The organism is Denitraticella aggregata (assembly GCF_048158365.1).
GTDB lineage: Bacteria > Pseudomonadota > Gammaproteobacteria > Burkholderiales > Rhodocyclaceae > Azoarcus_F.
Genome location: NZ_JBLLNL010000001.1, coordinates 1 through 114,063, shown reverse-complemented (window position 1 = coordinate 114,063; position 114,063 = coordinate 1). Strand labels below are relative to the sequence as shown.

Sequence of the window (114,063 nt, the reverse complement as noted above, 5' to 3'; positions counted from 1 at the left end):
GAAAATCCTCGTGACGCGCATGGCGCACGATCTGCGGCAGCAGGAACAGCGCGATCGACAGCGGTATGAAGTTCTCCGGGCGCTCACCGAAGTGGATCCAGTACATGCCGCTCCAGGTCCCGACCCGCGCGGCCACCCAGGCCATCACCGCCAGGATGCCGGCGGCGAGCAACAGCCGCAGGTTGCACGCGTAGGCGAGCAGCAACGCGAACGCCGCCCAGGGCAGCAGCGCATGCTCGGAAGGCGTGATGTTGAAGATCTGCCCCAACATGGCGATATTGAGCACGAAGCATGCGAACGCGACCAGCGCGGCGAGCTTCGTGAAATAGCCGGTGGCGTCGCGCCCGCGCAGCCACACGGTGACACCGAACATGGCGAGCGAGGCAGCGATCAGGATGACTACCTGCGCGTTCTCCGGGAACCGTCCCCAGAACTGGTAGAAGAGGAAGAAGACGCTGGCCGCGAACGCGAGCGCACCGAGAAACGATGCGATGCGCATGCCCAGCGACAGTTGCCGGGCGCGCGTGTCGCGGTCGACGTCGAAGGCGGCCGCAAAACCGGCCAGCAAGGCCTCATGATGTGCCGCAACCGCGCGACGCTGCTCGCCCGACAACTGCAGCACCCCTTCGGCCTCCAGCCGCGCAAGTTCGTCGCCGAACACGCGGATGTCGTCGGTGCGACGCTGGGCGGACAGGCGAGTGGCTTCGGTCATCGAACGATTCGGGGTCAGGCGGTTCGGGAGGATGCGAGCGCGTCACGCCAACGGCATGACGCGCTCGCAGCATCATGACCCGCAGCCGACCGAAGATCAAGCACGCGCCCGACGAGTCGCTCCGACCGGTACCCCACCGGTCACCGGCATCGACCCCGGCTGCGCGTCGATCAGACCGACAGCCGCTCCCGCACGCCGTCGGCATCCATGCCGGCACCGGCCCCGCGCATGATGATCTCGCCGCGCTCCATGACCAGGTACTGGTCCGACAGGTCGCGCGCGAAATCGTAGTACTGCTCGACCAGCAGGATCGCCATCTCGCCGGTGGCGGCGAGACCGCGGATCGCGTTGCCGATGTCCTTGATGATGGACGGCTGGATGCCCTCGGTCGGCTCGTCCAGGATCAGCAGCTTCGGACCGAACGCCAGCGCCCGGCCGATCGCGAGTTGCTGCTGCTGCCCGCCGGACAGGTCGCCGCCACGGCGGTGCATCATCTGCTTCAGCACCGGGAACATGTCGAAGATGCGATCGGGGATACGGGTGCCGCCGGGGCGGGTCGCCAGCCCCATCAGCAGATTCTCCTCGACCGTCAGGCGCGGAAAGATCTCGCGGCCCTGCGGCACGTAACCGATGCCGGCGCGCACCCGGTTGCAGGACGTGGCGCGGGTGAGGTCCTTGCCATCGAAATGGATCGCCCCGCTCGCGACCGGCACCAGGCCCATCAGGGATTTCAGCAGCGTGGTCTTGCCCACACCGTTGCGACCGAGCAGCGTCGTGACCTGGCCCATCGGCACGCCGAAGGACAGCCCACGCAGGATGTGGCTGCCGCCGTAGTACTGGTTGAGGTTTGCTACTTCGAGCATGCCCGCTCCATCCTCGGCGACACGCGACGCCTTGGCCGGGTGCGTAGCCAGGCGCCGCTCGTGCGGCCGATTTTCCAGTTCAACGTCCAAGGTACACCTCGATCACGCGGGGGTCTTCCTGAACCGTCGCCAGATCGCCTTCGGCCAGCACCGAACCTTCGTGCAGAACGGTCACCTTGCCGCCGAGCGCCTCGACGAAGCTCATGTCGTGTTCGACCACGACCAGAGAATGGCTGCCGGCCAGGCTGACGAACAACTCGGCGGTACGCTCGGTCTCCTCGTCGGTCATGCCGGCCACCGGTTCGTCGAGCAGCAGCAGCCGCGGTTCCTGCATCAGCAGCATGCCGATCTCGAGCCACTGCTTCTGCCCGTGCGACAACAGGCCGGCGATGCAGTCGGCCTGGCTCTCGAGGCGGATGCGCTTCAGCACCGCCTGGATGCGGTCGCGGTCCTCGTCGCGCAGCGACGCGAACAAGGTGCGGCGCACCCGCTTGTCGGCCTTCATCGCGAGTTCCAGATTCTCGAACACGGTGTGATCGCCGAAGATCGTCGGCTTCTGGAACTTGCGCCCAATCCCGGCGTGCGCGATCTGCGGCTCGGTGAGCCGGGTCAGATCTATCGTCTGCCCGAAGAAGGCCTTGCCTTCATCCGGACGGGTCTTGCCGGTGATGACATCCATCATCGTGGTCTTGCCGGCGCCGTTCGGCCCGATGATGCAACGCAGCTCGCCAGCGTCGATCGCGAGCGACAGCTTGTTCAAGGCCTTGAAACCGTCGAAGCTGACTGAGATGTCCTCCAGATACAGGATGACGCTGTGCGACAGGTCGAGCGCACCTTCCACCACCATGTGGTGGGACGGCGAACCGCGGTGACCGGGCGCCTGCGCACCATCGTCGGTCGGCCGTTCGATCGTTTTGGTGCTCATGCGCCCGCTCCCTTGGTGACCTTGTTCGAGAAGGCCCGCACGATGCTGCTTTCCTCCGGACTGGACAGGTCATCCGCAACCGGCACCGACCCGTGCGTCTTCGCCGAGACCGCCGCGTCGGCGACGCCGCTGGCCGGAGCCGCAGGTGTCGCGGCCGGTGAGGATTCGATCGCCGGCGCCCCGCGGCGGCCGAACAGCTTGCGCACCACACCGACGATGCCGTTGGGCATGAACAAGGTCACCGCGATGAACAGGAAGCCCAGCACGAACGGCCAGTAATCCGGGAAGGACACCGTGAACCAGCTCTTGGCCAGATTCACGACCCCCGCACCGACAACCGCGCCGACCAGCGTACCGCGCCCGCCGACCGCCACCCACACCGCAATCTCGATCGAGTTGGCGGGGCTCATCTCGGACGGGTTGATGATGCCGACCTGCGGCACGTACAGCGCACCGGCCAGGCCGCACAGCACCGCCGACAATGTCCAGATGAAGAGCTTGTAGTGCAGCGGGTTGTAGCCGATGAACATGACCCGGCTCTCCGCGTCGCGGATCGCCGCCAGCACCCTGCCGAAGCGCGAGGTCACGAGATAGCGGCCCATCAGCAGGCACGCGATCAGCAGCGTCGCCGACAGCGCGAACAGCACCACCCGCATCTCCGGCGCGGTGATCGGATAGCCGAGGATGCGCTTGAAGTCGGTGAAACCGTTGTTGCCGCCGAAGCCGGTCTCGTTGCGGAAGAACAGCAGCATCGCCGCATAGGTCAGCGCCTGCGTGATGATCGAGAAATACACGCCCTTGATGCGCGAGCGGAATGCGAACCAGCCGAACACGAACGCGACGACGCCAGGCACCGCCATCACCAGTAACAGCGAGATCAGAAAGGAGTCCGAACCGGCCCAGTACCAGGGCAGTTCCTTCCAGTCCAGAAACACCATGAAGTCCGGGATGTCGGCCCCGTAACTGCCGTCGCGACCGATCTGGCGCATCAGGTACATGCCGAAGGCGTAGCCGCCCAGTGCGAAAAACATGCCGTGCCCGAGCGACAGGATGCCGGCGTAGCCCCAGATCAGGTCCATCGCGACGGCGACCACCATGTAGCACAGGATCTTGCCGAGCAGACCGACCCAGTAGGCAGAGATGTGCAGCGGGTGATCGGATGGCAGGACCAGATGCGCAACCGGCACATAGACCCAGGCCGCCAGGGCGAACAGGATCAGCGCGGCCCAGCCGGTGCCGGGCATGCTGTTCAGCAATCGAATCGTGAAGGGTGTGCGCATGATGTGGAGTGCCCGCGTCAATCGACCGCGCGACCCTTGAGGGCGAAGATGCCCTGCGGACGCTTCTGGATGAACATGATGATGAAGACCAGCACCAGGATCTTCGCGATGACCGCACCGGTCCAGCCTTCGAGGAACTTCGACACGATGCCCAGCCCGAACGCCGCCCACACCGCACCGGCGAGCTGGCCGACGCCGCCGAGCACGACCACCATGAAGGAATCCACGATGTAGCCCTGGCCCATCGCCGGGCCGACGTTCGCGATCTGCGACAGCGCCAGACCACCCAGCCCGGCCACGCCCGCGCCGATCGCGAAGGCCAGGGTGTCCACCCGTGCGGTCGGCACGCCCACGCAACCGGCCATCGGACGGTTCTGCGTGACCGCACGCACGAACATGCCGAGCCGGGTCTTCTGCATCATCAGCCAGATCAGCACCAGCACGAACACCGAGAAGCCGAGGATGATGATGCGGTTCCACGGCAGCGACAGGCCGGCCACGATCTCGACGCTGCCGGACATCCATGACGGATTGGTCAGTTCGAGGTTCTGCGGGCCGAAGATCACGCGCGCGGCCTGGATCAGCACCAGCGAGATGCCCCAGGTCGCGAGCAGCGACTCGAGGGGGCGGCCATACAGATAGCGCAGCACGCTGCGCTCCATCAGCACGCCGACCGCGGCCGCCACGAAGAACGCGACCGGTATCGCGGCCAGAACGTACCAGTCGAACCAGCCGGGCAGATGGGTGCGGAACAGCCCTTGCACGATGAAGGTCGCATAGGCACCGACCATCAGCAGCTCGCCGTGCGCCATGTTGATCACGCCCATTACGCCAAAGGTGACGGCGAGCCCCAGCGCGGCGAGCAGCAGGATGGAACCGAGCGACAGCCCGGTGAATACGGTGCGGATGTTGTCGGTGAGGGCGATACGACGCTCGATCGCGCGAATCGAATCCTGGGCCGCGGCGCGTACCACCGGGTCCGCCTCGATCCACGCGTCGCCGTCGCGACTGACGAAGGATCGCAACATGGTCAGCACCGCCGCGTCGGTCGATTCGCCGAGCAGGATCACCGCCTGGATGCGGCGCTCGGCGTCGGCCGAGGCCAGATTGACCCGTGCGGCCGCCTGCAGCACCAGTTCGCGGATCTCGTCGTCTTCTTCGGTGTCGGTCACGCGCTCGAACAGCGGCAGCAAGGGCTCGGACGCATCACGCACCAGCGTACGCGCAGCGGCGAGCCGCTCGCTGCGACTGCCGGTCTCGAGCAAGATGCCCGCCTTGGCGGTCGCGAGCGCGCGACGAAGACGGTTGTTCAGGCGCAGCAACGCAACGTCCGCCGGCGCCACGTCGAGCACCTCGCCGGTACCGACGTCGGTGACGATGCCCCCGCGCACGACGACCGCGCGGCCGTCGATCGCCCCGAACTCGCCCGCCTCGATCGCGGCGACGATGTCCGCGCCTGCTTCGCCTGCGCTCGCAAGCGCCTCGATCGCGAACACCCGCGCGGCGAAGTCGGACGAACCCAGCCCCTCGATCACCTCCGGGTCGAGCGTCGCCCGCGCCGAACCGGCGATCAGGATCAGCATCAGCAGCAGGAAATGGAGCAGTGTCCGAAGTGTCATCGCGAACGGTCCGGTCTGGAAATCAGGACCGGCAGCGGGGAGGTCCGGGATACGCGCTTCACTCACCCCGGGCCTCACCGGCAGCCGGCGGGCTCAGAGGCCCTGCTTGCCTTCGTTGCCTTCGATGAACGGGCTCCACGGCTGGGCGCGAATCGGCGCATCCGTCTGCCACACCACGTCGAACTGGCCGTCGTCACGCACCTCCCCGATCAGCACCGGCTTGTGCAGGTGATGGTTGGTCGGATCCATGGTCAGCGTGAAACCGGACGGCGCGTCGAAGGTCTGGCCGCCCATCGCATCGATGACCGCATCCACATCCACCGTGCCGGCCTTCTCGACCGCCTGCTTCCACATGTGGATGCCGACATAGGTCGCCTCCATCGGATCGTTGGTCACGACCGTGTCGGCGTTCGGCACGTTGTTTGCCTTGGCCCAGGCGCGATACTTGGTGACGAATTCGGTGTTCTTGGGGTTGTCGACCGACATGAAGTAGTTCCAGGCGGCCAGGTGACCCATCAGCGGCTTGGTATCGACGCCGCGCAGTTCCTCTTCTCCCACCGAGAACGCGACCACCGGCACATCGGTCGCGCTCAGCCCGGCGTTGCCGAGTTCGCGGTAGAACGGCACATTGGAGTCGCCGTTGATGGTCGAGATCACCGCAGTCTTGCCACCCGCGGAGAAGCGCTTGATGTTGGCGATGATGGTCTGGTAGTCGGAATGGCCAAAGGGTGTGTACTCTTCCATGATGTCGTCGTCCGACACGCCCTTGCTCTTGAGGAAGGCCCGCAGGATGCGGTTGGTGGTGCGCGGATAGACATAGTCGGTGCCGAGCAGCACGAAGCGCTTGGCGCCGCCGCCCTCTTCGCTCATCAGGTACTCGGTGGCCGGAATCGCCTGCTGGTTGGGCGCCGCACCGGTATAGAACACGTTGCGCTCGAGTTCCTCTCCCTCGTACTGCACCGGGTAGAACAGCAGCCCGTTCAGTTCGCTGAACACCGGCAGCACCGACTTGCGGCTCACCGAGGTCCAGCAGCCGAAGACCACCGACACCTTGTCCTGGGCCAGCAGCTGGCGGGCGCGTTCGGCGAACAGCGGCCAGTCGGAGGCCGGATCTACGACCACCGGCTCGAGCTGCTTGCCGAGCACACCGCCCGAGGCATTGATCTCCTCGATCGTCATCAGCGCGACGTTGCGCAGCGCGGTCTCCGAGATCGCCATCGTGCCGGACAGCGAATGCAGGATGCCGACCTTGATGGTTTCGGACGCGTGAGCCGCGAACGGCAGGCCGATCGCGGCGATCGACGCGGATAGGGTCAGGGCCTTGATGAAGTTGCGACGTGTCTGCATGACGGACTCCTCATTATTCGGTGGCGGGATCGCATTGCTGCGGTGCGACACCAATGTAGGCCGGAGGCGGTGACGCGGGAATACGCAAGATGGCGTAGGGCCAGACGAACACCGCCGGCGGCCCCTTCAGCCCGAAGTCGCCGGGGCGCGGACTGCGGTTGCCTCGCCCGATGGCATCGCTCAGAATGGACGGAGATCCCAAGGCCCGGAATCGAGACCGACATGATCGAACATCCCTATCTGCTGTTCCTCGGCGACGCACCCGACCCGCTCGCGGCCAAGGTCGCACAGGGCATCCGCGACTGGCGGCCGGATGCCGCGATCGGCCAGTACCGCATGGCGGGCTGCAATGCCGACATGAGGCTGCCGGACATGAACATCGCCGAAGCGGCCGCGGCCGGGGCGAGGACGCTGGTGGTGGGTGTCGCGAACCGCGGCGGCGTGATCTCGCCGGCCTGGATCGCGGTGCTGTGCGACGCGCTGGCCGCGGGCATGGACCTCGCTTCGGGCCTGCACAACCTGTTGCGCGACGAGCCGGAGCTGGTCGAGACCGCGCGCATGTACGGGCGCACCCTGCACGACGTGCGCATTCCGTCGGTGAAGTATCCGATCGCCAACGGCAAGCCGCGGCGCGGCAGGCGCTGCCTTGCGGTCGGCACCGACTGCTCGGTCGGCAAGATGTATACCGGGATCGCGATGGAGCGCGCGATGCATGCCCGCAGTCTGAAGGCCACCTTTCGCGCCACCGGCCAGACCGGCATCCTGATCACCGGCGACGGCGTGCCGCTGGACGCGGTCATCGCCGACTTCATGGCCGGCTCGATCGAATGGCTGACCCCGGACAACGACCCTGACCACTGGGACCTGATCGAGGGCCAGGGCAGCCTGTTCCACGCGTCCTATTCCGGCGTCACGCTGGCGCTGATCCACGGTGGCCAGCCGGACGCGCTGATCCTGTGCCACGAGCCCACCCGCACCCACATGCGCGGCCTTCCCGACTACGCGCTGCCCAGCCTAGAGGAGCTGGCCGAAGTGTCGCTGCGGCTGGCCCGGGTCGTGAATCCGGACTGCCGCGTAGTCGGCGTGTCGATCAACACGCACGGCATGGCAGAGCAGGCCGCACTCGATTACCTCGCCGAGACCGAGCAGCGGATGAAGCTGCCGACGGTCGACCCGTTCCGCCAGGGCGCGGACCGGCTGGTCGATGCGCTGGAGGCGCTCGCTTGAGCGTGCAGCTCACGGTCAGCCATGACCGCTTTCCGTTCCGCGAGGTGTTCGCGATCTCGCGAGGCGCGCGCACCGACCAGGAGGTCGTGTCGCTGCGACTCGCCGACGGGGCTTTGGCCGGTTGCGGCGAATGCACGCCCTATGCCCGCTATGGCGAAAGCATCGCCGGCGTCATCGCCGACATCGAGGCGATGGCGCCACGGCTCGCCGCCGGGCTCACGCGAGCACGACTCCAGCACGAGATGAAGCCGGGCGCCGCCCGCAATGCGCTCGACTGCGCGTTGTGGGACCTCGACGCGAAGCGCAGCGGCGTTCCGGTGTGGCGGCTGGCCGGCCTCGACGCACCCGGCCCGGTCCTGACCGCATTCACGATCTCGCTCGAGGATCCCGATACGATGCGGGCCAAGGCCGCGCGCAACGCCCATCGACCGCTGCTCAAGATCAAGCTCGGCGGCGAGGGCGACATCGCGCGCCTCGAAGCGGTCCGCGGCGGGGCGCCGCGCTCGCGCATCATCGTCGACGCGAACGAGGGCTGGTCGGCCGACGAGTATGCCGCGCTCGCGCCGGTGCTGCTGCGTCTCGGCGTGGAAATGGTGGAACAACCGCTGCCGGCCGGTGCCGACGACGCGCTGGCCGACATGGCCCGCCCCCTGCCGGTCTGCGCGGACGAATCCTGTCACGACCGTAACTCGCTCGCGGCACTGCGCGGCAAGTACGACATGGTGAACATCAAGCTGGACAAGACCGGCGGCTTGACCGAAGCGCTGGCACTGCGAGACGCGGCGGTCGCCGCCGGCTTCTCGATCATGGTCGGTTGCATGGTCGGTTCGTCGTTGGGCATGGCACCGGCGGTGCTGGTCGCGCAGGGCGCCGCGATCACCGATCTGGACGGGCCCTTGCTGCTCGGCCGCGACCGGGCACACCCGCTGCGCTACGACGACGCGGGGGTGCACCCCGCCGATCCGGCGCTGTGGGGCTGAGCTGCCACAGCCGTATAATCATTGCTTTTCATGCGCCCGATGACCGGGCACGACCGACTTCGACACGAGTACCGCGATGAACACCCCGCTGCGCACCATTTACCTGAACGGCGACTATCTCCCCGAGGACCAGGCCAAGGTCTCGATCTTCGATCGCGGCTTCATGTTCGCCGACGGCGTCTACGAGGTCACATCGGTTCTGGATAGCAAGCTGGTCGATTTCGCCGGCCATTGCGCCCGGCTCGGCCGCAGCCTGACCGAGTTGAATATGACGCGTCCGTGCGACGACGAGACGCTGCTGGCGATGCACCGCGAACTGGTCGCGCGCAACGGCCTCGTCGAAGGCCTGGTCTATATGCAGGTCACCCGCGGCGCGGAGGACCGGGAGTTCAACTGGTCCGAAGGGCTGACCCCCACACTGGTCGCGTTCACGCAGGCGAAGAATCTGGTCGGCAGCCCGCTCGCCGCGCGCGGTTCGAAGGTGATCTCGGTGCCGGACCTGCGCTGGCAGCGCCGCGACATCAAGACGGTGCAACTGCTCTATCCGTCGCTCGCGAAAATGGAGGCGAAGGCGGCCGGCAAGGACGATGCGTGGATGGTCGAGGACGGCTTCGTGACCGAGGGCACGTCGAACAACGCGTTCATCATCACCGTCGACCGCACGCTGATCACCCGCCAGCTGTCCCGCTCATTGCTGCACGGCATCACGCGTGCGGCGGTGCTGCGCCATGCACAGGAGGAAGGTCTGAGGGTCGAGGAGCGCCCCTTCACGATCGCGGAGGCCCAGCAAGCCGCGGAGGCATTCGTCACCGCCGCGACCAGCTTCGTCACGCCGGTGGTCGAGATCGACGGCGTCGCGCTGGGCGATGGCACGCCGGGCCCATTCGCGACGAAACTGCGCGCGATCTACATCGAGGAAGCCCGGCGCAGCGCGATCTGAGCGCCGACGGGTGCACGTGCCGGCGCGACTGCGTTCACGCAGACAGGCTCTCCGGCGCTGACACGACATGCGCGGCATCGTCCTCTCCGAGAAACCCGCCGCTCTGGCGTGCCCACAGCCTCGCATAGAGTCCACCCCGCGCGAGCAGGCTGCGGTGGTCGCCCTCCTCGACGATGCGTCCGCCGTCGAGCACGATCAGCCGGTCCATTGCCGCGATCGTCGACAGTCGGTGCGCGATCGCGACCACGGTCTTGCCTTCCATCAGACGGTAGAGGCTGTCCTGGATCACGGCCTCGACCTCGGAGTCGAGCGCGCTGGTGGCCTCGTCCAGGATCAGGATCGGCGCGTCCTTCAGCATCACCCGCGCGATCGCGATGCGCTGGCGCTGACCGCCGGAGAGCTTCACGCCGCGCTCGCCGACATGTGCGTCATAGCCGCGGCGCCCCTTGGGATCCCCGAGATCAAGGACGAAGTCGTGCGCCTCGGCGCGCATCGCCGCGGCGATCATGTCGTCGTCGGTCGCATGCGGACGACCGTACAGGATGTTTTCGCGCACCGAGCGATGCAGCAGCGACGTGTCCTGCGTGACCATGCCGATATGCTCGCGCAGGCTGTTCTGCGTGACCGCGGCGATGTCCTGGTCGTCGATCAGGATGCGGCCCTGCTCCACGTCATGGAAGCGCAGCAACAGGTTCACGATCGTCGACTTGCCCGCGCCGGAGCGTCCGACCAGGCCGATCTTCTCGCCCGGCCGGATCACCAGGGACAAGTCATCGATGACCGGCCGTGCATCGGGTCCGGTCGCGCCATAGGCGAAGCTCACATGCTCGAAGCAGATCTCGCCGCCGGTCACCTTCAACGGCACCGCATCGGCGCGATCGAGCACCCGGTGCGGGCGCGACAGCGTGTTGATGCCGTCCTGCACGGTGCCGACCTGCTCGAACAGTGACGCCATCTCCCACATGATCCAGTGCGACATGCCGTTCAGCCGCAGGGCCATCGCGGTCGTCGCCGCCAGCGCGCCGACGCCGACCTGGCCGTTCGACCACAGCCACAGCGCGACCCCCCCTATGCCCAGAATCAGCGCCATGCTGAGCGTGTGGATGACGATCTGCATCGCGCTGACCAGGCGCATCTGCGCATGGACCGTACCCATGAACTCCTGCATTGCGCTCTTCGCATAGGCAGCCTCGCGGCCGGCGTGCGAGAAAAGCTTGACCGTCGCGATGTTGGTGTAGGCGTCGGTGATCCGCCCGGTCATCAGCGCGCGCGCATCCGCCTGGCGGCGCGAGACCCTGGACAGGCGCGGCACGAACCACCACAGCGCGCTCACGTACAGCGTCACCCACACGAAGAACGGCACCATCATCCACGAGTCGAAGCCGCCCACGATGATGATCATCGTGACGAAGTAGATCGTCACGAACACCAGGATGTCGGTCATGATCAGACATGTGTCGCGCACCGCCAGCGCGGTCTGCATGACCTTGGCCGACACCCGGCCAGCGAATTCGTCCTGGTAGAAGCTCATGCTCTGGCCGAGCATCAGACGGTGGAAGTTCCAGCGCAGCCGCATCGGGAAGTTTCCGGCCAGCGTCTGGTGCTTGAGCATGGTCTGCAGCGCCACCAGGAAGCTGCTGCCCAGCACCACCGCCGCCAGGATCATCAGCGTGCCGCCGTGATCGCTCCACAGTCGCGCCGGTTCGGCGGCGGCCAGCCAGTCGACGACATGGCCGAGCATCGCGAACAAGACCGCCTCGAACACGCCGATCGACGCGGTCAGCAGCGTCATGCCCAGGATGAACGGCCGCATGCCCTCGGTGCCCGCCCACAGGAAGGCGACGAAACCCTTCGGGGGCGGGGCGGGCACGGCCTCGGGATAGGGGTCGACCTTTCTTTCGAAGAAACTGAACAAACCGGGCTCCTGCTCAAACGGCGATTATGACCGCTCGCGTGGGCGCTTGGTGCCCGGTTCGTCGAGACGACGGGCGAGCCTGCCCGCGACTCGACGACGGGCAAACCTGCCCGCGACTCGACGACGGTGTCAACCCCCTCGGCTCCGACAGCCACTCGCGCTGCCGCTGTAAGGCGCACTTCGCTGCGATCCCTGAACTCGCGCTTCGCGCTCAGACAGCAGGGATCGCGGCCGCTACGCGCGCCAACAGCGGCATGCGCTCGGGCTGAGTCGCCGAGGGGGTTGACACCGTCGACGAATCGCTGCGCCGCACAGTTTCTTGCGACTGCACGAGGACTCAGGACCGCTCGGATACCCCGCTGCCCTGCAGACGGCTCATCGCCATGGATGCGGCCGCGGTACGGGTCTCGACACCGAGTTTCTCGAACACGTGCTCGAGGTGCTTGTGCACGGTGCGCGGGCTGGTGCCCAGGATGTCGCCGATGTCGCGGTTGGTCTTGCCGCGGATCACCCAGTTGAGCACCTCGGCCTCGCGCAGTGTCAGGCGGAAGGCCGCGATCAGCGCATCGATGATGTTGGCGTCGTTCTCCTCGCGCAACACCACCAGCCATTCTCCCTCGGCCGCATCGTCGGCGGTCTGGTCATGGAAGGACGCCAGCAGCCGGCGTGCGCCATCGGCCACCAGCAGCGCGGAAATGTCGGCGCCGGTGCGACGCGCCCGCTCGGCCGCATGCACCCATTCGAGCACGCGCGGCGGCGTCGCGTCTTCGGGCACGTCGAAATAGCCGCGGATCAGCTTGCGCGCAAGCGGGGTCTGCCACACCAGCCGGCCGTCGCTGATCCGGATCGCCACCGTCGCCTGGCCGAACGCATCCAGCGCGGTGCGTGCCTGCTTCATCTGGCGGGCGTTCTGCACATGCGCGGCGATGCGCACCAGCACCTCGGCGGCACGGATCGGCTTGGTGACGTAATCTGCGCCACCCGACGCGAAGCCGGCGACGACATGCTCGGTGTCGGTCAGGCCGGTCATGAAGATGATCGGGATGGTGCGGGTCGCGAAGTCGGCCTTGAGCCGGCGCGCGACCTCGAAACCGTCCATGCCGGGCATCAGCGCGTCGAGCAGGATCACGTCCGGCAGGCTGTTGCGTGCGCGCGCCAGCGCCGCCTCGCCATGGGTCGCGACCAGCACGATGTAGCCGGCTTCGTCCAGCGCATCGTGCAGCAGCGACAGGTTCTCCGGCACGTCATCGACGATCAGCACGATACCGCGCGCCTGGTCGGCATTCATCATCGGGGCTCCCTCTCCGGTTCGGACTGTCCGGCCTTGCGCGACAGCTCCCGCATCGCGTCGAACTGGAACTGGCGGGCGAGCTCGCGCTGCACGCGCACGAACTCGGCACAGGCCGGATGGGCCGACTCGATGTCCGCCAGCGCCTTCAGTACGCCCTTCGGATAGCCGAGCTCGATCAACGCGTCCAGGCCGCGCAGTGCGCTTGCGGGCGGATAGCGCAGGCGCAGGACTGGCTCGCTCGCGTCGGGCTCGGCTCGCGGCACATTCACCCCGGCCTCGCTGACCCACTCGAGCGCCAGTCGCTGGCCGATCCAGTCGAGCAGTTCGTCCACCCGGATCGGCTTCAGCAGGAAATCCTGCTCACCGACGCCGACATCGTTGTCCAGGCCCTTGTCGAACGCGTTGGCCGAGATGATCGCGGCCGGCGTATCGGCGAAACCGGCCTCACGCATGCGCCGCAGCGTCTCCCAGCCGTCGATGCCGGGCATCGCGAGGTCCATGAACACCAGATGCGGCCTGAAGCTCGGCAGCACCGCGAGACACTCGTGGCCCGAACCGGCCTGCTCGACCTGGAAGCCGAGCGGATCGAGCACCGACACCAGCAGTTCGCGATCGACCCGCTCGTTGTCCACCACCAGGATCCGGCGCCGGATTCCCTTGTAGCCGATACGGCGCTCGCGCGGCAACGCCGCCAGCGCCTGTCGGCCGTGCAGGTGGGGCAGGAACAGGCGCACCTTGAAGCTACTGCCGTGTCCGGGGGTGCTGTCGACCGACATCTCACCACCCATCAGGTCGGTCAGCATCTTGCTGATCGTCAGACCCAGTCCGGTCCCGACCGTGGTTTCGGCCCGGGCGGTGCTGCCGCGCTCGAAGGGCTCGAAGATCCGGTCGATCTCGTCGGCGGAGATGCCGGGACCGGTATCCTCGATCTCGAACACCGCCATCTCGCGTCGATAGGTCAGCCTCAGCCGCACCGTGCCGCGCGGCGTGAATTTGACCGCATTGCCGATGATGTTGATCAGGATCTGGCGCAGGCGCTTCTCGTCTGCACGCACGACCTCCGGCAAGGTGCCGACCGGTTCGTAGATGAAGTCCAGGCCCTTGTTGCGTGCCTGCAGCTCGAACATGCCGACCATCTGGCGCATGAAGGCCGGAAACGCGAGCGGCCGCGCCTCCAGCGTGAGCTTGCCGCCCTCGATTCGTGCGATGTCCAGCGTGCCTTCGATCAGCGACAGAAGGTGCTCGCCGCTCTTCTTGATCACGCCGACCGCCTGGCGGCGCGGAGGCGGGATCGCTTCGTCCCCGTCCAGGATCTGCGCATAGCCCAGAATGCTGTTCAGCGGCGTGCGCAACTCGTGGCTGATCGCGGTGATGTAGCGGCTCTTGGCCTGGTTTGCCTGCTCGGCGATCCGGCGCGCGTTCTGCAACTGCTCGTCGGTACGCTTGTGCGACTCGATCTCGTGCATCAGCAGGTGGGTCTGGCGATTCGATTCCTCCTGCGCCACCTGCCGGCTCTTGTGCGTCAGCACCATCCACCATGCGCCGATGCCGCTGACCAGGAACAGCGCCGCGAAGGTCTTCAGGAATACCGCGTCCAGCGAAGCCTGTGCCTGCTCCAGGTCGAGCGCCTGCGCTTCGTGGAAGTAGATCATTCCCAGCAGCAGCGCCAGAAAACCGACGATACCGGTCATCAGCAACAGATACTGGCCCAGACCGCCCTCGACATAGGGCAGCAGCCTGCCCGGCAGCACGCGCTGCAGCAGCGCCGACCATTGCGCAGACAGCCGCGCATGCGGCTTGCACAAGTCCTCGCAGCGCGCATCGAGCGAACAGCACAGCGAGCAGATCGGGCCCTGATAGGCGGGACAGTGGCTGGTGTCCTCGGCCTCGAAATGCTGACCGCAGACGGTGCACTGCTTTGTTTGCGGCGCAGCGGCGAGCGCGCCCGCGGGGGCTTGCATCGGTGCGCACCCGCCCGCGCCACCTCCGCAGACTGCCCCGCAACCGGCCTCGCCGGCGCAGTGCCCGGAAGCTTCGCGGGCGAGGTAGTAGCGGCCCTGCGTCCACCACGCGATCAGCGGCGACACGACGAAAGCCACCACCATCGCGACGAAGGGCGCGAACGGCTGGATGCCGTCACCGAACAGGCCGACGAAGGTGGACACCGACAGCACCGACGCGATCAGCATCGCGCCGACGCCGACCGGATTGATGTCGTACAGATGACTGCGTTTGAACTCGATGCCCTTGGGCGACCAGCCCATGGGTTTGTTGATGACCAGGTCCGCGACCACCGCGACGATCCACGAGATCGCGACGTTGGAATACAGCCCCAGCACCTGGCCGAGCGCCCCGAAAACGTTCATCTCCATCAGCAGCAAGGCGATCAGGATGTTGAACACCACCCACACCACCCGCCCCGGGTGGCTGTGGGTCAGGCGCGAGAAGAAATTGGACCAGGCCAGCGAACCGGCGTACGCATTGGTCACGTTGATCTTCAGTTGCGACACGATCACGAACAGCGCGGTCACCCCGATCGCCCACGAAGCGCTGTCGAACACCATGCCGAAACCAAGCAGATACATCTGGTTCGGATCCACTGCCTTGTCGGCCGACATGCCCTGACCGAGCAGCAACCAGGCCAGCAGCGCGCCGCCGAGCATCTTGACCACGCCGATGATGACCCAGCCGGGTCCGCCCAGCACCACGCCGAACAGCCAGCGCTTGCGGTTCGCGTCGGTGCGCTCCGGCATGAAGCGCAGATAGTCGGCCTGCTCGCCCATCTGCGTGATCAGCGCGATGCCGACCGTCATCGCCGCACCAAAAAGGTGCCAATTGAACTCAGAACCGCTGCCCTGCGCACCGGGATAGTGCCAAAGTTCGTTCAGCGCGGTTGGATTGTCCTTCAGCAGATACACGAAGGGCAGCACCAGCAGGAACAGCCACACCGGCTGCGTGATCGTCTGGATGCGGCTGATCACCGTGATCCCGTGCGTGACCAGCGGCACCACCACCAGCGCGCAGATCAGGTAGCCCCAGGCCGGCGGAATGCCGAACGCGAGTTCCAGCGCGTAGGCCATAATCGCGGCCTCGAGCGCGAACAGGATGAAGGTGAAGCTGGCATAGACCAGCGACGAGATCGTCGAGCCGATATAGCCGAAACCCGAGCCACGGGTCAGCAGATCCATGTCCACGCCGTAACGTGCGGCATAGAGGCTGATCGGCAGGCCGGTGACGAAAATGATCAGCCCGATCGCCAGGATCGCCCAGAAGCTGTTGACGAAGCCATAGGCCACCAGCATCGTCGCGCCGACCGCTTCCAGCACCAGGAAGGACGCCGAACCGAACGCGGTGTTGCCGACCCGGAATTCCGACCATTTGCGGAAGCTGCGCGGCGTGAAGCGCAGTGCGTAGTCTTCCAGCGTCTCGTTGGCGACCCAGGTGTTGTAGTCGCGCCGCACCTTGACCACCCGCTGCACCGCGTCGGCCTCGTGCCGGGCAGGACCCGCCTCGCGCACCGGGTCTGGCGCGCCGGCGGCATCGGCGGGAATCGGGGCGACGGCGGACATTGTGACGGCATCGGTACGCAGGATGGCGATCCGATGACCTAGCAATCACTGTGCCCGATGATTGGCACGCGAAGGGGAGCCCGCCATACGGGCGGCGATCAGGTCTGGCCGAACAATCGGGACAAGGACGCGCGCACGCTTGCCGCGTCGACAGGCGAGAGATTGCCGAGCTTACCGCGTACCAGCCGATGATCGAGCGTGAACAGCTTGAAGCGGAGCTTGGATGCTGCGGGCAGGCCGGCGGCGGCAAGGTCCATGATCGGACAGTCCAGCGGCCAAGGTGGGTTGGACTCGGACGTGATCATCGCCATCACCGAATGGCCCGCAGCGGTATTGAAGGCGTCTGCGTCCGACAGCACGAGCGCGGGACGATTCTTGGTTGCATTGCGGTCGGTGAACGGGAAAGGCACGCGCACGACCGCAAAGCGTTCATAGGTCACGGTAGGCCTCTTCGTCGGCAGCGCCCGCCCACTCACCGAGGGTTGCCTCGACCGCGCGAAGGTAGTCGATGTCCAGAGGCTCGACACGGCGCACGGTGGCCGTTCCCTGCTCATCGACCTCCCAGGCGAGCAGGTCGCCGGGCGCAACCTTGAGTGCGGCGCGGACTTCCTGCGGAATCGTGGTCTGGCCCTTCACGGTGATCTTGGCAATCGCAAACATCGCACACTCCGGTAATGCGGCATTACTTTCTTACTCTACTCGTCACGCTACACCTCTGCAACGGACTCACGCCGTGCGTGATACGCCGTGTGCCCATCGAAGTGCAATGAAGCCGTTGGTCATGAGCGCGCGGGCTCGGCCTGCGCCACGGGCGTGCCTGTCCCCGTGACGGCGGTTTTCGGGTTGCGTTCCGGCGACAGATACAGATACACCGCCGGCACCACGAACAGCGTGAACAGCGTGCCTATGGTCATGCCGGTCGCGATGACCAGACCCATCGCGTAGCGGGAGCCGGCGCCCGGGCCGCTGGCGACCAGCAGCGGGATCATCGCGAGCACGGTCGCGGCGGTGGTCATCAGGATCGGGCGCAGGCGGATACTGGCCGCCTGTTCGATCGCGTCGCGCTTGCTGCTACCTTCGGCCTGCAGCTGGTTGGCGAACTCGACGATCAGGATGCCGTGCTTCGCGATCAGGCCGATCAGCGTGACCAGGCCGACCTGGGTATAGATGTTCAGCGTCGCAAAGCCGAGGCTGACGAAGATCAGCGCGCCGGCGATCGACATCGGCACCGTCATCATGATCACCGCCGAGTCGCGGAAGGACTCGAACTGCGCGGCCAGCACCAGGTAGATCACGATCAGCGCGAAGAAGAAAGTCAGGATCAGCTGCTGGCCCTCGCTCTTGAACTGGCGCGACTGGCCGGAGTAATCGACGCTGTAGCCCGGTGGCAGCACCTCGTCGGCGATGCCTTCGAGTATCGCCAGCGCCTCGCCCAGCGTCACGCCGGGGCGCGGTACGCCGGACAGCGTGACGCTGTTCAGCTGCTGGAAGCGCTTCAACTGCTGCGGCTGCACCCTGTCCTCGAGCGTCACCAGCGTCGCCAGCGGCACCAGCTCGCCGGCGCGGTTGCGGGTATACAAGTCCTCGATCTGCTCCGGCGTCAGCCGTGCGGCGCGCTCCAGCTGCGGGATCACGCGATAGGAGCGGTTCTCCAGCGCGAAACGTCCGGCCTGTGCGCCGGCAAGCAGCGTGGAGATGTCGTTCGACAGCGTCTGCATGTCCACCCCCATCAGCGCGGCCTTTTCGCGATCGATGCGGATCTCGCTCTGCGGCCGGTCGATCTTGAGGTCTCCGTCGACGAAGATGAAGCGCCCGGTCGCCATCGCGCGGCCAAGGATCTCCTGCGCGACCTCCTGCAGGTTCTCGGCCGGCTCGGTGCTGCGGATCACGAACTCCACCGGCGCGCCGCCGCCTCCGCCGGGCAGCGACGGCGGCACCAGCGCGAACACGTTCAGGCCGGGGATCTGCTCCAGACGCGGCTGCAGTTCGGTCTCGAGAATGGTCTGCGTGGTCCGGGTGCGCTCGTCCCACGGCGCGAGCACGAAACCGGAGATCGCCTGGTTGGTCGCACCGACCCCGCCGCCACCCAGGCCGTTGAGCAGGAAGATGTTCGCCAGCTCCGGAATCTCGTCGCGATAGCGGTTGATCACCGCGGTATTGCGTTCGAGCTGGTCCAGCGTCGTCGAGGCGTCGGCCGATGCGATCGCGAGCACGAAACCCTGATCCTCGACCGGTTCGAGTTCGCTCGGGCTGGTCACGAACAGGAAATAGCACGACACCAGCACGATCAGGCCGAAGGTGAGCACCACCGCGCGGCTGTCCAGCGCGCCGTGCAGGCGGCGCTGGTAGCTTTGCTCCAGCGCGGTGAAGCGCCGGTCCAGCCAGCCCTCGAAGCCGCGCTTCGCGTCGCCGGAATGGGCCTTGAGCAGGCGCGACGCGAGCATCGGGCTCAGCGTCAGCGCGACCACGCCCGAGATCACCACCGACGCGGCGAGCGTGAACGCGAACTCCACGAACAGTGTGCCGGTGATGCCCTCGACGAAACCGATGGGCAGGAACACCGCGATCAGCGTCGTGGACATCGCGACGATCGGCCACGCCAGTTCGCGTGCGCCGCGGATTGCCGCGTCGAATGGCTTCATGCCGTCCTCGATATGGCGGTGAATGTTCTCGACGATGATGATCGCGTCGTCGACGACGATGCCGATCGCGAGCACCATCGCGAGCAGCGTCAGCAGGTTGATCGAGAAGCCCATCAGCAGCATCAGGAACAGCGTGCCGACCAGCGACAGCGGCATCGCCAGCGCCGGGATGATCACGCTGCGCACCGAGCCGAGGAACAGGTAGATCACCGCGACCACGATCACCAGCGCAAGCACGATGGTTTCGATCACCTCATTGATCGCGCTCTCGATGTATTCGGTGGAGTCATAGACGATGTCGCCGTCCAGCCCCTGCGGAAACTGCGGCTCGATCTGTTCGCGCCAGACCCGGCGCACGTCGGCGATGACGTCGAGCGCGTTCGCGTCCGGCGACACCTCGATGCCGATGAAGGTCGCCGACAGACCGTTGAAACTGACCGAGTTGTCGTAGTTCTCCGCACCCAGTTCGACCTCGGCGATGTCCATCAGACGCACGATGGCGCCGTTCTCGGCGCGCACCACCAGTTGCTCGAACTCGTCCGGCGTGGACAAATCGGTGGCCGCGGTGAGCTCGATGGTGACGCTCTGGCCCTTGGTGCGCCCGACCGCCGACAGTACGTTGTTGGCCTGCAGCGCCGCGAACACGTCCGATCCGGTCACGCCCATCGCCGCCATGCGCTCCGGATCCAGCCACACCCGCATCGCGAAGGTGCGGTCGCCCAGGATCACCGCGCGCTGCACGCCCGGAATCGTCGACAGCTGCGGTTCGACCACACGCACCAGATAATCGGTGATCTGGCTGTTGGTGAGGATCTCGGAGTAGAAGCTCATGTACATCGCCGCGATCGTCTCGCCGACCGACAGCGTGATGACTGGCTCCTCGGCCTCCTGCGGCAGCACCGAACGCACCTTGTTCACCTGCGCCGCGATCTGCGTCAGCGCCTCGTTCGGATCCGCATCCAGGCGCAGAAAGGCCTGGATGTTGCTGACGCCGGCGACGCTGGTCGACACCACGTAGTCGATGCCCTCAGCCGCGGCGACCTCGCGCTCGATCGGCGTCGTGACGAAACCCTGCATCAGGTCTGCATCGGCGCCGAAGTAGGTCGTCGACACGGTCACGACCGCGTTCTTGATCTCGGGAAACTGGCGCACGTTCAGGTCGACGGCCGCGCGCAGGCCGAGCAGGAAGATGAACAGGCTGACCACGATGGCCAGCACCGGCTTGTTGATGAATGTATCGGTGAATCGGATCTGCATGATGTCCCTTCCCGGCCAGGCGTCGCCGCCCGGCCGCCGAAATCAGGTATTGGCCGGACGCGGGTCCGGATCGGCGGTCGGCTGCACAGCCGGATCGTCGCTCACCGCGACCCGGGCCTGGTTGCGCAGCTTCAGCAGCCCGCTGGTCGCGATCCGCTCGCCGGGCTCCAGCCCCTCGACGATCTCGATCAGGTCACCGCGCCGCGCGCCGGTCTGCACGAAACGCTGGCTCACGCGCAGCGCGCCGTCCGCGTCCTCGCCGAGCACGAACACGATGTTTCCATAGGGATTGAAGCGGATCGCGCTTTGCGGCACGACGCTGACCGTTCGCGGCGCACCGGTCACGACCTGCACCCGGCCGAACATGCCGGGACGCAGACGTCCGTCAGTGTTCGGCAACTCGGCCTGCACCGCGAAACTGCGCGTGCTCTCGCGCACGCCCGGTTCGATCGCGATGATGCGCCCGTCGAAGCTGCCTTGCTCGGCATCCACGTAGGCGGTGACGGGCTGACCCTTTTCGAGCCGGGCGAGGTGGCGCTCGGACAAGGTGAAATCGATATGGATCGGATCGCTGGTTTGCAGCGACACCACCGGGTCGCCCGCGGCGAGATACTGGCCCAGGCTCACCCGGCGAATACCGATTTCGCCCGCGAACGGCGCGGTGATCGTCTTCTGCTGCAAGCGCGCACGCTGCTCGGCCACTGCGGCCACCGCCTGATCGAGCTCGCTCTGGCGCCGCGGCAGTTCCGCCTCCGGCAGGGTCCGCTGCTCGATCAGACGCTTGGCCCGCTCCAGTTCGACCCGCGCCAGCCGTTCGGTCGCCTCAAGGTTGCGCAGGCGCGCCTGATCGGTATCGGAATCCAGCACCAGCAGCGCGGCGCCCGCTTCGACGCTGCTGCCGCTGTCGAAACGGATCTCGCGCACGATGCCGGCGACCTCGGAGGTGAGCAGCGTGCCCTGCACCGCCGCGAAGGTGCCGACCGCTTCGAGGCGGTCGGTCCATTCGGTCTCGAGTACCTCGGTCGCGGTGATGCTTGCCACCGGTTCGGGCATGTTGTCGAAGAACGCGTCGATCTGGCCGCCGACGAAATACTTGAACCCGAAGACGCCGCCAAACAACACGCCGACGCCTATGAGCATGATCACCATGCGTTTCATGCAATGCCTCCGCAGGCCTCGTGAGCCTTGAACATCAGAATACTTCGGCCCGGACACGGGCCACCAGCGCATCGGTGGCCGCCTGGTCCGCCGGGTCGGCGAACGGCTTCCATCCCATGCCATTGAGATAGGTCTGAACCTGCCTGAACAGCAGGCGATCGACATCCTCGATGCCGAGTGCGTCGAACAGACCCTTGACCTGCTTCAGCGCGGTCATGCCCTCGCAGATGCTCCACGGCCCGATCGCGAGTTCCATGTCGGTCAGGCCGTCATGACTCAGGTCGCCGGCGGTGATCGCATCGCGGACGATCGCGGTCACGATCGTACCGACCGGATCGCTGCATGCGAGTGCCTGCTCGCGGCGCGCCTCGGACGTGTTCTCCCACACCGCCTGCGTATGCACATAGTGGACCAGCTTCATGTGCTCCGGATGACGACGCTTGAAGTCGAGGTCGCCGACGACGATCGCGAACATACGCTCGCGCGGTGTCGCGGCACGCCAGCTCGCGATCTGCCGAAACACGTCGATATGCGCTTCGAGTTGCCGGACCACCAACGCCAGCAGCAGATCCTCCTTGGAAGCAAAGTGCTGGTACAGCGTGCCGGTCGCGTAATCGCAGGCCTCGGCCAGCCGTGCCATCTGCAGGTTCAGGAAACCTTCGCCCTCGATGACCCCTTCGGCCGTCCTCAGAAACAGCGCCTCGCGCTCCTGAATCTCACGTTGTCGCCGTTCGCGCGTGCTCAACGAACCCACCTCCTATTAATCTAGGGTCGAATTTTGAACGTGATTCATTTTTTGCGCAAGCATCAAACCTGCATCTGGATTCGCAGGTCGCTCAAGGGCAATTGGACCATCACCGGCCAAGCACGAACCCGTTCGGGATGCAGTTCGCAGTCGCCGCAACGGGGCCCGGAATGCGAGAACCGCGTACCCCGCTCAACGCCGCTCGATGCCGGCGATCCGGTAGGCGAGCGCCGTCAGCGCATCGTAGGCCTTGCCGCTATCGGCGTCCCATGCCGACACGACGCGCGCTTGCGCCTCGACCACCGCATGATCGCCCCGCGCGGCGGGACCGGTCAGCGCGGCCGGGCCGCGCGCGAGAACGTTGTCGACTGCGTTGCGCGCCAGCGGTGCGAGCAGGCGCTCTGCGACCTGCTGGGGTACGCCGGCATCCAGATAGGCGCGCCGCGCCGCATCGACGATGACGACCATGAAGTTGGACGCGAACACCGACCCGGCGTGGTACAGCGGCTTGGACTGCGCGTCGACCGGAAAGCACTCGCCGCCGATCGCCGCGAACAGCGCGTGCAGTTCGGCGCGCAGGCGCGCCTCCCCTTCGACGCCGACCAGCACGCCGGCGAACTGCGCGATCGCGCACGCCGGGTCGGCGAAACTCAGCACCGGGTGGGCGCTCGCGGTGCGCGCACCCGCCCGGATAGCCGCAGCCAGCGCGGTCGACGCGGTGAAGCCACTCAGATGGAACACCGCGTCACCGTCGCGCAGCGCGCCGCTGCCTGAGAGTCGCTCCGCCGCAGCAACGATGGCACTGTCCGGCACGCCGAGCATCCAGAAATCGGCCGGCCGCATGTGCGCGAGCACATCCACCGGCTGGCCCGCACCGATGAAGGCGCAGGCCTCGACGGCACTCGCGGCCGAGCGGGTCAGCACGTCCTGCACCTGTAGCGAACCGCTGTGCGACCACAGTCGCGCAAGCGTTCTGGCCGCGCGGCCGCAACCGATGATGTTCAGCGTCTTCATCGGTCGCCACCTGCATGGCCGAGGCGCCACAGCGACGTGATCTCGGCCGAGCGGGCGGCATGCAGCGGGTCGTCCGGATCGGACGCGCGCGCATGCCTGGGCCGGATATCGACGCGTTCCAGCACCCGCAGGCCGGACGACGCGAACAACTCCAGCAATTCCGCGCGGGTGCGCAGGCCGAGGTGCTCGGCCAGATCGGACAGGATCAGCCAGCCCTCGCCCCCCGGTTCCAGATGTTCGCCGAGCCCGGCCAGGAAGCCGCGAAGCATGCGGCTGTCCGGGTCGTAGATCGCCCCTTCCAGCTTTGAAGTCGGCCGGGCCGGCAGCCACGGCGGATTGCACACCACCAGGTCGGCGCGACCGGGCGGAAACAGGTCCGCCTCGATCACCTCGACGCATGCGTCCAGACCGAGACGCCCGATATTGTCGCGTGCGCAGGCGAGCGCCCGGGCATCCTGATCGGTCGCGACGACCCGCTGCACCCCACGCCGCGCGAGTACCGCGGCAAGCACGCCGGTACCGGTGCCGATGTCGAATGCGAGGCGCACCGTCGGCAGCGGCGCCTGCGCGACCAGATCGACATACTCGCCGCGCACCGGCGAAAACACACCGTAGTGCGGATGGATGTGCGCATCCAGCGCCGGAATCGCCACGCCCTTCTTGCGCCATTCATGGGCGCCGATCAGGCCCTGCAGTTCGCGCAGCGACATCACGCACGGCCCGGTCGACCGACCATAGGCCTCGCTGCAGGCATCGCGCACATCCGGCGCACGACGCAGTGGAATCACGTAGTCGTCGTCGAACGGAATCAGCACGCAGCCAAGGATGCGCGCGCGCTGGGACTGGGCCATGCGATAGCGGTTGAACGCGTCGACCGGGTCGGGCGGCGTCGCGACGTCGTTCGACCCGCGTCGCCCGCGCGATCTGCCAGCACGCGCCCCACCGGAGGCGCTGCGCCCGATGCGTCGTGCGATCGCCTGCAGCAGCAGCCGCGCATTCTGAAAGTCGCCGCGCCACAGCAGCGCCGTGCCTTCGCAGGCGAGACGATAGGCCGTATCGGCCGGCATCGTGTCGTCGGCCGGTACGAGTCGGCGCGGCGCTGGCAGGTCGTTGCCCGAGTGCCAGCGCATCGAATGCGCCGCACCGGCCTCCTCCCAGTTCAGCATCGGCAACCCGCTCATGACCGCCCCCCGCGTGCATGCTCGACCGCCCACACCGCCGCCTCGACCCGGGAGCGCAGGTTGAGCTTGCGCAGGATGTGCTTCACATGAACCTTGACCGTTCCCTCGGCGATATCGAGCTCGCGCGCGATCAGCTTGTTGGACAATCCGCCGGCGATGCGCTCGAGGATGCGCTGCTCCTGTTCGGTCAGACCGGCCTCGGATGGGTTGTCGGGGCGCGTATCCTTGCGCAGCGCGGCCGCCATCAGATGAGTCAGCGCATCCGACACGACGATGCGACCGGCGGCGGCCGATTTCAGCGCGTCGATCATGGCCTCCGGCTCCATGTCCTTGAGCAGGTAACCGTCAGCGCCGGCGCGCAGCGCCGCGACCAGGTCCTCGGCCGCATCCGACACGGTGACCATGACCACGCGGGTATCCAGGTCGGCCTGTCTGATCTGCCTGAGCACGTCCAGGCCGGACATCTCCTTCATGTTCAGGTCGAGCAGCAACAGATCCGGCCTGTAGCGCAGCACGCAGGCCAGACCCTCGCTGCCGCTGGCCGCCTCCGCGACCAGCTCGAACTCGCTCACGTTGCGCAACAACTGGGCCAGGCCCTTGCGGAACAGGGGATGATCGTCGATGACGACGACCGTCTGGGTTGCGTCGTTCATGTCAGGGTGATCACGCTCTGGGCCGGTTGCACGTCCGCCTCGGTGCGCGGCAGGAACACCACCTCGACCCGGGTGCCGCCGCCGGGACGCGTGCCGATCTGCAGGTGGCCGCCCAGACTGCGCGTGCGCTCGCTCATGATGGTCAGTCCGTAATGATGCAGCGCCGACTCCGGCGCACGCCCGATGCCCCTGCCATCGTCGTCGATGAAGACAGACACCTCGCCGCGCTCATCGTGCGACAGGGTAACCGATATCCGGCGGGCGCCGGCATGCCGGGTCGCATTCGACAAGGCCTCGCGAACGATATGCAACACATGGATCTCCTGGTTCGGTCCGAGATTGCAGCCGCCCAGATTGACGTCCAGATCGACCGGAATGCCGCTTCGACCGGCGAACTCGTCGGCGGTCGCCCGCAGCAGCCGATTGAAGTCGCCCTCGATCTGCAGCCGGAAGCTGGACAGCAGCTCGCGCAGCTGGCGATACGCAGAGTTGATGCCCTCGCGCAGGTCCGCCAGAACCGCCGCGGCCTTGTCGTCACGTCCCGGTTCGGCCAGCATCGGCGCCAGCAGGCTGACCTGGATCTTCATGTAGGACAGCGACTGCGCGAGCGAGTCGTGCAGTTCGCGCGCGATCACCGAACGCTCCTCCTGCAGTGCGAGCAGCCGCTCGCGCTCGGTCTGACGCGTGATGCCGAGCGCAACGCCCATGTGCCGGGACAGCGCCTCGATCAGCGTCGTCTGCCACGGTTCCAGCCGCTGCCCCGGCTCCAGCGCGAGCCGAAGCATGCCGTAGACATGCTCCGAATCACGCAGCGGCACCATCAGTTCGTCCTGTTGGCCGACGCTGCGATAACGCCAGGGCTCGCTGCGACCGGGACAATCCAGACACACCGCATCGCGATCGCGGCCGGGTCCGGCGCAGTCGCTCATGCCGGAAAAGAGCACGGTCGCCGAGCCGCCATGTTTGGACTGAACGCACGCGAAGCTGCCCTTCAGGCCGAGTGCACGCTCGATGTCGTTCAGTGTCTCCGCGTAGGACTCGGGGCTGGCCGGCGCATGGTAGAGGCGCGAGATCACGTGATAGAGCAGTTCCAGCGAGCGATTGCTGCGACGCAGGTCGGCGGTCTTGCGCTCGACCCTGCGCTCGAGGTCCTGATACGCGGATGACAGCTCGGAAGCCATCATGTTGAAGGCCTCCCCCAGTTGTCCGAGCTCGTCGCGGCCGGTATAAGCGCTTCGGGTCGAGAAATCACGGCGGGCGATCCTGCCGGCCGCGGCACGCAGGTCCGCAAGCGGCAGCAACACCCATCGCCTGATCAGCAGAAACGATGCCAGCACGACCGCCCCGGTCGCGAACAGTGCAACCGCGAGAATGGTGCTGAGTTGCCGGATGCGCGACTCGGTCTCGTGCTCGAGCACGGCGACCAGGGCATCGAGCTGATCGACGTACGCATCGACCTCGGCCAGCACCGCGTCGTAATCGCGCGCCGCCACGCCCACCTGCTCACGCTGCTCGACCAGCGCCCGCAAGCGTGGCGCGAGGCGCTCGTGCCAGTGGGCGGCCACCCCGCGATAGATCGCTTCGGGCACGCTCCCGCTCTGACGGTTGACCACCTGCGTCAGCGCCGGATGCACCAGCGTGGAGTCGAACTCTTCGATCGCGGCCTCTACGTCAGGCTGCCCGATACTACCCTCCAGCGTTTCGGCGACCACCAGCGCGCTGACCCGATGGGTCAGCCGCCGCAGGCTGCCGGCGACGTTGATCGCGCTGCCACTGCCCTGCACCGACTCGGCCACCACCACCGAGGCGCTCATGCCGACCACGCCGATCAGCGTGACCGCCATGAACATCGCACCCAGCAACAGCAGGATCGCGCGACTCGCCAGAAAATCGCTCAGGCGCCTCAGCCCACCCAGATTCATCGTGAATCTCCGCAACACACCCTGTTCGTGGGGATACCTCTTCATCCCCACATCGTCCACCCGAAATCGGATCGAACGCACGATCTCATGATAATCAACAATTTGACAAATACTACCCGTACCTCGGAAGAGGTATTCGGCTCGCTACTCCCTGCGCTACCCCCTGTTCAAACGCGCCGTGCACCGACCTAGACTCGTTTCCAACAACAAGTCGAAGATGCTGGACCGGAGAAGACACCATGACCGCCGAACCGCTGAGCTTCATCACCGAAACCCTCCTCGCTTTCGAACCCTTCGGCATGGTCGAGCGCCCTGCCCTCGACATTCTCGCCCAGGGCGCGCGCATCCGTCGCCTCGACGGCGGCAGTACGTTGATCAATCGGGGCGACCGTCCGGAAGGCATGTTCATCGTCGCACGCGGGGAGCTCAAGCTGTTCCTGACTTCCAGCACCGGCACGGAGCGCATCGTGCGGATCGCCCGACGCGGCGACACCTTCTGCGAGGAGAGCGTGTTCAGCGACAAGGCGCAGATCCTGTCGGCACAGATGCTTAGAGACGGCATCGTGATCTTCCTGCCGCAGCGCTTGCTGCAGTTGGCGCTGGCCGCCGATGCGGGACTGGCCCGCGCGTTGATGAGACGCATGTCGGAGCGAATATGCGAACTCGTCAGCGACATGGAATTGTGCGAACAGCGCAATGGAGCCCAACGGGTCGCGCACTATCTGGTCAAGCATGCCGACCAAGCCAGCGAGGCGATCGAAGTCCGGCTCTCCACCAGCAAGCAGACCATCGCGTCGCAGCTGAACATGACCCCGGAAAGCTTCTCAAGGGTACTGAACCGCTTCACACGTGAGGGTTTCATCGCGCAGCGCGGCCATCGCGCGATCCGGCTGACCGATTACTCGGGCCTGCAGAGCCTGGCCGCCTGACGGGTGCCGGATCCGGCAACGGGGTACGCCCCGTCAGGGGAAGGTTTCTAAGCAAACCTGCTGAACCCGTCCCCACCCCAACCCTCACCTTAAAGGTGAGGGGGTTGGCAGGTCCCGGCAGTGCGTTGATCACCACCTGAATGGGAACCAGCCCGGCCGGCGATTTCACGAACCTTGTCACGGTGTGCGTCGCTGGTCAGCCAGCGCTGCAGTATCCGGTACGTGTCCAGATCGAAACGTCGCGGCGGTCGGTCTGCGCACAGTTCGGCGAGGGCGGCATCATCGGCCGCGCTGCCCAAATGGCACCACTGGTCGAATAGATGATGTGCGCATAGATCGGCGTGTTCAGAACGTTCGGTCACCACCACCGCGCCCGGCCACGGCCACGGCTTGAGCCCGACCGACGCGAGCGCACCGAGCAGGCGCGCATCATGGGCCTCGATGCTCTCCTTGCCCACGCACACACCGGCACAGCGCTTGTTCTGGTAGGCGACGCATGCGCCCCTGCCGGCAGGTTCGATGCCGAGGCGGCGCGGACACAAGCGATAGAAGTTCACGAGTTCGCGCAACAGGTGCTCGGCTTCCTTGCGGGACCGGAAGGTGCCATGCACGTCCTGCCAGTCGGTCGGATCGGTGCCATCGAGCTTCACCCGCTGCAACACCGACGCGTTGCGCCGGCTCGCCAGCAGCCGCAGGCCGAACACTTCGCCGGGCGGGGACGGAGGACGATTGTGCGGCGGACGCAGCGCGCGGATCAGTTCGGCTTCGCGCAACAGCGCGGTCAGCTCGCCTGCTGTCTCCTCCCATTCCAGCCGGCGCACCCGGGCTGCGAGCTCGGCATCCTTGCCCTTGCGCTTGCTGGTCGAGAAGTGCTCGGTGACGCGCGCGCGCAGGTTCGCGCCCCGCCCCACGAACAGCAGCGTGTCGTTCTCGCCGAAGAAGCTGTACACGCCCGGCCATTCGGGCAGCCCCTCGAGCACGCCATCCGGCAGGGCGGGCGGGCGGGCCGCGAATTTCATCGCGCGCTCGACCGCCCGTGACAGCACGTCGGCCGAAAAACGCTCCCGGATCATGTGCGAGAACTGCCACAGAACCTCGACATCGCCCATCGCCCGATGACGCGCATCGCAGACGAAGCCGTGCCGCTCGATCAGCGCATCGAGACCATGGCGATGATGTTCGGGATGCAGCGCACGCGACAGCTTGACGGTGCATAGCACCGGCGCCTCGAAATCCTGCCCAAGGCGGGCATAGGCATTGCGGATGAAGCCGTAGTCGAAGCGCGCATTGTGGGCGACGAACACCGCGCCGGCGAGCAGTCCGCACACCGTGTCGGCCAGCTCGGCGAACCGGGGTGCGGTCGCGACCATGTCATCGGTGATACCGATGATGCGCTGGATGAAGGGCGGAATGCCGCAGCCGGGATTGACCAGGCTCTGCCAGCGCGCCACCACTTCGCCACCCTCTATGCGCAGCAGCGCGATCTCGGTGATCCGGTCGCTGACCGGGTTCGCCCCGGTGGTCTCCAGGTCGATCAGGACATGCGGATCAGGCAGCGACACCAGAACGGTCCGTCACCCTCAGTGGGTGGGGTCGTAGTAATAGGGCTTGGTCGGCACGCTCGCCTGACGATAGCGCCGCGTCTGCTCGACCTCCTGCGGCTTGTCCCACCACAGCGCGCGTCCCTTCTTCTGCTCTTCGACTTCCTCTGGATGGTTCTCCAGCCATTCGCGCATGAACTTGGTGTGCTCGGATTCGTATATGGCCATGGTTCGCTTTCTCCTTTAGACGCGAATTGTACGGCTCAATCGATGTCACGAACAACGCGACGCTGACCGCCGGCACGGCTGCATCCGGCTCACGCTGGCCGATCGGCGTCGTCAGGCGGCTGCGGCGCCTGCCCGCTCAGGCTGCCGATGATGCTCTCGACTTCCTGGCGGGGGAGATCGCGCACGATGAAGACCAGCCGGCTCCTGCGGTCGTCATACGGCGGCTCGGTCGGCCAGGCGGGCAGGCTGGTCGGCGGATAGGCGACATGTTGCACGCACTGCACCACCCGCGGAAGTGGATCGTTCGCGACATTGAGCAGCCCCTTCACGCGCAGAATGCGCTCGCCGTGGACCTGCAGAAGCAGGCCCAGCCCATCCGCGAACCCCAGCCAGTCGAGCGGCTGATCGAAGGTCAGCACATAGCTGGTGACCGCATCGTCATGACGAGAGGCCACGGCTGCCGGGGCTTGCGATTGCGCCCCGCCCGGCTTGCGCCAGGCAGCGGGCCCCGAAACCGCGGGAGTACGCGCCGCCTGCGCGCGCGCGGCTTCATCGCCCAGCCAGCGCGCGACATCCGGAAGCTTGCCGGCGGTTTCGTACAGCCCGCAGCCGTCGAACACGGCGGGTGGGACTTCGCCGCGGAAGACCTCGATGCGCTCGGCGCCCGGATTCAGCTCCGCCAGGCGATCGGCGAGCGTCACCCGTGTCGAGAAATCCGCGAGGTCGCATTTCGTGATCAGCAGCCGGTCGGCCATCGCGACCTGGCGCAAGGCCTCGGGGTAGGTAACGAGCTGGTCGCCGGCATGGGTCGCATCGACCGCGGTGATCACGCCGTCGATGCGGTAGCGGTCGGCGATGAACGCATCCTGCATCAGGGTGTGGATGACCGGCGCCGGGTCGGCGAGGCCGGTCGTCTCGATCACGACCCGGTCGATCGGACCGATCTCGCGCCTGAGCGCACGCTGGAACAAGCCCTTTAGCGCCTTGACCAGGTCGCCCTGCACGCTGCAGCAGATGCAGCCGGAATCGAGCACCACCAGCGTCTCGTCTACCTTCTCGACCAGATGGTGGTCGACGCCGACCTCGCCGAACTCGTTGATCAGCACCGCGCTGCGCGCCATCTCCGGACACGCGAGCAGATGGTTGAGCAGCGTGGTCTTGCCCGCGCCGAGGAACCCGGTCAGCACGATGACCGGGATACGTCGGTCGCCACCCGGCGCCTGCATGGACCCTGGCCCGCCGCTCAGCCGCGCGACACGCGTTCGATCGCTTCGTGACGTTCCTGCGCTTCCACGCTCAGCGTCGCGGTCGGACGCACGAGCAGACGCGCAATCCCGATCGGCTCACCGGTCTCGTCACACCAGCCATAGTTGCCCTCGGCGATTCGGGCCAGCGCCTGGTCGATTTTCTTCATCATCTTGCGCTCACGGTCGCGCACGCGCAGCTCCAGTGCGTGCTCTTCCTCGATCGTCGCGCGGTCGGTCCAGTCCGGGATCGCCTCGTTGTCCTGCAGATGCGCCGTCGTCTGGCGCGCCGCGTCCAGCAGGGCGTGCTTCTCGGCTAGCAGCAGCGCGCGGAAGAAATCAAGCTGGGCGTCGGACATGTATTCGTCCTCGGGTGCTGCCAGCAGGGCCTCCCGGGTCAGCGTGTGCACCCTCCCGGTCGTGGCGTCGGTCATCATCTTCCTCATCCTTGCTTTTGTCGAACGGGCCGGACGATACACCAATCCGGCCCGGGGGTGGACGCCGATCGGTGCGGCCGGGACATGCCCGATCGGCGGCGTCCCATCGCGGACCGCCTGCGCGGCATGCGCTTCGGCGCATTCGTCGCCCGGCTGCTGGAACACCGCCGACAGCGGCGATGATGAGGTAGCATGTTCACCCATCCATGGCGCCGGGCACGGCCCGACCGGCCGCCACACGCGCCGCCACTTACACACGCAGCCACGAGCTCGATGCCCGACCTGTCCGACGTTTCGTCCGCGGAAGAAAGCCGCTTTCTCGATCATGCAGCCGCGTTGTGCAAGACGCGGGGCAGCAGCCTGACCCCGATCAGACGGCAGGTGCTCGCGCTGCTCAGGCGCGAGCCAGGCGGCCTGAAGGCATACGATCTGCTCGACCAGATCAGACGGGCCCATCCCTCGGCCACACCCCCGACCGTCTATCGCGCGCTGGACTTCCTGATCGATCAGGGGCTGGCGCACAAGATCGGGCGCATCAACCACTTCGTCGCGTGCAACCACGACGGTCACGACCAGGCCGGCCTCTTCCTCGTGTGTCCGGGTTGCGGCCGGGTCACCGAACTGCACGACGACGTCGCGCTGGCGGCGCTGGCGCGCAGCCTCGAAGCTGCCGGCCACACACTGGCCGGCAGCGAGATCGAACTCAGCGCGATCTGCCACGACTGCGACCGCAGGGCCCGCCCGGGCTGAAGCGACACTCACCGCGCCCGCGCAAACGGTGCGGGCCAGGACCCTCGGACGCACACCGGCCGAAAGGAACGCGCGCGCCGGGGACTCACTTGTCCAGCATGCGCCGGACCGCCGCGAGGTGTTCGGGTTCGTTGTGACACATGCCCTGGAAGGCGGCGCACAGGTCCAGGAAGTCCTTGAGCTCCATGCGCTGGGCCATCTTCATCAGACGCTTGGTCAGGCGCAGGGCCTTGGGCGGCTGGGCGGCAAAACGGGCCGCGATGTCGTGTGCCCGGCTCATCAGCTGATCCGGTTCGACCACGTCGAGCACCAGCCCGAGTCGCTTTGCCTCGTCGGCCCCGACGATGCGCCCGGACAGCGTCATCTCGAAGGCCTGCTGGTAGCCGATGAGGCGCTGCATGAACCACGCCCCCCCGTCGCCCGGGATGATGCCCAGGTTCAGGAAGGTTTCGCCGAATTTCGCTTTCGTCGAAGCGATGCGGATGTCGGCCATGTTGGCCAGATCGAACCCGGCCCCGACCGCGGGACCATTGACCGCCGCGATGATCGGCACCTCGACCTGCTGCAAGGCCAGCGGGATGCGCTGGATGCCACGCCGGTAGCGGGTCGCGACCTCGGCCACGTCGCCGGCGAAGTCGCCGCCACGCTCGGCCATGTCCTTCACGTTGCCGCCGGACGAGAACGCCGAGCCGGCGCCGGTCATGACCAGCACCGACACGTCGTCGCAGCGGTTGACCCAGTCGGCCACCGCGATGATGTCCTCGATCAGGCCGGTACCGGTCAGCGCATTGCGCACGTCATCGCGGTTCAGCGTCAGCGTCGCGACCCGCGCGTCGAGCTGCAGCACGGCGTCGGTCAGCACGGGGGGAGGCACGGCAGGTGCATTCATGGCTTTGTTCTCTGCGCTCACAACACGCTGCGGTTGGTGATGATGCGGGCGTCGACCACCGCATAGCCGTCCGGATACGCGATCACCGGATTCAGATCGAGTTCGGACAACTGCGGATACGCGCTGACGATGCTCGACACGGCCAGCAGCAGATCGACCAGGCTGGCCTTGTCAACCGCCGCCTCACCGCGCACGCCGGCGAGTATCTTGCGGCCCTTGAGCTGATCGACCATGGCCTCCGCGTCGTGGCGCGACAGCGGAATCGCGCGAAACGCGACATCCTCGAGAATCTCGACGAAGATACCGCCCAGACCGAACATCAGCACCGGCCCGAAGATCGGATCGCGCACCACACCGACGATGACCTCGGTACCTTTCCTGGCCATCGGCGCGACCAGCACGCCGCGGATGTCGGCATTCGGATCGTAGGCGCGGCAACTCGTCATGATCTGGTCGAAGGCCTCGCGCATCGCGGCCTCGCCGACCAGATTGAGCTTCACGCCGCCGGCGTCCGACTTGTGCAGGATGTCCTTGGACACCACCTTCATCGCGAACGGCTGCTCCCCGAGCCCGGACGCGATCTCGGCGAGTTCGTCCGCACTGTGGGCCACGCGCTCCGGCGCGACCGCCACGCCATGCGCACGCAGCAGCGCCTTGGCTTCGAACTCGAACAGGTCGCGCCCTTCGTGCTGCGCGCGCGCGAACATCGCCAGCATGTCGTCGTTCGGCGTGACCCCTGCCTGCAACGGCTGCCCGTGCTGATGCTGCAGGTAGATCCCGCGTTCACTCAAAGCCTGCAACACCTTGACCGCGTGTTCGATCGATGCGTAAACGGGCAGACCGGCCTCGTGCAGGCGCCGCAGCGGGGGGGGCTTGACCGGCGCATAGAGGCTGTAGACCACCAGCGGCTTGCCCACCCGGCGCGCAAGCTCGATCATCGTCTCGGCTGCGCGCATCTCGCCGCCCAGCAGCGATTCGGCGAAGCGGGTGTGGTAGCCGCCAAACATGCCGACCAGAAAGACCGCATCGACGCCGTCGTCCTCGGCGACGATCTCCATGCACTGCGCCAGCACTTCCGGATTCGTGTCCGAGGTTCCGGCCACATCGACCGGGTTGGCCAGTGAAGCCTGCGCGAACAGGATGGCCGCCAGACGCTTGCGGGTGGCCTCCGACAGCTCGGCCAGCGCCAACCCGGCCTCGGACAGCCGGTCGGACGTGATCGTCGCCTGGCCGCCGCCATCGGCGATGATCGCGATGCGCTTGCCGCGCGCCTTCTGCATCAGCGCGAGGCCTTCGGCCACCGGCAGGATCTGGTCGGAATGGCGCACCACGCTCACCCCCACCTGCTTCAGCAGATCCACCGTCATCTCGTAGCTGCCGGCGAGCGCGCCGGTATGCGAGCTGGCCGCCTTCTTGCCAAGCTCGGTGGCACCGGACTTGTAGACCACCACCGGCTTGATCGGCGTGATCGCGCGCGCGACCTGCAGGAAGCGCTGGCCGTCGCGGAAACCTTCCACGTACAGCGTCGCGACCCGCGTATTCGGATCCTCGCCGAGGTAACAAAGATAGTCATTGAATCCGATGTCGGTCTGGTTCCCTGGACCGACATAGGTCGAGAAGCCGACATGACCGTTGTATTCGGCCTCGAGCACCAGCGCCAGCAGCATGTTGCCCGACTGCGAGATGAAGCCGATGTCACCGGGTTTGACATTGCCCAGATCGAGCAGATTGACCCGCTTGTGCATGTTGAACATGCCCGACGTGTTCGGGCCGATGATCCGGACACCCCCCGCACGCGCGGCCTTGAGCACCTCCTGCTCCAGCTTCGCGCCCTCGGCGCCGGTCTCGCGGAAACCGGCGGCGAGGATCACCGCGCCCTTGACCCCCTTGCGGCCGCACTCGAGCATGATACCGGGTAGCGTCGCCGCCGGCGTGCAGATCAACGCCAGGTCGACCGGACCCGGAATATCGTCGAGTGCGGCGAAGGTGGGCACGCCGAGGATCTCGGGCACCTTGGGGTTGAGCGGGTAGATCTTGCCCGGGTAGTGACCCTTGATCAGCCCGACCATGGCCTTGTAGCCGCGCTTGGTCGGATCGGCCGAAGCGCCGATGATCGCGATCGCGTCCGGCGCGAGAAAGGCGTGCAGCGGGCTCTTGCGCGGCATTTCGGTCACGTGTTGGCTTTGCTGGTCGGTCATCTGTCATTCCCCCCTGAAAACCGGCGAGCGCTTTTCGGCGAAGGCGTCCACCCCTTCCTGCCAGTCGCGCGTGGTACCGACGAAGGTCATGCCTTCGAGCTCGGCGATCAGGCAGGCATCCAATGTGCGCTCGGCCGACATGTTGAGCTGCTCCTTGGCGAGCTGCATGGACAGCGGCGCCTTGCTCGCGACCCTCGCCGCGAACGCGCGCGCCGCGTCGAGGAAGCCCTCATCCGCGAGCACGCGGTTCGCGAGGCCGATGCGCACTGCCTCCTCGCCCTTGATGCGTTCGCCGAGGAACACCAGTTCGCGGGCCTTGGCCAGCCCGACCAGGCGCGGCAGCAGCCAGGTCACGCCGCCACCCAGGAAATTGCCGATGCTGATCTCGGGCAGACCGATCTGCGCGCTCTCGGCCATCAGCAGGAAGTCCGAGGCCAGTGCGACTTCGGCACCGGCGCCCAGCGCGAAGCCGTTGACCGCGGCGACCACCGGCTTCCTCATCTGCAGCAGCCGCTTGCACACGGTCTGTTCGCCCTGCAGGTACTGGCGCCGGTCGTAGGCGGTACGCGTGGCGGCCTTGTGCTCCTTCAGGTCGGCGCCCACGCAGAACGCGCGCCCCTCCCCGGTCAACAGCACGACCCGCAGGTCGCGGTCGGCCTCGGCCGCGCTCAGTGCGGCGTTCAGTTCGTCATAGAGCTGCTGGGTGACCGCATTCAGGCGATGCGGACGATTGAGCCGGATCTCGGCCATGCCATTGCTGGCGTGATAAATGATGGTCTCGTATGGCATGAGGAACGCTCTCCTGTCGGGGTTCTGGGATGGAGCGGCTACGAGTCATTGTGGCCCAGGCGGAAGCGGGTTACCAGTCCGCACGACCCCGCAGTGCACCATAGCAAGGCACCCGAACGGCCCATCTGAGAACGCACGCACGCGCCGAACGGCGCCGGATCGTAGCCTCAGGAGCTGCCGCCACCCAAGCGCGCCGCGGACAGGAAGTCGATCAGCGCGCGCACACGGTGCGGCACATGACGATTGCTCGGCAATACCGCATAGATTCCGAGCTCGGGTGGCGCGAAGTCTTCGAGAATGCACGCCACCCGGCCGGACGCCAGATCGGACTCCGCAATGAAATCCGGTTGGACCGAGATGCCCAGGCCCCGGCCCGTGGCGGACATCAGCGCGTCGCCATTGTTCGCATTGATGCGGCAACGTACGTTGAAGTGCTCCGCGCGGCCATTCACGGTGAAGGTCCAGGTCTGCGACGACGCGCGCGACGAATAGCCGAGGCAGTCGTGCTGCGCGAGTTCGTCCGGATGGCCGGGGCGGCCGCGCCGCGCGAGATACTCGGGCGACGCAAGCACCCGCAGCCGGCAGGTGCCCAGCTTGCGCACCACGTCCCCGGGTTCGAGTCGCGACGTGATCCGGATCGACAGATCGAACCCCTCCTCGATCAGATTCACGACACGGTCGGAGTAATCCATGTCCAGGCCGACCTCCGGGTATTTCTGCGAGAAGTCGAGCAGCAGTGGCGCAAGCCGGCGAAGACCGAAACTGAGCGGAAGACCGACGCGAATTCGCCCGCGCGGCATCGCGCGCTCGTGCGCGACGTCCTCCTCGGCCACGTCCACCAGATTGAGGATGACCCGGCAGCGTTCCAGATAGGCGGTGCCGGCCGAGGTCAGCGTCAGTCGTCGCGTGCTGCGCCCCATCAGCTTGACGCCCAGGTGGGCCTCCAGCGCAGCGATCTTGCGGGTCACGACCGAACGGGCCACGCCGAATTGCTGCGCGACCGCCGAGAAACTGCCCGATTCGGCCACCCGGACGAAGAGCTGCATTGCATCCAATCGATCCATTGTTGCTTTCCTGGCAACTATGAATTGCAGATTGTGCGGTATTTCGACACGAACTTGAAGTCTATAGTCAAGCCATAGCCTGACCAACGAAACCGACCAACGATCATGACGATCCGACTGCCCTCCCTGTTCGTACCGCACGGTGCCCCGACCTTCGCCCTGCAGCCGGGCGTGGCCGGCGAAGCGATCGCGAATGTCGCGCGCACATTGCCGCAAGCGCGGGTCATCGTCGTGGTCAGCGCCCACTGGGAAACCCGTGTGCCGACCGTCGGTTTCGCCGCCCGCCCGCAGACCATCCACGACTTCCACGGTTTTCCGGAAGCTCTGTACCGGCTAAGCTATCCGGCGACCGGATGCCCCGAGGCGGCCGAAGAGGTCGCGACCGCGATCGCGGCGGCCGGTCTGCCGGTCGAGCGCGATGCCGGACGCGGCCTGGATCATGGCGCGTGGGTGCCGCTGCGGATGATGTTTCCGGATGCCGACGTGCCGGTCGTGCCGCTGTCGATCCAGAGCCAGGGCGGTCCGGAGCAGGCCTGGCGGCTCGGCCGCAGCCTCGCGCCGCTGGCCGAACGGGGGTTTCTGGTGCTGGCCTCGGGCAACATCACGCACAACCTGATGGACTATCGTCACGGCGCGTCCGCGACGGCGACCCCGGCCTATGTCCGTCAGTTCGCCGACTGGATCGCGGACAGGCTCGCCGACGGTGACCGGGCCGCACTGCTCGACTATCGGCGCCAGGCCCCGCAGGCGGCCCAGGCGCATCCGACCGAAGAGCATCTGCTGCCGCTGTTCGTCGCGCTGGGCGCGGGCGGCGACAGGCCAAGCGCCCGGCGCGTTCACGCCGGCATCGACAATCATGTACTCGCGATGGACGCCTATGCGCTCGGCGAGCAGACGGAGCTTCGAGCACCATGAGCGCACGCAATGCCGCATCCGCCTACACCGCGACCGCGAAGCTCCTGCACTGGCTGATGGCGGTGCTGATTTTCGGCCTGATCGGGCTGGGCCTGTACATGGAGGGCCTGCCGTTCTCGCCGGACAAGCTCAGGTTCTACTCATGGCACAAATGGGCCGGCGTCACCGCGTTCGCGCTGGTTCTCGCGCGACTCGCGTGGCGCGCCTTCCATCGCCCGCCGCCGTTGCCGGCGACGATGCCGCCCGCGATGCGCTTGGCCGCCCATGCAGGACACGCGACGCTGTACGTGCTGATGGTCGCGATCCCGCTGGCCGGCTGGCTGATGAGCTCCGCCAAGGGCGTGCCGACCGTGTGGTTCGGTGTCGTACCGATCCCGGACCTGCTGGCCAAGGACGAGGCGCTCGGCGATCTGCTGCAGGCGACGCACAAATACCTCAACTGGCTGCTGATCGCGACGCTGGTCGCTCATGTAGGCGCCGCATTGAAGCATCACTTCATCGACCGGGACGACGTTCTGACCAGGATGCTGCCCGCCAACAGGAGAATCACATGATGTTCAGGAAGATCGCCGGATCACTGGCAGTCGCGCTGGCCCTCGGCGCCGGCCTCGCAAGCGGCGCGCACGCGGCGCCTTACGAGCGCATCGTGACCGAGGACAGCGCCATCGGCTTCAGCTACACGCAGATGGGCGTCACGCTCGACGGCAGTTTCCGCTCCTTTTCCGGCGAACTGCGCTTCGACCCGGCGTCACCCGAGAACGCCAGCGCAGTCATCGACGTCGATCTGGGCAGCGTCAGCACCGGCATGAGCGAGGCCGACAGCGAGGTTCAGGACAAGATCTGGTTCAATACCGCCGTGTTCCCGAGCGCCCGCTTCGAGTCGGTCAGCGTCACGCCGCTGGGTGACGACCGCTTCGAGGTCGCCGGCCGGCTCAGCATCAAGGGTACCGTCAAGGACGTCGTCGCACCGGCAAGTTTCCGTACCGAAGGCGGCGCCGCGGTGTTCGAAGGCGAGTTCGCGATCAAGCGCGGCGACTTCTCGGTCGGCGAAGGGGCCTGGTCCAGGTTCGACATCCTCGCCAACGACATCCGCGTGACATTCCGCATCACCGCAACTGCCGGCCAGTGATGGTCGGCGCTCTTTCCACCCTCGACCCCAGGCACCATCCCCAAACCCATAGGAGAATACTCATGACCACGCTTCGCAGACTCACCGCAGCCCTCGCCTTCGCCACCACCGCCGCCGTCGCGCTGCCGGCCTTCGCCGCACCGCAGACCTATGTCATCGACGGCTCGCACACCTTCGCCCGCTTCTCTTACAACCACTTGGGCCTGTCCACGCAGCTGAGCCGCTTCAACACCACCACCGGCACCATCGTGTACGACGCCGAGGCGCGCACCGCCGACGTCGACATCGTCATCGACACCACGTCGGTGGACACCGGCTATGCAACCTTCAACGAGCACATCGTCGGCGAGGACTTCCTCGACACGGCGAACCACCCGACCGCCACCTTCAAGTCCACCCGTGCGGTGTTCGACGGTGACACCCCGGTCGCAGTCGAGGGCGAGCTGACGATCAAGGGCATCACGCACCCGGTGACGCTCGAGCTGACCTCGTTCACCGCGATGCCGCACCCGATGCTGCCCAAGAACGCAATCGGCGCGAACGCGCGGGTCGTGGTCAAGCGCTCCGACTTCAACGCCGGAAAGTACGCACCGAACGTCGGCGACGAAGTCACGATCGACATCTCGGTCGAAGCGATCGCACAGTAAGCGCGCAATCGAGCGCTTCTGCCAGGATGAACGACAGAATTCGCGGCTCGCACCTCTCCCACATGGTCGCGCAAACAACCCGGTGGGAGCGGCGCGAGCCGCGAAAACGGCGTTCAAACGATTCTCCTCGCATGCGCAGATACGGATGTCAAAGTTCTCACGCCGATGATGTATCGTTCCTGCGATCCGGCAGCACCGCCGCGGCCACGCCGACAGGCCATCGACCACTCGAACAGGAAGCCTCGTCATGCCCATGTTCATCGACACCTCGCCGCCGGACCAATGCATCTTCTGCCGCCTGGTCTCCGGCGAGATTCCGGCCGCAACGGTCTTTGAGGACGATCTGACGATCGCTTTCATGGACATCGGCCAGGTCAATCCGGGACACGTGCTTGTCGCGGTGAAGCGCCACGCGGCCACGCTGTTCGATCTCACTGAGGAAGAAGCCGCGGCGGTGATGCAGACCGCCCGGAGAGTCGCAATCGCGGTGCGCGCGGCTTTCGACCCGCCCGGCCTCACGCTGCTGCAGGCCAATGGCAGGGAAGGCGACCAGACCGTGTTCCACTTCCACATGCATGTCGTGCCGCGCCATCGCGACGACGGCATCACGCTGAGTTGGCCGCGCAAGGATCCGCCGGCCGGCAAGCTGCGCGACTACGCGGACAGGATCAAGGCCTGCATCTGAGCGGATTCTTCCGGAACGGTCGCTACGGCACCGACTCGTCGCGGTGTCGCGTCACGCGTGCGGGTGCGACACCGCCTTGCGCGCTTCGACCCGCTCGAGCCAGTACGCCGAGACCTCGGTCATGCGGTTCGCGAAGCCCCATTCGTTGTCGAACCAGACCAGCAGGTTCAGCAGATGCGGGCCGACGACCCGGGTCTGTCCGCCGTCGACGATCGCCGAATGCGGATCGTGGTTGAAATCGATGGACGCGTGCGCCTCGTCCGAATATGCGATCAGACCGGCATACGGGCCTTGCGCCGCATCGCGCAGCAGGCGGTTGATCGTCGTCACGCCGACCGGACGCTCCACGCCGAGCACCATGTCGATCGCCGACACGTTGTGCGTCGGCACGCGAATCGCCTTGGCCTGCACCCGCCCGATCAGATCGGGCAGAAGCCGTTCGACGCCGCGCGCGAGCCCGGTCGACACCGGGATGATGGACTGCATCGCGGAACGGGTACGGCGCAGGTCGGCGTGATGATAGCCGTCGATCAGCGGCTGATCGTTCATCACCGAATGCAGGGTCGTCAGCAGCACCTGCTGCAGCCCCAGTTCGCGCTGCAGCAGGTGCAGCACCGGCACCACCGCGTTGGTGGTGCATGACGCGTTCGACACGATGCGTTCGCCCCCGTGCAGCAACTGCTGGTTGATGCCGTACACGATGGTCGCGTCCACATCCTCGGCGCCATTGCCCGGGTGCGACAGCAGCACCCTGGGACAGCCCGCGTCGACGAAGCGCATCAGTTCCTCCCGGCTGCCGTAACGGCCGGAGCATTCCACCAGCAGGTCGATGTCGAGCGCGGACCAGTCCACGCCCTCCGGCTCGGTCGCATGCGTCACGCGGATCTCGCGCCCTTCCACGACCAGGCAGCCCTCGCCGACCTCGACCCGGCCCCCGAAGCGGCCATGCGTAGAATCGTAGCGGGTCAGATAGGCGATGCTGTCCAGATCGGCCGGCTCGTTGATCGCGCACACCTGCAGGCGTTCCGACAACCCGGACTCATGCAGTGCGCGCAGGAAGCAGCGCCCGATCCGGCCATAGCCGTTTATCGCCAGCCGGCGAGGTCTGGTGCCACGCATGACCATCGGCTCAGCCCACCCGGCCGTCGGTGCCGGTGCGTCCGATGCGCACGACCTCGGGCACCCGGCGCACGCCACGCATCACCGCAGCGAGATGCATGCGGTCGCGTACCTGAAGCGTCAGGTTCAGCGATGTGTAGATGCCCTGCTCGCGGTCCATCGTAACGTTCTGGATGTTGCAGTCCTCGTCGGAAATCGCGCTCGCGACCCGTGCCAGCACGCCGCGGCCTTCCTTGGTCAGCACCTTCATCGTCACGTCGAACATGCGGTCCTGACCCGGCTCCCATTCGACATCGACCCAGCGCCCGCGGTCACCACGCAGTTTGGCCACCGACGTACAGTCGTGTCGATGAACCTCCAGGCCGCGGCCCTTGCGGATCACGCCGATGATCGGGTCGCCGGGAATCGGCTGGCAGCAGCTCGCCAGTTGTACCGCGATGCCTTCGCTGCCGCTGATGTGGATCGCGCCGGCGGGCTTGGGCTTGACCACATCCGGCCGGCCCGACTCCTGATCCTGCGCCTCGGACAGACGCCGCGCGACGATCACCGGCAGACGCTTGCCCAGGCCGATGTCGGCGAAGACCTCCTTCTTGCTGCGCACGCCCCGGTCGCGCAGGAAGCGGTCCCATGCGAAGGTGCTGATCTGGCCCAGCGTCAGCCCATGCGGCCGCAGGGCCTGGTTGAGCAGGCGCTCGCCGAGCGTCACCGCCTCCTCGTGCTGCGCGTTCTTCAGGAAATGACGAATCTGCGCACGGGCCTTGCCGGTCCGAACATACGACAGCCACGCCGGGTTCGGGTTGGCGTGCGCCGCGGTGATGATCTCGACCTGATCGCCGTTGCGCAGTTCGGTGCGCAGCGGCATCAGATCGGCATTGACCCGGCAGGCGACGCAGCGATTGCCGATGTCGGTATGCACCGCATACGCGAAATCCACCGGCGTGGAGCCACGCGGCAGCGACAGGATCCTGCCCTGCGGCGTGAACACGTACACCTCGCCCGGGAACAGGTCGACCTTCACATGCTCGAGAAACTCGGTCGCCTCGCCCGATGTGGACTGCAGCTCCAGCAGCGACTGCAGCCAGGAATGGGTACGCTGCTGCAGCTCGGTCAAGGTCTTCTCGTCGTCCTTGTACAGCCAGTGCGATGCGACCCCGCTTTCGGCGATGTGATGCATCTCCGCGGTGCGCACCTGGATCTCGACCGGCGTGCCGAAGGGTCCGATCAGCGTCGTGTGCAGCGACTGGTAGCCATTCGCCTTCGGGATCGCGATGTAGTCCTTGAACTTGCCCGGCACCGGCTTGTAAATGCCATGCAGCGCGCCGATCGCGATATAGCAGGTCGGGATGTCGCACACGATCACGCGGAAGCCGTAGATGTCGAGCACCTGCGAGAAGGACAGACGTTTTTCCACCATCTTGCGGTAGATCGAGAACAGATGCTTCTCGCGTCCCTGCACCTCGGCCGACACGCCCCACTGAGGCAGGCGCTCCTCGACCGACTTCAGCACCTTGCCGACGACCTCTCGGCGATTGCCGCGCGCCGACTTGATCGCACGCGACAGCGCGCGGAATCGCATCGGAAACTTGTGCTCGAACGACAGCTCCTGCAACTCACGATAAAGCGTGTTCAGCCCCAGCCGGTTCGCGATCGGGGCATAGATGTCCAGCGTTTCGGTCGCGATGCGGCGACGCTTGGACGGGCGCACGCAATCGAGCGTGCGCATGTTGTGCAAGCGGTCGGCGAGCTTGATCAGGATCACGCGCAGGTCGCTCGCCATCGCGAGCAGCATCTTGCGAAAGTTCTCGGCCTGCGCTTCTTCCTGAGAGCGGAACTCGATCTTGTCGAGCTTGGACAGGCCATCGACCAGCTCGGCTGCGACCTTTCCGAAACGCTCGGCGATCTCCTGCTTGGAGATGTGCGTGTCCTCCATCACGTCGTGAAGGAGGGCTGCGATCAGCGCCTGCGGGTCGAGATGCCAGTCCGAAATGATGTCGGCGACTGCGACCGGGTGGCAGATGTAGGGCTCACCGCTGATGCGAAACTGGCCCTCGTGGGCCATCGCCGAAAAATGATAGGCAGCCTCAATGCGACCGACATCCTCCGGACGCATGTAGGTTTCGAGCTTGCTCCTGAGTCGATCGAAATCGAGCGCGACGACGGACGACGGAGGCGGACTGAAAGGTTCCGGGGCCGGTGGGGTCGTGGCAGCGGCTTCCATGAGACGCGCTCCGGCCCTGCGGCTCAGGCCTGTCCGCGGTTGAGGATTTCGAGCCCGACCAAGCCTTCGGCGATCTCACGCAATGCGATGACGGTGGCCTTCTCCTTGCCATGCTTTTCCGTATCGATCAGCGGCGCGGAGCCGATGGTGATCTGGCGTGCGCGATAGGTCGCCGCCAGCGTGAGCTGGAACCGGTTGGGGATGCGTTGCAGACAGTCTTCGATTGTGATTCGGGCCATGATTCAATCCTGTTCAAGAAAATCGAAATAGCGCAGGTGTCGCGCATGCTGGTTGGCATAACGCAGCCGCGAGGCATGCACCACTGCCACGAAGTCATCAATCGCGTTCTGCAACTGGTTGTTAAGTATAACGTAGTCGAACTCTCCCACGTGACGCATCTCGCCCCGTGCGCCAAGCAATCGACGCGCGATCACATCGTCGCTGTCGGTGCCCCGCCCGCGCAGCCGTTCCTCGAGCGCCTCGAGCGACGGCGGCAGCACGAACACGCCGACCGCATCCGGAAAAACCTTGCGCACCTGCTGCGCACCCTGCCAGTCGATTTCGAGCAGAATGTCGCGATCCGCGGCGATCTGCTCCCTTATCCAGACCTTGGAGGTGGCGTAGTAGTTTCCGTGCACCTCGGCCCACTCCAGAAACTCTCCGCGATCTCGCAGGGTCCGGAAGCTCGCCACATCGACGAAGTGGTATTCGCGCCCGTCCTGCTCGCCTGGCCGAGGGTCGCGGGTGGTGAAGGAGATCGACAACTGGACCTGGCCGTCCCGCTCGAGCAGGCCCTTGACCAGCGTCGTCTTGCCCGCCCCCGACGGCGCGGTGATGATGATCAGTGTTCCTGCCATGAGATGCTCCACACTGCGGGCACGGCGCGCCGCCGGCCTGCCGGATTTGTTGATATGCGCCCAGCGACTTATCATCGGCGCTGCGGTCGTCGCGGGCGCCGGACAGACTGAATCCAATGCTGCGCTGTCTGTGGAGGCGCCTGGCGCGTTCAGGCGTTTGCGCGGCCTGAATCAACGCAAGGAAGCACGACTCGATGCCGATTCGACATTACCTCCACATTGCCCTGCTGTTCATGCTCTTCACGGTCTCTACGGTGGCGCCAGCCGAGGAGCAGGTACGCGATCCGAGCAGAATCGAGCTTACCACGGAGTCGTTGCAGGCCGGCAGAGCCGCGGTCGAGTCCGCCGCGAACCTCGATGACGCGACGCAAACGCGGTTGCTCGAACTCTACGATCAGGCGATGACGCGATTGGGCCAGACGCAAAACGTGCGCGACCAGTCGGCGGCACTGGACGAGGCGCTGCGTGGTGCGCCACAACGGATCGAGGAATTGAACAGCCGTCTGTTCACGCTTGGCGCGGACACTTCCGAGACGGTCGGGAGCCTCGCGTCAGCCGAGCTCGACGAGGTCGAGGCCTGGCTGGCGACGCAACAGCAGTCACTCACTCGCGCGCGTGACCGGCTTCGGCACTTCGAGGAAGAACTGTCGCGCTTGCTCGCCGGCGCCGGTGCGCTCAACGAGCAGATTTCGGAGCGCACCGCTGCCATGGAGCAGCTTGAACGTGAAATGGCCACGTCGATTCCGGACGAACCCGAACTCGTCAGGCAGGCGCGCATGCACAGCCTGGAAGCGAGTCACGCCTTGCGGCGCACCGAGCGTGCCTATTTTCGAAAGACCGCCGCCAACCACGGCCTGCTGGCCAATCTGGCCCAGGCCGAACGCGAATACTGGACTGCGTTCATTGCCGCGCTGGGCCCGCGTATCGAGGAGGTCGAAGCCCTGGCGCAGCAGATGCGCGAGGCCGGCGCGCAGCAAGCACTGGCCGAGGCGGAGCAACTTCGGCAACGAGCCGCAGAGCTGCCGCCCGAACTGCGCGCCGTCGCCGAATCCAACAGCAGATTTCGCGAAGAGCTCGAGCGCCTGGTGCGCGACCAGCAGAACGTCGATGCGCAGTTGCAGCGCGCCGCCACTCAGCTCTCGGAAGTAAGCGACGACTTCGAGCGCATCCGCCAGCGCGTCGACATCGTGGGGCGCAGCATGGCGATCGGCGACACGCTGCGCAAGCGTCGCGCCGACCTGCCCTCGCTGCAGAGCCATCGGCGCGACACACTGGCGCGCGGCGAGATCATCAGCGACGCGACCAACCGGCAGCTCGAGATCGACGACATCTTCCGCGGCATCGGCGCGCTGGAGCAGAACATGGGCACCGTCGCGCGGGAATGGGCGGAGGGTCTGCCCGAAGAGCAACGCAGCGACATGATCGACAGGGCGCGCGAACTGATGAGCGCCCATCGCAGTTCCCTGAACTCGCTGCAGCAGTCCTACGGTCGCTTCATCAACAGCCTGACCAGTCTCGATATCGCAGAACGTCAGCTGGTCACCGTCGCCGAGGCCTATGTCGCCTTCATCGACGAGCAACTGCTGTGGATTCCGAGCATCGGCCTGATCTCGTTGTTCTCCGATCGCCCGCTGCCGTGGAACCTATGGCTGGGCGACCCGGACAACTGGGTCGAGGTTGGCCGGAATCTGAACGGCTATGCCAGCCGGAACCCGGCCACGGTGCTGCTCGGACTGTTGGCACTGGTGGGACTGGCGCTGTTCAATCGGCGCACCCGTGATCGTCTGAAGGCGATCGACCAGTCATTGAACCGCATCCGCAGCGATTCGGCGATGCTCACGATGAAGGCGCTGGCATGTCTGACGCTGAAAGTCACCCCGGTGCCGCTGTTCATGCTGGGGCTTGCGCTGATGCTGCGTGACACTGCCGACCCCTTCACGCTGTCGGTCACCGCCGGCCTGATCAAGGCCGCCTTGCTGCTCGCCAGCCTGTCGCTGGTGCGCGAACTGTGCCGAGACGGCAGCGTCGGCGATCGCCATTTCGACTGGCCGGCCGACGTGCGTCATGCGCTCAGGCGGCAGACCGCATGGTTCATCCCGTTCGGCGTGATCACCAGCTTCCTCGTCGGCGCCACCGCAGCGCCCGAGCCGCCGCCAATGGTACAGGCCCTCGGCAGCGGCGCCTTCATCGTGCTGATGAGCGGCGCCGCGATCGTCGTGTGGCGCCTGCTCGATCCGAACGCCGCCCTGTGGCAGGCCTTGAAGAAGCTGCATCCGGGCCAACTGATCACGCAGGTCCATTTTCTATGGTATCCGCTGGTGCTCGGAACACCAGTGGCCCTGGCGCTGATATCGCTGGCCAATTACCACTACACCGCCGTTCATCTGGAGCAGCGCTTCCAGATGACGCTGTGGTTTCTGTTCGGCGTGTTCGTGCTGAAGGAACTGATTCTGCGCTGGCTGTTCGTCACCGAACGGCGCCTCCGCTTCGAGAACGCGATGCGTCGCCGCGACGAATTGCGCGCGCAGCGCGCAGCGCGGGAAGAGGAGGGGCCGGCCGACGGCGAGCCCGAGATCGCGGTCGAGGTGCCGGAGGTCAATTTCGACTCACTCGGGGAGCAGTCGAAGCGGCTGGTCCGCGCCGGGTTCCTGTTTACGATGCTGTTCGGCTCCTGGTCGATCTGGGCCAACCTGATCCCGGCGCTCGGCTTTCTCGATGCCACCGAACTGCCGTTCCAGGCGATGCGCTCGATAGACGGCATCTCGACGCTGGTGCCGGTGACGCTGAGCGACCTGATCGTGGGCCTGTTCGTGATCGTCGTAACCGTGATGGCGGCCAAGAACCTGCCCGGCATCCTGGAGATCTCGCTGCTGCAACGCCTGCCGCTGGACGCCGGCGCGCGTTACGCGATCACTGCGTTGTCGCAATATCTGATCGTCGGTATCGGCATCCTGGCCACGTTCCAGGCCATAGGGCTGCAACTGTCGGGCCTGCAGTGGATCATCGCCGCCCTCGGTGTCGGTCTGGGCTTCGGTCTGCAGGAGATCGTCGCGAACTTCGTCAGCGGCATCATCCTGCTGTTCGAGCGCCCGATCCGGGTCGGCGACGTGGTCACCATCGACAACACCACCGGCGTGGTCACCCGGATCCGCATCCGCGCCACCACGATCACGAACTACGACAAGCAGGAACTGATCGTGCCGAACAAGGAGTTCATCACCGGTCGGTTGATCAACTGGACCCTGACCGACCGGCTCAATCGTCTCCTGATTCCGGTCGGTCTCTCCTATGACGGCGACGTCGACAAGGCGATGGCGCTGATGCACGAGGCCGCCGCCGAAATCCCGGAAGTGCTCGCCGACCCGGCCCCGCTCGTGAGCTTCGAGTCCTTCGACGACAACGCGCTGCTGCTGAACCTGCGCGTGCACCTGCCCAACCTGGACAACCGCCTGTCGGTGATCACGGCGCTGCACAAGGCGATCAACAGCAAGTTCAAGGCCGCAGGCCTCAGCATCGCGTTCCCGCAGCGCGATCTGCACCTCGACACCATGCGCCCGCTCGACATCCGCCTGCACCGGGTGCGTACGAACGAGGAGCCGACGCCCTGAGTCGACGCTGCGGCGGCCACGCCAGACGCCGGTCTGCTTTGATCGCGCTAGAACCACCGCGCCGCCAGGCCCGCCACATCCACCCTCGCCCGCAGCCGCGCCGCGAGCAGGTAGAGGCCGCCAAGTTTGCGGTGCAGGAAGAGGGCGTCGGCGGGCGGGGTGTGCCACATGTCCTTGTCGGCGCTCAGCTGCAGGCTGGCGTCGCGGATGCGGAGGGCGAGGTCCGAGGTGCCGAAGTCGTATGGCCCGGGGTGGCGTAGCGGTTCGCAGGCGGTGTGAAACAGCGCCAGCACGGCGTCGCGCTGCGTGGCGTGGATGTTCGCCTTGAAGTAGCCGATGCTTTGCGCGGCCTCGTCCATCGCGGCGCGATCGTTGCGCTGTGCGCCGGACATCAGCCGGCGATAGGACTCGACCACTTCGGGGCGATAGGCGCGGGTTGCGCCGAAGTCGAGCAGGCCGATGCGGTCAGTGCCCGGGTCGAAGCGGTAGTTGGCGAAGTTGGGGTCGGTCTGGATCAGGCCGAACTCGAACAGCTCGCGAAACAGCAGCCCGATCAGCAGGCTGGCGATACGATCGCGGGTGGCTTGCGGGGCGTCGGCGAGTGACTCGACCGGCACACCCTCGATCCAGCTCATCGCGAGAATGTCGGAGCCGGTCAGCGCCGGGTCGGTGCGCGGCAGCACGAAGTCGGCATTGCCATCGAGCAGCACGGCGAAGCGCTCCAGGCTGTCGGCTTCCAGGCGGTAGTCGGCCTCGCAGTGGAGCTGGCGCTTGGCTTCCTCGAGCAGCGGCGCGATCTCCAGCCCCCTGGGGAGCAGGCCGGACACGCGCAGCAGCGTGGCGACGTTGTCGACGTCGCTGTCGATGCTTCGTCGCACGCCGGGATACTGGATCTTGATCGCGAGTTCGCGGCCGTCGGCGGTTCTCGCGCGGTGCACCTGGCCGATCGACGCCGCGGCCACCGGCGTGAAGGCGAAGCGCGCCAAGCCTTGCTCCCACCCTGTGCCCCAGTGGGTTTCCAGCACCTGCACGACCTGGCTCATCGGCATGGTCCTGGCGTCTTCGCGCAGGCGGGCGAGAATTTCGGAGAGTTCCGGCGGCAGCAGGTTGCCGGCATCCATCGACATCAATTGCCCGACCTTCATCGCCGCACCACGCAGTTGTGCGAGCTGGTCGGCCACACGGCGGGCGTTGGCCGGCGTGAGCAGCAGATCGCCCACCCGCGGACGTTCGCCGGCGGCTACACGCCGCACCCCCTCGGCCAGCATGCCGCCCGCAAGACCCGCAGCCAGGCTTCCGAGCCTGCCGAGACGGGCGAACCGGCCGTCCGGCACAGCGGCTTCGCGCAGACGGGGGAGCGGTGTGCGATCCATTCTTTGTTCTCCCGGTGAGGAAGTGCGTTACTGGCGGCGCATTGCCGGCGTGGGCCATCGTTTGCTGCGGGGCTTGCTGCATGCAGCCGAGTTTGGGAGCGCGGTTCCGGGTCGAAGGTTCAACAGCGCCGCCCCTTATCGGCCGGAAACCGGTGGAAATCGTGCCTCGCCGCGAGTCGACTCGGGTTCAATCGGCGAGGAACGTGCCGACGAGTTCGCGGACGATGTGCAGGCCGGGCACATCGGCGCGATTGTCCAGCGTCACGAGACCGAAGCGGGCCGTCGCGCTCGGTGAGGATGCGGGCGACTTCGTCGCTGAGCGGAGTGGAAGCGATCGGATAGGCAGGCAGATCCTCGAAGGGTACCGGCGCGTCAGTTTCGGTCAGCGGGCGCCCCTTTCGATACACGAAGCTCGCCGACATCTCGACCTGATGGGTGACTCGCAGATCGGCCGCCGGCCGCAGCGCGCGGATATCGACCACGGCCGCATCCAGCCGCTGGGCGCGTAACGCGTGCACGAGCAGGTCGGTGCTGCCCCGTGCCACTTCGAGTTGCAGCCTGGGGTGTTGGCGGGCCATGTAAAGCAGCATGGGGGCGGACAGAATCGCGCCCGGTGCCGACCGTGCCGCGCTCGACTGGGCAATCGCCAACGGGGTACCGCACGGCGGCTGATGTCCGGCGCTGGTCGAACCGCGGAAGATGGCCCGCTGCCATCGAAGTATCAACTGTGCGAGACCAGCTCAGATGGCTATCGGCAACGAACACGTCGCAACGTCGAGGACAGCGACGGCACCCTCATCCTCAACCTCGGATTGCTCGAGGGCGGCTCACTGGCCACGCAGCGCTTCGCCCAGAAGGCGAGCCGGATTTCAGGGCGAAAGGAGTCTTCCAGGCGCTGGCTGCCGCGCACCGCGAGGCGGCACCAACCTTCGAGCCGGCTTTCGACCTCATCATCATCGACGATGGTCAGGACTTCGAGCCCAGCTGGGTCGAATGCCTCCTCGCACAGCTCAAACACCAGGGCCTGTTCTCATTCGCGGTGGCGGTCGCGCCCGGGTCAAATGGCTCGCAGATCAAGGTGCGGCGACGCAGTAAGACTGGACTGCTTTCAAGGCGCCGTGACGCCGAGATGCGGGCCATTTGACCCGGGCCCTTTTGGATGGGCCAGTCTGGCCGCGCCGGCGGCGTTGCGACAGCGTCTGAAGTCGGCTCTTCGTCGGACTGACCCGAGCGCACCTCGCCGTCGCACTGGTGCTGTCGAGCACTGCAGAGCAGGCCCTCGCTGCCAAATTTTCCAACTTGGCGCCAAAATGGCGACAGTGATGAGCTTAACGCTCAAGCAATCGCTGGAGCGTTAAGTCAGCCAACCTTGAACCCCCGACGACGTTCGTCAGAGCACCTTTCTGGTGGCTCCTATATGCCGATCATCGGTGGCTCTATTGTGCCGGTCAGTGACAGTCGTCGTAACGTCCAGAATCAGCCGCGCACTTCAGAGCGTCGATTCTCAGTGCGTCGGTTGCATCTCGTTGTTGGGCTCGTCAAACAGTAACCTCTCGACCCCTTCCAGATTCACGGTCTTCCGCGCACACCACAGGTCGTGCATATCCTGCATTGCGAGCCAGCTTTCGGGCGAGCGGCCCAGCACTCGGGAAAGACGTAGCGCCATCTCGGGGCTGACTGCGCTACGCCCTTGGAGAACGCGCGCTACCGTGGAGGGTGCCACTTGGAGCTTCGTCGCAAGGTGTCGCGAGCTCAAGCCGAACGGCTCGAGGTAGACATCGCGGATGAACTCGCCCGGGTGGGGAGGATTGTGCATGGCCATCAGTGATAGTCCTCGTAATCCAGTACATAAGCGTTACCGTCGCAAAACTCGAAGGTGAGCCGCCAGTTGCCGTTGACCCATACCGACCACCGGGCTTGCTCGCCACCCTTCAGCGGGTGCAGACGAAAGCCGGGAATATCCATGTCGTCGATACTGGCTGCCGTATCTAGGAGGCTGTCGGACTTGAGCGATCGTCACGAGCCGGGTGGGAAAGCGAGGACAGATCTGGTCGATTTTGAGGCGCATAGTGGTTCTATGCAACGAAAAATCGGGCAGATATGGACCGCTTCTCCCACCGGCGCAGTAGATCAGCCTCAAGTCCGACAGCCTCCTAGGGCTGCAAGCTGCATCCTTAACCGCTTTGCATGCTGTGGTTGAATCCCGGCCAGACTCCCTGTCTCATAAAAGCGACGAAGCCCCTTGTGGCGGAAGGAATTGATCATGGATTCACTGTAGCATGTTGCGCATCACGCAACAATGCGGAGCCTCTCTGACGGACGCCACTCGCCGTGGTTCCCCCTGGTCGATTGCCTCGTCCGCCGACGAAGCCACTGGGCCGACGTTCAGCTTGCACGGAGGAACTCGGGCGGCAGGTTTCAGCGACATCACCCAGTGCGTGCGTCCGGCCAGAAGCTGCCTTTTGCCACTTCTGGAAATCATTCATCCGAACGATCGCTTCATCCGTAAACCTGACGGACAGCCTACGCGCGCACGTGGGCCTCTGGACGACAGTCGGATACTGCAGAGCAAGTATCGAACGCCCTCAACGGACAATGCGTCAAACGGTTCCGCACGTCTGAGTCACTTGACCGTATCTCGATAGAGATACAAAACACACAAGAAAGGAGGATTCAGTGATGGCCCATTCCACAATGCTGCACGTCCGGGTGGACAGTGAAATCAAGGAGCAAGCCAGCGAGGCGCTGGAAGGCATGGGGCTGTCCGTGTCGGATGCGGTGCGTATCCTGCTCAAGCGCGTGGTCAACGATCAGGCGTTCCCGCTGGAACTCAAGGTTCCCAATGCACAGACCCGTGCGGCGATGGAAGAAGCCCGCGCGATGATGAAGGTCCGCACTGCGCGCTTTGAGTCTGCTGACGCCCTGATCGATGACCTCGAAAAGACCCGCCAGCAGTAAGCGGGCCTCGCCACCCAAGGCGTGCGACTACACCAAGACCTTCCTCAAGGACTGGGGACGCCATCATCTTTGTGCGCACGGGCACGCACTCTGCACTGTTCGAGGAATGATGCAAACAGCAGAAATACCGGGTTTCTGGTGCAGACCGGTGCCCCATGGCGCATCACTCGATGTTTTGCACCTGCTCGCGCATCTGCTCGATCAGCACCTTCATCTCCATCGCGATGCCGGTCACGTCGGTGGCGGCGGACTTGGAGGCGAGCGTGTTGGCTTCGCGGTTGAGCTCCTGCATCAGGAAGTCGAGCCGCTTGCCGGCCGCGCCACCGCTTTTCAGGATGCGCTCGACCTCTTCGATGTGGGCGGACAGGCGGTTGAGTTCCTCGGCCACGTCGATGCGCTGCGCGAACAGCGCGACCTCCTGGCGGATGCGGTCCTCGTCCAGTGACGCGACTGCGTCGCGCAGGCGGGCGGTGAGCCGCTCCTGATGATCGGCGACGATCTGCGGGATGCGCGGCTGCGCTTCGGCGACCAGTTCGCGCATGCGGGCCAGGCGCTCGCGGATCATGTCGACGAGCTTCTCGCCTTCGCGCGCGCGGGTCGCGACCAGTTCGTCGATCGCCGCACGCGCGAGCTCGAGCAGCACCGGCTGCATCTGCTCGAAGCTCACGCCGTCGTCGGCGAGCATGCCGGGCCAGCGCAGGATCTCGCCGACCGACAGGCCCTGCGCCCCGCCGAAACGCGCCCGCACCGCCGCCTCGGCACCGGCGAGTTGATCGAGCAGCGCCGCGTTGATCGCGAGTTCGCGGGGGGCGGCCTGCTTGCTCTGCAGGTTGAGCCGACATTCGACCTTGCCGCGCTTGAGCCGCGCAGCGAGCTGCTCGCGGATCGCGGGCTCGGCCTGACGCAGTTCGTCGCCGATGCGGAAGAACAGATCGAGGTAGCGTGAGTTGACGCTGCGCAGTTCGATATGCAGGCTCACCGCGCCGAAATCGCGGGTCTGGACGGCGAAGCCGGTCATGCTGTGAATCATGGTGAAGACCTCCGGGAGTCCGCCGTTATCCTTTACACTGCAGCCCCCGCACATTGAAAATGACGGGCCGTCCGTCGCCGGCCGCCTCGTCGTCGCAGGCTGTGCGACGATGCTGGCGTCAAGCTGCACGGACATCGGAAAAGCCGAATAGTAGCCCTCATACAGATGCCGCCTCAAGCGAACAGCCCTCTGCCATCCGGCTTTCAACTCGACCAGTACCGCATCGACCGCCAGCTCTCGCTCGGAGGCTTCTCCATCGTGTATCTGGCCTTCGACGAGGACGGCGTGCCAGTTGCGATCAAGGAGTATCTGCCCAACTCGCTGGCACTGCGCAAGGAAGGCGTCATCACGCCGCAGGTGCCGAGCGAGAACCTGCCTGCGTTTCGCTACGGGCTCAAGTGCTTCTTCGAGGAGGGGCGCTCGCTCGCGCGCCTGATGCACCCCAACGTGGTTCGGGTGCTGAACTTCTTCCGCGCGAACGGTACCGTCTACATGGTGATGCAGTTCGAGCGGGGCCGAACCTTGCATGAATACATCAACAAGCACCGCGGCGAAGTACGCGAGCGCTTCATCCGCGCGATCTTCACCCGCATGCTCAATGGCCTGCGCGAAGTCCACGCGCACAAGCTGCTGCATCTGGACATCAAGCCGTCCAACATCTACCTGCGCAACGACGGCACCCCGGTACTGCTCGACTTCGGCGCGGCGCGACAGACACTGATGACCGAACAGCCCATCCTGAAGCCGATGTACACGCCCGGTTTCGCCTCCCCCGAGCAATACACCGACCGAGACAGCCTCGGTCCGTGGAGCGACATCTACAGCGTCGGCGCGAGCCTGTATGCGTGCGTGGTCGGCGTTGCGCCGCCGCGCTCCGACGAACGCGTCAAGCAGGACACCTTCGTCCCGGTCGCGCGCACCCATGCGTCACGCTATTCTGCGCAGCTGCTGCAGACCATAGACTGGTGCCTGCGCCTGGACCCGCTGGAGCGCCCGCAAAGCGTCTATTCGCTGCAGAAGGCGCTGATGCGCAAGGAAGCGGGCGAGGCCATGCCGGCCACCTGGTTCACCGACGTGGGCACACGGCTCAAATCATTCATCGGACGATCCTGAGGTAGCTCTTGAAATTCACGATATTCCAGGAAAGCCGCATCGGCAGGCGCAAGGCCAATCAGGACCGAAATGCGTACTGCTATTCGCGCGACGCGCTGCTGATGGTGATCGCCGACGGCATGGGTGGTCATCTGCATGGCGAGATCGCCGCCCAGATCGCGGTGCAGTTCATCACGCAGGCCTTCCAGCGCGAGGCCCGGCCGGAACTGCCCGATCCGGTGTTCTTCCTGTCCCGGACCCTGACCAACGCGCACAACGCGATCCTCGACTACGCGTTCGACAAGCAGCTCGCCGAGGCGCCGCGCACCACCGTCGTCGCTTGCATCGTGCAGGACGGATTCGCGCACTGGGCGCATGCCGGCGACTCGCGGCTGTACGTGCTCAGGCGCGGACGGATCGCGACCCGCACGCGCGATCATTCGCGGGTCCAGCTGATGATGGACCAGGGCCTGCTCGACGCGGAAGGCGCGGCCCGTCATCCGGGTCGCAACCGCATCTACAGCTGCCTCGGCGGCAACCACCCGCCGCAGGTGGAGTTCTCCAAGCGTTTCGCATTGCGCGACGGGGACATCGTCGCATTGTGCACCGACGGCCTGTGGGGGCCGCTCGACGACGACAGCATGGTGCAGGGTTTCACCGGCAACAACGTGATGGAGGCCGTGCCGCGACTGCTCGACCACGCCGAGGTGCGCGGCGGCGACACCTGCGACAACCTGTCGATGATCGCGATGCGCTGGGAGGACGCCGGCGCCGCGGCCCACTCCGACACGGTGTCCACGCAGACGATGGCGCTCGATCACTTCACCACCCGCCTCGACACCTTCCAGCGAACCCGCCCGCCGGTCAGCGACCTCGACCTGACCGACGACGAGATCGAACGCGCGATCTCGGAGATCAATTCCGCGATCCAGAAATTCAGCAAATGACCGAAAGGACCCTCATGCGCCCCAGCCAACAACGCCGCCCCGACCAGCTCCGGTCCATCCGGATCACCCGCCACTTCACCCGCCATGCCGAGGGTTCGGTATTGATCGAGTTCGGTGACACGCGCGTGCTGTGCACCGCCAGTGTCGAAGAATCGGTGCCGTCGTTTCTGCGTGGCAAGGGGCAGGGCTGGCTGACCGCCGAGTACGGCATGCTGCCCCGCTCCACCCATACCCGCAGCGCGCGCGAGGCCGCGCGCGGCAAGCAGAGCGGACGCACCCAGGAGATCCAGCGCCTGATCGGGCGCAGCCTGCGCGCGGTGGTCGACCTGGCCGCGCTGGGCGAGCGCCAGATCATCATCGACTGCGACGTGCTACAGGCCGACGGCGGCACGCGCACCGCGTCGATCACCGGCGCCTGCGTCGCGGTGCATGACGCGATCGCCGGGCTGGTCGCGGCCGGCAAGCTCGCGGCCAGCCCGATGCGGGACATGGTCGCGGCGGTGTCGGTCGGCATGCTCGACGGCACGCCGGTGCTCGATCTAGACTATGCGGAGGATTCGGGCTGCGACACCGACATGAACGTGGTCATGACCGGCTCGGGTGGAATCATCGAGGTGCAGGGCACAGCCGAGGGTACACCTTTCTCGCGCGCCGAACTCGACGCGATGCTAACACTGGCCGATCAAGGCATCCGCGAGCTGGTCCAGGCGCAGAAGGTCGCGCTCGGGCTGGATTGAGCGATCCTCGCGACGGCGCACACGCCCCCGCCCTACCCGCACCCCTACCCCCACCCGACACCGTATTGCGAGTCTGTCCGCATGATCGAAAAACTCCTTCTCGCCAGCAACAACACGAAGAAGGCGGCCGAACTGGCCGCGCTGCTGTCCCCGCTCGGCATCGAGGTGCTGCCGCAGTCGGCATTCGACGTGCCGGAGGCGGAGGAGCCGCATCTCACCTTCGTCGAGAACGCGCTCGCCAAGGCGCGCCACGCGGCAGCACACACCGGACTACCGGCGATCGCCGACGACTCGGGCCTGTGCGTGAGCGCACTCGGCGGTGAGCCGGGCGTGCATTCGGCGCGCTTCGCCGGCGAACCGAAGTCCGATGCGCGCAACAACGCGCTGCTGCTCGAGCGCCTGACCGGCTGCGCGGACCGCAGCGCGTATTTCTACACCGTGGTGGTACTGGTGCTGCATGCGGACGACCCACGCCCGCTGATCGCCGACGGCGAATGGCACGGGTTGATTCTGGACGCACCACGCGGCGAGCGCGGGTTCGGTTACGACCCGCTGTTCTACGTGCCCGAACTCGAGCAGACCGCCGCCGAGCTGGACGCGGCGCTGAAGAACACACTGAGCCACCGCGGCGCCGCGATGCGCCATCTGCTCGGCCGACTGCAGCCCGGCCAGGGTCGCGCGCCCGGATGAGCGAACGGCGCGTGATCCGGCTGGCGGTCGAGGCGCCGTCGCGACCGGCTCCCGACCCGGCCACGCTGCAGCCAAAGCTGTCCGCACCGCCGCCGCTGGCGCTGTACGTGCATTACCCGTGGTGCGTGAAAAAGTGCCCGTACTGCGACTTCAATTCTCACCAGCAGCGCAGCCCCGGCGAGCACGAGTCGCTGGAGCGCACCTATGTCGATGCGCTGATCGCCGACATCGAGACGGCGTTGCCGCAGGTCTGGGGGCGACGCATCCAGACCGTGTTCATCGGCGGTGGCACGCCCAGCCTGATGACGGCCGCAGCGCTGGACCGCCTGCTCACCGCGATCCGTACCCTGCTGCCGCTGGACCCGCTGGCCGAGATCACGCTGGAGGCCAATCCCGGCACCTTCGAGAGCGAGCGCTTCCGGGATTTTCGCAGTGCCGGCGTGAATCGCCTGTCGATCGGGGTGCAGAGCTTCGATGACGGCCATCTGGCGCGCCTCGGCCGCATCCACGACAGCCGCGAGGCACGGCGTGCGATCGACATCGCGCAGACGCATTTCGAACGGGTCAACATCGACCTGATGTACGCGCTGCCGGAGCAATCGCTGCAGCAGGCGCTGGCCGACCTCGAGCAGGCGCTGGCGACCGGCGTTGGCCACCTGTCGGCCTATCACCTGACGCTGGAACCCAACACCCCGTTCCATCACGACCCACCGCCGCTGCCCGACGCCGACCACGCCGCCGACATGCAGGACGCGATCGAGGCACGGCTCGCCGAGGCCGGCTTCGAACACTACGAAACCTCGGCCTTCGCCCTCCCGGACCAGCGCTGCCGGCACAATCTGAACTACTGGCTGTTCGGCGACTATCTGGGCATAGGCGCCGGCGCGCACGGAAAACTGTCCAGCCATGCCGGTATCGTGCGCGAGATGCGCCACAAGCATCCGACCCGCTACCTGGAGGCCGCGGCCCGGCGCGACTTCGTGCAGGAACGCCGCGAGGTCGGCGTCGCGGACCTGCCCTTCGAGTTCATGATGAACGCGCTCAGACTGAGCGACGGTGTCCCGCGCGAACTCTTCGCCGCCCGCACCGGGCTACCGCTTGCACTGATCCGGCAACAACTGGACGACGCAATCGCACAAGGGCTGCTCGAGGCCGATCCGCGCGACCTGCGCCCGAGCCCGCGCGGGCGCCGCTATCTGAACGACCTGCTGACGCTGTTCCTGCGCGACGCCTGACCCGGCGCATACCGCCGTCACGGCGCCTCGCACAGGCAGTGGGTGTACAGATGCTGCGGGTCATTCCAGTGGAGCAGGGCCTCGACCTCGCGCTCGAGCGCGCCCAGCAGCAAGCCCAATGCCGACGGCGCGCCGGGGGGCTCGGCAGCCGGCGCAAGCAGGCCCCAGGCTAGCACCAGGTCGCCGAACTGCCGCATCAGCAACTCACGCGGCGACAGGCGCGACTCCGGCCACACCACGTCGTAGTTGCGCAGTCCGGCCCGCGCCGCGGCGGCTGCGATGGCCGCGTCCAGGCCGCCGAGCTGATCGACCAGCCCGAGCTTGCTCGCCGCCTCGCCGGTCCATACCTGGCCGCGCGCGACCAGATCGACATCGCTCACGCTCATGTTGCGGGCACGCGCGACGATGTCGAGAAAACGTCGATAACCGTGTTCGATCGCGATCTGCATCGCCTCGGCGGCCAGCGGCTCCATCGGTCGGCGCGGGTCGAACGCACCGGCGAGCGGCGCGGTGGTCACGCCATCGACGGTGACGCCGATGCGCTCCAGCGGCTCGGAGAACTCCGGGAACATCGCGAAGATGCCGATCGAACCGGTGATGCTCACCGGATGCGCCCAGATCTCGTCGGCCCCGGCGGCGATCCAGTAGCCGCCGGATGCAGCGGTCGAGCTCATCGATGCCACCACCGGCTTGCCTGCCGCGCGCGTGACCTCCAGCTCGCGCCGGATCAGTTCGGATGCCCACGCGCTCCCGCCCGGGCTGTCGATGCGGATCACCACCGCCTTGACCGTGTCGTCCTCGCGCGCCTCGCGAATCAGCCGTGCCAGGCTGTCGCCGCCGACCGAGCCCGGCCTGCTCGAGCCGTCCATGATCGAGCCTTGTGCGACCAGCACGGCGACCTGGTCCTCGTGCTGCGGAGCAGCGGCACGCACATGGGCCAGATAGCGCGACACGCTCACGCGGCGGATCCCGTCGCCACCGTCCTCGCCATCTGAGTCCTCGCCGTACTCTTCCCGCTCGCCCGCGATGCCGAAACGCTGGCGCAGCAGCTCGCGCCACTGGTCACGCGTGCTGAAACGATCGACCAGCCCGGCCTTCAGCGCCGCCTGCGCGGCATCGCCGCCGCTCGCGGTCAGCGCGTCGCCATAGTCCATGATGTAGTGATCGAGCGCGGCCGGCTCCAGGCCGCGACTGGCGGCGATGTCTTCACGAAACACGCTCCACAACCCATCCAGCAGGTCGCGGGTGTTGGCGCGGTCCTCGTCCGACATGTCGCTGCGCGTGAACGGTTCGCTGAAGGACTTGTATTCGCCGACCCGGAACACATGCACCTTCACGCCGAGCGAATCGAGTGCGTTGCGAAAATAGCTCACATAACGCGCGAACCCGCGCAACAGCACGAATCCGTCGGCGGACAGGTGCACTTCGTCGGCCACGCTGGCCAGATAGTACTGCCCCTGGTCGAAGCGCTCGCCCCGGGCCAGCACCGGTTTGCCGCTCTGTTTGAAGGCTTCGATCGCGCCACGCAACTCGGCCAGCTTGGACAGGCTGGCCGCGCTGAGGCCGTCGGTCTCCACGACCAGGCCCCTGATCCGATGGTCGTCGCGCGCCGCATGCACCGCCTCGAGCAGATTGCGCAACGAGGTCTGCGACACCCGGGTGCCGGCCGGGCGTAGCAGCTCGAGCGGGTCCTCGAGCCGCGCCTGCTCGACCAGCGATCCCACCGGTCGCAGCACCAGCACCGAATCGTCCGCAAGCTCGGGCGTCGGGCGCCAGAAGAACGCGATGACGACACCGATCAGCAGCAGGAACAGCAGATTGAACACGGCACGACGTACCGTATCCAGCCAGTAGCCTACGTAGTAGAAAAGGCGCCCGATGAATCGGAAGACACCCTTGATCATGATCCGCTCTCCGGTTTATCGGCCCTTCCGGAAACTGGCCGACGCTGCATTGTCACCGGCCGTGACACGCATGGCCGGATCGTCATTCGATGCGTCGGAACACCAGGTCCCATACGCCATGGCCCAACCTGAGCCCGCGGTTCTCGAACTTGGTCAGGGGCCGGTAATCGGGACGTGGCGCAAACCCGTCGGCGGTGTTGGCGAGCAGGGGTTCGGCCGACAAGACCTCCATAATCCATTCCGCATACTCCTGCCAGTCCGTCGCGCAGTGCAGATACCCCCCCGGTGCGAGGCGCGAGGCCACCAGTGCGACGAAATCCCTCTGGATGATGCGCCGCTTGTGATGGCGCTTCTTGTGCCACGGATCGGGGAAGAAGACATGCACGCCGGCCAGAGAACCCTCGACGAGCATGTCGCGCAGCACCTCGACCGCGTCATGCTGGATGATGCGCAGGTTGCCCAGCCCCCGCTCGGCCACCAGCTTGCACAGGTTTCCGACCCCCGGCCCATGAACCTCGATCGCGATGAAGTCGTCTTCGGGGCGCTCGGCCGCGATCGTCGCCGTAGTCTCGCCCATGCCGAATCCCACCTCGATAATGCGGGGCGCGATGCGTCCGAACACTGCATCCAGGTCGAGCGGCGACGCATGATACGCAATGCCGATGCTCGGCATCATCTGGTCGAGATTGCGCTGCTGCGCCGCGGTCATCCGGCCCTGACGCAGCACGAAGCTGCGGATCGAACGACTCGAGAAGCGGCCCTCTCCCTGCCGCGCGTCGGCGTCGCTGCGGACATCGTCGAGCACGCTCGAAGCGTCACTGCCAGGCTGGGCTTCGGTTGGCGTGCGGCTGTGCGCTTGGGTCATGATCAGGCGGCGGGCGGGCGGCAATTGGGCGGGGATGGGTCCGGCCGATTGCCCGGACCCGGGTTCAGGAACCAATCAGTCCGCCGGTCGGCGAACTGGGATCGGCGGAATAATGCTTGCGCGGCATGCGTCCGGCCAGATAGGCCTCGCGCCCGGCCTCGACCGCCTTCCTCATCGCGCTGGCCATCCGCACTGGATCGTTCGCCTTCGCGATCGCGGTGTTCATCAGCACGCCGTCGCAACCGAGCTCCATCGCGATCGCGGCATCCGACGCGGTGCCGACGCCCGCATCGACCAGCACCGGCACGCGCGCCTGGTCGATGATCAGGCGCAGGTTCCACGGATTGAGGATGCCCATGCCGGAGCCGATCAGCGACGCGAGCGGCATGATCGCGACGCAACCGATGTCTTCGAGCATCTTGGCCTGGATCGGGTCGTCCGAGCAGTAGACCATCACGTCGAAGCCGTCCTTGACCAGGGTCGCGGCCGCCTTCAGCGTCTCCGGCATGTTCGGGAACAGCGTCTGCGGATCGCCGAGCACCTCGAGCTTGACCAGCGCATGGCCGTCGAGCAGTTCCCGCGCCAGGCGCAATGTGCGAACCGCCTCGTCCGCGTCAAAGCAGCCGGCGGTGTTGGGCAGGATCGTGAAGCGCTCGGGCGGCAGCACGTCGAGCAGATTCGGTTCGCCCGCGTTCTGGCCGATGTTAATGCGGCGGATCGCGACCGTCACGATCTGCGCGCCGCTGGTCTCGATCGCGTGACGGGTCTGATCGAAATCCTTGTACTTGCCGGTACCAACCAGCAGCCGCGAGCCATAGTCCTTGCCTGCGATGACCAGGGGATCGTTCATGTTCATGCCTGTCGTGGAGAGTTCGGTTACGGATGTGCGGCGCGTTCGGGACGGTCTCAACCGCCGCCGACCGCAACGACCACCTCCAGCCTGTCGCCGTCGGTCAATACGGTTTCGGCGTGGCGGCCCTTGGGCACGATCTCGCCATTGCGCTCGACTGCGACCCGCTTTCCGACGAGTTGCCTCGCCGCAAGCACGGTGGCGACCGTGGCACCGTCGTCCAGCGTTTCTGATTGACCGTTGATCGTGAGCTGCAGCATCTGGAAGGAAGGAAGTCCTGAAACGGGTGCAAAGTTTAGCACGAGGCCAGAAGGCGGCCATCCATGCGCCGGGCTCGATTGCGCGCCGCCGGCCCAGTCGATAGAATGGCTGCTCTTCGCGCCTGCGCGGGTGTAGTTCAATGGCAGAACGGCAGCTTCCCAAGCTGCATACGAGGGTTCGATTCCCTTCACCCGCTCCACGATGACTTTCCAGGGACTTCCAAGGAAATCCAGAGAGCGTCATAAGTTGTTGTCACGATTAAGAATTTTACAGAATCTCGATCCAGTGACATCCAGCAAAATCCACTGACTGCCGGTACATTTCGGTACATAAAGTGGTACATCCAATGCGGTCAGCCCCCGTGCCGCATTGTTGCTGGAGGAGCCAGGCGACGGTATCGAACATTGGGTCCAACTCATCTCTGAGGAGTTGGACCCATGCTCACCGACATGATGGCTCGGCAGGCCAAGGCCACCGGCAAGCCCTACACCATCGCCGACTTCAACGGCCTCTCACTCTTCGTATCGGCCAACGGTGCCAAACTCTGGCACTTTCGGTACACATGGGTTGGCCAGCGCGCCCGCATCTCCCTGGGTAGCTATCCCGAGCTGTCGCTGCGTGAAGCCCGTAATTTGCGGGACGAAGCGCGTGCCTTGCTTGCCAAGGGCATCAACCATGGCCATCATCTCGAATGAGGTGACGACCTGGATGGAGAACCTCCTTCTGGCCATGGAAATTCGTTCATCCAAAGCTGCGCACGGCTCGCCCTGCCAGCGCAGCAAAGAAACATCCATCAGTTCATCCGGCGCGATGGGCTTATGACTCGCCAGTGGGGATTGAGGAGGCAGTGCCACAGCCAGGTTGCCACGCCACAGCGGCAGTCCGTGTAGCGGTAACGGCACATGGTCCTGCAGGGAGATCCCGAGATCGAAGCGACCATCTTGAAGTCCTGAAAGCGACTCACCCGCCGATACCAAGAGAGGTTCGACAGGCGTTTGAGGCTCCTCTGCACGCTGCCGCCCAGCCAAGAGCGCCTATGGTTGAGTCTCAGCCAGCGCCGCGTCCAACGCATCCGCTTGTGCGGTGAAATCACGTAGTCGTCGCCTCTGAAAGGTCTCCAGGTTGGCGAGCTTCCAGCGCAGTGCCGGAAGTTGCTCTGCATGCGTGCATTGCAGCAGTGACCACTGGGGTTGCGCGCGTGCCAGGCCACTCAGGAATTGACGGTGGGCCGCGCTCAGACGCCGTGGCAGTTCGTGCCTCAGCCGCCTGCGTGTTTTCAGCAAGTGCTCCAGCGGACATTCCAGCTCCGTCATCCCAACGAAGGCTCGCTCGTACTCGGCGGTGATGTCCTTGTCGTTGCCGAACAGCACTTCATGGGTGGGTCGGTTGTGTCCGGCCAGATAGACGACGAAGCACTCGACCATCGCGTCGGTCATCTCGCCGGTCTCAAACAGTCGCCAGACATCGAACAGGTCGCGGGGATGCTGCCGATCCAACGCTGCAACGAGCTTGCCAGCATAGAGTTCCGCAGTGTCCAGCGTTGGCACAGCAAACTCCACCCCGAACAGATCGCGGGGTCTGGCACTCAATAGCTGGCGGACGACCGGCAGCACACTGCCGCGGAACACGACATTGACCTCAACCTTCACCTGGCTGATCTCGTTCTCCGCGACCAGTTTGGTGTCCCACAGGTCCTTGCTGCGGATCAGGCGCGTCTGCACCCCCAGCAATGTCACCCGCTCGGCAATCGCAGCCAGTTCCTGGTTGATCGCCTGCAGCGCCTGCTCTCGGGAATCCTGCCAAGGCAGATAGACCACATCGATGTCCACCGACAAACGAGGCATGTCCTGTACGAACAGGTTGATGGCCGTGCCGCCCTTCATGGCAAAAATGTCGTTGGCGAACACCTCGGGAGCGATGTCCAACAACAGACGAACCGTGTCTGCGTAGTGCTTATCCATTGGGTTTCAGACTGAGCAATGTGCCGTCATCGAGGCGGCTCATCCAGCGCTTGTCGCTGCCCGTGCGTACCGGGTACTGTTGCAGCAGGTCATCGACATCCAGAAGGCTGGTCTCACGCGCCCAGGTCAGGAACAGGCGCACGGCCTTCACGCTGGTGCAGCAGGACAGCAACTGTCCCAACAACGCCTTGCGAGGCGAGCGCAGGCCATCAAACAGATGGCGCACTTCCTCCAGGCTTTGCCCGGTGCCAGCCTCGTACAGCAGTTCCAGCGTGGCACGCTCAGGCACGGCCACGCGCAGCCCCTGCGTTTGTCCGGGCGGGGTGTGCAGGGTGGCTTCGGCCACGTCGGGGTCGGACCAATCGAACAGCCGGGCATTCACATAGCGGGCCGGGAAACGCTCCGTGAACCAGGTTGGCAGCGCGAAACGGGCCTCGCCCCAGAGCACCAGCGTGTCGCGCACGCCCAGGTTGTGGCGCACCCCCTGCAAGGCCAGCGCGCTTTTGCCGCCGACATGCAGGCTGGCCACGCGCCGTTGCAGGAAAAGCAGCGCCCCGTTCACGTCAAAGGCATCGTTGGGGAAGGCATAGACCCCGTGTCCCAGGCGCACCAGCCACCCGCTCTCCACGTAGCGGGCTGCCAGTTGGGGGGAGACGCCAAAAGATTGGAGCACAGGCAGGTCGAACGGCGCTCCGCGGGGGAGCGTCGCTTGCAGACTCTTGATTACCTGATACCTTTTAGTTCTACTCATGAGCTAAATATACAACGCCATCTAATCATTGTGTAGTTCGAAGATAAGTTGGCGCTTGAAAAATAGGATCATGGTTTAATATCTTGCATCCTTCTAATCAGGCGTAAGGGGAACGTCCTCGCCAGCGGAGGATGATGACTGGCTGTGGCGAGGCCCCGTGCTGCGGCACGTCTGACTGCGCCAGGTGGATCAGCGGAGCGGTCTATCGACCGGCTTGGCATAGCGTTCCGTGGCAGTCGCTGGCGTTACTCAGACCTTGGTGGACTAGGACTCGTTGCCTGGTGTGCGGCGGTGGTACATAATGCGGTACTATGGCTGTAAGCCATGCGGGAAAAATCTCTGTGAATCAATAGGTTGGTCTCAATCTTCTGATTCCTTCACCCGCTCCATTCTAGCTTTCATGGAATCTCATCATTTTTGATGAGATTCTGCGCGCCAGGCATCTGTTCCTGCGAAACGTTCCAGTCGGAGCCAGCCATTGCTGGACTGAATTCAACGCCCAGTACCTGCAAAAACCAGGTGACTTTCAATGCGCTCCGACATCCATGTTTGCGCGGGGCAGGTCCACACACTGCACCACCTCATCGTATTGACTATCGATCTCGGTCAGGCAGCGTGTCGGCATGAAACTGTCCGGCTTGGCCTCGTCAAGATACAAGCGCCAGGACTCGGGCGCTTCGTCGGACAGCAGACAGCCATCTTTGAGGTAGGGGAAGATCTCATCGTAGCGTCGCACCGCTTCCTGACTGACGCGACGATAGATATGGGTGCGGGTCAGTTCGGCGGTGTGGCACAGACCGGCCGAAGCGATGATCTCGGCAGTGGCATGCACGGTCTTGTGGTGATACTGGGCGACCCGCTGGCGCTTGTCGCTCACCACCAGCCCCCGGAAGAGCCGGGGGTTCTGGGTGGCCACGCCGGAGGGGCAGTGATTGCTGTTGCAGGTCAGCGACTGCACACAGCCCAGTGCCAGCATCATCCCCCGCGCACTGTTGCAGATGTCCGCTCCCAGGGCCAGATTCTTTACCAGGTGAAAGCCGGTGAGCACCTTGCCGGAGGCGATAACGCGAATATCGCGACGCAGGCCGAAACCAGTCAGACAGTCGTCGACGAAGGCAAGTGCCTCGCGCAGCGGCATGCCGACCGAGTTGCTGTACTCCAGTGGTGCGGCGCCAGTGCCCCCCTCACCGCCGTCGACGGTGATGAAGTCGGGCAGCGTACCGCTTTGCACCATCGCCTTGCAGATCGCGACAAACTCACTCTTGCGTCCGACCGAGAGCTTGAAGCCCACCGGTTTGCCACCGGAAAGCTCACGTAAGCGGGCGATGAATGCGAGTAGTCCATGTGGGCTGGAGAAAGCGGTGTGAGTGGGTGGAGAGTCAACCTGGGTGGCGACGGGCACACCGCGAATCGCCGCGATCTCCGGGGTGTTTTTGTCGGCAGGGAGGATCCCGCCATGCCCTGGCTTGGCGCCCTGAGATAGCTTGATTTCGATCATCTTGATATTGGGCAGGATTGCCTTTTCGGCAAACGCGTCCGATGAGAAGTTGCCTGCTTCGTCCCGGCAGCCGAAATAACCGGTGCCGATCTGCCACACCAGATCACCGCCTGGCTCCAGGTGGTAGGGACTGAGTCCACCCTCGCCGGTATTGTGGTAGAAACCGCCGTCCCTGGCGCCACCGTTCAGCGCCAGGATGGCATTAGGGCTGAGCGCGCCGAAACTCATCGCCGAGATATTGAATATGCTTGCAGCGTAGGGCTGCGTACACTGCGATCCGCCCACCACGACGCGTAGATCCATATCGATGGACTTTACATCGATGGCCGACAACGAATGACCAATCCACTCATAGCCGGTGCGATAGGTATCGACCCGCGTACCAAAAGGTACCGTCTCCAGTGCCCCCTTGGCGCGCTGATAGACGATATTGCGGAACATGCGATTGATGGGCGTGCCGTCCGTGTCGGACTCGAGCAGGTACTGGCGAATGAACGGACGCAACCACTCCATGAACCAGCGACCACGCCCGAACAACGGGTAGTTGCGCCGCAGGGAGTGATGTGACTGGAACGTATCGTGCAGACCGATGCCGATGAGCGGCAAAATGAGTGCCAGTAACCAGAGTACCGGCGTCCAGAATACGGCTACCAGTGCGGTCAGCAGCAGCGATCCGACTGAAAAGAGGATGAAGTTGTTGTGCACTCGGCAATGTTCCTTATGGTGCGGCCACTCTGCCGAGACTCTGTCCTGGCGCAATGCCGAAGATGGCGTATGGCATCGGCGTGCCCACCGGCACCATGACGACCCCGCTTGGCATCTGCAGGCCGAACAGTCCGGCGCCCATCATCCGTTTTATCGACATCAGTACCGAAAGCACCCCGGTCGCTGCAAGGCCGGCCATCATTCCCGCGATTATCTTGTTCAATTCAGATTCCAGTTTTTCGATTCATTGATCGGACACAACGCGGATCCTGTACTCATAGTCGTCACAAGCAGACATTGCTTACGCAAAACCGACAAACGCGGGGGTCCATGGTCTCGTGGGGCGGCAGGAGCGACCGGATGCTTGAATCTGTTCCCATCACCCGCTCCATGACTCGTAACGTCGATCGAGATCTGACCGGACGATCCACCGTGTCGAGCCCGGCTCTGATAACCTGCAGGGACGCCTTCATCCGTCGTTGCGAGTCCCAATGAAATCCATGCATGCGTCCCATCCGGTGTCGGTCCTGCTGTTCGCGCTGGCCGCGGGCGCGGCGAACGCGGAACCCCTGACAGGTCTGGGCGCCGACCTGAACGGGCTCTCCGTGTCGGGCGTGTCGGCCGGGGGTTACATGGCGACGCAGTTCCAGGTCGCGCATTCCGCAATGGTCGGTGGGGCAGGCGTCATCGCAGCCGGTCCGTACGACTGCGCCGAGGGCGACGCGCGTCGGGCCCTGAGCAACTGCATGACGCCCGACGACGCCAACCCCGTGCCCGAACTGGCACGCACATTGGAGCGGGTCCGCCAGCAGGTCGCGGCGGGTCGCATCGATCCAATCGAGGGGCTGCGCGACGATCGGGTATGGGTGTTTTCCGGTGACGCCGACCACGTCGTGGAAAGAACGGTCGTCGACTCGCTGGTCACGTTCTACCGGGCGCACGTGGCCGAGGATGCGCTGACGTTCGTGACACTGCCCGATGCCGGGCACGCGATGATCTCGGTCGCGGCGCAGTCGGCGAACGCGTGCCCCAGCACGGATCCACCGTTCATCAACCGCTGCGGCGAGTTCGACGCGGCGGGCGAGATGCTTGCGCATCTGGTCGGGCCGCTGGCGCCGCGGACCCCTGCACGGGAAGCGAGCCTGCGCCGCTTCGACCAGGCGCCGCACACGCAACCTCGCGCACCGGTCGATCTGAGCATGGCGGACACCGCCTTCGTGTACGTGCCCCGCGCGTGCGAAGCCGGCGGTTGCAGGGTCCACGTCGCCTTTCACGGCTGCCTCCAGGGCGCAGACGCGATCGGGCTCGACTTCGTGACCGGTGCCGGATACAACGAGTGGGCAGAGGCGAACGATCTGATCGTGCTCTATCCGCAGGTCCGCGCGCGCGACGGCTTTGCGTGGGGATCGCGGCGCTGGGTGTTCAACCCGGCAGGATGCTGGGACTGGTGGGGCTACACCGACGACGACTATCCGACCCGCGAAGGGAGCCAGATCCGCGCGGTGCACTCGATGCTGCAGAAACTCGCCGAGCCGGTCACCGGCACGCCGGACAACTGACCGTCGTCGGCGTCGGCCGCACCCTCACAGCGGCGCGAGGGTCCGATACGCGCCGCCCTGGAAGACCAGCGGTTCCCGATCTTCGCGATCGAAGCGGACCACCTCGGAGATGAACAACACATGGTCGCCGCCTGGGTGGCGAATGATGTTGCGGCATTCGAAACGGGCGCAGCAATCGCGCAACAGGGGCACGCCGTAGAGCCCTTCGTCCAGATCGAGCCCGGCGAACTTGTCGTCGGAGCGGGACGCGAAGATCTGCGACAGGTGCATCTGGTCGGCCGCCAGCACATTGACCGAATAGTACTCACACTGCTCGAACGCCGGTCGACTGGGCAAGGTGTTGGCCAGGCTCCATACGATCAGCGGCGGATCGAGCGACACCGAGTTGAACGAATTGACCGTGAGACCGATCGGCTCGCCGCTGACCGCGCGGGTGGCGATCACCGTGATGCCGGTGGCAAACATGCCCAGCGAGTTGCGGAACGCGCGGGTGAATTCTTCGTGAGTGATCGGGGCTTGTGACATGATCCGTAGGGGTGATGTGTTGCGCCGCGCGTGAGACATACGACGACGGGCGCTTGTTGGAATGAGTGCGCATTATCGCCGCGATCGTGAGGCGCGTCGACCTGACCAGCCTGGCGCTTGTCCGTGTTGCGCCCCTGTGACACAGTGTGATCCCTCGTCACGCCTGGCCCGATCCCCCGCTTCGATGTCCGAATTCGCCCGCTCGCTGATTCACTGGCACGCCGAACACGGACGGCATGATCTGCCGTGGCAGAACACGTCGGACCCTTACCGGATCTGGCTGTCCGAAATCATGCTGCAGCAGACCCAGGTCGACACGGTGATTCCGTATTACCGGCGCTTCCTCGCGCGCTTTCCGGACCTGGCCGCGCTGGCCGACGCACCGGGCGACGACGTCCTCGCGCTGTGGAGCGGGCTCGGCTACTACGCGCGGGCGCGCAACCTGCACAGGGCCGCGCAGGCCGTGCTGACGGATTACGGCGGTCGGTTTCCGGACGACGTCGAGGCGATCGCGTCACTGCCGGGCATAGGCCGATCGACGGCCGCTGCGATCGCGACATTCGCGTTCGGGCAGCGTCACGCGATCCTGGACGGCAACGTGAAGCGCGTGCTGTGCCGGATCTTCGGTGTGGACGGTTATCCCGGTGAAAAGAAGGTCGAGGACCGCCTGTGGGCGCTGGCCGAATCGCTGCTGCCGGAGCGGGCGGACGCGACCGGCATCTACATCCAGGCGCAGATGGATCTGGGCGCCACCCTGTGCACCCGCGCCCGCCCAGCCTGCATGCGCTGTCCGCTTGCACAAGAGTGCATCGCCGCACGCGACGGCCGGGTCGCGGAGCTACCCACGCCGCGCCCGCGCAAAGCGACACCGCAGCGCGAATCGAGGGTTGCGCTGGTGCTGGCGAACGGGCCCCCGTCCGGTGACGGCGCGGTCCCAGACGTCCTCGTGCTGCTCGAACGCCGCCCGCCCAGTGGCATCTGGGGCGGGTTGTTGAGCCTGCCGGAACTGCCCGACTCGGCAAGCGGACCCGGCCAGGTCGCGCACTGGCTTGCATCGCATCTGGGCGTCGCGGGTGACGACGGCACCGAACTCGCGCCGGTCAGGCATGCGTTCACGCATTTCCAGCTGACGCTCCGGCCGCTGCGCTTCGACATCGACCAAAATCCGCACAAGGCGAACCGCGTCGGCGAAGACAGGCTCGTATGGCTGAGGCTTGACGAACTCGACCGGGCTGGCCTGCCCGCACCGATCCGGCGCATGCTGGAATCGCTGCGCACACCGACGCTGTTCGACGATCGACGCAAGGACCGGTAGCGGGTTTTCGCGGCTTGCGCCGCGCCTGCACGGGGTGGCGAAGATCAACGCGAAGCATGTGTCCTGGTCCGGCACGGCACGCTTCACCCGCCTCGCTCGCTCAGGCCTTCCTGCTCCAGCCACGCGCGGATGATCTCGAGCCGTGCGATCGGGTCGTCCAGTTCGAGAAGGTGCTGCCGCGCGGTCAGCGACATCGGCAACACGCCGGCCAACCGCATGCCGACCCAGCCGGCGTCGTCCAGGTGATGCGGTTCGGGAAAATGCGCGTCCCCGACGTCGTCGATGATCGCGCGCAGCAGCGACACCAGCGCCGAGAAACCTTCGGGCAGCGCCACGACCGGCGGTTCGGCGAGCCACTGGACGTCGGCCATCAACAGCCGGTTCGCGCCGAGCTCGGTACGCAGGATGCGAAAGCGCCGTTCGCCGACCGTCACGACCTGCAGCAGCCCCGGTTGCGCCATGTCCCAGGTGGTGATGCGTGCGCTGACGCCGACAGGGTGGGGTTGCGCGGGCAGGCCGACCTCGGCACCGTCCGCGATCAGGTTCACACCGAATACGGTGTCGTCGCGCAGGCACTGCGTGGTCATGTCCATGTAGCGTGCCTCGAAGATCCGCAACGGCAGCACGCCACCCGGAAACAGCACGGTCTGCAGTGGAAAGATCGCGAGTCGGGACGGCTGCTCCGGCGACGACTCGGAACGCTTCGGGGTGCCCTCATCCATCATCGACCCACCCCGACGTCATGGATATCGTCCGTCAGCGCGTCATCCTCGTCGCTCGGCCCCTGCGGGCCTTGGGCCGGCATCGGGCCCTCGCCGTCACCCCACCGTCGCATCAGCACGTGCGGCACGCGTAACTGGTCCATGACCCGCGCGACGACGAAATCGACCATGTCGTCCACGCTGCGCGGATGCGTGTAGAAACCCGGGCTGGGCGGCAGGATCACCACACCGAGGCGTGCGAGCCTGAGCATGTTCTCCAGATGGATCGCGGAGAACGGCGTCTCGCGCGGCACCAGCACCAGTCGCCTGCCCTCTTTGATCGCGACGTCCGCCGCCCGCTCGATCAGGTTCTGCGACAGCCCGGCCGCAATGGATGCGAGCGTGCCCATCGTGCACGGACACACCACCATCGCATCGGCCGGGTTTGAGCCGGAGGCGAGCGGCGCGAACCATTCCTCGCGCCCGAACACCCGCAACTGGCCGGGTCGCGCCGAGAAGCGGGTGCCCAGCATCTGCTGCACGTCGAGCGGTCGCGAGGGCAGGCTCAGGTCCATCTCCTGACGCGCGACGATCTGCGCCACCTGGGAATACAGCAGCCAGACATTGCAGCCGGCCGCAAGCAGGCATTCGACCAGTCGCAGACCATAGGGCATGCCGGACGCGCCGGTGAAGGCGACCGCAATCGTTTGCGGCCGGGTATCGCCGGGTGATGGGGCATTGGATAGCGGGATGCTCATCGGACTCCAGTAACACAAGGGTTCAGCCGTCGGCGCACGACCTTTGCGCGCCGCCCCGCATGGGCGTCACCGCGGGATTCGACGGCCTCCTAATCGACGTAGCCGGTCAGCACCTCCCAGCGGCCGTCGCGAATCTGCGCGATGCGTCCATGGCGATTGCCGAGATGATCGTCAGGACTGAAACGATACGCCGGCCCGCCGAAAATGTCGCCGCTGGTCTGCAGTGTCGCCATTGCGGAGACAAATGCATCGGTCGTCAGTTCCGGTCCCGCGCGCTCGGTCGCCTGGACGAACAGGTCCGCGATCGTGTAGCCCATCGCGCTCCACACGTTCGGCGCGACGCCGAAGCGCGCCCGATATCGCTCTATCCATCCTGCCAGCGCCGGATCGGCGGTGTCCGCGAAGGGATGCGGCAGCACCGTCACCCCGTAAAGGCCCTCGACCGCGTCGCCGCCCAATTCGTGCGTCTGCGCCGAATAGCCGGACGCGGTGACCAGCATATCGACGTCCCAGCCGAGCTTGCGCGCCTCGGCCATCACCGCGACTGTCTCGCGCACCACGGTCGCGAGCACCACGAAGTCGCAACCGGCGCTGCGCAGCCGCGCGACCTGGCTCGAAAAGTCGGTTGCACCGCGTTTGTAGCTGGTCTTCTCCAGCAGCGCGGTGTCGAGCTTTGCCAGCCCCGCTTCGACGCCCTTCATGACCTCCAGTCCGTAATCGTCGTCCTGGTAGAGCAGGCAGGTCTGCCGGTAGCCCTGCTCCGACACCATGTGGCGCACCGCCGCGTCCATGTAGTCCTGATACGGCGCGAACATCTGGAACTTCAGCGGATGCAGCGGCGCGTAGGTCAGTTCATGCGGCGAGAACGGAAACAGGTGCGGCCGCCCGGCATCGACGATCATCTGCATCGTCGCCATCACCACCGGCGTGCCCATGTTGGCCAGGAACGCGAAAACTTCGTCGCGCCGCACCAGCTTGCGCGCCGCGAGCACCGCGCGCTTGGGGTCGTAGGCCGCATCCTCGACCGCGAGCCGCAGCTTACGACCGTGGACGCCGCCGGCGGCGTTGGCCTCCTCGAAGCGCATGAGCATCGCATCGCGTACCGGCGTGCCGAGCATCGCGATCGGGCCGGACAGATCCTGGATCGTGCCGACCACGATCTCGTCGTCGGTCACGCCCGGCGTCGCCGCCAGAGCCGCGCCCGAGAAAGCGATGGCAGTGGCCATCGCAACGAGTGCGACGGCGGAACGGACTGGGTGCATGGTGAATCCTCGGCGTCGAACACAAAGTCGGGGATTATTCGCCATCCGCGCGGTCCGGGCCATCGGGAGCGCCCTGATATTACGCGTTGCGCCGGCCGGTCGCGAACGCGTCAGGCCTTGCCGCCGGCGATGCCTTGCGGCCGGAACATGATCACCGCGACGATGACCGCACCGAACATGATCGCCTCCAGACCGGCCGAGCGCGCGAGTTCGGCCGGCAGCAGCTCGCGCAGCAGCGAGTTGACCTGCGGAATCGCGACGATGACCAGCGCGCCCCAGAAGGCGCCGGCGAGATGGCGTGCGCCACCGATGAAGGCCAGCATCAGCAGTTCGAAGGACAGGAACAGGCCGAACTGCTCCGGGCTGATGAAACCGATCCAGTGCGCGTACAGGGCTCCGGCCAGTCCCGACAGGCCACCACCGATCACGAAGACCTGCGTCTTGGCTCGGACGGTGTCTATGCCGCTGGCGGCGGCGGCGATCTCGTCCTCCCGCACCGCCCGCCATGCACGGCCATGGCGCGACATCACCCAGCGATGGCAGCACCACAGGGCAATCGCGAAGCCGACCAGACTCACGCCCGCCTGGACCGGCGTCGAATCCAGCGACCATCCGCCCACGGATGCGGCAGGTACCAGCAGGCCGGCCGAGCCGCGCGTGACCGACTCCCAGCGCACCAGCACCTCCTCGACGATCAGCGCGAACGCGAGCGTACTCATCGCGAAGTACAGTCCGCCAAGGCGACGTGCCGGAAGGCTCGCGACCCAGCCGCCGAGCGCGCCGGCCGCCGTCGACAGCGGCAACGCCGCCAGAAAGGGCACGCCGTTCACCACCAGCCAGGCCTGCACATAGGCACCGAGCGCGAGCAGCGCGCCCTGGCCGAGCGAGATCTGGCCGCTCTGGCCCACGATCAGCACGACCCCCAGTCCGGCGATCGCGTACGTAAACACGAACACGAGCTGACCCAGCGCATAGTCCGCGCCGAGCAGCCCCACGGCCGCCAGCGCGAGCAGCGCCAGTCCGAGCGCGCTCCACAGCAGGCGACGCGAGAGCGCTGGCCTCATCCGTGCGATCGCCGCAGCGCCGCGCCCAGGCCGTTCGGAAACAGCAGCAACGCAAGCATCAGCAAGACGTAGGGCACGATGTCCTTGACCCCCTCCGGCAGACCCAGGCCGGCCAGCGCCTCGATGACACCGAGGAAGATGCCAGCGACGAGCGCGCCGGGCAGGCTGGTCATGCCGCCCAGCACCGCAGCCGGAAAGGCCTTCAGCGCGATCAGGCCCATGTTCAGGTGCACGAAGGTCACCGGCGCGAGCAACAAGCCAGCACAGGTGGCCAGCCCGGCCCCCAACGCCCACGCCAGCGTGTGCATACGCGCCGCCGACACACCCATCAGCGACGCGACGCGGGGGTTCTCGGAACACGCGCGCAAGGCCAGACCGGCGCGGGTATGGCGGAAGAACAGCGTCAGCGCCAGGGCCAGCGCCGCGGTGGTTGCGATCACGGCCAAATGCTCGGCGGCAATCACGACCGCACCGAACTGCAGCGTCTCGCCGGCGAACGGCACCGGCAGCCTGTGCATCGAATGACTCGCGGCCGGAACCGTGGTCACCGCACCGCGCAGCATCATGCCCAGGCCGAAGGTCAGCAGCACCGCGGTCAGATGCGGCTGACCGATCGCGCGCCGCAGCACGCCCCGCTCCAGCAGCGCGCCGAGCAGCACCATGCCCGCGATGCCGACCAGCGCCGACCACCACAATGGCCATCCCAGCCCCGCATTGAGGGCCAGCACCGCGAACGCGCCGACCATCAGCAGTTCGCCCTGCATGAAGCTGACGGTCTCCGTCGCCTTGTAGATCAGCACGAACGAAAGCGCGACCAGTCCGTAGATGCAGCCGGTGGCGACGCCGCTGAACAGAACCTGCATGAAGGTGCTCATGGGCGCCAAGCATAGCCGAGTCGAAGCCGGCGACAATCGGGCGTTGCCTGATTCCGGGGTCCCGCTCGTTGCACGATCCGCGCGATCGGTGTCCACAGGCTCATGATCGTCACGACGGTCGCGACCTGAACGGCGACGGCCGCGCCTGACGCGAGGCGGGCGTCAAGCCGCGGTGAGCGTCATCAGGATATCCGCATACCACGCGCAGTTGAGCCCGAGCGCCTCATCCACTTCGACGTCGCGGCCCACGTCCAGACGCGCCGAATGCACGCCCAGCAGCATCCACGGCAAAGCGCCCTGCGCGGGATCGGGGTCGGATATCCGCATCACCACCGGCGCGCCGCTGGTGCCGCGATGGGTGCGGGCATCGGTCAGGAAATAGCCTTCGCCCTTAAAACGGAGGCCGAAGGACGAGGCCAGCGCCGCCTGGCGGACCACCGGCATGTGATGTAGCGTGTCGTGGAAACCGAGCGGAAAACCGACCACCAGCAGCGAAGATCCGATCTCGACATGACCCGAGGCAGGCAGCAGGTGATCCGGCGTGAACGCGTAGACCACCGCGGTGGACGGTAGCGCATCGCGCTCGATCTCGAGCACCGCGACATCGATCTCGCCGGCGGCATCGACACCCTGGCGCCACAGACTCTGTCCATCGCGGTACAGCGGGATCGAGAACCACACCGAACCGGCCATGTTGTCCGGATCGGTGTGCAGCTCGATCTCGATGCGGCTCGGAAAGTGATCGCTGGGTTGGTCGCTGAGCACATGTCGGCTGGTGACCAGAAACAGCCGCCCGTCGCGCTCGAAGAAAAAACCGCTGGCGTTCGTCATCGGGCGCTGAATGTCGAAGGTGCACACGCGCGCGGCGGCCAGAAGCAGGGATTCGATCATTGCAGGGGTACCGGTTCGTTGAAATTCGGCCGGCGACGGCGCCCCCGAAAAGAGCACCAGCGACACCGCGGATCCCCGCATTGTGCACGAGCTTCTTCGAAAACGCCCGCGCAGAAGGCCAATCGCATGAGGCACGACACCGTGGGACGGTGATGGCTGCCACCCCCCGCGGCGACTCGGCCCGAGCGCATGCCGCTGTTGGCGAGCGTAGCGCTCGCGATCCCTGCTGTCTGAGCGCGAAGCGCGAGTTCAGGGATCGCAGCGAAGCGAGCCTTACAGCGGCAGCGCGAGTGGCCGTCGGAGCCGCGGGGGGTGGCAGCCATCACCGTCCCGCGACGCCCGGTCGACGAGAGCTCAGCGCTTGAAGCGCTCCTCCGCGATCGCGTCGGCGACTTCGCCGGTTGGGCGCTCTTCCTTGCCGGCACGCTCGAAGAGCTCCATCAGGTTGTCGTAGATACCCTCGACATGCTTGAGCAGCGCGGCACGCTCGAAACCGATACGCTCGTGATAGACGTCGATGATGCCACCGGCGTTGATGACATAGTCGGGCGCATACAGGATGCCGCGCTTCATCAGCTCGACGCCGTGACGCGTCTCGGCGAGCTGGTTGTTCGACGCGCCGGCGACGACCCTGGCCTTCAGTTGCGGGATGGTATGGTCGTTCAGCACCGCGCCGAGCGCGCATGGCGCAAACACGTCCACGTCCAGGCCGAAGATCTCATCCGGCGCAACCACGACCGCGCCGAGTTCCTGGGCGGCCCGGGTCAGGCTGTCGCGATGGATGTCGGTCACCCACAGTGTCGCACCCGCTTCCTTCAACTGGCGGGCGAGATCGAAACCGACGTTGCCGACGCCCTGCACCGCGACCCGCAGCCCCTCCAGCGAATCACGCCCGAGACCCGCCTTCACCGCAGCCTTGATGCCGATGAAGGTGCCATAGGCGGTGGCGGGCGACGGATCGCCGCTGCGCGTGCCGTCCTCGGTCGGCTTGTCCTTGATGCCGGCCACGTGGGCGGTGAACTGGTTCATGTACTTCATGTCGGCGACGCTGGTGCCCGAGTCCTCGGCCGCGATGTAGCGGCCGCCCAGTTGCTCCAGCGCACGCGCGAACGCAGCCAGCAGCTCGGGCGTCTTCTCGGTACGCGCATTGCCGATGATCACCGACTTGCCACCGCCCAGCCTCAGATTGGCCATCGCGGACTTGTAGGTCATGCCGCGCGACAGGCGCAGCACGTCGCGCACTGCCTCCTCCTCGCTCGCGTACGGCCACATCCGGCAGCCGCCCAGCGCGGGGCCGAGGTTGGAGTTATGGACCGCGATGATCGCCTTCAGTCCGCTCTTGTCGTCGCTGCAGAATACGACCTGTTCGTGATCCGCGAAATCGCTCAGTGAAAATACAGCCATGGTGTGTCTCCTTCCGTTGTGTGGAGGTTGTGCCAGCCGGCACCCGCCGCGCTTCTGGCGCGGCAGGGGAAAGCTGAACGTGGGTGAAACTGCTTACAAGCAACCCTTCAGGACATCAGACCGTTTTCTGGTAAGAGACCGTCCCGGGGCGCCCAAGTGCGAACAAACCGAATCTCCCGCTTCAGAACGCGAGGCGTAGCGAGTCGTCGATGGCGGCCGCCCTCGCGGCGACTCAGCCCGAGCGCATGCCGCTGTTGGCGGGCGTAGCGGCCGCGATCCCTGCTGTCTGAGGCCGCAGGCCGAGTTCAGGGATCGCAGCGAAGCGCGCCTTACAGCGGCAGCGCGAGTGGCTGTCGGAGCCGCGAGGGCGGCCGCCATCGACGACTCGCGGCTCAGCACCCCACTCGACATACGCATTCAACCGGCCAACACCGCGATGATTTTTCTCGGCATGCCCGGCTTGTGCGGCGCGGCCGGCTCCTTGCGACGGAACGCATCGAGCAGCACCGCCTGGCGCTTGCGCGCACCGGCGAGGTAGCGCTCGCGCACATGACCGAAGCCACGGATCTGCTCCGGGATCGCCGCCAGTTCGATCGCGGTCTCGTGGTTGGCACGCTCCAGCCCGCCGATGATCTCCTCGACCACCCGCTCGTAATCGGCGATCAGTTCGCGATCGAGCTTGCGGTCATGGGACCGGGCGAACGGATCCAGCATCGAACCGCGCAGGTGACGGAACTTCGCCAGCATGCGCATCGCCTTCAGCATCCACGGACCGTAGGCCTTCTTCTTCAACTCGCCGGTGAGCGGATCCCTGTCGGCCAGAGCCGGCGGAGCGAGGTGGAAGACCAGCTTGTAGTCGCCCTCGAACTGCTCCCCGACCCGCTTCAGGAAGTCGCTGTCAGCGTACATGCGCGCGACCTCGTACTCGTCCTTGTACGCGAGCAGCTTGTGATAGCCGCGTGCGACCGCCTCGGTCAGCAGCGTGATACCCGGCGCGACCCGATTCTCGGCGGCACGCACCCGCTCGACCAGCTTCAGGTAGCGCCCGGCGTAGGCCGCATCCTGATACTCGGTAAGCTGCGCCTTGCGCCTTGAGATGACCTCGTCGAGGCTGGTCGACAGCTTGTGATGCTCGGGCGTACCGGTCTTCGGCTTGGCCAGTTCGCTGACCGACGCCAGATCCACCGCGGCGCGGCGCCCCCAGGTGAAGGCGGCCTTGTTCGCCTCGACCGCGGCGCCGTTGATCTCGATCGCACGCAGGATCGCGTCGCCGGACAGCGGCACCAGCCCCTTCTGCCACGCGTAGCCGAGCATGAACAGGTTGGTCGCGATCGAGTCGCCCAACAGCGCAGTCGCGATCCGCGTGGCGTCGAGGAAGTCGGCATTGCCCGCCCCGACCGCGTCGATGATCTGCGCTTCCATCGCGCCGGCCGGGAATTGCGGATCGGCGTTCGCGTCGACATCGCCGCTGCGCGCCTGGGCCGCGAAGCCGCGCACGAATTCACTGGTCATGGTCTGATCGCGGTTGATCACGACCCGGGTGTGGTCCAGACGCATCTTCGCGATCGACTCGTCGCTGGCGGCGACCACCAGATCGCAGCCGATGACCGCATTCGCCTCGCCGGCGGCGACCCGCGCCGCGAACAGCTGCTCCGACCGGTCCGCGATACGCACATGCGACCAGACCGAACCGCCCTTCTGCGCGAGGCCGGCCATGTCGAGCACCGAGATGCCCTTGCCTTCCAGATGCGCGGCCATGCCGAGCAGCGCACCGATGGTCACGACGCCGGTGCCGCCCACGCCGGTGATCAGGATACCCCACGGCGCGGCTGTGCTCGGCAACTGCGGTTCGGGCAGATCGGCGACCGGGCTCGACCCCGCACCGACTGCCTTGCCCTTGCGCAGCCTGCCGCCTTCGACCGTCACGAAGCTCGGACAGAAACCCTTGATGCACGAAAAGTCCTTGTTGCAGGAGGACTGGTCGATCGTGCGCTTGCGCCCGAACTCGGTGTCCACGGTACCGACGGACATGCAGTTGGACTTGTCGCTGCAGTCTCCGCAGCCCTCGCACACCAGATCATTGATCACGACGCGGGTGGCCGGATCAGGGAAGGTGCCGCGCTTGCGGCGGCGGCGCTTCTCGGCGGCACAGGTCTGGTCGTAGATGATCGCGGTCACGCCGGGGGCGGTGCGCAGTTCGCGCTGCACCGCATCCATTTCGTCGCGGTGACGGATAGGTACGCCGTGCGGCAGATCGGCCGGACCGTAGGCGCGCGCGGTGCCGTCATTGACCACCACCACGTTGGACACGCCCTCGGCCTGCAGCTGGCGGGCGATGATCGGCACGCTCAGCGCGCCGTCGTGGGGCTGACCTCCGGTCATCGCGACCGCGTCGTTGTACAGGATCTTGTAGGTGATGTTCACCTTCGCTGCCACCGCCGCGCGGATCGCGAGGATGCCGGAGTGCATGTAGGTACCGTCGCCCAGGTTGGCGAACACGTGCGGCGTCTTGGTGAAGGGCGACTGGCCGACCCAGGGCACACCCTCCCCGCCCATCTGGCAGAAGGTCTGGGTGTGCTCGGGCGACAGCCAGGTCGCCATGTAATGGCAGCCGATGCCGGCGATCGCGCGCGAGCCTTCAGGCACCTTGGTCGAGGTGTTGTGCGGACAGCCGGAGCAGTAATGCGGCACACGCTGGATCACCGGGCGCGGCTTGGCGAGCGCAGCCTCCTTGGCCTCGATGAAGGCCATACGTGCCTTGATCCGGTCGGACGTGTAGTGGCGCGCGATGCGGCCGGCGATCGCGCGCGCGATCATGGCCGGCGTCAGTTCGCCTGCCGCCGGCAAGAGCCATTCGCTGTGCGGCAGGGACCACTCGCCCTTCTCGTCGAACTTGCCGATCACGCGCGGGCGCACATCGTCCTTCCAGTTGTAGAGTTCCTCCTTGAGCTGATACTCGAGGAACTGGCGCTTCTCCTCGATCACCAGGATCTCGTCCAGTCCGTCGGCGAAGCTGCGCACCCCTTCGGCTTCCAGCGGCCACACCATGCCCACCTTGTACAGGCGGATGCCGATCTCGGCGGCGGTGGCCTCGTCGATGCCGAGATCCGCCAGCGCCTGGCGCACGTCGAGGTAGCTCTTGCCGCTGGTGATGATGCCGAGCTTGGCCTTGGGGCTGTCGATGACGACCCGGTTCAGCTGGTTGGCGCGGCAATAGGCCAGCGCGGCATACAGCTTGTGATGCAGCAGGCGCTCTTCCTGCACCAGCGGCGGGTCGGGCCAGCGCAGGTTCAGGCCGTCGGCCGGCAGCGGAAACGCGTCCTGGGCCGGGATCACGGTCTTCACCTTGAACGGATCGACATCGACCGAAGCCGACGTCTCGACCGTGTCGGTCAGCGCCTTGAATGCGACCCAGCAGCCCGAATAGCGCGACAGCGCGAAGCCGTGCAGGCCGTACTCCAGGTATTCCTGAATGCCGGCCGGTGCGAGCACCGGCATCATCAAGGCCTTGAACACGTGCTCGGTCTGGTGCGGCAGCGTGGACGACTTGGCCGCATGGTCGTCACCGGCGATCACCAGCACTCCACCATGCTTCGATGTCCCGGCCGCGTTGGCATGCCGGAACACGTCGCCGGTACGGTCGACGCCGGGACCCTTGCCGTACCAGATCGAGAACACGCCCTCGACCGTCGCGTTCGGGTCCAGCGTGACCTGCTGCGTACCCCATACCGCGGTGGCGGCGAGATCCTCGTTCAGGCCTGGCTGGAAGCGGATCTGCTTCGGTTCCAGAAACTTCTTCGCCTTCCAGAATTCCTGGTCGACATTGCCGAGTGGTGAGCCCCGATAACCGGTCACGAAACCGGCGGTGTTCAGGCCGGCGGCTTCGTCGCGCATCTTCTGCATCATCGGCAGGCGCACCAGCGCCTGTATGCCGGTCATCCAGGCGCGGCCGGTGGTGAGGGTGTACTTGTCGTCAAGGGCAACGGGGGGCAGCGTGTTTTGCATGGCGTCCGACACTTCGCTCGGCCGGACGACGCTTGTGACGCCGGCGGCAGACGGAAGGGCCTTGTCTCCTCTGTATGGGTTGTTTTCGGGGCGATCCGGGGTTTCCTCCGCGGACCCGCCGTCAGCGAATCCGGTACCGATATGCTATGGATAAGCAACAACGAAAATTTGTCTCGATGCGGAGCCGAAGCGGCTCTCCGAGAAATATTTTTTCGACTTTTCGGGATTTCGCGGCAAGAACTGGGATCGGCGATTTTCCTTCAGCCCGAATCGCAGAATACCGCAATGGTTGCATTAAAGTACTATCCATCAACGACTTCAGTGCATTCGGCGCAGCGTTACCCGCCCCTGAGCGCAACAAGATGCTGCGCCGCAGCATGCCGTGTCGCAAAATTTTTTCGCCCTCTCGAGAATTACCGGAATGATCCTCCTCATAAATCCCATATATGTCCGCATTACGAAGAGTTATTCCCGCACCTGATCCTTAACATTTACCGTTGCCATCGACCCGATGCGCGCCGACGAACAATTCCCACAAGGAGGAGACATTCCATGCACGCCACGACACGCGCAAACCTGAGACGCCGGCCAGCCGACTTCCGTTTCGGAGGACACCACTGACATGAGCGCATCGCATACCCACTCCCACGCGCAATGGTCTTCCCGCCTCGGTTTCGTGCTCGCCGCCACCGGCTCTGCAGTCGGACTGGGCAACATCTGGAAGTTTCCATACATGATCGGGCAAAGCGGCGGCGCAGCCTTCGTGCTGATCTATCTGCTGTGCATCGCGATGATCGGCCTGCCTATCCTGGTCTCCGAGTGGATGCTCGGACGCCGCGGCCAGAAAAATCCGATCAATACGATGAGCGAACTGGCCCGCAAGAACAATCGCAGCCAGGGCTGGATAGTGGTCGGCCTGACCGGCGTGCTCGGCGCGTTCCTGATCCTGTCCTTCTACAGCGTGATCGGTGGCTGGGCGCTCGCCTACGTCGGTGATGCGATCGGCGGCGGGTTCCGCGGGCTCGACGCGGATGGCGCCGGCGCACTGTTTACCGGCATGCTGGCCAAACCCGGCGCCCTGCTGCTGTGGCACACCGCCTTCATGGCACTGACCGTGGGCGTGGTCGCGATGGGCGTCACCGGCGGTCTGGAGCGCGGCGCGAAACTGTTGATGCCGGCCCTGGGCGTGCTCCTGCTGGTGCTGGTGCTGTATGGCATGACCACCGGCGGCTTCGGCGAGGCGGTGGCCTACCTGTTCAATCCCGACTGGAGCAAGGTCACCGGCGAAGTCGTGCTGGCCGCGCTCGGCCACGCCTTCTTCACGCTGTCGCTCGGCATGGGGATCATGATGGCCTACGGTTCCTACCTGGACAAGAAGGTGGATCTGCTGCGCACCGCACGCACCGTGGTCATCATGGACACCGTGATCGCGATCGCCGCCGGTCTCGCGATCTTCCCGATCGTGTTCGCCAACAACCTCGACCCTGCGGCGGGCCCCGGGCTGATCTTCGTCACGCTGCCGCTGGCGTTCGGAAGCATTTCGGGCGGCACGCTGCTCGGGCTGGTGTTCTTCCTGCTGCTGACCTTCGCCGCGCTGACCTCGGCGATCTCCTTGCTCGAACCGATCGTGGAACTGGTCGAGGAACGCACCCCGCTGAACCGGGTGGCTGCCACCGTCGTCGCCGGCCTCGCGACCTGGGGACTCGGCATCGCGGCCTTGCTGTCCTTCAACGCGTGGAGCGACGTGCTGGTGTTCGGCCTGAACGTCTTCGATCTGCTCGACCAACTCACCAGCAAGTTCCTGCTGCCGCTGACCGGCCTGGGCGTGATCGTGTTCGCCGCGTGGTGTCTGGACAAGGAAAGCATGCGCCGCGAACTCGGGCTGGGTGCGACGACGTTCTCGGCGTGGCAGGTGGTGACCCGCTACATCGCACCGGCCGGCGTGCTGGTGGTGTTCTTCAACAGCCTGTAAGCGTCTCCCGGCGCGGCCAGGGAAACCTGGGGCGGCCCGGCGTTTCCGGCCAGGTCTCCCGGAACCGACCCGACCGACGGCGCTGTCGCATCAAAGCGGCAGCGCCGTTTCGTTCTTGATCTCGCGCAAGGCCACGCTCGAATGGGTGACGTCGACCTCGGGGATCTTCAGCAGGAAGTTGTGCATGAACGCCGACAAGGCCTCGAGGCTGGGCAGGTAGAGCTTGAGCAGGCAATCGGTCTCGCCCAGCAGTTCATAGCATTCGACGACTTCGTCGCAGCTCTTGACCACGGTCTCGAAGCGGTCGAGCACATCCGCGCTGTGCTTCTTCAGCTTCACCCGCACCCACACGCAGGTGGTCAGCCCGAGCTTGTGCCGATCGAGTAGCGCGACATAGCCCTTGATCAGCCCCGACTCTTCCAGATCCTTGACTCGCCGCCAGCATGGCGACGGGGACAGGCCGACCTTGTCCGCCAGATGCTGCGTGCTCAGCGTCGAGTCCTTCTGCAGCAGGGTCAGAATCCGCCGCTGCGCGGAATCCAGTTTCATGCCGTCGTCTCCGCCATGTGTCCGCTCGCGACCGACGCGCCCGCCATCGGATCGTGATCGACGAACCGGTTGTGATCGTCCGCTACATGTTAATCGCCCACACGCACGATCGCCCCATCAATTCCATGCCGTCATCCCCGCGAACGACATGAACGGCAGAACCGGCAGCCCGCAGATGCCGGCCGATCGCCGACCGTTATTCGCGCACGCCGGCACTGACCGGCAGCGCGCATGCGGCCTGGTATTCGGCCGCGAGCCGCGCGACCAGTTCGGCGACCGGCAGCACGTCGTGGATCGTCGACACGCCATGCCCGGCGCTCCATACGTCCCGCCAGGCGCGGGCCTCGTCGCCGATGCCGTGGAGCTTGCCCTTGCCCGTCCCCGCCGCGAGGGCCTCGCGCTCGAAGCCGGCTTTTTCGAGGCTGCCCCACATGAAGTTCGCATTGGTGCCCGAGATCGCGTCGGTGTAGACGATGTCGGCAGCGCGACTGTCGACCAGCATGCGCTTGTATGCGTCGTCCGCGCGCGACTCGCGCGTCGCGATGAATCGCGTACCCATGTACGCGAAGTCCGCGCCCATGACCTCGGCCGCACGCACGCTCGCACCATCGGAGATCGCACCGGCCAGAATCAGCGTGCCGTCCCAGAACTCGCGAATCTCCCGGATAAGGCTGAACGGGCTCTGCGTGCCCGCATGGCCGCCCGCGCCGGCGCACACCGCGATCACGCCATCGACGCCGGCTTCGGTCGCCTTCCTGGCATGGTAGGCATGAATGATGTCCGAGAACACCAGCCCGCCGTAATCATGCACGATGCGTGCGACCTCGCCGGGATGACCGAGACTGGTGATCACGAACGGGACCTTGTGCTTGACCACCAGCGCCAGGTCGTCGCGCATCCGTTCGTTGCTCGGATGCAGGATCAGATTCACGCCGAACGGCGCGCACGGCGCAGCCGGGGCGGCTTCGCGGTGCGCGGCCAGCTCGCGACCGATCCGGCCCAGCCATTCGTCGAGCTGCGCAGGCGGCCGTGCATTCAGTGAAGGGAACGTGCCGGCCACACCCGCCTTGCAGGTCTCGATGACGAGTTCCGGTCCGGACACCAGGAACATCGGCGCGGCGATCGCAGGCAGGCTCATCCGGCGCTGGAACATTTCGGGTATCGGCATGCTGTCTCCTGGATGCATTGCTGTCGCGCGGGTCTCCGGCCCCGGCAGGCGGATCAGCCAGAGGTCGGGATCGCGTCGGCGTCATGATACCCCTCGACGCAGCCTCCGCGTTCAGCGTCTGCATCGGCTGCTCGCGGGTCACGTCGAGCCGGATCAAGGCCTTGTCGCGAGCACCGATGGCGAAGCGACGAGCGGATTGCTATGCTCCGTCCCCATGAATCTCGAAACCCTCGTCTACAGCATCGGTATCGCCGCGGTCGCGGTCAATGCGTCTTCCGGCGTGCTCGAGGCCGGGCGACGGCCGTTCGACCTGTTCGGGATGGTGGTGGTCGCGCTCGCGGCCGCGCTCGGCGGCGGATCGCTGCGCGACGTGCTGCTGGATCGGACGGTGTTCTGGATCGCCGACCAGACCTACCTGATCGCGGCGATCATCGCGGGGCTGGTGACCTTTGCGCTGGTGCGCATGGTCAGGCTGCCGACCAAGCTGTTCCTGCTGCCCGACGCGATCGGGCTGGCGCTGTTCACGGTCAGCGGCACGCAGGCGGCGCTGTCGGTCGGGGCGCCATGGCTGGTCGCGAGCCTGATGGGGGTGGTCACCGGCGTTTTCGGCGGCATCCTCCGCGACATGCTGTGCAACGAGGTGCCGCTGGTGTTTACCGGCGAACTGTATGCGACCGCGTCGTGGGCCGGCGCGCTGCTGGTGGTCGGGCTGATGGCCTACGGCCTGTCCGCCGGCTGGGCCGCGATCGCCGGCGGATCGCTGGTGCTGCTGATCCGTCTGTGCGCGATCGTGTTCAAGTGGCGGCTGCCGATCTTCACCGCGCGCGGCTGACGGGCTCGTCGAATACGCGACACAAGCGTGCCAACGGCCCCGGATTCGTGCGCCGTCAACGTCCCAGGCTGAGCGTCGCGTCGCGGCTTTGCAGGCCGCGCACGCGCAAGGTCTGCACCGTGAGCTGCCCGGTCACCGGCCAATCGCGCCAGATCGAAAGATCGAGCGGGCCTGATGCTGCGGCCGGCGGGGGCAGATAGGCGTCCAGGTCGAGTCGATCGAGAACGAGCTGCACCGCCAGCGACGGGGACCGGGTGCTCTCGAACTGCCACTGGCCGTCGAATCGGGTGGCGTCGAAGGTACCACCCACGCGTCCGTGCATCTGCGCCGTGCTCACGATATCCGCCGGATCCAGTGTCACGCCTGCATCACCCTCGAAGGCTATCTCGAACGTCGACGGCCCACCGGCCGGGTGCGGCAGCGCCAGCGTGCCGTCGCGCGCGACCAGGGACGCCGTCACGATGCCGCTGGCCGCGTCGCGTCGAATATCCAGACCACCGGACAGTTCGAGCATGAGCGGCGGGTCCGGGACGTGTGTGATGTCCAGCTCGAAGCCCTGCAGATCGATCCGGTTCAGATCCTCGATGATCAGCCCGGACGCAGCGAGGGTGCCATTCATGCGCCGGTCGTCTAGCCGCAGTTCGGCATCGAAGCGGGGTTCGGCTGCCGTCCACCCGCGCATCCCCGGTCGCAGTCCGGCCGAAGCCAGTCGGCCGTCCAGTCCGACGCCGGCCATCTGCATAGACACGCGGGCCAGAATGCCCACGAGCGCCGGCGGCGCATCATCCGGGATCATCACGCGCCCGATGTCGAGGTCGATACGCACCGCGTCGAAGCCGGCACCCTCACCCTCGACGACCAGCGACAGGTCGTCCAGCCGCCGTTCGACACCGAGCGGCGCGAAGCCGCCGCCGAGCGCGATCCGCATGTTCAGGGCGGTCGCCCCCGACAGCATCGCGTCCGCCGTCAGTTTGAAACGGCCGGGCTCGGCCGGCAGGATCGGTCCCGCGCTCAGATCCAGGGATGACAATACCAGTGCCGGCTCGCCATCGACCCGAAGCATGGCATCGGAAATATGCACCAGGTCGATGCCGGGCACGACCGACGCTCCGGCACCCTGGTCGCCGGTCCGGACCCAGCCGTCGGCGCGCCAATGGTTCGGCTGGTCGCGCGACAGCGTCAGTTCCAGTCCTGCGAGCGTGACCGAGCGGGCATGGAGGCGCCGCTCGAACAATACGTCCCTATCCAGAATCACCCGCAGTTCGCGTACCCGTAGCCGCGCCACGCCATCGTCATCGACTACGCTCACATCGCGCACGGTCAGCGACGCCTCGGGGTAGAGCGACCATTCGAGTGGCGCGTCGATCCGCAGCCCCGGCACCAGCAGCGCCGCAGCCTGCTCGAGCAGCAGTCCGCGCAGCACGCGTTCGCCGAACCGGTGCGTCAGCGCGGCCACGACCAGCAACACGAGCAGGATCAGGACCGCGACGATCCGGGCCTTGCGCCACCGACGCGCGCTCACGCCGGCACTCCGCGACCTGCGTCAGCCGCGATCGGCGACGTAGGGATTACTCGCCCGCTCGCGGCCGAAGGTCGACATCGGACCATGGCCCGGGACGAAACGCACGTCGTCACCGAGCGGAAAGAGCTTGTTCCTGATCGAGCTGATCAGCGTCGCATGGTCGCCGCGGGGAAAGTCGGTGCGGCCGATCGAGCCCGCGAACAGCACGTCGCCGACCAGCGCCAGTCTCGCACCAGGGTGGAAGAACACGACATGGCCCGGGGTGTGGCCCGGCGCGTGGATGACCTGGAACGTCTGCTCCCCCACCGTGACCGTGTCGCCGTCGGCAAGCCAGCGGTCAGGCGTGAAGGCCTCGCCGTTCGGTAAACCGAACATCCGGCTCTGATCGGGCATGCCGTCGATCCAGAAGCGGTCATCGGGGTGCGGTCCCTCGATCGGCACGCCCAGCTCGCGCGCGAGCTTCGCGGTGCCGCCCGCATGGTCGATATGGCCGTGCGTGATCAGGATCTTCTCGATCGTCACGCCGAGCTTCGCCGCGGCGGCAACAATGCGGTCGAGATCCCCACCGGGATCGACGACCGCCGCCTTCTTCGTGGCTTCGCACCACACGATGCTGCAGTTCTGTTCGAACGGGGTGACCGGGACGATGCGGCAATCGATCATGACTCTGGACCAGGGTATCGGACTGAAGGCCGTAGTCTACCCTTTTGCCGAGCCCTCGATCATGCTGCGCGATCGCCTTCCGCTGACCTCACGTCACCCGAGGGCAGCTCACTCGGCCGCGTTCGGGAAGAACAGTTGCTCACCGTCGATCTGATAGGAGGCGATCGCGGTCTGCCCATCGACCGAGACCAGCCAGTCGACGAACGCCTGCGCTTCGGCCTGCTTAACATGCGGGTGCAGCGCCGGATGGACCACCATCACGCCGTACTGGTTGAACAGGCGCGAGTCGCCTTCGACCAGAATCGTCAGATCGCCGCGGTTCTTGAAGCTCAGCCAGGTGCCGCGGTCGGTCAGCACGTAGGCGCCGCTGGAAGCGCCCATGTTCAGTGCCGGCCCCATGCCGCAACCGCACTCCTTGTAGCCGCTGCCCTTGTCCTCACCCATGCCGGCCGTTTTCCAATGGCGCAATTCGGCTGCATGCGTGCCACTGCGGTCGCCTCGCGACACGAACGGCGCGTTCGACGCAGCGATCTTCGTCAGCGCCGCGACGATATCCTGACCCTTCGTTCCGGCCGGATCCGACTTCGGGCCGACCAGCACGAAATCGTTGAACATGACCTTGAAACGCTCCACACCGAACCCGTCGGCGACGAACTTCTCCTCGGCCTCGGTGTTGTGCACGAACACCACGTCGGCATCGCCGCGACGGCCCACGTCCAGCGCCTGCCCGGTGCCGAGCGCGACCACCCTGACCTCGATTCCGCTGGCCCCGGTGAATTTCGGCAGGATATGCCCGAACAGGCCGGACTGCTCGGTCGACGTGGTCGAGGCCACGACGATCGACTGCGCCATCGTGGCCGCCGATGCGAGCGCGAACATGCATGCAAGCGCAACCCTGCCCAGGCCTGCAGCCTTGCGAAGCGAAGTGATCAAGCTCATTGTGAAATCTCCTGTGGATGGGTGAATCCGGATCCCGATGGTGAGGCCGACAGGCTCGTGGAATTGACGTAATCTATGAGCACACAGGACTTCCATCAATATGAACGGTCATGCATAGGGTTCGCCTGAACTACACGCTGGCGCGCGATGCCGGTTCTCCGATGATCCGCAACCCGCTGATCGACCTGTTGCAGGCGGTGAACGAGCGAGGTTCGATCAGCGGCGCGGCGCGCGCACTGGAGCTGTCGTATCGGCATGTGTGGGGCGAACTCAAGCGCTGGGAGGTCGAACTCGGACAGCAACTGGTCACCTGGGAGAAGGGTCAACCCGCCCGTCTGACCGAGTTCGCCGCAAAACTGATGTGGGCCGAACGGCAGGCGCAGGCGCGCCTGCTGCCGCAGATCGAAGCGCTGCGTGCCGACCTCGATCGCGCATTCGCGGTCGCGTTCGACGACGCGGCCCATGTCCTGACCTTCTACGCGAGCCATGACCAGGCCCTGGCTGCGCTGAGCGACCTGGCGCGTCGCCGGCGACTGCATCTCGACATCCGCTTCACCGGCAGCGTGGACGCGATTCGCGCATTGAACGAGGGCCGCTGCACGATGGCCGGATTTCATACGCGGCTTGGCCCGGCCGTCGGTACGTTGGCGCAGCGCACCTACAAGCCGCTGCTGCGGCCCGGTCAGCACAAGCTGATCGGTTTCGCGAGCCGGATGCAGGGTCTGATCCTCGCGCCGGGCAACCCGCTGGGCCTCGCGACGCTCGCGGATCTGCGCACGCACCGTGCTCGCTTCGCCAACCGCGCGCGCGGAACCGGCACCCGGGTGCTGTTCGACGATCTGCTGGCCGAGAACGGTCTGAGACCCAACGACATCCTGGGCTACGATCGCGAGGAGCCATCGCATGCGGCGGTCGCCGAAGCGGTCGCAGCCGGTGCGGTGGACGCCGGACTCGGCATCGAAGCGAGCGCGAGGGCGCGCGGACTCGAGTTCGTGCCGCTCGTCGAGGAGCACTATCACCTCGCCTGCCTGAAGAGCAGTCTCGACCAGCCCGCCACGCTGGCACTGATGGAGATCCTGCGCAGCGCCGAATGGCTGGAGCGGCTGGCCGCGCTGCCGGGCTACGCTCCCGCCGAATGCGGCCGCGTGCTGTCGCTGAGCAAGGTCTTGCCATGGTGGCATTACCGGACTCGTAAACGCTGAAAATCGGCAAAAGGACCGCGCTCAGCGCCCGGCGCGCGACAGCTTCAACCACCGCGATGTGCGGTCGATGATCACCGTCAGCAGGACGATCATGATCAGATAGGTGCCGGCGCGCTCGAAGCGGAACCATTCGAAGTTGAAGCTGAACTGGAAGCCCAGGCCGCCGACACCGATCAGCCCCAGCACCACGGCCGCGCGCACGTTGCTCTCGAACTGGAAGAACGCGTAGGTCATCCAGTCACGCCACGCGAGCGGTACTGCGACCGTGCCGAAGGTCGCCAGGCGGGACGCCCCGCACACCGGTTCGAAGCGCCGATGCGGCTGGTTGTCCACCGTCTCGCCGAACACACGGGTCAGCACGCCCAGCGTGTGCACCGCGATCGCGAGGGTGCCGGCCACCAGGCCGGGTCCGAAGAACGCGATGAACAGGAATGCCCACATCACTTCCGGCACGCCGCGAGACACCACTGCGACCGCCCGCGCGGCGACCAGCCACACCCCACGCCACGCGCGTCGCCACGGCGCAGGTGTTTCGCCGGTGAAGCGCGGCGCATGCAACTGGAAGGTCGCCGAATGCGGATAGGTCAGCACGATCGCCGCTGCGACGCCCGCCACCGTGCCGACGATCCCGATCGCGAGCGGTACCGCCGCCGACGCGATCACGCGCCACACGAACCATTTGTCGAGTTCCGCCTTCCAGGCCATCCATGCCTGCGGCCGCCACACATCCAGCGGACCGAACTCGGCGAACAGCGCCACCGCCTTGCCCTGCTGTGCGCGCTCGGCCGCCCGCGCGGGATCGCCGAGCCCGATCGCGGCCAGGTCGAGTTCCGGCGACAGCAGTCGCTCGAAAAAGCGCAGGTTGTCCCAGGCCTGGCCGGTGAACAGTTCCATCGCCGGGGCCAGATGATTGCGCGGCGCCCCGTCCTGCCCGGCGTGATTGCCCCAGCCCATGAACCACAGCGACCATACGACGACCAGCGCGACGAAACCGGTCGCCCACCACGGGCGGAGCGGCGGGCGCGGCATCGCTGCGGCGGCCTCGACCGGACCGGCCACCGCGCACGACGCGCTCACCGCGCCGCCGGCCGCGGCCCGATTCGGGTCGCCGCGCAGCTGACGGCGGATGTAATTGCTCGCGAGATCGGCGGTGAGCGTCAGCAGCAGCGTGAACAGGATCAGCGTGCTGACCTTGTCCCATGCGCCGAAGCGGATCTGGTACCAGATCTCGGAACCCAGTCCGCCCCCGCCGACCGCGCCGATCACCGCCGCGTTGCGGATCGCGCATTCGGCCCGCATCAACGTGAAGGACAGCACGTTGCGCGACGCGAGCGGCCGGATGCCGTACAGAAAGGTCGCGATCCGCCCGCCGCCCAGGCTGCTGACCTGCGCATAACGCGACTCGTCCACGCTGTCCCACAGCTCGCTATAGACCTTAGCCAGGATGCCGGTGATGTTGAGCGCCAGCGCCAACGCGCCGGTGAGCGGCCCGAGCCCGATCATCGCGACCAGCATGATCGCCCACACGAAGTCCGGCACCGCGCGCAGGATATCCTGGACCAACCGGCAGGCCGCGCACAGCAACGCGGTCGGCGAGCGCAGCGGGAAATGCCGCCATCCACGCACGTTGCCGCGGGCGTGCTCCTCGCCCACGCACACCGCCCGGCTCGCCCCCATCGCCAGCGGCCACGCGAGCATCACCGCCAGCGTCGTGCCAAGCACCGCGGCGGACAGCGTCTGCAGCGTCAGGTCCCACGCATGCATGACGAAGGCCCGCGACAGGTCCGGCGACATGAAGGCGGCGAACCATGCACCGATTCGACTGGCCGCCTGCGCGCGGCGCTCCGCGTCGGTCAATGCCGCGAAATCCCATTCGGCTGCGGCGAAGGCGGCAGCCAGCGCGAGCAGCACCGCTAGGATCGCGACGAAATGCCCGAGCGGACGCCGGTCGTGACGGCCGATCGCGTGCTCCAGCGCGAGCGTGCTCATCCGGGGGCAGACCTCATGCCGGCAGCGCCATCTCGTCCAGATGCAGCGCGCGGTACTCTGCACCGTAGAGTTCGCGCAGCAAGAGCTGGCTCAACTGGTCCGGCCTGCCCTGCCAGAACAACCGGCCGCCGCGCAGCGCCACGACCCGGTCGAAATGGCCCTGCAGCAGGTCGAGCGTGTGCAGGTTCACGACCAGCGTCACGCCGTCGCACGCCGCGAGCCCGCACAGCAGCGCGATGATCTCCCGCCCGAGCCGCAGGTCGAGCGCGCTGACCGGTTCGTCGGCCAGCACCAGGCGCGGCTGCTGCACGATCAGCCGTGCGACCGCCACCCGCTGCTGCTGGCCGCCGGACAATTCGTCCGGCAGCGCCCACAGCCTGTCCTCGAGTTCCACCCGCGCCAGCGCCGCGCGGGCCTGTTCGATCTGCTGCGGCCACAGCAGCGACAGCAGCGCACGCGCGAACCACCAGTGGCCGAGCCGACCCATCAGCACGTTGTGCACGACGCGCAGCTGCGGGATCAGGTTGTCCTGCTGATGCAGGAAACCGACCTCCCGCCGCAGGCGTGCGAGCGGACGGCCCGACACACGACGCGTGTCGCGCCCGAGCGTCACCACCTCACCCTCGGCCGGTTTGACCAGTGCGGCGATCAACCGGAACAGCGTGGTCTTGCCCGCGCCGGACGGTCCGATCACGGCCACCCGCTCGCCGGGCGCGATGTCGAGATCGATGTTTTCGAGCACGCGCTGGCGGCCGTACACGACCGATGCAGCGGCGACATGCACCGCGCGATCCTGATTGCTCACGCGCGTCAGCCGCCGATGTCGATACCCGACTCCAGCAGTTCGACATAGCCCATCCATTCGGACATGTCGGCCTCGACGAAGCTGCCGGCCTTCAGATAGCCGAGGATACGGCGACCTTCGTCAGTGCTGCCGTCGATCGCGAGCAGCGCGGCGCGCAGTCCGGCCAGCAGGTCCTCGCCCAGGTCGGCGCGGGCGGTCAGCGCATAATTGGTGAAGGGTGGCGTCGTGTAGACGATGGGGGCGCGGGCCTGCAGCTCGGCGGGCGCCTTGTCCCAGGAGGCGTAGTTCAGTGCGCCCACCTGATGGGTACCGTCGGCCACCATCTGCATCACCACGTCATGGCTGCCGGAATAGGCCACGGTGCGGAACACCGCTTCGGGCGCGACACCGGTCTGATCCACGAAGAACTTGCGCGGCATCATGTGGCCGGAGGTGCTGCTCTTGCTGCCGAAGGTGAAGCTCCAGCCCTGGCCTTCGGCCGCCTTCGCGAGTTCGCCCAGATCGGATAGCGGCGCCAGTCCGGTCCCCGGATTCGCGATGAAGTAGCTGACGAAGCCTTTGTCGATGTCGCGGCTGCCGAGAATGGTCAGCTGGTCACCCATCATCATGCGGGCCTGCGCGGTCGTCACCGCCCCCAGCCACGCGATGTGCGCGCGGCCGGTCGCGAGTGCGGTCACGCTGGCCGCGTAGTTCTCGACATGCATGTACTCGACCGGAAGGCCGACCGCGTCGCCCAGGTGGCGCGCGAGCGCGCCGAAGTTCTCGCGCATGCGGTCTGCGTCGCCGTCGTCCGGGATCGCGGTGATGATCAACTTGGCGGGGCGCTGTTGCGCGTGCGCGCCCGGTGCGGCGATGCCGAGGGAAAGCGCAGCCGCGAGCGTCGCCGTGGCAAGCACAAAGCCTCTGCGCGAGGCGGATTCGATTTGAAACATGAAACACTCCCGATTGTCGGACAGCGGACATCACCGGACGTCCGGTCTTCAGCCACCCCGGGGCGGGATGCACCGGGGCTTAATTTCCGGCCCAAGGGCCGGTCTCTTCGATGCGGTACTCAGACCGCCCTTCACTGCCACTGCCGCACGCCGCGGGTCCCCCGCGGCGTGCTCACAGGAACAGATAACTGCAGATCGCCACCGCCGCGATCACCGCGACCACGTCGGCGGTCAGCGCAGCGGCCAGCGTGTGGCGGATGCGGCGGATCTGCACCGCGCCGAAATACACCGCCAGCACATAGAACGTGGTTTCGGTCGATCCCTGCAGTGTCGTGACCAGATAACCGACATAGCTGTCCGGACCGATCGCCGGATCGTTGATGATGGATGCCATCACGCCATACGCGCCGGAACCGGACAGGGGCCGCAGCAGCGCCATTGGCAGCGCCTCGGCCGGCAGGCCGACCCGGGACGTAAAGCCACCGAGCACGCTGACCATGACATCCATCGCGCCGCTGGCGCGGAACATGCCGACCGCGACCAGGATCGCGACCAGATACGGAATGATGCGCAGCGCGACCTGGAAGCCGTCCTTCGCGCCCTCGACGAACACCTCGTAGATGCGCACACCGCGTAATGCTCCGAACAGCAGGAAGCCGATCATCAGGCTGGGGATGATCCACGGCGAGATGACCCGTCCCCACAGGATCGTCGCCGGAATCAGCGCGATGATGCTGCCAAGCGCCAGGAATGACACCCACAGCGGATACGCGCCCGGATCCTCGGGCAGCGCTTCGCGCGACGGATCGTCGGTGACCCACGGCCGCTCGATCGCGGCGGCGGCCGGGTCACGCGGTCCGATCGCCGAGAAACGCCTGTACACCGTCGCCGCGGTGATCGCCGCGATCGTCGCGCACACGGTCGCGAACAGGGTAGTCGGCAGGATGCCGGCCGGATCGGCCGAGCCTGCCGCGGCGCGGATCGCGATCACGCCGGTGGGCAGCAGCGTGATGCTGGACGTGTTGATCGCGAGAAACAGCGCCATCGAGTTGGTCGCGGTGCCCGGCCGGGTATTGAGCTTGTCCAGTTCCTGCATGGCGCGAATGCCGAAGGGCGTGGCCGCGTTGCCCAGGCCGAGCGCGTTCGCCGACATGTTCAGGATCATCGCACCCATCGCCGGATGATTGGGCGGAACCTCGGGAAAGAGCCGGGTCATCAGCGGCCGGATCAGCCGCGCGATGATGGTCAGCAATCCGCCCGCTTCGGCGACCTTCATCAGCCCGAGGAACAGTGTCATCACGCCGACCAGCCCGAGCGCGAGTTCCACCGCGCCGCCGGCCGACGAGATCATGCCGGCGGACAGAGCCTCCATCGGGCTCTGCACGCCCTCGACCGGGACATGCGCGATCTCGCGCGACGCAGCGGCGAAGAATGCGATCAGGACGATGCCGAGGAAGATCCGGTTCATTGTGCGGGGACGAGTCTGACGACGGGGGATGCCCGACCGGGAAGCGAGGAACGGCCGCTATTGTGGCACAGTGGCCCGGCCCGGACCTCAGGTTCGGGCAGCGCGACGACGATCGGCGATGAAGGCGAACAGCACGACCAGCCCGGCAGCGATCAGCAGACCGATCGCCGGCAGCGGGTTGCTCAGCCGCTGCGGCGCGCACAGCAGCACGCCGCCCAGGGACGGGGAGCGACCAACCGTTCGAGGAACGGGATCGCATCATCACAGTGAGGACATTGGATGGACCAGAAGAAGTGGAACGTGATCTGCCGGGCCGCCCGGAACTTCCTGCAAGCGGAAACGGGCCTGCGTCACAAAATCGCCACCGCGTGCGCCTCGCCCTGCTCGTAGACCACGTTTGCACGCCCGACCAGCAGCGGATCGATCGGTCCGATGCGCAACTGATCCTTGTTGGTGTAGGGCAGCTTGTGCAGCACGTAGCGCATCGCATTCAGTCGCGCGCGTTTCTTGCAATCGGACTTGACCACGGTCCACGGCGAATCGGCGGTGTCCGTGTGGAAGAACATCGCCTCCTTCGCAGCGGTATAGTCGTCCCACTTGTCCAGCGAGGCCAGATCGATAGGGCTCAACTTCCACTGCTTGAGAGGATGCGCTTCACGCTCCTTGAAACGGCGGCGCTGCTCGTCACGACTGACCGAAAACCAGAACTTGATCAGGATGATGCCGCTTCGCACCAGATTGCGTTCGAACTCGGGAGCCTGACGCATGAATTCGCCATACTCGGCATCCGAGCAGAAACCCATCACCCGCTCGACCCCGGCCCTGTTGTACCAGGAGCGATCGAACAGCACGATCTCGCCGGCCGTCGGCAAGTTCTGGATGTAGCGCTGAAAGTACCACTGACCGCGCTCGGTTTCGGTCGGTTTCTCGAGTGCGATGACGCGCGCGCCCCGCGGATTGAGGTGTTCCATGAATCGCTTGATGGTTCCGCCCTTGCCGGCAGCATCCCGGCCTTCGAACAGGATCACCACCTTCTCACCCGATTCCTTGACCCACTTCTGCAGCTTCAGCAGCTCGACCTGCAAGCCGTACTTCTGCTTCTCGTAGGTCTTGCGACTCATCAGGTTCTTGTACGGATAGCCCCCGCTGCGCCAATCGTCGGCGAGTTCGTCGTCCGCCCGGGTGCCGGTGCGAAAGGTCGCCGCGAGCTCGTCCTGAAACAGGGTGCGGCGCAACATCGCGATGTCGTCAGGGGATGCCCCCTTCAGAATCGCACCGAGATGATCGGCCAGTTGATTGACGTCCGGCCCTGCCCCTGAGCGGATGATGTCTTCCAGCGCGACGAGCTTCGAATCGCTTGCCGCATCGACCGCCTCGGCGATCTCGAAATTCTCCAGGCCGTCCAGCGTCTGATCGGGTGCGACATCCCCCGTTGCGACCGGCCTCCGGACTTTGCTCGCCTTGCGGGATTTGCCGGCCACCGCCTCATTGCCCTGAGCGACTGGGTCGTTCTTCGACTCCTTTGCTGCCATTTGCGCCTCCTTGATCGCAGTTCTCGAATGCTTGAGTCTAAACCTCGTTCGGGCCCCCTGTCTCCGGACCTTTTGACCTGGATCAAATCGATGCGAATTAGATCGACGGACGGATCGGTGGGCAGTTCGCACCATCGACCGACATGAAGCACGCGTCCGGATAAGCATTCGAAAAACACAGCGCGACATCGCAATGTGACCAACGGATGTTTCAGCCCGCCAGATCGAGCATCAGATGCAGCAGCACGTTCGCACCCGCTTCGATCTGCGCCGGCGCCGTATATTCGCGCACGTTGTGACTGATGCCGCCGGCGCCGGGAACGAAGATCATCGCGGTCGGGCAGACCCAGGCCAGCATCTGCGCGGTTGGTGAAGAACGCGACCGCGACCGGATGTTCGGTCTCGATGCCGGCATCGTTGAGCGTCTCGACCCCTTCCAGTCCGGCGATGCGCGCCTGCAGACGCGCGCCATCGATCGAAAGGGCCGGCGCGGTCATGCCGTCACCTCTTCTGCGCTGCGTCCGACGAGTTTCCGATAGAGCACCGGGTCGGTCGCGCCTTCGGTACTGATCACCAGCACGCGGCTGTTTGCGTCCAGTCCGAGCGCCCGCGCGGCATCCGGATGCTGCAGTGCGACCAGTGCTCCGGCGAGCCCGGTCACGCCGGATTCGCCGGACACCAGGCGAGGATCTTCGCCCACGCCCTGCGCCAGCAGCTTCATGCACTCGACCGCAGCCGCGTCCGGGATCGCGAGCGCGTCGTCAGCCGCAGGCTCCAGGATCTCCCAGGCCAGCAGCGACACCTCGCCGCAGGCGAGCCCGGCCATCAACGTGTCCAGATCCCCATGCACCGCGGTCAGCTCCCCCTTCGCGACGCTGTCGAGAATGCAGGCGGCGCGGTCGGGCTCGACAATGACGAAACGTGGCCGTGCAGCACCGAAGCGCTGCCAGAAACGCGCCATCACCGCCGCCGCGAAACCGCCCACGCCGCCCTGCAGGAACACATGGGTCGGCATCGCGTCGGCCGGCAGTTGTTCGATCGCCTCGTCTGCGAGCACGGTGTAGCCCTGCATCACGAGGCGCGGAATGTCCATGTAGCCGGGGCAGGAGGTGTCCGACACCACGATACGGCCGAACTTCGCCGCGTCCTCGGCTGCCTGGCGCACCGAATCGTCGTAGTTACCGGCGGTGCGAACCACGGCCGCACCGTAGCGCTCGATCGCGGCCTTGCGTCCTTCGCTGACGGTCGCATGGATGTAGATCACGCATGGACAACCGAAACGCTGCGCACCCCACGCAACCGAACGCCCGTGATTGCCGTCGGTCGCGCAGGTCACGGTGACGCCGGACACGATGTCACCGTAGCGGGCCGACAACAGGTCGGCGGTGTTGGCGCTCGCACCGGTGCGCTCGCGAATCGCCGCGATCAGGATGCGCGACACCGCGTACGCTCCGCCCAGCGCCTTGAAACTGCCCAGTCCGAAGCGCCCCGCCTCGTCCTTGAACCACACCCGTCCCAACCCGGCGGCTGCGGCCAGACCGCTCAGTTCGTGCAGCGGCGTGACCGCGTAGCCCGGCCAGGTGGCGATCTCCGCGCGCGCCGCGGCGCAGTCGGCTTCGCCCAGCACCGCGTCCTGGCGCGGGCCGAAGGGATTGTCGAAGCGGGCGGCCGCATTGTGACGGTGCTCGAGCGGATGATCGGACAACAGTTTCATGGCGATCCGGGGTCTGATGTGGGGTTCGGTGATGATGGCGTAGTGCTGCGGCTGGCGATGCGGCGCAAAGTTGAACACGTTGTCGCGGATCTCGACACAGCGGTCGAGATCGCAGCTCGCGGTTCGCGAGCATTTCCGGCATACGCTGCGCTGGTGGGGCATCCTGATCTGAAGCCCTCGGCACCGTCGTAGCGCCGGCGCGCGCCCATCCTGGCGCGCTCGATAATGCACCACAGCATCCCATGCTGCATGAATTCGAATCACAGGACTCACTCGAACACAGGGCTGATTCAATCGATAGATTCAAGGATAAAATCATTCCATGGCGATTCTTATTGCAACGCACCACAAGCTCGACTATTCTTGATTCGTCTCCTCCACCCTCCTCCAATGGTGTGGATTGAGCCCGGTCATGCAAATGCCCGGGCTCTTTTTTTGCCAGTACACCTGTGAGCCGTCTGCGCAGACGGCTCGAGCCAACGCTGTGAACAGCTTCGCCATTACTGCAATGCACGAAAAAAAGCCCGGACCGTTTCGGGCCCGGGCTAATCCACACCATTGGAGGAGGGTGGAGGAGACAGGTCCAATACTAGACCGAAAGTTGGTGCAACGCAACAAATCTGACTGACAAGTTTTCTATGCCGGAATCAACCCAGTGAATACCCGGCGGAGCCGCCCTCGAGCCCTGCCGCCGCTGCTTACTCGATTCATTCGTGGCACCCTACGGCTTTCACACGGGAGATTCGAATGATCGGCTACGTCACCATCGGCGTTCGCGACATGAACGACGCGAAGACGTTCTACTCTGCACTGCTCGCACCGCTCGGCGCAAAACCTATCGTCGACATCGGACGCATGATCCTGTTCGGTAGCGGTCGCGACAAACCCATGCTGGGCATCTGCCTGCCGTTCGATGGCCAGCCGATGCATCCGGGCAACGGCAACATGTTCGCGCTGCAGGCACCCAGCCGTGAGGACGTCGATGCGCTCTACGCGAAGGCGATCGAACTGGGCGCGACCAGCGAGGGGGAACCGGGCCCACGCACACCGACCTTCTACGGCTGCTATCTGCGCGACCCGGATGGAAACAAGTTCGCGCTGTACAAGATGGGCTGATCCGCCGGAGCAGACACATGGGCACCGACGCCGGACCGGTTATGGTCGCGCTGGCCATCGACGTGGTGCTGTCCGCCTGCGTCGCATGGATCGTAGCGAGGCTCTACCGTCGTCGCGACCCGCGCCGCGGCGACCGGAGGCCAATGATCCTGGAAACTCCATTGACCACAGCTTGCCGGGTGATTGGCAAAACGGTCCTTACATAGGGTTCCCCCGAAGCGACAGCCTCGCCCGTATCGTATACTCTTCACCGCTAATGTTCGCTGACCCATTCCTTGTACAGGAGTCGCCAACAATGCCGCAATTCATGTTGCCCAGGTTGATCGCCACTTCAATGACCACCAGCCTTTCGGTGCTCGTCGCAACCTTCGAGCTGCAGCACAATCTGTTCACCGGTCGGGGGTGGTCGCACGGGACCACCCCCTCGGTCGAACGACCAGGGTCGAACGACGAACCGCTGCGTCGGGTTCGGGCGGCCGAGTCGGTCTCTCCCCTTCTGTGGACCACGCGACCGGCCAACGACAATCTGGCCTTTCGCGCAGGAAGCGCCCACACATCTTGAGTGACGACAGCCCGGCCGCGCACGGCCTCTGGTTCGTCGCGCGTGCTCAGACGCTGTTGTTGAACTTCGATGACGGTCTGCCCGCTTACGGACCGTGTCCGTTCATCCCGCACGACGCGATCGCCCGGACGCTGCGCATCGGCGAAATCGAAGGCGCGCCCTGTTTCGCCGCCGAAATCCCGGATGACTCAGTCCCCCCTGCCGGCATGGCCTTCGTCGGATATCGCGGACTGTCGGACAAGCTCGATGCGGCCCGGGTGAGCATGGCTGCGCGCGCCATGGAACTGCTCGAATGGGACCGCAGCAACCGGTTCTGCGGCGCCTGCGGGGCACCGACCTGCCGACTTTCCGACTCGATCGTGAGGCAGTGCAGCAACGACGCCTGTGGCCGCGATCACTATCCTCGGGTTTCACCGGTCGTCATCGTCGCGGTCGAGCGCGGACCCGAGATCCTGCTCGGCCGGTCGCCGCACTTTCCGCCCGGTCTCTACAGCGCGCTGGCCGGCTTCATCGATGCGGGCGAAGACGTCGAGCAGGCCATCCATCGCGAGATATTCGAGGAAACCCGGCTGACGGTGCGCAACCTGCGCTACTTCGCCAGCCAGCCCTGGCCATTCCCACATTCGCTGATGCTGGGCTACCACGCCGATTATGCGGGCGGCGACATCGTGTGCGCGCCAGGCGAGATCGAGGACGCGCGCTTCTACCACGTGGATCGACTGCCCGAGCGCATCCCGGGCAGCGGCACGATCGCCCATTGGCTGATCGAGGATTTCAGGCGACGTCACGGTCGGGGGTGACCTAACCCGGCTCTCCAGAAGGCGCGCTCCATTCCCGGCAGATGCGGACGGTCTGCTCTGCCGCCAGTGGCTCGCTGGTCAGGCCGCAGCGGGCACCGTCCTTTTCGGACAGAAAGTGTGCGCACTGACGACAGACGCCAAACGCACGCTGGCCGTTCAGGCGTTGCAGCGCACTGAGCAGCTTGCGCAGTGTCGCGTCGAGTCGGGCCGCCTCTGCCGGTAACGCACTCAGCGCTGTCTCGAGACGCTCTGCCCAACTGTCCTCCACCACTGCCTGGCCGGCGTCGGTCAGCGTCAGATGCACGCGCCTGCCATGCACCGGGTCGGGTTGCTTCAGCAGCAAACCCTTGCGTTCGAGCACCGCGAGGCTCTGCGAGACCGTTCCGCGCGTAATGCCGAAATAATCCGCGATCGCGATCGGCAGGTCGCTGTAGCGATTGGCCAACGCCAGATAGCGCAGCACCTGCACATGAATCGGCAGCAAGCCGTGACGGGCCGCATCCTCGCGAACGGATTGGTGAATCAGCGCCCCGAGGCGCTCGAGCAGCAAAGACGAAGCATTCATTGTATAAATGTATCGCCTCGATACACCTCTTGACAAGCATGATGCATCGACTCTAAGCTTTAAGTGCATCGAGTCGATGCATCATTCAGAACTGAGGAGAGCACCATGAAACGACTGCTGACGCTACTGTTGATCCCCGCATGGAGCGCCGCCCTGGCCGAGGCCGAGGTGGCCTATCCGGACGGCTATCGCGACTGGCATCACGTGAAGAGCATGGTGATCGAGCAGGGACACCCGCTGCACGAAGCCTTCGGGGGCATCCACCACCTGTACGCGAACGCGAAGGCGGTGGAGGGCTACCGCGCCGGTCGCTTTCCGGACGGCGCCGTGATCGTGTTCGACCTGCTGGAGGCGACTCGGGCCGACAATGCGGTCACCGAAGGCGCGCGCAAGGTCGTGGGCGTCATGCATAAGGATCAGGCCCGGTTCGCCGACACCGGTGGCTGGGGCTTCGAGGGCTTCGCCGGCGGCGATCCCACGCAGCGCGTCGTCGGCAAGGATGCGGCAACCGCCTGTTACGGCTGCCACGCGCCGCAGCAGGACCACGACTACGTGTTCAGCCGTCTGCGCGACTGAGGACTCCATCGGCGCCGGCCCTGCCGCAGTTGTCCAGTGCCGGCCGGTCACCGATACCGGCAGCCCTGGCCGCCTCCCAGCCGAGCATCGCATACTTGCGGGTCGCCCCCCAGCGATAATTTCCGACCTCGCCCGATTCGCGGATGACGCGGTGGCACGGAATCAGATATCCGATCGTGTTCGCCGCGACCGCGCCACCCACGGCCCGCGACGCGGTCGGCGCCGAAATCCCGCGCGCGAGCGCCTTGTAAGACAGCAGCGTCCCCGGCTCGGTCCGGATCAACGCCTCCCACACCTTGATCTGGAAGTTGGTGCCGCGCAGCAGCAGATGCAGCCGTCCACGGGTCGGCGTCACCGGAAAGACGGTCGCCATCAGCGCGCCCGCCCCATCGTCGTCGCGCGTGATCGACGCGCCCGGCCACAGTCGCTGCAGCTCCGGGATCATGCCGACCGGCTCCTCGGCGCAGAACGCGAGGTGGCAGATGCCACGCGCGGTCCAGGCGACCAGCGCGTCCCCGAACGGCGACGCAGCGATCCCGCAGCGAATCCGGATGCCAAGCCCGCCCGACCTGATCTCGCCGGGCGTCATCGCCTCGCAACTGATCATCAGATCATGCAGACGGCCGGGCCCGCTCAGACCACTGTCCGCCGCGACCGACAGCAGATCCGACGCGCGGGCCAGTTCCGCCCGGGCATGCTCCTTGGTCAGGTACTGCAGAAAGCGCTTCGGCGAGATGCCGGCCCAGCCGGTGAACAGGCGCTGCAGGTGGAAGGGGCTCATGTGCACGGCGTCGGCCACCGCCTCCAGGCTCGGCTGACTGCCCGCATTCGCACGAATGAACTCGATCGCATGCGCGACCACCGCATAGTGTCGTGCGCTTTCGTCGAGCGCAGCGGTGTGCGCGATTTCCTCACCAGGCGTTTTCATGCACGCAGTGTGCGTCAGCGAAACCGTGCCGACAATCCGATTCTTGCGCTGATCGAGCTGCAGGCAGGGTTCGGGGTTTCAGGTGCCGCCGGAGCCCGATTTCGCTGGCACGATCAGATCGGGGCTCTCGTGGCGCACGTTTCCGACCGCGGTCGATACCGCGTGGTATTGCAGCAGTCGGTCGGCGGCCGGCCTGATCAGCGACGCGACGTCCTGCGCCGGCACGCCGGCGTCCAGCCACGTGCCGTAGGCCTCGGGCGGCAGGATCACCGGCATGCGGTCGTGCAGCGGGCGCAGCGCGTCGTTCGCGTCGGTGGTGATCACGGTGAAGGTGTCGAGCGACTCGCCGTCGCCAGGTCGGGTCCAGCGTTCCCACAGCCCGGCCACACCGAGCAGCGCGTCGTGGGCGGCATGAATGTAATGCGGCTGCTTGCCGCCCGGAACGGCCCGCCATTCGTAGAACCCGTTCATTGGCACGATGCAGCGCCGGCGCCTGAACGCCGAGCGGAAGGACGGCTTGTCGGCCACCGTCTCGCCACGCGCATTGATGAGCCGGGTCGCGATCGCCTCATCCTTCGCCCATGCGGGAATCAGGCCCCAGCGCAGCGCCTGCACCACCCGCTCCCCGCCGGGTCGCTGCCGGATCACCGGCAACCACTGCATCGGAGCGGCGTTGTAGCGCGGCGCGAAGTCGAAACCCTCGACCTCGGCGTCGAAGGTCTCACGCAGGCGCGAGACCGGCCCATAAAGCGCGTAGCGACCACACATCGGCATCTCCTTGACGAGGCTTCCTCACCATCTTCCGACGGCGGCGGACTGGCCCAGCATAGCCGACCTGCTCCACGGTTCGGCCGGATCTTGCCGCAGTCAGCTCTCCAGCCCGAACGACGCGCGCGCCCGTTGTTTTGCGGCGACGAAATCGCCACGCGGGATGTAGAGCAGATCGCCTAGCTTGAGCATCAGGTGGTTCTCGTGATTGCTCAGATGGCCATCCGCATAGGCCACCTCCCACAGATGCTCGACCATGCGCACCTTCTGTTCGAGGCTGAAACCCTTGTTCAGGCGCGACGTGAAGGTGTACAGGTCCGGGGCATCGCGCGACGTCGCCTTGGCCAGTTCGAACAGCCGTTCAACCTCGTCACCGGTCAGCGCGAACTTGGCCTCGAGCGCGTCGATGACCGCGTCACGTTCGGCCTCCTTGATGTCCGAATCGGCCCGCATCACCTCGACCAGCAACACCGCGGTCGCGAGTTGCAGCCTGTGCTCGACCCCCTCCGGCCGTTGATCGGCGGAGGCCTGCGGCAGATCGGTGAGGGTCCGGAAGAGTTCCTTGAGGGTGCGGATCATCGTGGGCTCACGGCTTGACGGGTGTCCTGCTCAGTCGTCGGAGCGGCCAAAGAGTTCCTCGATCGACAGGGTGCGCAACCGTCCTCGGGAAGGCATACACTCGACCGTACAGCAATCCACGAGGAACGCCTCCATGAAACTTCGATTCCCGTTATGCGGCCTGATCCTCGCGGCCGGTCTCTCGCTGGCTATCGCCGCGGCAAATGCTGACGAATCGACACCTTCATCGCCAGCCGCGCTCGCCCCCATCGCGTCGCTGGACGTGCCGCGCTACATGGGCACCTGGCACGAAGTCGCGAAATACCCGAACTGGTTCCAGCGCAAATGTGTCGGCGACACCACCGCACACTATCGGCTTCAGGCCGATGGCCGGGTAGAGGTCACCAACCGCTGCAGGACCGACGACGACCGCTTCATCGAGGTGGTCGGCATCGCCCGTCAGATCGGCGCGGAGGATTCCCCCGTGCTCAAGGTTCGCTTCGCACCCGCGTGGCTGTCTTTCATCCCGTTCGTGTGGGGCGATTACTGGCTCATCGACCTCGACCCGGACTACCAGCTCGCCGCGGTCAGCGAACCCGGCCGGAAGTACCTGTGGATACTGTCCCGCACACCGCAGGTCGCCCCCTCCGCCTACCAGGCCTTGCTCGAAAGACTCGCGCGGATGGGGTTCGACCTCGACCGACTGGAGGCGGCCGTCACCGGCTGACAACAACTGCCGAGTCACTGCTGCGCCGGCGCAAGCGCCACGGCGCCGTCCCCCGGAAACACATGGCGTGGAAAGGGATAGAAGCTCAGGATGCGGCGAACATATTCCCGGGTCTCGTCAAAGGGCGGCACGCCACCATATTGTTCGACTGCCCCTTCGCCCGCGTTATAGGCGGCCGCGGTCAGGATCACGTCGCCGTCGTAGCGCCGCAGCAGCCATTTGAGATAGGCGAGCCCGCCGCGCACGTTCTGTTCCGGATCGAACGAATCCCGCACACCGAAGCGCTCGGCCGTTTCGGGAATCAGCTGCATCAGCCCCTGGGCATTCTTGGCCGAACGCGCAAGCGGGTCGAAGTCCGACTCGGCCCGCGCGATCGCCAGCGCGAGGCGCGGATCCACCCCGAACTTCGGGGCCAGCCGCGCGACAAGTTGCGCGTGCGGCCGGCGCGCACCGGTCACGTTGCCCGGATCACCCGCAAGGATGATCGGCGCAAAATCCGCGGGAATGCCTTCATGCAGCACGGAGCGGCCGCCATTGAGGCAGTCGGGCAGCACGAAGGGGTGGCGGGCCTGGCCGAGCGACTTGCGCGCCTGCACATGGCCGCGCTGGGCGGCCACACGGAACAGCGTCGCGCTGATCGCCGCATCGCGCCGCACGCCGCGCCCGCTCTGGTAGAGCCGACCGAGCCGGAACTGGGCCTCGGCACTGCCGAAGCGCGCGGCCGTGCAATAACGTGCAGCCGCCTTCGCGAACTGGCGGTTGCGTTCGGCGCGATCGCCCTCCTGCAGCAATCGCGCGACCGCAGGCGGCTCCCCGGCCCACGCCTGCCGGTGGCCTTGCGCATGCGCGGCGACGCCGAGCAGGCCCATGACCAGCGCGGCAATCAGCACTCGAAGGACCTTCATGGACAGGCGCATCGCCTCACTTCTTTTCGCATTGCTTCCGATCATTCTAGCCGGAGTTCCCGTCCCGCGACGGAGGCGGTCGGACGGTACCCGAGCCACAACCCACACCGCCACCGCGGCCGACACCACCGCCCACATGCCGACCAGACTCGCCGCCGCCAGCACCACCTGGCCGATGATCACGCTGCGGCGCAAACCGATGACGTCCGCGAGCAGGCCCATCAGCACGCCGACCAGCATGCCCGCCATCTGCACCATGGAAAGCAGGAACCGCGCCTGCGCAGTCGGCCACACGGCGGCGCAAGGGTCGGGAATGCATGCGCTCACGTCATTCGCCCCGGTCCGACTCTCCGTTTCCCGGCGATATCAGCGTGAAGCTGGTGTGCTTGACGACACCATCGACGAAGTGCACGTTGAACAACGTCGCTTGCAGGCCCGCCCCCTCGTTCTCGACGTTCCAGTTCCACACCTCCTCGCCCGACAGCCGGAAACGGTTGACCTCCCGATGCCGACCGAGCAGGCGCTCCACCTCCTCCGTCGTCATGCCGGCCCTGACCCGGCGAAGGTTCTCGCGCGTGAGCGCATCGAACTGCGCGACGACCCCTCCGTTTGCATCGACCGTATACATCCAGTTGCGGATGCCCATCGGCTGCCTCGAATACTCGAGCGTACGCGTACCGTCATTGTTGGCCCACACCCGGTCCGGCGTTCCACGCCGGTCGAGCAGTTCGGCTTCGGTCGAAAACACGCGCGTCTGGCCGAACCCGGCACAGCCCGCCAGCAAGAGCATCAAGACACCGATCGAAAAGTTTCGTAACCACATCTCAAGACCCTCCATGGTCTGTTGTCACACTCATCCGTGCATGAAGCGCTTCAGCGCCGCCGCGGTCGCGTCCGGCAGTTCTTCCGGAATGAAATGCCCCGCAGGCATCGGTTCACCCACGACCCGCCCCGCACACTGCGCCTGCCACAGTACGAGCGGGTCGAACAGACGGTGGACCACGCCGCGCTCGCCCCACAGCACCAGCGTGTCGCAATCGATCCGCCCCCCGTGCGCACGGCTCGCGCGGTCGTGCGTCAGGTCGATGCCGGCGCTGGCGCGATAGTCCTCGCACGCCGCGTGGACCGCTTCGGGGCGGCAAAAGCAGCGCTCGTACTCGGCCCGTGCGTCCGTTTCGATGTGGTTCAGCCCGCCCGCACCCCAGCCACCCAGATTGGCGAGCAGATAGTCGCGCGCGACCGGGCCGATCATCATCTCGGGCAGCGGCGCCGGCTGGATCAGGAAGAACCAGTGGTAGTAGGCCCGCGCGAACGCCATGTCGGTGTGCTCGTACATGTCCAGCGTCGGCGCGATGTCGATCAGGCACAGGCGCGCGACCCGGCCCGGATGATCCAGCACCAGCCGGTGCGCGACGCGCGCGCCGCGGTCGTGGCCGCACAGAAGAAAGCGCTGCACGCCGAGCGCATCCATGACCGCAATCACGTCCGCTGCCATCGCCCGCTTGCTCGCCTGCGCATGATCCGGCTCGTCCGGCGGACAGGTCGAATCGCCGTAGCCCCGCAGGTCCGGCATCACGATAAAGAAGTCCTGCCGCAGCGCCTGCGCCACCCGCCGCCACATCACATGGCATTGCGGGTAGCCGTGCACCAGTACCATCACCGGCCGACCGTCACGGGCATCGGTATCCACCCGGGCCCGGATCCTGACTCCATTCACATCGAAGTGCCGGACCTCGAAACCGGTCCAGTCGAAGGCGGTGGCGTTCATCGTTTCTTCTCCTCGAATCATCGGGTCACGGCGAAATGAAGGGCGAATGGATCGCGCGCCGGGTGCTACCCTATGCTTTCCATTCTGGCAGGCATGGGCTCGATACCGAAGGCAAAAGAACATTAATCGCCATCCGTATGCGGCCTCGATGACGCCTACCCTCCATCCAGGTTCGGCATGAACGCGATCGACATCTTTCCATGCAACGACAGCCTCGATACCGGCATAGGCACGATCGATGAGCAGCATCGTCAGTTGGTCGATCTGCTCAACCAGCTCGCACGTGAAGTCGCGATCGGACACCCGCCGGGGCCGGAGCGTACCCTCCATGAGCTCGCGGACTGCGCGAAACGGATGGCCGATGCACTGCGGGCCAAATCCGACGCGCTGGTCACCGCACACCAGCGTCTGCTCAGCATCCTGGACGGCTGCAGCGCCGCGGTGTACGTGGCCGACATGGACACGCACGAAGTGCTGTTCATCAACGCGCATGCCCGCGCATTGCTGGGCGACGTCGTCGGCAAGACCTGCTGGAAGATCATGCAGGCCGGCATGCCCCAACCGTGCGACTTCTGCACCAACGATCGACTGCTCGACGCGGATGGCAAACCGGCGCCCCCGGTGGTGTGGGAGTACCACAACCCGATGCTGCAGCGCTGGTTTCAGCTCCACGACCAGGCCATCTCGTGGGACGACGGTCAATACGTGCGCTTGGAGATCGCACTCGACATCACCGAGCGCAAGGCGGCCGAGGCGGCCCTGAAGGACAGCGATGAGCGCTACCGCGTGCTGTTCCACCAGTCGCGTGATGCGCTGATGGTAATGTCGCCGCCCGACTGGCGCTTTCTCGCCGGCAATCCGGCGATGGTGGAGCTGTTCGGCGCCGACAACCTGGATCAACTACTGACACTGGGGCCGGCCGACGTATCGCCCCCCTTCCAGCCCGACGGCCGGCCCTCGGCCGAACTGGCGCGCGAGATGCTCGAGACCGCAGTGCGCGACGGTTCGTGCTTCGGCGAGTGGACCCACCGGCGGCTGGACGGTGACGAGATCCCCTGTACCGTGCTGCTCACCCGCACGGAGCTGTCCGGCAGGCTGCTGGTGCAGGGCACGGTGCGTGACATCTCGCTGCAGAAGGCGCAGCAGCGGCAACTCGAGCACATCGCCCATTACGACCCGCTGACCAACCTGCCGAACCGCGCGCTGCTGGCCGACCGCATGCAGCAGGCCATGGTCCAGGCCGTGCGGCGCGGCTCCACGCTGACCATCGCCTATCTCGATCTCGACGGCTTCAAGGCGATCAACGACCGCTACGGGCATGACGCGGGCGACCGCGTGCTGATCGCAGCGGCCGATCGCATGCGGCACGCGCTGCACGAAGGCGACACGCTCGCCCGCCTCGGCGGCGACGAGTTCGTCGCGGTGCTTCTGGACCTGCCTGACATCGACGCCTGCAAACCCACGCTGATGCGCCTGCTCGGCGCTGCCGCCGAAGAGGTGGACGAGGACGGTGTCGTACTGCAGGTCTCCGCGAGCCTGGGCGTGACCTTCTACCCGCAGGACGAGTCGATCGACGCCGACCAGCTGCTGCGCCAGGCCGATCAGGCGATGTACCAGGCCAAGCTGTCGGGCAAGAACCGCTACCACTTCTTCGACATGGTGCACGATCGTGCCGTACGCGGCCATCACGCGAGCCTGGAGCAGATCCGGCAGGCACTGCTCGATCACGGGTTCGTGCTGCACTACCAACCCAAGGTCAACATGCGCAGCGGCGCGGTGGTCGGCATGGAAGCGCTGATCCGCTGGCAGCATCCCGAGCGCGGCCTGCTGCCGCCGGCCGAATTCCTGCCGGTGATCGAGAACCATCCGCTCGGCGACGCGCTCGGCTACTGGGTGCTCGAGTCCGCGCTCGCGCAGATGTCGGCCTGGCGCAGGCGCGGCCTGAACCTGCCGGTCAGCGTCAACGTCAGCGCGCATCAACTGCAGCACACCGACTTCCTGCCGCGTCTGCGCGAGAAGCTCGCCGCCCATCCCGACCTGCCGGCGGATCAGCTCGAACTCGAGGTCCTGGAAACCAGCGCGCTGGCGGATCTCGCGCTGGTGTCACGCATCATCGGCAACTGCGTGGCGCTGGGCGTGGGCTTTGCGCTGGACGACTTCGGCACCGGCTATTCGTCGCTTACCTACCTGAAGCGTCTGCCCGCCCGGACGCTGAAAATCGACCGCAGCTTCTTGCGCGACATGCTCGACGACCCGGAAGATCTCGCCATCCTGGAGGGCATCCTGGGGCTCGCGCGCGCGTTCCAGCGGGTGCCGATCGCCGAGGGCGTCGAGACCGACGCGCATGGCGAACGTCTGCTCGACCTGGGCTGCGAACTCGCCCAGGGCTACCGCATCGCCCGCCCGATGCCGGCCGCGGACATCCCGGCCTGGGTCGCGGCCTGGCAACCTCCGCCCTGCTGGCAGGACAGACCGATTCAGTGCCCGGTGGTCGCGAGCGCCAGCGCGCCGTCGCCCGGAAACACATAGCGCGCGGACGGATAGAAACTCAGGATGCGACGCATATATTCCTGCGTCTCGGCATAGGGCGGCACGCCGCCATGGCGCGCGACCGCGCCTTCGCCGGCATTGTAGGCGGCGGCGGTCAGCACCACGTCGCCATCGAAACGCCGCAGCAGCCATCTGAGGTAGGCCAGGCCGCCGCGCACGTTCTGCTCCGGATCGAACGCGTCGCGAACGCCGAAGCGCTCGACGGTATCCGGAATCAGCTGCATCAGCCCCTGCGCATTCTTCGGTGAGCGCGCGAGCGGATCGAAGGTTGAGACGACGCTATCGGCTGCACGACCGCCTGTCCGTGATGCATGCCACCGTCCATCTGATCGAGATCAAATCCGCTCTTTTACACGCGTGATAGCCTCCTGATCCAAATGACACGATTCCGACCCGGCCTTCGACTGCCTCGTATCGCGCTGTGGCTCGCCTTCCTGGCAACCCTGTCGCATCTGGGGCTCGGCTACGCCAGTGCGCAGCATCATGCGCGCATGCTCGCATCTGGGTCGGGCGCATGGGGTGAAGTGTGCACACCGTTCGGCATCGAACGCATCCTTCTGCCCGAGGCCGAACAGGACGGGCAGGACGATCCTCCGGCGGCGACACAGATGGCCGAGTGCCTGGTCTGTGCCGCGGCATCGTTTGCTGGCCCGCCTCCGTCCGCCGCACCTCAGCCCCTTCCGCCTCTGGCGTACCCGACATCGGGCAGCGCATTCTCGACGGACGAGCCGGGCACGGATTTCCTGACCCTCCACCCGCCTCCGCGCGCCCCGCCCCTGCTTTCCTGAAGTCCCATCGATCAGCCGCAACCACACGGTCTGCCCGCCCCTGTGCGGCAGACGGTGCGTGATTGCGGCACACGACAACGGTCACTCTTCAGGAATCGACATGAACACTCGACATCATTGCGCACCCGTCCGTCCACGCCGCTTATCGCTGGCGCTCGCCCTGCTTCCCTTCGCCCCGCTGGCCACCGCCCAGGACGTCACCCTCACTCCGATCGTGGTCGAAGCCCGTCGCGACGACCCGTCACTCATCGGCTCGTCGGCGGTCGGCACCGGCACCGTCCAGTCCCTTCGATCGGCGACCAGTGACACTGCGACACTGCTTCGCGAGGTACCCGGAATGAGCATTTATGGCGCCGGCGGCGTATCGAGCCTGCCGGTGATCCGTGGCCTGGCCGACAACCGGCTGCGCATCAAGGTCGACGGCATGGACCTGATCGCTTCCTGTCCGAATCACATGAATCCCCCATTGTCATACCTCGATCCGACCAACGTGGGTGCGTTGCAGGTCTATGCCGGCATCACGCCGGTGAGCGTCGGTGGCGACAGCATCGGCGGCACGATCATCGCGAGCACACCCGCGCCGGATTTTGCCGCGCCTGGCGAGGCACCTCTCGCACAAGGCGAAGCAGGGACGTTCTTTCGAAGCAACAACAACGCCCGCGGCGTCAATCTGTCCGCCACCTACGCCACGGAATCGTTCAACCTGAGCTACAGCGGCGCGCTGAGCAAGGCGAACAACTACACGGCCGGCGGCGACTTCAAGACTTTCCGTGAAACCGGTCGGGCCGGACACACCCTGTCACTCGACGAAGTGGGTTCGACCGCCTACGACACCCGCAACCACAACCTCGGCTTGGCTTTCCGCGGGAGCGACCAGCTCTTCGAAGCCCGCGTCGGCTATCAGGACATGCCCTACCAGCTGTGGCCTAACCAGCGCATGGACCTGCTCGACAACGAGCAACTCAGCGTGAACCTGCGCTACCTGGGTCAGTTCGAGTGGGGCACGCTGGAAGCCGGTGCCTATCGGGAAACGGTCGACCACTTCATGGACTTCGGCGACGACAAGCGCTTCTTCTATGGATCCGCCTCGGGCGGCGCAGCCGCCATCAACCCTGTCCCTTGCTCGCCCATCAGTCCCGCATGCGCGCAGGGCATGCCGATGTACACCGAGAGCCGGACCATCGGCGGCACGATCAAGGCCGACATCGATCTCGCGCAGGGCGACGTGCTGCGCGTCGGGACCGAGTTCCAGCGCTACCGGCTGGACGACTGGTGGCCGGCCTCGGGTGGCGGGATGTGGCCCGACACCTTCGTGAACATCAACGACGGCGAACGTAACCGCAACGCAGTCTTCGCCGAGTGGGAATCGCAAGCCCACGCCCGCTGGAACACGCTGGTCGGCGCCCGATTCGAGCGGGTGCGAACCGATGCCGGTCCAGTGTCGCCGTACAGCGCCATGGCGGGCGGCCAGAGCCAGGCCGACGCGTTCAACGCCCGGGATCGCGAGCGCACCGACAACAACTGGGACTTCACCGCACTTGCGCGATACACGCTCGATGCCACCCGCGACATCGAGTTCGGTATCGCCCGCAAAGTGCGCTCACCCAGCCTGTACGAGCGCTACACGTGGCGCACACGCGGCATGGAGATGCTGATGGTCAACTGGTTCGGCGACGGGAACGGTTATGTGGGCGACATCGACCTGGAGCCGGAAAAGGCATACACCGTGAGCGCGACCTTCGATTGGCATGCCCCCGATCGCAGCTGGGAGTTCAAGGCCACGCCCTACTACACGCGTGTCAGCGACTACATCGACGCAGTCCGCTGCCCGACCAGCCTTGGCGGCGCATGCACCGAAGCCAACCTGAGTGCCACCGACAGCTTCGTCTTCCTGCAACTGGCGAACCAGTCGGCGCGGCTCTATGGCGTCGACCTGTCGGGACAGGCGCCGCTGGGCAGGACGGCCTGGGGCGAGTGGGGCGTCAAGGGCCTGCTCAACTACACCAACGGCAAGAACCGCGACACCGGTGATCGCCTCTACAACATCATGCCGCTCAATGCCAAGCTCACCCTCACGCACAGAATCGGTGGGTGGGACAACGGCATCGAAGTGGAAGGCGTGACGGCCAAGACCCGGGTCTCGGAGGTACGCAACGAGGTCGAGACCTCCGGCTTCGGACTGGTCAATGCGCGCGCGAGCTACTCGTGGAAGCAGGCGCGGGTCGACTTCGGGGTCGAGAACCTCTTCGACCGGTTCTATCGCCTGCCGCTGGGTGGCGCCTACCTGGGCCAGGGCACGACGATGACCTCCACACCGGTCGGCATCGTCCCGCGCTGGGGGAACGTCGTGCCCGGCATGGGACGCTCCATTTATGCCGGATTGAACGTCACGTTCTGAGCCAGATTAGATAAATCGGGGACGGGCCACGATTACGTGATTGCGTTAATCGTGGTCTGAAAAT

General features: G+C 66.0%; 104 protein-coding genes, 1 tRNA gene and 3 pseudogenes (1 of these 108 only partly in view). 33 read left to right on the top strand and 75 right to left on the bottom strand.

Features of this window, described 5'->3' with window-relative positions; translation table 11 throughout:
* The 6 genes from ACKVEX_RS00540 to urtA all read right to left on the bottom strand — a co-directional run.
* Positions 1-712, bottom strand: the 5' portion of a protein-coding gene (locus ACKVEX_RS00540) for a DUF2157 domain-containing protein (RefSeq protein ID WP_473213721.1). 359 nt of this gene lie to the left of the window's left edge; 712 of the gene's 1,071 nt are visible here — the first part of the coding sequence; the start codon lies at positions 710-712; its stop codon lies off the left edge, out of view.
* A gap of 170 nt (positions 713-882) precedes the next feature.
* Complete coding sequence (gene urtE / locus ACKVEX_RS00535; protein ID WP_473213720.1) at positions 883-1,575, bottom strand: urea ABC transporter ATP-binding subunit UrtE; 693 nt, start codon at positions 1,573-1,575, stop codon at positions 883-885.
* A gap of 79 nt (positions 1,576-1,654) precedes the next feature.
* The gene (urtD, locus tag ACKVEX_RS00530) at positions 1,655-2,422 is read right to left on the bottom strand and encodes an urea ABC transporter ATP-binding protein UrtD (RefSeq protein ID WP_473214267.1); all 768 of its coding nucleotides are present in this window, start codon (positions 2,420-2,422) and stop codon (positions 1,655-1,657) included.
* A gap of 74 nt (positions 2,423-2,496) precedes the next feature.
* Positions 2,497-3,780, bottom strand: coding sequence for an urea ABC transporter permease subunit UrtC (gene urtC, locus ACKVEX_RS00525; RefSeq protein ID WP_473213719.1), 1,284 nt, complete (start codon positions 3,778-3,780; stop codon positions 2,497-2,499).
* Positions 3,781-3,797: 17 nt separating this feature from the next.
* Complete coding sequence (gene urtB, locus ACKVEX_RS00520) at positions 3,798-5,399, bottom strand: urea ABC transporter permease subunit UrtB (RefSeq protein WP_473213718.1); 1,602 nt, start codon at positions 5,397-5,399, stop codon at positions 3,798-3,800.
* 93 nt (positions 5,400-5,492) lie between these two features.
* A complete protein-coding gene (gene urtA, locus ACKVEX_RS00515) occupies positions 5,493-6,746 on the bottom strand; it encodes an urea ABC transporter substrate-binding protein (RefSeq protein ID WP_473213717.1) in 1,254 nt (417 codons plus the stop codon).
* A gap of 222 nt (positions 6,747-6,968) precedes the next feature.
* Here urtA and dgcN point away from each other — a divergent pair, with 222 nt between their 5' ends.
* The 3 genes from dgcN (at position 6,969) to ACKVEX_RS00500 (ending at position 9,893) form a co-directional block, all read left to right on the top strand.
* Positions 6,969-7,973: an N-acetyltransferase DgcN gene (dgcN, locus tag ACKVEX_RS00510; protein WP_473213716.1), complete on the top strand. Its 1,005-nt coding sequence runs from the start codon at positions 6,969-6,971 to the stop codon at positions 7,971-7,973.
* A 2-nt stretch (positions 7,974-7,975) separates the two neighbouring features.
* Positions 7,976-8,953, top strand: a complete 978-nt coding sequence (gene dgcA, locus ACKVEX_RS00505) for an N-acetyl-D-Glu racemase DgcA (protein WP_473214266.1) — start codon at positions 7,976-7,978, stop codon at positions 8,951-8,953.
* Positions 8,954-9,029: 76 nt separating this feature from the next.
* Positions 9,030-9,893, top strand: coding sequence for a D-amino-acid transaminase (locus ACKVEX_RS00500; RefSeq protein ID WP_473213715.1), 864 nt, complete (start codon positions 9,030-9,032; stop codon positions 9,891-9,893).
* Positions 9,894-9,927: 34 nt separating this feature from the next.
* Here the strand turns inward: ACKVEX_RS00500 and ACKVEX_RS00495 are convergent, their stop codons facing one another.
* The 12 genes from ACKVEX_RS00495 to ACKVEX_RS00440 form a co-directional block, all read right to left on the bottom strand.
* Positions 9,928-11,808, bottom strand: coding sequence for an ABC transporter ATP-binding protein (locus ACKVEX_RS00495; protein ID WP_473213714.1), 1,881 nt, complete (start codon positions 11,806-11,808; stop codon positions 9,928-9,930).
* Between the two features lie 337 nt (positions 11,809-12,145).
* Complete coding sequence (locus ACKVEX_RS00490) at positions 12,146-13,099, bottom strand: response regulator (RefSeq protein WP_473213713.1); 954 nt, start codon at positions 13,097-13,099, stop codon at positions 12,146-12,148.
* Positions 13,096-16,668 (bottom strand): hybrid sensor histidine kinase/response regulator, encoded by a 3,573-nt coding sequence (locus ACKVEX_RS00485; protein ID WP_473213712.1) that lies wholly within the window; start codon positions 16,666-16,668, stop codon positions 13,096-13,098. The genes ACKVEX_RS00490 and ACKVEX_RS00485 overlap by 4 nt, the downstream gene beginning before the upstream one ends.
* A gap of 98 nt (positions 16,669-16,766) precedes the next feature.
* The gene (locus ACKVEX_RS00480) at positions 16,767-17,108 is read right to left on the bottom strand and encodes a type II toxin-antitoxin system PemK/MazF family toxin (RefSeq protein WP_473213711.1); all 342 of its coding nucleotides are present in this window, start codon (positions 17,106-17,108) and stop codon (positions 16,767-16,769) included.
* Positions 17,098-17,328 carry an AbrB/MazE/SpoVT family DNA-binding domain-containing protein gene (locus ACKVEX_RS00475; protein ID WP_473213710.1) on the bottom strand — a complete coding sequence of 77 codons (231 nt, stop codon included), beginning with the start codon at positions 17,326-17,328 and terminating at the stop codon, positions 17,098-17,100. Before ACKVEX_RS00475 ends, ACKVEX_RS00480 begins: the two co-directional genes overlap by 11 nt.
* Positions 17,329-17,447: 119 nt before the next feature.
* Positions 17,448-20,567: an efflux RND transporter permease subunit gene (locus tag ACKVEX_RS00470; protein ID WP_473213709.1), complete on the bottom strand. Its 3,120-nt coding sequence runs from the start codon at positions 20,565-20,567 to the stop codon at positions 17,448-17,450.
* A gap of 42 nt (positions 20,568-20,609) precedes the next feature.
* Positions 20,610-21,725: an efflux RND transporter periplasmic adaptor subunit gene (locus tag ACKVEX_RS00465; RefSeq protein WP_473213708.1), complete on the bottom strand. Its 1,116-nt coding sequence runs from the start codon at positions 21,723-21,725 to the stop codon at positions 20,610-20,612.
* Positions 21,726-21,759: 34 nt separating this feature from the next.
* On the bottom strand, positions 21,760-22,470 hold the full coding sequence (locus ACKVEX_RS00460; RefSeq protein ID WP_473213707.1) for a TetR/AcrR family transcriptional regulator: 711 nt from the start codon (positions 22,468-22,470) through the stop codon (positions 21,760-21,762).
* Between the two features lie 192 nt (positions 22,471-22,662).
* A complete protein-coding gene (locus ACKVEX_RS00455; protein WP_473213706.1) occupies positions 22,663-23,484 on the bottom strand; it encodes a Rossmann-like and DUF2520 domain-containing protein in 822 nt (273 codons plus the stop codon).
* Complete coding sequence (locus tag ACKVEX_RS00450) at positions 23,481-24,665, bottom strand: methyltransferase (RefSeq protein ID WP_473213705.1); 1,185 nt, start codon at positions 24,663-24,665, stop codon at positions 23,481-23,483. Before ACKVEX_RS00450 ends, ACKVEX_RS00455 begins: the two co-directional genes overlap by 4 nt.
* A complete protein-coding gene (gene narL, locus ACKVEX_RS00445; RefSeq protein ID WP_473213704.1) occupies positions 24,662-25,318 on the bottom strand; it encodes a two-component system response regulator NarL in 657 nt (218 codons plus the stop codon). Before narL ends, ACKVEX_RS00450 begins: the two co-directional genes overlap by 4 nt.
* Entirely contained in the window at positions 25,315-27,240 is a 1,926-nt protein-coding gene (locus ACKVEX_RS00440; RefSeq protein WP_473213703.1) for an ATP-binding protein, read from the bottom strand. The genes narL and ACKVEX_RS00440 overlap by 4 nt, the downstream gene beginning before the upstream one ends.
* A gap of 239 nt (positions 27,241-27,479) precedes the next feature.
* On the opposite strand from ACKVEX_RS00440, the gene ACKVEX_RS00435 reads away from it, so the two are divergent.
* Positions 27,480-28,169, top strand: coding sequence for a Crp/Fnr family transcriptional regulator (locus ACKVEX_RS00435; protein ID WP_473213702.1), 690 nt, complete (start codon positions 27,480-27,482; stop codon positions 28,167-28,169).
* 89 nt (positions 28,170-28,258) lie between these two features.
* Here ACKVEX_RS00435 and ACKVEX_RS00430 read toward each other — a convergent pair whose 3' ends face one another.
* The 4 genes from ACKVEX_RS00430 to dksA all read right to left on the bottom strand — a co-directional run bounded on the left by ACKVEX_RS00430 (position 28,259) and on the right by dksA (position 31,619).
* Entirely contained in the window at positions 28,259-29,731 is a 1,473-nt protein-coding gene (locus tag ACKVEX_RS00430; RefSeq protein WP_473213701.1) for an exonuclease domain-containing protein, read from the bottom strand.
* A gap of 18 nt (positions 29,732-29,749) precedes the next feature.
* Positions 29,750-29,938, bottom strand: coding sequence for a DUF3460 family protein (locus ACKVEX_RS00425; protein ID WP_473213700.1), 189 nt, complete (start codon positions 29,936-29,938; stop codon positions 29,750-29,752).
* 89 nt (positions 29,939-30,027) lie between these two features.
* Positions 30,028-31,164 carry a CobW family GTP-binding protein gene (locus tag ACKVEX_RS00420; protein WP_473213699.1) on the bottom strand — a complete coding sequence of 379 codons (1,137 nt, stop codon included), beginning with the start codon at positions 31,162-31,164 and terminating at the stop codon, positions 30,028-30,030.
* A 17-nt stretch (positions 31,165-31,181) separates the two neighbouring features.
* Positions 31,182-31,619 (bottom strand): RNA polymerase-binding protein DksA, encoded by a 438-nt coding sequence (gene dksA, locus ACKVEX_RS00415; protein WP_473213698.1) that lies wholly within the window; start codon positions 31,617-31,619, stop codon positions 31,182-31,184.
* Between the two features lie 273 nt (positions 31,620-31,892).
* Here dksA and ACKVEX_RS00410 point away from each other — a divergent pair, with 273 nt between their 5' ends.
* Complete coding sequence (locus ACKVEX_RS00410) at positions 31,893-32,369, top strand: transcriptional repressor (RefSeq protein ID WP_473213697.1); 477 nt, start codon at positions 31,893-31,895, stop codon at positions 32,367-32,369.
* An 85-nt stretch (positions 32,370-32,454) separates the two neighbouring features.
* Here ACKVEX_RS00410 and ACKVEX_RS00405 read toward each other — a convergent pair whose 3' ends face one another.
* The 4 genes from ACKVEX_RS00405 to ACKVEX_RS00390 form a co-directional block, all read right to left on the bottom strand.
* Positions 32,455-33,258 (bottom strand): enoyl-CoA hydratase-related protein, encoded by an 804-nt coding sequence (locus tag ACKVEX_RS00405; RefSeq protein ID WP_473213696.1) that lies wholly within the window; start codon positions 33,256-33,258, stop codon positions 32,455-32,457.
* Between the two features lie 17 nt (positions 33,259-33,275).
* Positions 33,276-35,456 (bottom strand): acetate--CoA ligase family protein, encoded by a 2,181-nt coding sequence (locus ACKVEX_RS00400; protein ID WP_473213695.1) that lies wholly within the window; start codon positions 35,454-35,456, stop codon positions 33,276-33,278.
* 3 nt (positions 35,457-35,459) lie between these two features.
* Positions 35,460-36,245, bottom strand: a complete 786-nt coding sequence (locus ACKVEX_RS00395; RefSeq protein ID WP_473213694.1) for an enoyl-CoA hydratase/isomerase family protein — start codon at positions 36,243-36,245, stop codon at positions 35,460-35,462.
* 167 nt (positions 36,246-36,412) lie between these two features.
* Positions 36,413-37,309, bottom strand: coding sequence for a LysR family transcriptional regulator (locus tag ACKVEX_RS00390; protein WP_473213693.1), 897 nt, complete (start codon positions 37,307-37,309; stop codon positions 36,413-36,415).
* A gap of 105 nt (positions 37,310-37,414) precedes the next feature.
* On the opposite strand from ACKVEX_RS00390, the gene ACKVEX_RS00385 reads away from it, so the two are divergent.
* The 5 genes from ACKVEX_RS00385 to ACKVEX_RS00365 all read left to right on the top strand — a co-directional run bounded on the left by ACKVEX_RS00385 (position 37,415) and on the right by ACKVEX_RS00365 (position 40,685).
* Complete coding sequence (locus ACKVEX_RS00385) at positions 37,415-38,224, top strand: dioxygenase family protein (protein ID WP_473213692.1); 810 nt, start codon at positions 37,415-37,417, stop codon at positions 38,222-38,224.
* Positions 38,221-38,778 carry a cytochrome b gene (locus ACKVEX_RS00380; protein ID WP_473213691.1) on the top strand — a complete coding sequence of 186 codons (558 nt, stop codon included), beginning with the start codon at positions 38,221-38,223 and terminating at the stop codon, positions 38,776-38,778. Before ACKVEX_RS00385 ends, ACKVEX_RS00380 begins: the two co-directional genes overlap by 4 nt.
* Positions 38,775-39,353 (top strand): YceI family protein, encoded by a 579-nt coding sequence (locus ACKVEX_RS00375; RefSeq protein ID WP_473213690.1) that lies wholly within the window; start codon positions 38,775-38,777, stop codon positions 39,351-39,353. Before ACKVEX_RS00380 ends, ACKVEX_RS00375 begins: the two co-directional genes overlap by 4 nt.
* Positions 39,354-39,415: 62 nt before the next feature.
* A complete protein-coding gene (locus ACKVEX_RS00370; RefSeq protein WP_473213689.1) occupies positions 39,416-40,000 on the top strand; it encodes a YceI family protein in 585 nt (194 codons plus the stop codon).
* Between the two features lie 247 nt (positions 40,001-40,247).
* Entirely contained in the window at positions 40,248-40,685 is a 438-nt protein-coding gene (locus tag ACKVEX_RS00365) for an HIT family protein (RefSeq protein ID WP_473213688.1), read from the top strand.
* A gap of 51 nt (positions 40,686-40,736) precedes the next feature.
* Here the strand turns inward: ACKVEX_RS00365 and ACKVEX_RS00360 are convergent, their stop codons facing one another.
* From ACKVEX_RS00360 to gmk, 4 genes are read right to left on the bottom strand one after another with little or no spacing between them, the layout of a single operon-like run.
* Complete coding sequence (locus tag ACKVEX_RS00360) at positions 40,737-41,804, bottom strand: type I glyceraldehyde-3-phosphate dehydrogenase (RefSeq protein WP_473213687.1); 1,068 nt, start codon at positions 41,802-41,804, stop codon at positions 40,737-40,739.
* A 10-nt stretch (positions 41,805-41,814) separates the two neighbouring features.
* Positions 41,815-44,022, bottom strand: a complete 2,208-nt coding sequence (locus ACKVEX_RS00355) for a RelA/SpoT family protein (protein WP_473213686.1) — start codon at positions 44,020-44,022, stop codon at positions 41,815-41,817.
* 23 nt (positions 44,023-44,045) lie between these two features.
* On the bottom strand, positions 44,046-44,261 hold the full coding sequence (gene rpoZ, locus ACKVEX_RS00350; RefSeq protein ID WP_473213685.1) for a DNA-directed RNA polymerase subunit omega: 216 nt from the start codon (positions 44,259-44,261) through the stop codon (positions 44,046-44,048).
* Positions 44,262-44,264: 3 nt separating this feature from the next.
* On the bottom strand, positions 44,265-44,879 hold the full coding sequence (gene gmk / locus ACKVEX_RS00345; RefSeq protein WP_473213684.1) for a guanylate kinase: 615 nt from the start codon (positions 44,877-44,879) through the stop codon (positions 44,265-44,267).
* 194 nt (positions 44,880-45,073) lie between these two features.
* Between gmk and ACKVEX_RS00340 the strand changes: the two genes are divergently transcribed.
* Positions 45,074-48,487, top strand: a complete 3,414-nt coding sequence (locus tag ACKVEX_RS00340; RefSeq protein ID WP_473213683.1) for a mechanosensitive ion channel domain-containing protein — start codon at positions 45,074-45,076, stop codon at positions 48,485-48,487.
* A 47-nt stretch (positions 48,488-48,534) separates the two neighbouring features.
* Here the strand turns inward: ACKVEX_RS00340 and ACKVEX_RS00335 are convergent, their stop codons facing one another.
* Both ACKVEX_RS00335 and ACKVEX_RS00330 read right to left on the bottom strand, forming a co-directional pair.
* On the bottom strand, positions 48,535-49,860 hold the full coding sequence (locus ACKVEX_RS00335) for an ABC1 kinase family protein (RefSeq protein WP_473213682.1): 1,326 nt from the start codon (positions 49,858-49,860) through the stop codon (positions 48,535-48,537).
* 119 nt (positions 49,861-49,979) lie between these two features.
* The gene (locus ACKVEX_RS00330; protein ID WP_473213681.1) at positions 49,980-50,510 is read right to left on the bottom strand and encodes a LysR substrate-binding domain-containing protein; all 531 of its coding nucleotides are present in this window, start codon (positions 50,508-50,510) and stop codon (positions 49,980-49,982) included.
* Positions 50,511-50,531: 21 nt separating this feature from the next.
* Here ACKVEX_RS00330 and ACKVEX_RS00325 point away from each other — a divergent pair, with 21 nt between their 5' ends.
* On the top strand, positions 50,532-51,218 hold the full coding sequence (locus tag ACKVEX_RS00325) for a YpsA SLOG family protein (protein ID WP_473213680.1): 687 nt from the start codon (positions 50,532-50,534) through the stop codon (positions 51,216-51,218).
* A gap of 146 nt (positions 51,219-51,364) precedes the next feature.
* On the opposite strand, the gene ACKVEX_RS00320 is transcribed toward ACKVEX_RS00325, so the two are convergent.
* Both ACKVEX_RS00320 and ACKVEX_RS00315 read right to left on the bottom strand, forming a co-directional pair.
* Entirely contained in the window at positions 51,365-51,682 is a 318-nt protein-coding gene (locus tag ACKVEX_RS00320) for a HigA family addiction module antitoxin (RefSeq protein WP_473213679.1), read from the bottom strand.
* A pseudogene (locus tag ACKVEX_RS00315) lies at positions 51,682-51,843 on the bottom strand (type II toxin-antitoxin system RelE/ParE family toxin); the annotation flags it as partial. The gene ACKVEX_RS00320 and the pseudogene ACKVEX_RS00315, both read right to left, overlap by 1 nt.
* A gap of 696 nt (positions 51,844-52,539) precedes the next feature.
* Between ACKVEX_RS00315 and ACKVEX_RS00310 the strand changes: the two are divergent.
* Positions 52,540-52,818 carry a type II toxin-antitoxin system RelB/DinJ family antitoxin gene (locus tag ACKVEX_RS00310; protein WP_473214265.1) on the top strand — a complete coding sequence of 93 codons (279 nt, stop codon included), beginning with the start codon at positions 52,540-52,542 and terminating at the stop codon, positions 52,816-52,818.
* Positions 52,819-52,981: 163 nt separating this feature from the next.
* Here ACKVEX_RS00310 and ACKVEX_RS00305 read toward each other — a convergent pair whose 3' ends face one another.
* Positions 52,982-53,848, bottom strand: a complete 867-nt coding sequence (locus tag ACKVEX_RS00305) for a YicC/YloC family endoribonuclease (RefSeq protein ID WP_473213678.1) — start codon at positions 53,846-53,848, stop codon at positions 52,982-52,984.
* A 165-nt stretch (positions 53,849-54,013) separates the two neighbouring features.
* Here ACKVEX_RS00305 and ACKVEX_RS00300 point away from each other — a divergent pair, with 165 nt between their 5' ends.
* The 5 genes from ACKVEX_RS00300 to hemW all read left to right on the top strand — a co-directional run bounded on the left by ACKVEX_RS00300 (position 54,014) and on the right by hemW (position 58,549).
* A complete protein-coding gene (locus tag ACKVEX_RS00300) occupies positions 54,014-54,961 on the top strand; it encodes a serine/threonine protein kinase (protein ID WP_473213677.1) in 948 nt (315 codons plus the stop codon).
* Positions 54,962-54,969: 8 nt separating this feature from the next.
* Entirely contained in the window at positions 54,970-55,887 is a 918-nt protein-coding gene (locus tag ACKVEX_RS00295) for a PP2C family protein-serine/threonine phosphatase (RefSeq protein ID WP_473213676.1), read from the top strand.
* A 14-nt stretch (positions 55,888-55,901) separates the two neighbouring features.
* Complete coding sequence (gene rph / locus ACKVEX_RS00290; RefSeq protein ID WP_473213675.1) at positions 55,902-56,624, top strand: ribonuclease PH; 723 nt, start codon at positions 55,902-55,904, stop codon at positions 56,622-56,624.
* An 81-nt stretch (positions 56,625-56,705) separates the two neighbouring features.
* The gene (rdgB, locus tag ACKVEX_RS00285; RefSeq protein ID WP_473213674.1) at positions 56,706-57,314 is read left to right on the top strand and encodes an RdgB/HAM1 family non-canonical purine NTP pyrophosphatase; all 609 of its coding nucleotides are present in this window, start codon (positions 56,706-56,708) and stop codon (positions 57,312-57,314) included.
* The gene (gene hemW / locus ACKVEX_RS00280) at positions 57,311-58,549 is read left to right on the top strand and encodes a radical SAM family heme chaperone HemW (RefSeq protein ID WP_473213673.1); all 1,239 of its coding nucleotides are present in this window, start codon (positions 57,311-57,313) and stop codon (positions 58,547-58,549) included. The genes rdgB and hemW overlap by 4 nt, the downstream gene beginning before the upstream one ends.
* A gap of 17 nt (positions 58,550-58,566) precedes the next feature.
* On the opposite strand, the gene sppA is transcribed toward hemW, so the two are convergent.
* From sppA to thiS, 4 genes are all read right to left on the bottom strand, one after another.
* Entirely contained in the window at positions 58,567-60,453 is a 1,887-nt protein-coding gene (gene sppA / locus ACKVEX_RS00275; RefSeq protein ID WP_473213672.1) for a signal peptide peptidase SppA, read from the bottom strand.
* A gap of 82 nt (positions 60,454-60,535) precedes the next feature.
* On the bottom strand, positions 60,536-61,318 hold the full coding sequence (gene trmB, locus ACKVEX_RS00270) for a tRNA (guanosine(46)-N7)-methyltransferase TrmB (protein WP_473213671.1): 783 nt from the start codon (positions 61,316-61,318) through the stop codon (positions 60,536-60,538).
* Between the two features lie 64 nt (positions 61,319-61,382).
* Entirely contained in the window at positions 61,383-62,168 is a 786-nt protein-coding gene (locus ACKVEX_RS00265; RefSeq protein ID WP_473213670.1) for a thiazole synthase, read from the bottom strand.
* 56 nt (positions 62,169-62,224) lie between these two features.
* Complete coding sequence (gene thiS, locus ACKVEX_RS00260) at positions 62,225-62,428, bottom strand: sulfur carrier protein ThiS (RefSeq protein WP_473213669.1); 204 nt, start codon at positions 62,426-62,428, stop codon at positions 62,225-62,227.
* Between the two features lie 126 nt (positions 62,429-62,554).
* Between thiS and ACKVEX_RS00255 the strand changes: the two genes are divergently transcribed.
* Positions 62,555-62,628: transfer RNA gene (locus tag ACKVEX_RS00255), tRNA-Gly, on the top strand.
* Positions 62,629-62,866: 238 nt separating this feature from the next.
* Complete coding sequence (locus tag ACKVEX_RS00250) at positions 62,867-63,124, top strand: Arm DNA-binding domain-containing protein (protein ID WP_473213668.1); 258 nt, start codon at positions 62,867-62,869, stop codon at positions 63,122-63,124.
* Between the two features lie 36 nt (positions 63,125-63,160).
* On the opposite strand, the pseudogene ACKVEX_RS00245 reads toward ACKVEX_RS00250, so the two are convergent.
* From ACKVEX_RS00245 to ACKVEX_RS00220, 6 genes and pseudogenes are all read right to left on the bottom strand, one after another.
* Positions 63,161-63,406: pseudogene (locus tag ACKVEX_RS00245) on the bottom strand (LysR substrate-binding domain-containing protein); the annotation flags it as partial.
* A gap of 57 nt (positions 63,407-63,463) precedes the next feature.
* Positions 63,464-64,390, bottom strand: coding sequence for a nucleotidyl transferase AbiEii/AbiGii toxin family protein (locus ACKVEX_RS00240; RefSeq protein WP_473213667.1), 927 nt, complete (start codon positions 64,388-64,390; stop codon positions 63,464-63,466).
* The gene (locus tag ACKVEX_RS00235; protein ID WP_473213666.1) at positions 64,383-65,141 is read right to left on the bottom strand and encodes a type IV toxin-antitoxin system AbiEi family antitoxin domain-containing protein; all 759 of its coding nucleotides are present in this window, start codon (positions 65,139-65,141) and stop codon (positions 64,383-64,385) included. Before ACKVEX_RS00235 ends, ACKVEX_RS00240 begins: the two co-directional genes overlap by 8 nt.
* A gap of 398 nt (positions 65,142-65,539) precedes the next feature.
* Positions 65,540-65,671 carry a hypothetical protein gene (locus ACKVEX_RS00230; RefSeq protein WP_473213665.1) on the bottom strand — a complete coding sequence of 44 codons (132 nt, stop codon included), beginning with the start codon at positions 65,669-65,671 and terminating at the stop codon, positions 65,540-65,542.
* Entirely contained in the window at positions 65,668-67,344 is a 1,677-nt protein-coding gene (locus ACKVEX_RS00225) for an FMN-binding glutamate synthase family protein (protein ID WP_473213664.1), read from the bottom strand. The genes ACKVEX_RS00230 and ACKVEX_RS00225 overlap by 4 nt, the downstream gene beginning before the upstream one ends.
* 13 nt (positions 67,345-67,357) lie before the next feature.
* Positions 67,358-67,567, bottom strand: coding sequence for a hypothetical protein (locus ACKVEX_RS00220; RefSeq protein ID WP_473213663.1), 210 nt, complete (start codon positions 67,565-67,567; stop codon positions 67,358-67,360).
* 268 nt (positions 67,568-67,835) lie between these two features.
* Between ACKVEX_RS00220 and ACKVEX_RS00215 the strand changes: the two genes are divergently transcribed.
* Complete coding sequence (locus tag ACKVEX_RS00215) at positions 67,836-68,903, top strand: extracellular catalytic domain type 2 short-chain-length polyhydroxyalkanoate depolymerase (RefSeq protein WP_473213662.1); 1,068 nt, start codon at positions 67,836-67,838, stop codon at positions 68,901-68,903.
* 24 nt (positions 68,904-68,927) lie between these two features.
* On the opposite strand, the gene ACKVEX_RS00210 is transcribed toward ACKVEX_RS00215, so the two are convergent.
* Positions 68,928-69,428, bottom strand: coding sequence for a flavin reductase family protein (locus ACKVEX_RS00210; protein ID WP_473213661.1), 501 nt, complete (start codon positions 69,426-69,428; stop codon positions 68,928-68,930).
* A gap of 184 nt (positions 69,429-69,612) precedes the next feature.
* Here ACKVEX_RS00210 and mutY point away from each other — a divergent pair, with 184 nt between their 5' ends.
* Positions 69,613-70,743, top strand: coding sequence for an A/G-specific adenine glycosylase (gene mutY / locus ACKVEX_RS00205; RefSeq protein WP_473213660.1), 1,131 nt, complete (start codon positions 69,613-69,615; stop codon positions 70,741-70,743).
* An 83-nt stretch (positions 70,744-70,826) separates the two neighbouring features.
* Here mutY and ACKVEX_RS00200 read toward each other — a convergent pair whose 3' ends face one another.
* The 8 genes from ACKVEX_RS00200 to ACKVEX_RS00165 form a co-directional block, all read right to left on the bottom strand.
* On the bottom strand, positions 70,827-71,468 hold the full coding sequence (locus ACKVEX_RS00200) for an LON peptidase substrate-binding domain-containing protein (RefSeq protein WP_473213659.1): 642 nt from the start codon (positions 71,466-71,468) through the stop codon (positions 70,827-70,829).
* Positions 71,465-72,202, bottom strand: a complete 738-nt coding sequence (locus tag ACKVEX_RS00195; protein WP_473213658.1) for a flavin prenyltransferase UbiX — start codon at positions 72,200-72,202, stop codon at positions 71,465-71,467. The genes ACKVEX_RS00200 and ACKVEX_RS00195 overlap by 4 nt, the downstream gene beginning before the upstream one ends.
* An 89-nt stretch (positions 72,203-72,291) precedes the next feature.
* A complete protein-coding gene (locus tag ACKVEX_RS00190; RefSeq protein WP_473213657.1) occupies positions 72,292-73,464 on the bottom strand; it encodes an ABC transporter substrate-binding protein in 1,173 nt (390 codons plus the stop codon).
* Positions 73,465-73,574: 110 nt separating this feature from the next.
* A complete protein-coding gene (locus tag ACKVEX_RS00185; protein ID WP_473213656.1) occupies positions 73,575-74,528 on the bottom strand; it encodes a branched-chain amino acid ABC transporter permease in 954 nt (317 codons plus the stop codon).
* Positions 74,525-75,403, bottom strand: coding sequence for a branched-chain amino acid ABC transporter permease (locus ACKVEX_RS00180; RefSeq protein ID WP_473213655.1), 879 nt, complete (start codon positions 75,401-75,403; stop codon positions 74,525-74,527). The genes ACKVEX_RS00185 and ACKVEX_RS00180 overlap by 4 nt, the downstream gene beginning before the upstream one ends.
* 162 nt (positions 75,404-75,565) lie before the next feature.
* Complete coding sequence (locus ACKVEX_RS00175) at positions 75,566-76,294, bottom strand: S1 family peptidase (RefSeq protein WP_473213654.1); 729 nt, start codon at positions 76,292-76,294, stop codon at positions 75,566-75,568.
* Between the two features lie 354 nt (positions 76,295-76,648).
* Positions 76,649-77,698, bottom strand: a complete 1,050-nt coding sequence (locus tag ACKVEX_RS00170) for a Glu/Leu/Phe/Val dehydrogenase dimerization domain-containing protein (RefSeq protein ID WP_473213653.1) — start codon at positions 77,696-77,698, stop codon at positions 76,649-76,651.
* 417 nt (positions 77,699-78,115) lie between these two features.
* A complete protein-coding gene (locus ACKVEX_RS00165) occupies positions 78,116-81,703 on the bottom strand; it encodes an indolepyruvate ferredoxin oxidoreductase family protein (protein WP_473213652.1) in 3,588 nt (1,195 codons plus the stop codon).
* Between the two features lie 146 nt (positions 81,704-81,849).
* On the opposite strand from ACKVEX_RS00165, the gene ACKVEX_RS00160 reads away from it, so the two are divergent.
* Both ACKVEX_RS00160 and ACKVEX_RS00155 read left to right on the top strand, forming a co-directional pair.
* A complete protein-coding gene (locus ACKVEX_RS00160) occupies positions 81,850-82,128 on the top strand; it encodes a hypothetical protein (protein WP_473213651.1) in 279 nt (92 codons plus the stop codon).
* 197 nt (positions 82,129-82,325) lie between these two features.
* Positions 82,326-83,675: a sodium-dependent transporter gene (locus ACKVEX_RS00155; RefSeq protein ID WP_473213650.1), complete on the top strand. Its 1,350-nt coding sequence runs from the start codon at positions 82,326-82,328 to the stop codon at positions 83,673-83,675.
* 90 nt (positions 83,676-83,765) lie between these two features.
* Here ACKVEX_RS00155 and ACKVEX_RS00150 read toward each other — a convergent pair whose 3' ends face one another.
* Positions 83,766-84,224 carry an Lrp/AsnC family transcriptional regulator gene (locus ACKVEX_RS00150; RefSeq protein WP_473213649.1) on the bottom strand — a complete coding sequence of 153 codons (459 nt, stop codon included), beginning with the start codon at positions 84,222-84,224 and terminating at the stop codon, positions 83,766-83,768.
* Positions 84,225-84,420: 196 nt separating this feature from the next.
* A complete protein-coding gene (locus tag ACKVEX_RS00145; protein ID WP_473213648.1) occupies positions 84,421-85,392 on the bottom strand; it encodes an NAD(P)H-dependent flavin oxidoreductase in 972 nt (323 codons plus the stop codon).
* 214 nt (positions 85,393-85,606) lie between these two features.
* Here ACKVEX_RS00145 and ACKVEX_RS00140 point away from each other — a divergent pair, with 214 nt between their 5' ends.
* On the top strand, positions 85,607-86,224 hold the full coding sequence (locus ACKVEX_RS00140; protein WP_473213647.1) for a trimeric intracellular cation channel family protein: 618 nt from the start codon (positions 85,607-85,609) through the stop codon (positions 86,222-86,224).
* Between the two features lie 55 nt (positions 86,225-86,279).
* Here ACKVEX_RS00140 and ACKVEX_RS00135 read toward each other — a convergent pair whose 3' ends face one another.
* From ACKVEX_RS00135 to ACKVEX_RS00125, 3 genes are all read right to left on the bottom strand, one after another.
* Positions 86,280-87,746 carry an AsmA family protein gene (locus tag ACKVEX_RS00135; protein WP_473213646.1) on the bottom strand — a complete coding sequence of 489 codons (1,467 nt, stop codon included), beginning with the start codon at positions 87,744-87,746 and terminating at the stop codon, positions 86,280-86,282.
* Positions 87,747-87,767: 21 nt separating this feature from the next.
* A complete protein-coding gene (locus ACKVEX_RS00130) occupies positions 87,768-88,409 on the bottom strand; it encodes an MBL fold metallo-hydrolase (protein WP_473213645.1) in 642 nt (213 codons plus the stop codon).
* Positions 88,410-88,517: 108 nt separating this feature from the next.
* Positions 88,518-89,288 (bottom strand): ABC transporter substrate-binding protein, encoded by a 771-nt coding sequence (locus tag ACKVEX_RS00125; protein ID WP_473214264.1) that lies wholly within the window; start codon positions 89,286-89,288, stop codon positions 88,518-88,520.
* Between the two features lie 170 nt (positions 89,289-89,458).
* On the opposite strand from ACKVEX_RS00125, the gene ACKVEX_RS00120 reads away from it, so the two are divergent.
* Positions 89,459-90,550, top strand: a complete 1,092-nt coding sequence (locus ACKVEX_RS00120; protein ID WP_473213644.1) for a substrate-binding domain-containing protein — start codon at positions 89,459-89,461, stop codon at positions 90,548-90,550.
* A 21-nt stretch (positions 90,551-90,571) separates the two neighbouring features.
* Here ACKVEX_RS00120 and ACKVEX_RS00115 read toward each other — a convergent pair whose 3' ends face one another.
* From ACKVEX_RS00115 to ACKVEX_RS00080, 8 genes are all read right to left on the bottom strand, one after another.
* A complete protein-coding gene (locus ACKVEX_RS00115) occupies positions 90,572-92,539 on the bottom strand; it encodes a PhnE/PtxC family ABC transporter permease (RefSeq protein WP_473213643.1) in 1,968 nt (655 codons plus the stop codon).
* Positions 92,540-92,552: 13 nt separating this feature from the next.
* Positions 92,553-93,344 (bottom strand): phosphonate ABC transporter ATP-binding protein, encoded by a 792-nt coding sequence (locus tag ACKVEX_RS00110; protein WP_473213642.1) that lies wholly within the window; start codon positions 93,342-93,344, stop codon positions 92,553-92,555.
* A 5-nt stretch (positions 93,345-93,349) separates the two neighbouring features.
* On the bottom strand, positions 93,350-94,276 hold the full coding sequence (gene phnD / locus ACKVEX_RS00105; RefSeq protein ID WP_473213641.1) for a phosphate/phosphite/phosphonate ABC transporter substrate-binding protein: 927 nt from the start codon (positions 94,274-94,276) through the stop codon (positions 93,350-93,352).
* Positions 94,277-94,448: 172 nt separating this feature from the next.
* Positions 94,449-95,744 carry a nucleoside recognition domain-containing protein gene (locus tag ACKVEX_RS00100; protein WP_473213640.1) on the bottom strand — a complete coding sequence of 432 codons (1,296 nt, stop codon included), beginning with the start codon at positions 95,742-95,744 and terminating at the stop codon, positions 94,449-94,451.
* 87 nt (positions 95,745-95,831) lie between these two features.
* The gene (locus ACKVEX_RS00095) at positions 95,832-95,954 is read right to left on the bottom strand and encodes a hypothetical protein (RefSeq protein ID WP_473213639.1); all 123 of its coding nucleotides are present in this window, start codon (positions 95,952-95,954) and stop codon (positions 95,832-95,834) included.
* 140 nt (positions 95,955-96,094) lie between these two features.
* Positions 96,095-97,276, bottom strand: coding sequence for a polyphosphate kinase 2 (ppk2, locus tag ACKVEX_RS00090; RefSeq protein ID WP_473213638.1), 1,182 nt, complete (start codon positions 97,274-97,276; stop codon positions 96,095-96,097).
* A 211-nt stretch (positions 97,277-97,487) separates the two neighbouring features.
* Positions 97,488-97,691, bottom strand: a complete 204-nt coding sequence (locus ACKVEX_RS00085; RefSeq protein ID WP_473213637.1) for a M20/M25/M40 family metallo-hydrolase — start codon at positions 97,689-97,691, stop codon at positions 97,488-97,490.
* Between the two features lie 78 nt (positions 97,692-97,769).
* Entirely contained in the window at positions 97,770-99,152 is a 1,383-nt protein-coding gene (locus tag ACKVEX_RS00080; protein WP_473213636.1) for a diaminopropionate ammonia-lyase, read from the bottom strand.
* A gap of 585 nt (positions 99,153-99,737) precedes the next feature.
* Between ACKVEX_RS00080 and ACKVEX_RS00075 the strand changes: the two genes are divergently transcribed.
* Positions 99,738-100,106 (top strand): VOC family protein, encoded by a 369-nt coding sequence (locus ACKVEX_RS00075; RefSeq protein WP_473213635.1) that lies wholly within the window; start codon positions 99,738-99,740, stop codon positions 100,104-100,106.
* A 558-nt stretch (positions 100,107-100,664) separates the two neighbouring features.
* Positions 100,665-101,468, top strand: a complete 804-nt coding sequence (gene nudC / locus ACKVEX_RS00070; protein WP_473213634.1) for an NAD(+) diphosphatase — start codon at positions 100,665-100,667, stop codon at positions 101,466-101,468.
* 1 nt (position 101,469) lies between these two features.
* Here the strand turns inward: nudC and ACKVEX_RS00065 are convergent, their stop codons facing one another.
* The gene (locus ACKVEX_RS00065) at positions 101,470-102,033 is read right to left on the bottom strand and encodes a MarR family winged helix-turn-helix transcriptional regulator (protein ID WP_473213633.1); all 564 of its coding nucleotides are present in this window, start codon (positions 102,031-102,033) and stop codon (positions 101,470-101,472) included.
* 105 nt (positions 102,034-102,138) lie between these two features.
* Between ACKVEX_RS00065 and ACKVEX_RS00060 the strand changes: the two genes are divergently transcribed.
* Complete coding sequence (locus ACKVEX_RS00060; protein WP_473213632.1) at positions 102,139-102,609, top strand: cytochrome P460 family protein; 471 nt, start codon at positions 102,139-102,141, stop codon at positions 102,607-102,609.
* Here ACKVEX_RS00060 and ACKVEX_RS00055 read toward each other — a convergent pair.
* From ACKVEX_RS00055 to ACKVEX_RS00045, 3 genes are all read right to left on the bottom strand, one after another.
* Positions 102,590-103,537, bottom strand: a complete 948-nt coding sequence (locus tag ACKVEX_RS00055) for a methylated-DNA--[protein]-cysteine S-methyltransferase (protein ID WP_473213631.1) — start codon at positions 103,535-103,537, stop codon at positions 102,590-102,592. The genes ACKVEX_RS00060 and ACKVEX_RS00055 overlap by 20 nt on opposite strands.
* A gap of 78 nt (positions 103,538-103,615) precedes the next feature.
* Positions 103,616-104,305, bottom strand: coding sequence for an SOS response-associated peptidase (locus ACKVEX_RS00050; RefSeq protein WP_473213630.1), 690 nt, complete (start codon positions 104,303-104,305; stop codon positions 103,616-103,618).
* Positions 104,306-104,404: 99 nt separating this feature from the next.
* A complete protein-coding gene (locus tag ACKVEX_RS00045; RefSeq protein WP_473213629.1) occupies positions 104,405-104,884 on the bottom strand; it encodes a tellurite resistance TerB family protein in 480 nt (159 codons plus the stop codon).
* Positions 104,885-105,017: 133 nt separating this feature from the next.
* Here ACKVEX_RS00045 and ACKVEX_RS00040 point away from each other — a divergent pair, with 133 nt between their 5' ends.
* Complete coding sequence (locus tag ACKVEX_RS00040; protein ID WP_473213628.1) at positions 105,018-105,590, top strand: lipocalin family protein; 573 nt, start codon at positions 105,018-105,020, stop codon at positions 105,588-105,590.
* A 14-nt stretch (positions 105,591-105,604) separates the two neighbouring features.
* On the opposite strand, the gene ACKVEX_RS00035 is transcribed toward ACKVEX_RS00040, so the two are convergent.
* Genes ACKVEX_RS00035 through ACKVEX_RS00025 form a run of 3 tightly spaced genes read right to left on the bottom strand, consistent with a single transcriptional unit; the run spans position 105,605 to position 108,263 of the window.
* Positions 105,605-106,822: a lytic transglycosylase domain-containing protein gene (locus ACKVEX_RS00035; RefSeq protein ID WP_473213627.1), complete on the bottom strand. Its 1,218-nt coding sequence runs from the start codon at positions 106,820-106,822 to the stop codon at positions 105,605-105,607.
* A gap of 1 nt (position 106,823) precedes the next feature.
* Positions 106,824-107,288, bottom strand: a complete 465-nt coding sequence (locus ACKVEX_RS00030; protein WP_473213626.1) for a hypothetical protein — start codon at positions 107,286-107,288, stop codon at positions 106,824-106,826.
* A gap of 60 nt (positions 107,289-107,348) precedes the next feature.
* Positions 107,349-108,263: an alpha/beta fold hydrolase gene (locus ACKVEX_RS00025; RefSeq protein WP_473213625.1), complete on the bottom strand. Its 915-nt coding sequence runs from the start codon at positions 108,261-108,263 to the stop codon at positions 107,349-107,351.
* Between the two features lie 177 nt (positions 108,264-108,440).
* On the opposite strand from ACKVEX_RS00025, the gene ACKVEX_RS00020 reads away from it, so the two are divergent.
* Positions 108,441-110,792 carry a putative bifunctional diguanylate cyclase/phosphodiesterase gene (locus ACKVEX_RS00020; RefSeq protein ID WP_473213624.1) on the top strand — a complete coding sequence of 784 codons (2,352 nt, stop codon included), beginning with the start codon at positions 108,441-108,443 and terminating at the stop codon, positions 110,790-110,792.
* On the opposite strand, the pseudogene ACKVEX_RS00015 reads toward ACKVEX_RS00020, so the two are convergent.
* Positions 110,741-111,073, bottom strand: a pseudogene (locus tag ACKVEX_RS00015) (lytic transglycosylase domain-containing protein); the annotation flags it as partial. The gene ACKVEX_RS00020 and the pseudogene ACKVEX_RS00015 overlap by 52 nt on opposite strands.
* A gap of 117 nt (positions 111,074-111,190) precedes the next feature.
* Here ACKVEX_RS00015 and ACKVEX_RS00010 point away from each other — a divergent pair.
* Together ACKVEX_RS00010 and ACKVEX_RS00005 are read left to right on the top strand one after the other, a co-directional pair.
* A complete protein-coding gene (locus ACKVEX_RS00010) occupies positions 111,191-111,601 on the top strand; it encodes a DUF2946 family protein (RefSeq protein ID WP_473213623.1) in 411 nt (136 codons plus the stop codon).
* 100 nt (positions 111,602-111,701) lie between these two features.
* A complete protein-coding gene (locus tag ACKVEX_RS00005; protein WP_473213622.1) occupies positions 111,702-113,999 on the top strand; it encodes a TonB-dependent receptor in 2,298 nt (765 codons plus the stop codon).
* Positions 114,000-114,063: the final 64 nt, after the last annotated feature.

Bases quoted from the DNA above. Each gene is read 5' to 3' on its own strand.
- urtE (WP_473213720.1), bottom strand. From the start codon at position 1,575: ATGCTCGAAGTAGCAAACCTCAACCAGTACTACGGCGGCAGCCACATC.
- urtD (WP_473214267.1), bottom strand. From the start codon at position 2,422: ATGGTGGTGGAAGGTGCGCTCGACCTGTCGCACAGCGTCATCCTGTAT.
- urtC (WP_473213719.1), bottom strand. From the start codon at position 3,780: ATGCGCACACCCTTCACGATTCGATTGCTGAACAGCATGCCCGGCACC.
- urtB (WP_473213718.1), bottom strand. From the start codon at position 5,399: ATGACACTTCGGACACTGCTCCATTTCCTGCTGCTGATGCTGATCCTG.
- urtA (WP_473213717.1), bottom strand. From the start codon at position 6,746: ATGCAGACACGTCGCAACTTCATCAAGGCCCTGACCCTATCCGCGTCG.
- dgcN (WP_473213716.1), top strand. From the start codon at position 6,969: ATGATCGAACATCCCTATCTGCTGTTCCTCGGCGACGCACCCGACCCG.
- ACKVEX_RS00500 (WP_473213715.1), top strand. From the start codon at position 9,030: ATGAACACCCCGCTGCGCACCATTTACCTGAACGGCGACTATCTCCCC.
- ACKVEX_RS00490 (WP_473213713.1), bottom strand. From the start codon at position 13,099: ATGATGAATGCCGACCAGGCGCGCGGTATCGTGCTGATCGTCGATGAC.
- ACKVEX_RS00485 (WP_473213712.1), bottom strand. From the start codon at position 16,668: ATGTCCGCCGTCGCCCCGATTCCCGCCGATGCCGCCGGCGCGCCAGAC.
- ACKVEX_RS00475 (WP_473213710.1), bottom strand. From the start codon at position 17,328: ATGTTTGCGATTGCCAAGATCACCGTGAAGGGCCAGACCACGATTCCG.
- ACKVEX_RS00470 (WP_473213709.1), bottom strand. From the start codon at position 20,567: ATGCAGATCCGATTCACCGATACATTCATCAACAAGCCGGTGCTGGCC.
- ACKVEX_RS00465 (WP_473213708.1), bottom strand. From the start codon at position 21,725: ATGAAACGCATGGTGATCATGCTCATAGGCGTCGGCGTGTTGTTTGGC.
- ACKVEX_RS00455 (WP_473213706.1), bottom strand. From the start codon at position 23,484: ATGAAGACGCTGAACATCATCGGTTGCGGCCGCGCGGCCAGAACGCTT.
- ACKVEX_RS00450 (WP_473213705.1), bottom strand. From the start codon at position 24,665: ATGAGCGGGTTGCCGATGCTGAACTGGGAGGAGGCCGGTGCGGCGCAT.
- narL (WP_473213704.1), bottom strand. From the start codon at position 25,318: ATGAACGACGCAACCCAGACGGTCGTCGTCATCGACGATCATCCCCTG.
- ACKVEX_RS00440 (WP_473213703.1), bottom strand. From the start codon at position 27,240: ATGAATCTGGGTGGGCTGAGGCGCCTGAGCGATTTTCTGGCGAGTCGC.
- ACKVEX_RS00435 (WP_473213702.1), top strand. From the start codon at position 27,480: ATGACCGCCGAACCGCTGAGCTTCATCACCGAAACCCTCCTCGCTTTC.
- ACKVEX_RS00425 (WP_473213700.1), bottom strand. From the start codon at position 29,938: ATGGCCATATACGAATCCGAGCACACCAAGTTCATGCGCGAATGGCTG.
- ACKVEX_RS00420 (WP_473213699.1), bottom strand. From the start codon at position 31,164: ATGCAGGCGCCGGGTGGCGACCGACGTATCCCGGTCATCGTGCTGACC.
- dksA (WP_473213698.1), bottom strand. From the start codon at position 31,619: ATGATGACCGACGCCACGACCGGGAGGGTGCACACGCTGACCCGGGAG.
- ACKVEX_RS00410 (WP_473213697.1), top strand. From the start codon at position 31,893: ATGCCCGACCTGTCCGACGTTTCGTCCGCGGAAGAAAGCCGCTTTCTC.
- ACKVEX_RS00405 (WP_473213696.1), bottom strand. From the start codon at position 33,258: ATGAATGCACCTGCCGTGCCTCCCCCCGTGCTGACCGACGCCGTGCTG.
- ACKVEX_RS00400 (WP_473213695.1), bottom strand. From the start codon at position 35,456: ATGACCGACCAGCAAAGCCAACACGTGACCGAAATGCCGCGCAAGAGC.
- ACKVEX_RS00395 (WP_473213694.1), bottom strand. From the start codon at position 36,245: ATGCCATACGAGACCATCATTTATCACGCCAGCAATGGCATGGCCGAG.
- ACKVEX_RS00390 (WP_473213693.1), bottom strand. From the start codon at position 37,309: ATGGATCGATTGGATGCAATGCAGCTCTTCGTCCGGGTGGCCGAATCG.
- ACKVEX_RS00385 (WP_473213692.1), top strand. From the start codon at position 37,415: ATGACGATCCGACTGCCCTCCCTGTTCGTACCGCACGGTGCCCCGACC.
- ACKVEX_RS00380 (WP_473213691.1), top strand. From the start codon at position 38,221: ATGAGCGCACGCAATGCCGCATCCGCCTACACCGCGACCGCGAAGCTC.
- ACKVEX_RS00375 (WP_473213690.1), top strand. From the start codon at position 38,775: ATGATGTTCAGGAAGATCGCCGGATCACTGGCAGTCGCGCTGGCCCTC.
- ACKVEX_RS00370 (WP_473213689.1), top strand. From the start codon at position 39,416: ATGACCACGCTTCGCAGACTCACCGCAGCCCTCGCCTTCGCCACCACC.
- ACKVEX_RS00365 (WP_473213688.1), top strand. From the start codon at position 40,248: ATGCCCATGTTCATCGACACCTCGCCGCCGGACCAATGCATCTTCTGC.
- ACKVEX_RS00360 (WP_473213687.1), bottom strand. From the start codon at position 41,804: ATGCGTGGCACCAGACCTCGCCGGCTGGCGATAAACGGCTATGGCCGG.
- ACKVEX_RS00355 (WP_473213686.1), bottom strand. From the start codon at position 44,022: ATGGAAGCCGCTGCCACGACCCCACCGGCCCCGGAACCTTTCAGTCCG.
- rpoZ (WP_473213685.1), bottom strand. From the start codon at position 44,261: ATGGCCCGAATCACAATCGAAGACTGTCTGCAACGCATCCCCAACCGG.
- gmk (WP_473213684.1), bottom strand. From the start codon at position 44,879: ATGGCAGGAACACTGATCATCATCACCGCGCCGTCGGGGGCGGGCAAG.
- ACKVEX_RS00340 (WP_473213683.1), top strand. From the start codon at position 45,074: ATGCCGATTCGACATTACCTCCACATTGCCCTGCTGTTCATGCTCTTC.
- ACKVEX_RS00335 (WP_473213682.1), bottom strand. From the start codon at position 49,860: ATGGATCGCACACCGCTCCCCCGTCTGCGCGAAGCCGCTGTGCCGGAC.
- ACKVEX_RS00325 (WP_473213680.1), top strand. From the start codon at position 50,532: ATGTCCGGCGCTGGTCGAACCGCGGAAGATGGCCCGCTGCCATCGAAG.
- ACKVEX_RS00320 (WP_473213679.1), bottom strand. From the start codon at position 51,682: ATGGCCATGCACAATCCTCCCCACCCGGGCGAGTTCATCCGCGATGTC.
- ACKVEX_RS00310 (WP_473214265.1), top strand. From the start codon at position 52,540: ATGGCCCATTCCACAATGCTGCACGTCCGGGTGGACAGTGAAATCAAG.
- ACKVEX_RS00305 (WP_473213678.1), bottom strand. From the start codon at position 53,848: ATGATTCACAGCATGACCGGCTTCGCCGTCCAGACCCGCGATTTCGGC.
- ACKVEX_RS00300 (WP_473213677.1), top strand. From the start codon at position 54,014: ATGCCGCCTCAAGCGAACAGCCCTCTGCCATCCGGCTTTCAACTCGAC.
- rph (WP_473213675.1), top strand. From the start codon at position 55,902: ATGCGCCCCAGCCAACAACGCCGCCCCGACCAGCTCCGGTCCATCCGG.
- rdgB (WP_473213674.1), top strand. From the start codon at position 56,706: ATGATCGAAAAACTCCTTCTCGCCAGCAACAACACGAAGAAGGCGGCC.
- hemW (WP_473213673.1), top strand. From the start codon at position 57,311: ATGAGCGAACGGCGCGTGATCCGGCTGGCGGTCGAGGCGCCGTCGCGA.
- sppA (WP_473213672.1), bottom strand. From the start codon at position 60,453: ATGATCAAGGGTGTCTTCCGATTCATCGGGCGCCTTTTCTACTACGTA.
- trmB (WP_473213671.1), bottom strand. From the start codon at position 61,318: ATGACCCAAGCGCACAGCCGCACGCCAACCGAAGCCCAGCCTGGCAGT.
- ACKVEX_RS00265 (WP_473213670.1), bottom strand. From the start codon at position 62,168: ATGAACGATCCCCTGGTCATCGCAGGCAAGGACTATGGCTCGCGGCTG.
- thiS (WP_473213669.1), bottom strand. From the start codon at position 62,428: ATGCTGCAGCTCACGATCAACGGTCAATCAGAAACGCTGGACGACGGT.
- ACKVEX_RS00250 (WP_473213668.1), top strand. From the start codon at position 62,867: ATGCTCACCGACATGATGGCTCGGCAGGCCAAGGCCACCGGCAAGCCC.
- ACKVEX_RS00240 (WP_473213667.1), bottom strand. From the start codon at position 64,390: ATGGATAAGCACTACGCAGACACGGTTCGTCTGTTGTTGGACATCGCT.
- ACKVEX_RS00235 (WP_473213666.1), bottom strand. From the start codon at position 65,141: ATGAGTAGAACTAAAAGGTATCAGGTAATCAAGAGTCTGCAAGCGACG.
- ACKVEX_RS00215 (WP_473213662.1), top strand. From the start codon at position 67,836: ATGAAATCCATGCATGCGTCCCATCCGGTGTCGGTCCTGCTGTTCGCG.
- ACKVEX_RS00210 (WP_473213661.1), bottom strand. From the start codon at position 69,428: ATGTCACAAGCCCCGATCACTCACGAAGAATTCACCCGCGCGTTCCGC.
- mutY (WP_473213660.1), top strand. From the start codon at position 69,613: ATGTCCGAATTCGCCCGCTCGCTGATTCACTGGCACGCCGAACACGGA.
- ACKVEX_RS00200 (WP_473213659.1), bottom strand. From the start codon at position 71,468: ATGATGGATGAGGGCACCCCGAAGCGTTCCGAGTCGTCGCCGGAGCAG.
- ACKVEX_RS00195 (WP_473213658.1), bottom strand. From the start codon at position 72,202: ATGAGCATCCCGCTATCCAATGCCCCATCACCCGGCGATACCCGGCCG.
- ACKVEX_RS00190 (WP_473213657.1), bottom strand. From the start codon at position 73,464: ATGCACCCAGTCCGTTCCGCCGTCGCACTCGTTGCGATGGCCACTGCC.
- ACKVEX_RS00185 (WP_473213656.1), bottom strand. From the start codon at position 74,528: ATGAGGCCAGCGCTCTCGCGTCGCCTGCTGTGGAGCGCGCTCGGACTG.
- ACKVEX_RS00180 (WP_473213655.1), bottom strand. From the start codon at position 75,403: ATGAGCACCTTCATGCAGGTTCTGTTCAGCGGCGTCGCCACCGGCTGC.
- ACKVEX_RS00175 (WP_473213654.1), bottom strand. From the start codon at position 76,294: ATGATCGAATCCCTGCTTCTGGCCGCCGCGCGCGTGTGCACCTTCGAC.
- ACKVEX_RS00170 (WP_473213653.1), bottom strand. From the start codon at position 77,698: ATGGCTGTATTTTCACTGAGCGATTTCGCGGATCACGAACAGGTCGTA.
- ACKVEX_RS00165 (WP_473213652.1), bottom strand. From the start codon at position 81,703: ATGCAAAACACGCTGCCCCCCGTTGCCCTTGACGACAAGTACACCCTC.
- ACKVEX_RS00160 (WP_473213651.1), top strand. From the start codon at position 81,850: ATGGATAAGCAACAACGAAAATTTGTCTCGATGCGGAGCCGAAGCGGC.
- ACKVEX_RS00155 (WP_473213650.1), top strand. From the start codon at position 82,326: ATGAGCGCATCGCATACCCACTCCCACGCGCAATGGTCTTCCCGCCTC.
- ACKVEX_RS00150 (WP_473213649.1), bottom strand. From the start codon at position 84,224: ATGAAACTGGATTCCGCGCAGCGGCGGATTCTGACCCTGCTGCAGAAG.
- ACKVEX_RS00145 (WP_473213648.1), bottom strand. From the start codon at position 85,392: ATGCCGATACCCGAAATGTTCCAGCGCCGGATGAGCCTGCCTGCGATC.
- ACKVEX_RS00140 (WP_473213647.1), top strand. From the start codon at position 85,607: ATGAATCTCGAAACCCTCGTCTACAGCATCGGTATCGCCGCGGTCGCG.
- ACKVEX_RS00130 (WP_473213645.1), bottom strand. From the start codon at position 88,409: ATGATCGATTGCCGCATCGTCCCGGTCACCCCGTTCGAACAGAACTGC.
- ACKVEX_RS00125 (WP_473214264.1), bottom strand. From the start codon at position 89,288: ATGTTCGCGCTCGCATCGGCGGCCACGATGGCGCAGTCGATCGTCGTG.
- ACKVEX_RS00120 (WP_473213644.1), top strand. From the start codon at position 89,459: ATGCATAGGGTTCGCCTGAACTACACGCTGGCGCGCGATGCCGGTTCT.
- ACKVEX_RS00115 (WP_473213643.1), bottom strand. From the start codon at position 92,539: ATGAGCACGCTCGCGCTGGAGCACGCGATCGGCCGTCACGACCGGCGT.
- phnD (WP_473213641.1), bottom strand. From the start codon at position 94,276: ATGTTTCAAATCGAATCCGCCTCGCGCAGAGGCTTTGTGCTTGCCACG.
- ACKVEX_RS00100 (WP_473213640.1), bottom strand. From the start codon at position 95,744: ATGAACCGGATCTTCCTCGGCATCGTCCTGATCGCATTCTTCGCCGCT.
- ppk2 (WP_473213638.1), bottom strand. From the start codon at position 97,276: ATGGCAGCAAAGGAGTCGAAGAACGACCCAGTCGCTCAGGGCAATGAG.
- ACKVEX_RS00085 (WP_473213637.1), bottom strand. From the start codon at position 97,691: ATGCCGGCATCGAGACCGAACATCCGGTCGCGGTCGCGTTCTTCACCA.
- ACKVEX_RS00080 (WP_473213636.1), bottom strand. From the start codon at position 99,152: ATGCCCCACCAGCGCAGCGTATGCCGGAAATGCTCGCGAACCGCGAGC.
- ACKVEX_RS00075 (WP_473213635.1), top strand. From the start codon at position 99,738: ATGATCGGCTACGTCACCATCGGCGTTCGCGACATGAACGACGCGAAG.
- ACKVEX_RS00065 (WP_473213633.1), bottom strand. From the start codon at position 102,033: ATGAATGCTTCGTCTTTGCTGCTCGAGCGCCTCGGGGCGCTGATTCAC.
- ACKVEX_RS00060 (WP_473213632.1), top strand. From the start codon at position 102,139: ATGAAACGACTGCTGACGCTACTGTTGATCCCCGCATGGAGCGCCGCC.
- ACKVEX_RS00055 (WP_473213631.1), bottom strand. From the start codon at position 103,537: ATGAAAACGCCTGGTGAGGAAATCGCGCACACCGCTGCGCTCGACGAA.
- ACKVEX_RS00050 (WP_473213630.1), bottom strand. From the start codon at position 104,305: ATGTGTGGTCGCTACGCGCTTTATGGGCCGGTCTCGCGCCTGCGTGAG.
- ACKVEX_RS00045 (WP_473213629.1), bottom strand. From the start codon at position 104,884: ATGATCCGCACCCTCAAGGAACTCTTCCGGACCCTCACCGATCTGCCG.
- ACKVEX_RS00040 (WP_473213628.1), top strand. From the start codon at position 105,018: ATGAAACTTCGATTCCCGTTATGCGGCCTGATCCTCGCGGCCGGTCTC.
- ACKVEX_RS00025 (WP_473213625.1), bottom strand. From the start codon at position 108,263: ATGAACGCCACCGCCTTCGACTGGACCGGTTTCGAGGTCCGGCACTTC.
- ACKVEX_RS00020 (WP_473213624.1), top strand. From the start codon at position 108,441: ATGAACGCGATCGACATCTTTCCATGCAACGACAGCCTCGATACCGGC.
- ACKVEX_RS00010 (WP_473213623.1), top strand. From the start codon at position 111,191: ATGACACGATTCCGACCCGGCCTTCGACTGCCTCGTATCGCGCTGTGG.
- ACKVEX_RS00005 (WP_473213622.1), top strand. From the start codon at position 111,702: ATGAACACTCGACATCATTGCGCACCCGTCCGTCCACGCCGCTTATCG.